Source organism: Microbacterium sp. SGAir0570 (assembly GCF_005491085.2).
GTDB lineage: Bacteria > Actinomycetota > Actinomycetes > Actinomycetales > Microbacteriaceae > Microbacterium > Microbacterium arborescens.
Genome location: NZ_CP027929.1, coordinates 2,209,608 through 2,320,696 on the forward strand (window position 1 = coordinate 2,209,608; position 111,089 = coordinate 2,320,696).

The window sequence follows — 111,089 nt, forward strand, 5'->3', positions numbered from 1 at the left end:
CCGAGGTACATCCAGGGCTCGGCCTGCAGCGCCCCCGGCATCCCGTTGACCGTCACACTCACCGCCGCTGCGATGCCGAGCGCGATCGATCCTCCCGCGAAGTTCACCACCGTCGTCGACAGCGGGCTGCCGAGCTCCTGCCGGAGCCGGCCGTTGGTGGCCTGCTGCCAGGCGATGCCGGCTCCCGCGACGAGCGGCAGCGCCAGCATCCACCAGGCGACGGGCTCGCCGCGCTGGCCGAGAGCGCACAGCACGACGCCGACGATCGCCAGCAGACCGCCCGCCAGCCGGGGAACGGTCACGGCGACGACGCCGGCCGGTCCATACCCGACGCGGTCGAGCACCAGGCCACCTGCCGTCTGCCCCGCCACGAGCCCGACCGTGAAGAGCGCGACCCCGATCGTGGCGACGGTGAGCCCCTGGGTGGCGACCGTCACAGCGCCCGCGAGCCCGCCCAGCAGCATCCAGACGGGAATGCTGCGCCCCGCGCCCGCGACGAGCCGTCGGAGTCCTTGCCGGCCGGTGGGGGCGAGCAGGGTGCCCACGAGGATCAGCACCAGACCGCTTCCGAACGAGATGAACGCCGCGACGAACCCATCACCGATCGCCGCGCCGAGCGCACCGTTGATACGAGCTTGAACGGCGGTGAGGACGCCGACCAACACTGTTGCGGCGATCGCCGCACCAAGCGGCAGAGCCGGGGGTCGATTCTGATCGGTCACTCGGTCAATAGTGCATCAGGAGGCACCGCGCCACGAACCGTGCGGGCTGCACGCGCCCCCTCTTGACGCTGGTGGGACGAACCGAGACCGTGGATGAGGAGAACGGGGAACGATTCGCGGGCGCGGTCCACACGCCGCATATCCCCCCTCAGTGCGGCGGCCGACTCGCGAATCGTTCCTCTTCGGGAGCCATCATGGGGCGATTCATCTACGGCAACGGCAACACGAAGGTCGAGATCGAGGACCGTGCTCTCGCGCACCTGCAACAGGTCATCGGGTCGAAGCTCCGTCGCAACGAGCGCTTCTTCTTCACCTGGCGCGACGACGTGAGCATCGGCGACGGGCGCCGGTCCGTCTGGATCCATCAGAACGCCGACCTGGTGTTCAAGTACCACGGGCATCGCCCGCCGCAGCTGAACCGGGACTGGCTCGAGGCCCTCACCACCGTCGCCAACTCCGGCGGCGGCCTCTACCTCACCCCGGAACCCCCTCCGCGCAGCCGCGTCGGCCACGACGCGGCGCTGCACGACCGGGCCGATGCGATCGGCCGCGGCTGACGCGCAGCCTAGGCTGGTTCCCATGTACGTGGGCACCATTCGTCGCGTCGAGAACACCACCGTCGAACTCGCAGGTCACTCGCTCGAGGAGATCCGGGATCAGGCACAGGCTGCCGTCCCGGAGGGCTTCGACCTCGTGTCCGCGCCGGTGCAGATGATCAAGGGCAGCAGCGAGCTCAAGGCGACCGCGACCTATCAGCGCCGCGACGGCTTGCGCGACATCGAGGCCGACGACCGGGAGGCGTTGTTCGCCAAGGTGCCCGAGGGTTGGCAGCTCGTCAACATTCGCAAGCACTGACGTCGCCGGTCCGGCCGGCTCCGCTTGGTCGCGTCGCGGAGAGCCAGACCACGTCGGGATGTCGTCGGGCCATGTCAGTCTCTGGCCGGGAGAGGAGACCCGGCCCGTGGGCACGAACAAGCGTTATGCCGATGCAATCGATCGACGGGTCGACGAACGCACCGAACGCGTCCTCATGCGCATCCCGCCGTGCACGATCCCGATGCAGGCCTATGGGCCACGCCCGCTCGAGTGGCCGGCGGACCGGCCTGCGGTGTGGGCGTGGGTGTCGTGGCCGCACAAGCCCGCCGAACGGGTCGCAGCCATCGCGCACGGGTGGAACGATCGCGTCGTGGTCGTGCACTGGATGAGCCCGGCCGGCGAGCTCAACACCGTCGTCTGGCGCAACGCCGTGACGCGCCGCGGCGAGCGCGCGCACGGATAGCCCGCCGCTGACGAGTTGGCAACCCCGTCCCGCACCATCGCCCACCGTGGCATCGTGCGTCACGATGCGTTACGTCAAGTACGGGGGCGAGACCTTCATCACCAGCGATGCCGTCGCTCGCGCGCTGCTCGCGCTGACGGCGAGCGTGGCCGCCACATCGGGAAGTGAAGTCGTCACGGTCCTCGCGATCGAGCCGGGGTCGGAGGAGCCCGCGCAGGTCGATCTCGTCATCGGGACGGGCATCCACATTCTGTCCCGGCCCGCGGCCATCGACATCCCGGAGCCGGATTTCGAGGATGCCGTCGGCTGGCTGCAGTTGCATCCCGACTACCCCCGCCGCGCGCCTGAGCCCGGCCCGACAGCCGAGACCGACGACCTCACGTCGTGGAACGACGATTTCGGCGGAGCGATCGACATCATCTGAAATCTCGCGGCGTGAGCCGTTACGCGCAGTGCCCTTGACGACCGCTCGTGCGACGAGGACCGTTATGAGCAAGCAAGCGTGGAAAAACGCGACGGCCTCCTCGCTCCCTCCCCTCATCGGAGCGGCCGTCGCCCTGTGCACGTGTGGAGGACAGCATGGGCCGCTTCATCTACGGAAACGGAAACGCCAAGGTCGATATCGAAGATCGCACGCTCGCTCACCTGCAGCAGGTCGTCGGGGCGAAGCTCCGGCGGAGCGAGTCGTTCTTCTTCACCTGGAAGGACGACCCGAGCGTGGGCGGCGGGCGGCGTGCTGTGTGGATCCACCCGGGTGCCGACCTCGAGTTCAAGTTCCACGGCGGCCGCGAGCCCCAGCTCAGCCGGGAATGGCTCACCGCGCTCACGACCGTCGCGAGCTCCCCCACCGGACTGTACGTGGTGCCGGAGCCGGCGCCGCGGGCGGCATCCTTGCACAGCGGCGGTGTCGAGCTCTACGGGGAGCGTATCGGCGGATGATCGACCGCCGGCCGGCGGTACAACGATCCCGTTTCGGTATCGGCGAGCGCCCTCGCGCACGCTGACCACGGAGGAGTCGGGAACGGTCGTCGGTCCAGGCGATAATGAGCGCCGGCGACACGACAGGCGTCTTGCCGGGTGCCATTGGAGGAGCGCATGCCGTTTCGCACGAAAGAGACGTTGGAGGCCTGGCTGGCTGAGTTCGCCGAACTCGGATACCCGATCAGCGAGCGGCTGCGGGTGATGCCGCAGGACGGCACCGACGGCTATGACACGGGCCTCATCGGCCTCGACCTGGTCAATGCCGGCACCGTGACCTACCTGCAGCCCGAGCCCGTCGGTTCGACCCGCTGGGCGATCACGTTCGAAGCCCGCGAGCAGGACGTAAAGCTCGACGCCGGCCGTGCCTTCGAGCTGTCGGCGGAGCTGGCGATGGTGTCCGCCCTCTGCTCGTTCCTGCAGTCCAAGTCCGCCGACTTCATCGCGAGCCGGGCGACCTGACGGGTCAGTCGCCGGTCGGCTCAGGAACCAGCCGCAACCCCGCCGCGCTGTTCGCCGCCTCATTGAGGAGCACGAGCCACCGCCGGTTGAGCGTCCCCGTCGGCGCTTCGGCGAAGCTGAAATACAGCGACGAGGCGCGGGAGATCCAGACGCTCCCGTACTGACCTTCCTGCCCCTCCGCGGCATCGTCGCCGTGCGTGTCGGGCTCGCTGCCCCACGTGAAGACGAAGCTCTCGTCGCGACGGAGCTTGGTGACGATCACCGCACGCAGATGCTGCAGCGCCCAGTCATCGACGTTGACGGCCGGTGCGACACCGTAGATCAGATGTCCCATGCTTCTCCCTCTCGAGCAGGGTCCGGTCTCACCCCGGACCAGGGGCCTCTGGCGCTTGAGCGTCGCGAGCGGCTGATCCACAAGGTACCTCCACCGCCGCCCGTCGGGAGACTGCGCCGAGGGGGCGAAGGATGCGCCGCGTGCGCCCGATCACGCAAGCCGCCTTGCGTGCTTTCTCCGACCGGGGACAATTGGCGGGTGCGTCGAATCCACTATGGAACAGGCGTCGTCCTCACCACGGACGACGTCGCCGACGTGTTGCTGCGCCTCAGCGTCGCCCTCGCGAACCTGTCGCACACCGAGCGGGTGACGATTCCCGTCGCCAGTGGCGACTCCTCGAACATCAGCGTCGACCTGATCCTCGGTCCCGGCATCGCGGTGATGTCCGAGCCCGCCCCCTGGTACGGCGACGAACCGGACTTCTCGACCGGTGCCACCCTGCTCCGGATGCACCCGCACTACCCCTATCGGCGTCCCGCCGATCGTCCACAGCCGATGACTCCGATCGAGGTGGACAACTGGGACCCCGATCTCGAGGGCTACTGAGCCGACTACGGGACTCGAACCCGTAACCCCCGTATTACAAGTACGGTGCGCTACCAATTGCGCCAAGTCGGCAGGACGTCCAGTCTATCGACGGACGCGGGCAGCGCAGAAACGCCTGCTGCCCCGACGGCGCCCGGTCAGGACGCGGGCGCCTCGGTGGGCGTCGGGGTCGGGGTCGGGGTGGGAGCGGACTTGTAGTACGCGTCGCTCGCGGTCGTCAGTACGAACTGCGAGAACTCGGCCGGATCGCTCAGGTCGCCGATGTACTGCTTGCCGTTGACGAGCACCATCGGGGTCCCGGTGAGCGACAGGCCGTTCGTGTCGGGGATGCCGGCGACGGCGCGCTCGGTCGCCGACTTCGCCCAGGCGGCGTAGGAGCCCGACTCGATGCAGTCGCGGACGACGCGGGTCGAGTCGACGCCGGAGGCCTGCGCCATGTTCGCGAGCTCGGTGTCGGAGTAGCCGTCGGTGTCGACCTCGGGCTGACGCGTGAGCAGCTCGTTGTTGAACGCGAAGAAGGCGTCGGGCGCGTTCGTGGCAACGCACGCTGCCGCACTGGCCGCGCGGAGCGAGTACTTCGTTCCATTCGACTTCGCCGTCAGCATCGCCACCGGGTAGTAGCTGAGAGTGACGGCACCGTCGTCGACCCAGGAGGTGAGCTGCTGGGCGTTGGCGACCTGCCACTCGCGAGCACCGGCGGAGAGGTAGTCGACGTAGACCCGGATCTCGACGGGCGGGGCCGTGGAGGACGTCGGAGCAGGAAGGCCCTCGGCGGGCGTCGCAGCCGCGGCATCCGGGGCGGACTCCGCCGGCGCGGACGCATCGGTCTCGGCGGCGATGTCGGTCGATACCGAGGTGTTGACCACATCGGCGACGACGAATCCGTCACCCGAGGCGGTCGCGGGCTCGAGCTGCGGCTGGCTTCCGGCGCTCGAGACGGTCATGGTGACGGCCACGGCTGCGGCGGCCACGACTCCGACAGCGAGCACTCCGAGACCCGAGCGGCGTGCGATGCGCGCACGCGACTGCCGGGTGTGAACCTGGAGCGCCTTCTCACGCACCGCCTCGCGACGGTCGGTGACTGCCGGCGTTTCAGGTGCGTCAGGAGTGTCGTCAGAAGACATGGAACCTCGGGGAACAGAAGAAGGATGAGGGCCGAGCGGTGGCACTCGCGACGGGCTTCACGAGTCACTCGATGGTAATCAGCCAGCCTGGGAAAGCCCAGAGCACCGGCCCGATCTCCATGTCTCTCGCACGCCCGCGCACGTGCCATACTGAGAGCGCGCCCGATGAGGGGCGTACGGGGGCGACCCCGTTCCATTCACAACGGATCGTCCGGCACGTACCTGCCGGTGAAGGAGAAGAAACGATGGCGACTGTCACTTTCGACAACGCAACCCGTCTGTACCCCGGTGGCACGCGCCCCGCGGTCGACAAGCTCAACCTCGAAGTGGGCGACGGCGAGTTCCTCGTCCTGGTCGGCCCCTCGGGTTGCGGAAAGTCCACCTCGCTGCGCATGCTCGCCGGCCTCGAAGAGGTCAACTCGGGCAGCATCCGCATCGGTGAGCGCGACGTCACCGACGTTCCCCCGAAGGACCGCGACATCGCGATGGTCTTCCAGAACTACGCGCTGTACCCGCACATGACGGTCGCTGAGAACATGGGCTTCGCGCTCAAGATCGCCGGCGTCGGCAAGGAAGAGCGCGCCCAGCGCGTGCTCGAGGCAGCCAAGCTCCTCGACCTCGAGGAGTACCTGACCCGCAAGCCGAAGGCTCTCTCGGGTGGTCAGCGTCAGCGTGTCGCGATGGGCCGCGCCATCGTCCGCAAGCCCCAGGTGTTCCTCATGGACGAGCCGCTGTCGAACCTCGACGCCAAGCTCCGCGTCCAGACCCGCACGCAGATCGCTTCGCTGCAGCGCAGCCTCGGCGTCACCACGGTGTACGTCACCCACGACCAGACCGAGGCCCTCACCATGGGCGACCGCATCGCGGTCCTCAAGGACGGCATCCTGCAGCAGGTCGGCACCCCGCGCGACCTGTACGAGAAGCCGAACAACGTCTTCGTCGCCGGCTTCATCGGCTCGCCCGCCATGAACCTGTTCACCGCCTCGCTCGCCGAGGGCGGCGTACAGTTCGGCACCAAGGTCGCCCCGGTCGAGGCCGACACGCTCGGCAAGGCGCACGGCTCGACCGTCACCATCGGCATCCGCCCCGAGGACATCATCGTCAACCCCGAGGACGGCCAGGGCCTGACGGTCGACGTCGACCTGGTCGAGGAGCTCGGTGCTGACGGCTACCTCTACGGCCACACCGACATCAACGGCAAGCGCACCGACATCGTCGCGCGCGTCGACGGCCGCCGTCACCCGAACGCGGGCGACAAGGTCGTCCTGGCTCCCGTCCCCGGACACGTCCACGTGTTCGACGGCGAGACCGGCGAGCGCCTGACCGACAAGGCCATCGCCTCGGCCTGATCCGGTATCTTCGTACGCTGCGGCGCGGGTGGCCTCTGGTCGCCCGCGCCGCAGTCTTTGCGCCTCACATCCGATCGGAGAATCCGTGACCGCCTCGCTCTCGATCACCGCCAGCAGCGTCGACCCGGGCCTGCTCGCCCTTCCCTGGTCGACGACCCTCGCCGACTGGTCGACGCCCGACATCGTCTACCTGCCCAAGGGCATCTCGCGCCACCTCGTGCGCTTCGCGAACCTGTCCGGACGGGTCGTGGCGATCAAGGAGACGACGGCGGCGATGGCCCGGCGCGAGTACGAGATGCTCGGCTCGCTGCAGCGCCTCGACGTGCCCTGCGTCGAGCGGGTGGCGGTCATCGACGGGCGTCGCGACGCGGACGGCGAGGAACTGCCCGCGGCCCTCGTGACGGCACACCTGAAGTTCTCCCTCCCCTATCGCGCCCTGTTCACCCAGGTGCTGCGCCCCGACACGGCGACCCGTCTCGTGGACGCCCTCGCGGTGCTGCTCGTGCGCCTGCACAACGTCGGCTTCTTCTGGGGCGACGTCTCGCTGTCGAACACGCTCTTCCGCCGCGACGCCGGCGCCTTCGCCGCGTACCTCGTCGACGCCGAGACGGGCGAACTGCACGAGCGCGGCCTCACGCGCGGTCAGCGGATGCACGATCTCGACATCGCACGCACGAACATCGCCGGCGAGATCATGGACCTCGAGGCCGGCGGCCGTCTTGAGGGCGGCGTGGACGCCATCGCGATCGCCGACGGCATCATGTCGTCGTACCACTCGCTGTGGGCGGCCCTCACCGACCAGGAGACGTTCTCGGCGAACGAGTCGTGGCGCATCACCGAGCGCGTCCAGAAGCTCAACTCGCTCGGGTTCGACATCGGCGAGATGTCGATCGACGCCGCCGCCGACGGCACGCGCGTCTCGATCCAGCCGAAGGTCGTCGACGCCGGCCACCACCAGCGTCGACTGCTCCGACTGACGGGACTGGACGTCGAGGAGAACCAGGCCCGTCGTCTGCTCAACGACCTCGACGAGTTCAGCGCGCGCGTCTCACGCCTCGGGTCGAACGAGGAGATGGTCGCGCACGAGTGGCTCACCCGAGTGTTCGAGCCCGTCGTGCTCTCGGTGCCGTGGGACCTGCGCGCGAAGCTCGAGCCGGCCGAGCTGTTCCACCAGGTGCTCGAGCACCGCTGGTACCTCTCGCAGACGGAGGGGCGGTCGGTGCCCCTGGCCGAGGTGCTGTCGTCGTACGTCGAGAACGTGCTCCGTCACCGGCGCGACGAGGCGACCGTGATGGGGCCGCCGACCGAGACGATGTCGGTTCCGATCGTCACCGACTCCGTTCCCGTCGACGACGACGAGGCTGAGGTCGACTGGCGCGACCTCGTCTGACGAACGAGGCCGCGCCGCCGCTCAGTAGCCGACGGTAAAACGCTCGCGGACGTGCTTCGGGTTCTCGATCTCGTCGACGACCGCGATGGCGAAGTCTGCACCCGAGATGAACGAGTCGCCGTTCTCGTCGGTGACGAGCACATCGCCGCCGTCGCGGTAGCGTCCCGTGCGCTCGCCCGGGTTGAACGACCCGAAGCCGCCCGCCGGGTGGATGGCGAACCAGTCGCGACCGCTTTCGTCGGCCTGCAGATCTTCGAGGATGCCGATGGCCTCGAGCGCCTCGTCCTTGAACTCCTCGGGGAAGCCACTGTCGATCAGGCGCGGACCGCCCGGGGCGACGAGGCTGCCGCCCGCACCGCCGACGACGCCGACGCGCACGTTCTCGGGAAGGCTTTCGACCAGCAACGCGGTGTTCGGGCGGACCTGCCCCTGCATGTCGCCGCGCGGGGCGACAGCCGAGACGACGACGTCCACGCCGTCGAGCTGGCCGACGAGGGCGGGCACGTCCAGCAGGGTGCCCTCGAGGTACGTCGCGCCCTCGATGCGCTCGGCGGGAACCTTGCGGGCGACGGAGACGACGGTGTGGCCGCGCGAGACGGCCTCCTCGACGATGTGGCTGCCGGCGTAGCCGGTTCCTCCGATGACGGCGATGCGTGCCATGACTTCTTCCTCCGTTGGGTGTCGTGCGCGGGCCCCGGCCCGCGGGTGTGGCCGATCAGCGAGCGGGCTGCGTGTGCCAGATGCGGTCGATGTAGTCGCGGATCGACCGATCCGACGAGAAGAAGCCTGTTCGAGCGACGTTCAGGATGGCCGAGCGGGTCCAGGCATCGCGGTCGGCGTACGCGGCATCCACCCGCTCCTGGGCTGCGATGTACGACGTGTAATCGGCCAGCACCATGAAGCGGTCGTCGTACATCAGGTTCGACACGACGGACTCGAAGGTCGAGCGGTCGCCGTCCGAGAACGCACCGGATCCGATGAGATCCAGCGCCCGGCGCAGTTCATCGTCAGCCTGGGCGAACTCTCCCGGACGGTAGCCCGCGGCCCAGAGCTCCTCGACCTCGGGCTCGCTCATGCCGAACAGGAAGAAGTTGTCGTCACCGACGAGCTCGCGGATCTCCACGTTTGCGCCGTCATCGGTGCCGATAGTGAGCGCGCCGTTCAGGGCGAACTTCATGTTGCCCGTGCCCGAAGCCTCCTTGCCTGCGAGCGAGATCTGCTCGGACAGGTCGGCGGCAGGGATGACCCGCTCCGCGAGCGTGACGTTGTAGTTCGGCGGGAAGACGACCTTGAGGCGCCCCTCGAGGCGCGGGTCGTTGTTCACGACAGATCCGACGGCGTTGATGAGGTGGATGACCCGCTTGGCCATCGCGTAGCCGGGAGCTGCCTTGGCACCGAAGATGAAAGTGCGCGGCTGCAGGTCGGACGCCGCCACCCGGCCCGACACGACCCGCTCGTAGAGCGTGACGATGTGGAGCAGCTTGAGCGTCTGACGCTTGTACTCGTGCAGTCGCTTGACCATGACGTCGAGCAGGTGGTCGTCGGCGATCTCGAAGCCGTCGCGCTTCATCAGCACGTCGTTCAGGCGCCGCTTGTTCGCGGCCTTGACGCTGGCGAAGGCCGCACGGAAATCGGGATCCTCGGCGTACGACTCGAGTTCGCGCAGCCGCTCGAGGTCGGTGAGCCAGCCGGTGCCGAGCGCGGCGGTGATGAGCTCGGACAGGTCGGGGTTCGCCAGACGCATGAACCGTCGCGGGGTCACGCCGTTCGTGACGTTCGTGAACTTCTCGGGCATCATCTCGTCGAACTGGTGCAGCACCTTCTCGCGCAGCAGCTGTGAGTGGAGCTCGGCGACACCGTTGACCTTCGACCCGGCGACCGTCGCGAGGTAGGCCATGCGCACGGCCCGCTGCTCGGAGACGATGGACATGTCGCGCAGGCGCTGCTCGTCGTCGCCGAACCGCTCGCGCACGCGGAGCAGGAACTCGTCGTTGATGCGGTAGATGATCTCGAGGTGCCGCGGCAGCAGGCGACCGAGCAGATCGACCGACCAGACCTCGAGCGCCTCGGGCAGCAGGGTGTGACACGTGTAGGCGAAGCACTTCTGGGTGATGGCCCAGGCGGCATCCCAGTCGAGCTTCCGCTCGTCGACGAGCACGCGCATCATCTCGGGAACGGCGATGACGGGGTGGGTGTCGTTGAGCTGGAAGATCACGCGCTCAGGAAGATCCTCGAGATCGAAGTCTTCGGGCAGCACCTTCGTCATGTAGTCGGCGATGGATGCCGCGACGAAGAAGTACTGCTGCTGAAGGCGCAGCTCCTTGCCCTGCGGCGTGGAGTCCTCGGGGTACAGCACCTTGGAGATGTTCTCCGCGAACGTCTGCGCGCGCACCGCCTCGACGTAGTCGCCGCTGTTGAAGGTGCGCAGGTCGAAGGCCTTCGTGGCTTCGGCGCTCCACAGACGGAGGGTGTTCACCCGCCCGTTCTGGTAGCCGGGCACCATGTAGTTGTAGGGCACGGCGCGCACGCTCCAGGCCGGCACCCACCGGCTGCGGATGACGCCGTCGTCGTCGTAGGTCTCGGTGTGGCCGGCGAACGAGACGGTCTGCGCCGATTCCGGGTGACGGAACTCCCACGGCGAACCGAGCGCGAGCCAGGCATCCGGCTTCTCGATCTGCTCACCGCCCCGGAAAACCTGGCGAAAAATGCCGTACTCGTATCGGATGCCGTACCCGATGCTCGGAACACTGAGGGTGGCGAGCGAGTCGACGAAGCATGCAGCGAGGCGCCCGAGGCCGCCGTTGCCGAGGCCCGGCTCGACCTCGTGAGCGCGCATCGTGTCGATGTCGATGCCGCATGCGGCCAGCGCCTCGGTCGCGATCTCGGTCAACCCCGAGGCGAGCAGGTTGTTGTCGAGCTGACGCCCGAGAAGATACTCCGCCGACAGGTAGCAGACGGCCTTGCGCTGGTCCTCGCGCTGACGCCGCTGGTCCTCGAGCCACCGCGCGACGAGATAGTCGCGCACGGTGGCAGCGAGTGCCATGTACGTGTCGGTCTCGGTCGCCGACGACAACGCGACACCGCGTTCCATGTTGAGGTTCAGCAGGAACTCGCGCACGAAACCGTCCACCGTCGCCGGAGGCGACGCCACCGGCGCAAGCGCCAGCGGGTGGGTCGCAGCGATCGTGCGGGAGCCGGAGGTCTTGTCGTTCTCGCTCACGGTTCGAAACTACCCGTTCGATCGGAATCGCGCCGGGTCGTCAGGCGTCGACCGAGCGGAATTTACAGGAAGGTCATCGCCCGGTCACAGCCCGACGACGCCCGCCGATCATTCCTGCGCGGCGCGGATCGTGGCGACCTGGTAGAGCGCGACGGATGCCGCGATACCGGCGTTGAGCGACTCGGTCGCCGACGAGATCGGGATCGAGACGACCTGGTCGCACGTCTCGGTCACCAGACGCGAGAGCCCCTTGCCCTCCGACCCGACGACGATGACGACCGGGCGGTCGGCGAGCTGCAGCGACGGCAGCTCGATGTCGCCGCCGCCATCGAGGCCGAGCACGAAGACGCCCTGCTTCTTGAACTCCTTGAGCGTGGTCGTCAGGTTCGGCGCGATGACGACCGGGATGCGCGCGGCCGCGCCGGCGCTGGTCTTCCACGCGGCCGAGTTGACGCCCGCCGAGCGGCGCTGGGGAACAATGACGCCCTGGCTGCCGAAGGCGGCGGCCGAGCGCATGATCGCGCCGAGGTTACGCGGGTCGGTGACACCGTCGAGCGCCACGAAGAGCGGGGTCTCCCCCGAGTCGATGACCTCTTCGAGCAGGTCCTGCGGGTGGCCGTACTCGTAGGGCGGCACCTTGATCGCGACGCCCTGGTGCACGCCGTCGAACCCGGCCATGCGGTCGAGCTCCTGGCGCGTGACCTCGAGCACCGGGATGCCGCGGTTCGTGGCGATCGACAGCATCTCCTTGACACGGTCGTCCATCTCGACGCGCTGGGCGATGTAGAAGGCCGTGGCGGGGATCTTGGCGCGCAGCGCCTCGAGCACGCTGTTGCGGCCGGTGACCGTCTCGGTGTCATCGCCCGACTTCGACTTCGGCGCCCGGTTCGCGCTGCCCTGGCGCTGCTGCGGCTTGCCACCGGCGGCGATGTAGCGCTCCTGAGCGGCCTTCCGCTTGCCTGCGGGGTGCCACGCGCGATCCTCGGCCTTCGGCGTCGGGCCGCGACCCTCGAGCGATCGACGGTTCTTGCCGCCGGTGCCCTTGGTGGGGCCCTTCTTCTTGCCGCGTCCGGCGGACGGGTTTCCTGGCTTAGCCACGGTTCACACTCCAATGGGTCCCCTCGGGACCGTCTTCGAGGACGATGCCGGCCGCCGCGATCGCGTCGCGGATACGGTCGGCTGTCGTCCAGTCCTTGGTCGCGCGCGCTTCAGCGCGCTGGTCGATCATGGTGCGCACGAGCGCGTCGAGAGCGACGGTCTCGGCGTCGTCGCCGCGCGGCTCATCGGCGGCATCGAGCCCCAGCACGGCGAGCATCGCCGACACGGCTCCAACCGCGGCGGAGACCGCGTCGTGGTCGCCCTCGTCGAGCGCGGTGTTGCCCGCCCGGACGGTCTCGTGCAGCACGGCGAGCGCCTGCGGGACGGCCAGGTCGTCGTCCATCGCGGATGCGAAGGCGACGGGCACGTCCTCATCCCGACCGGCCGATCCCCCGGGCAGCACGCGAGCGGCGCGCTGCAGGAACGAACGGATGCGGCCGAGCGCGGCCTCGGCCTCGTCGAAGCTCGCCGGCGTCAGGTCGAGGCTCGACCGGTAGTGGGCGGCGCCGAGCGCATACCGGACGACACGGGGGTCGCGCTCGCGCAGCACGTCGTCGGCGAGCAGGAAATTGCCGAGCGACTTCGACATCTTCTGGTCGCCGACGGTGACGAGGCCGTTGTGCACCCAGTAGCGCGCGAAGGCGTCACCCGCCGCCGTCGACTGGGCGAGCTCGTTCTCGTGGTGCGGGAAGCGCAGGTCGAGTCCGCCGCCGTGGATGTCGAACTCGCCGCCGAGGTAGCGCCGGCTCATCGCCGAGCACTCGATGTGCCACCCGGGACGGCCGTGCCCCCAGGGGGAGCTCCAGGCGGCATCCGACGGCTCCTCCGGCTTGGCACCCTTCCACAGGGCGAAGTCGCGCGGATCGCGCTTGCCCCGGGGGTCGGCGTCGGCCGCGGCCTCCATCGCGTCGAGCGACTGGCGGGTCAACGAGCCGTACTCGGGCCACGACCGCACATCGAAGTACACGTCTCCCGAGCCGTCGGGGGCCGCGTAGGCGTGGCCACGCTCGATGAGGGTCTCGATGAGCTCGATCATCTGCGGAACGGATGCCGTGGCGCGCGGCTCATAGGTCGGCGCCAGCACACCCACGGCCGCGTAGGCACGGGTGAACTCGAGCTCGATCCGGTACGCGAGCGCCCACCACGGCTCGGCATCCGTCGCGTTGGCGAGGATCTTGTCGTCGATGTCGGTGACGTTCCGGACGAACGTCACCCGTCCGTGCCGGTACTCGAGCCAGCGGCGGAGGATGTCGAAGCCGACCGCCGCGCGGACATGGCCGATGTGCGGACCGGACTGCACCGTCGGACCGCAGACGTAGACCGTGACGTTCGACGGGTCGCGCGGCGCGAAATCGCGCAGCGCCTGCGCGCGGGTGTCGTAGAGGCGAACGGTCACTGCACCAGCCTACCGGCGGGGCGCCGCGCCGCCGTGGCATGAGCGTGCCCCGAGACGCGGTAGAACTGGAGGGTGCTGCCCGTGATCGCCGTCCTCGTCGCAGCGGTGCTGTTCGGCACGACCGGCACCGCGCAGGCGCTCGGCCCCAACGACACGACACCGCTCGGTGTCGGAGCGGCCCGCCTCATCGTCGGGGGCACGGCGCTCGCGGCCGTCGGCCTGTCGATCGGCGCCCGCCGACAGCGCGCTCGCATCGCGCGCGACGGCATCCGACCGGTCGGAGGTCCGCGCGCCGTCGCCCTCATGGCGCTGACCGGACTGTGCCTCGCGCTCTACCAGCCGCTGTTCTTCCTCGGCACGGCGCGCAACGGTGTCGCCGTGGGGACAGTCATCGCGCTCGGATCCGCCCCGGTGCTCGCGGGACTGCTGGAGTGGGCCCTCACACGGCGGCGGCCGACGTCGTCGTGGATGACCGCGACGGCGCTGGCCACGGCCGGAGTCGCCCTGCTCGCCGTCGCGGGCGGCGGATCGGCAGGGGCCGACGGTCTCGGCGTCCTGGGGTCGCTGGGGGCGGGTGCCTCGTTCGCGATCATCGCCAATGCGCAGCGGCGGCTGATCTCCGGCGGGTGGGACGCTTTCACCGTCTCGGGTGCGATGGGCGCCGGCGCAGCCGTGTGCGGCGCCGCGATGCTGCCGTTGACCGACATACGGTGGCTCACCGAGCCGCGCGGCTGGGTCATGGCGCTCTGGCTGGGCGTGGCGACGGTCGCGCTGGCGTACGCGCTGTTCACGTGGGGGCTCGGCGGCTTGAGCGCGGCGACCGCAGCCACCCTCACCCTCGCCGAGCCGCTGACGGCGAGCCTGCTCGGCGTCATCCTGCTGGGCGAGCGCCTCGCTCCGCTGGCGCTCGTAGGACTCGCCGTGCTCGCCGCCGGCCTCGTGCTGCTGGCCGTCACCTCGCGCTCCCGCCGCAACCCCGCCCCGACACCCGTGGAGGCCTGACATGGCGGGATCCGTCACGATCGTCCGAGACGACCTCACCGGCGCCGCGACCCGCGGTCTGCTCGCCGCCCACCTCGCGGGCATGCTCGCCAACACGCCGGTCGAGAGCGTGCACGCCCTCGACCTGACCGCGCTGCAGCATCCGTCCGTCCGGGTGTACTCGGCCTGGGTCGGAGACGAGATCGCCGCTGTCGGCGCGTACAGGGCTTTCGACGGCGACCGCGCGGAGATCAAGTCCATGCGCGTCGCCGACGGGTTCCTCGGGCGCGGCTTGGGGCGCGCGATGCTGCAGCACCTCGAGCGGGAAGCCCGGGATGCCGGCATCCGCTCGCTCTGGCTCGAGACCGGCTCCGGCCCCGACTTCGTCGCCGCGCGGAGTCTGTACGAGAGCGCCGGCTTCTCGTACTGCCCGCCGTTCGGCGACTACTCCCCCGACCCGCTGTCGGTGTTCATGACGCGCGACCTCGAGGCAGCGCCCCGCTGAGCCTCAGCGGATGCGGTAGACGAGGGCGACCGCGGTAGCGGAGACCCCTTCGCCGGCGCCGGTGAACCCGAGCCCGTCGGTCGTCGTGGCCGCGACGGAGACCGGCGCGCCGAGCGCCTGCGTCAGCAGCGCCTCGGCCTCGGCGCGGCGCGGCGCGAACCGCGGCCGGTTGGCCTGCACCTGCACCGATACGTTTCCGATCGCGTAGCCGGCCTCGGCCACGAGCTCGCGCACGCGCCGCAGGAAGACGATGCCCGCGGCCCCCGCGTACTCGGGACGGTCGACCCCGAAGTGGGTGCCGATGTCGCCCAGGCCGGCGGCCGCGAGCACCGCGTCGACGATCGCGTGAGCGACCGCGTCGCCGTCCGAGTGGCCGCGCAGCCCGGGTTCGCCGGGCCACTCCAGTCCCGCCAGGCGCAGCGCCCCGTCGCCTCCGAACGCGTGGACGTCGGTGCCGATGCCGACGAGCGGGACCACGGATGCCGCCGCGGCGGTGGGCCGCAGCAGGTGACGCGCCCGGTCGAGGTCGGCGGGCGTGGTGATCTTGAACGACAGGTCATCGCCCGCGACGGTGTGCACGGGGTGACCGGCGGCCGCGAACAGCGCGGTGTCGTCGGTGAACTCCTCGGCCGCCGTGGCGTACGCGGATTCGAGGAGTGCCCGAGGAAACCCCTGGGGCGTCTGCGCTGCGGCCAGCGGAGCGCGATCGACAGCTTCGTCGACCGCGGCACCGGTCACGCGTTTGAGCGTGTCGACGACGGGGCGCACCGGCACGACTCCGGCGCCCGAGCGATCCACCTCGGCGATCACCCGTTCGAACACGTCCGGCGGGGTCAGCGCACGGGCGGCGTCGTGGACGAGGACGGTCTCGACGTCGGCCCACAGGGCCGCGAGTCCCGCGGCGACCGACTGCTGCCGCGTCTGGCCCCCGACGACGACCGAGACGAGGTCGGAGCGATCGCCGAATGCCGCCTCACCCTCGGTGCGGGCGTCGCCCTCGCGTCCGGCGGGCGCCACGATCACGACCTGAGCGGTCGGTGCCGCGGCGACGCCGTCGAGGGCGTGCCTCAGGATCGAGTGCTCGTCGATCCCGACGAACGCCTTCGGAGCCCCGGCCGAGAGCCGTGTTCCGGAACCGGCCGCGACGACGACGACCGCGACGCGCGGAACGGGGATGATGCCCACGGCAGCGGATGCCGAGACGGACTCAGGAGGCGAGGACCTCGTCGAGGACGCCCGAAGCGTGGTCCTCGTCGGCCTTGAGCGCCAGCGCGATCTCGGACACGAGGATCTGACGCGCCTTCGCGAGCATGCGCTTCTCGCCAGCGGACAGGCCGCGGTCCTGATCGCGACGCCACAGGTCGCGCACGACTTCGCTCACCTTGATGACGTCGCCCGAAGCGAGCTTCTCGAGGTTGGCCTTGTACCGACGCGACCAGTTGGTCGGCTCTTCGGTGAAAGGGGCACGCAGGACGTCGAACACGCGCTCGAGCCCGTCCTTGCCGATGACGTCGCGAACGCCGACCAGGTCGACGTTGTCAGCCGGGACCTCGATGATGAGGTCTCCCTGGGTGACGTTGAGCTTCAGGTATTTCTTCGTCTCGCCCTTGATGATCCGGTCCTTGACCTCGATGATCGTGGCTGCCCCGTGGTGGGGGTAGACGACGGTTTCGCCAACCTCAAAAAGCATGGAGTTATATCCCTTCGGCAACATCCAGGATAACACAGGGGGCATACAGTAAGGTTTGCCGCCGCTTATACCCCGCGGCATCCGAGGGGTGTCGGCACGTCGGCCCCGTCACCCTTAGACTTCTGAAGACGCCCGTCTGCCTGCCTGGAGGATCCGTGAAACTGCGAATCGTCGCTTCGATTGCCGTGGGCGCCGCCCTGACCCTGGGGGCCACCGGCTGCAGCATGATCTCGCCGCAGGCGACGACCATCGACTTCTCCGCCTCGGACGGCGTGAACATCCCGCCCTCCGGCCCGCTCGACGTCCGCAACGCGATGGTCATCGCCGACGAATCCGGCACCGCGGGCAACTTCCTCGCCGCCATCGTCAACCCCACCGACGAGGACCACACGCTCATCTTCGGCTTCGGCGAGACCACGACCACGCTGAAGGTGCCGGCGCGCGACAGCATCAGCCTGGGCGTCGACGGCAACAAGCCGATCCTGCTCGAGGACATCGACACCATGCCCGGTGCGACCCTGCCGATGTCGTTCCAGTCGGGAGACGCCGAGGGCGTGCGCATCGACGTGCCCGTCCTCGACGGCACGCTCCCCTACTACACGGAGTACGTGCCGCTCGAGGCGACGACCCCGTCGGCGACCCCCACTCCGTCCGCCACCCCCACCCCGTCGGCGACTCCGACCCCGTGACGGCCCGACGCATCTGACGTGATGAGGGGCCCGGCGACGATCGCCGGGCCCCTCATCACGTCTTCGTGGCTTCCTCCTCGCCGTGAGCGAGCTCAGCCCTCGAAGCGATAGCCGAGTCCGCGCACAGTGAGCAGCATCGACGGCCGGCCCGGGTCGGCCTCGATGCGGGAGCGGATGCGCTTGATGTGCACATCGAGGGTCTTCGTGTCGCCGAAGTAGTCGCTCCCCCACACGCGGTCGATGAGCTGACCGCGTGTCATCACCCGGCCTGCGTTACGCATCAGGACCTCGAGCAGCTCGAACTCCTTCAGCGGCATGTTGATCTCGCCGCCGTCGACGGCCACCGTGTGTCGGTCGAGATCGATCGTCACGCGGCCACCGGCGAGCACGCGTTCGTCGACGTCGACCTCGGCCGTCGCGGCCCGCCGCAGCACAGCCCTCATGCGAGCGAGCAGCTCGCGCGACGAGTACGGCTTGGTGACGTAGTCGTCGGCGCCGAGCTCGAGCCCGACCACGATGTCGACTTCGGAGTCCTTGGCGGTCAGCATGATGATGGGCGTCTTCGACGTCGTCCGGATGATGCGGCACACCTCGGTTCCCGGCATCCCGGGAAGCATCAGGTCGAGCAGCACGATGTCGGCCCCGCGCGACTCGAACGCCTCGAGGGCGGCGGGTCCGTCCTCGGCGATCTCGACCTCAAAGCCCTCCCGTCGCAGCAGGTACGCCAGCGGGTCGGCGAGGTCGGGCTCATCCTCCACGAGCAGGACACGAGTCATGATGGGTCTCCCTTGGGCCGGGCGGGCATCGCCCGGACGATCTTCTTCCTGGTCTTCCTCGGCGCCGCGGCCGCACCATCGGGGGCGGCGATCGCGGGCAGGCGGATCGTGAACGTCGAGCCGCGTCCCGGGCGGGACCACAGCTGGACCTCGCCGCCGTGGCGCTGCACGGCGTGCTTGACGATCGAGAGCCCCAGGCCGGTGCCGCCCGTACGGCGCGAGCGGGCGTAGTCGGCGCGATAGAACCGCTCGAATACGCGCTGCTGCTCGCTCTCCGGGATGCCGATGCCGCGATCGGTCACGGCGATCTCGACGGTGTCACCCGTGCCGCGGATGCCGACGCCGACCTGGCTGGCGGGCGGCGAGTACACGATGGCGTTCGCGATGAGGTTCCCCACCGCCTCGCTCAGCACCTGCACGTCGCCGCGCACGTACAGCCCGCGATCCCCTCCGCGCACGAGAGCGACGCCCGCCGACTCGGCGGCGATCGCGTGCGTCTCGATCGCCGACGTGACGACCTCGTCGATCGCGACGTCGCGCAGCTCCGTCAGCTCGTCGGAGGACTGCAGGCGCGACAGGCTCATGATGCGCGAGGTCAAGTTCCCGAGCCGCATGGCCTCGGCGCTCAGCCGGCTGGCGAACGAGCGCACCTGTTCCGGGTCGTCGGCGGCGGACTCGATCGCCTCGGCGAGCAGGGTGACCGCCCCGACCGGGGTCTTCAGCTCGTGACTCGTGTTCGCCACGAAGTCGCGCCGCATCTCCGCGAGCCGTTCGCGCTCGGTGATGTCGCGCACGAGCACGAGGGTGAACCGCGGGGTGATGCTGCTCGCGCGCGCGACGATCAGGCGCGGCTCCGCCGGAGCCACCCCGCGGCGCAGCCGCAGCGTGCCCGTCTCGGAATGCGCCACGCCGCGCGAAGAGCGCAGCAGCTCGCGCAGCTCGTCACCCGGAACCGTCTCGCCCTCGAACAGGCCGAACAACTCGGCGGACGGCGACGTCGCGACGATGGTGAACGACGCATCGACGATGAGCGCGGCCTCATCGAGGGCGGCCAGCACGTCGCGCGCGCCGGCCGGGAGATCGCCGTCGGCCTGCTCCTGCGCCTGCACGCGGGCGCGCCAGGCCAGGAAGGCCACAGCGCTGATGAGAAGGCCGACGAACACGCCCCCGAGAAGGGCGACCAGCGCGAGCTGCGTCGGATTCATTCCTCCAGATTAGGACGAGGCGCGGGGCCCGCCCATCGCGTCTCGGCCGTTCCTTCTCGGACTCGGGTCTATGTTCATCGGCTCGGCACCGTTCGTTAACCTTGTCGAGCGACAATCGCGTCGCCGTGAGTACGGCGTCGTGCTGTCTCCGCAAGAAGGAAAGGTGCTCCGATGCGCGAAGTCTTCCACCAGTCCCTCGAGGACGTCCAGGCCCGCCTGGTCGAGATCTCCGAGCTGGTGACCGTCGCGATCGAGAAGGCCACGCGTGCATTCGGCACGAGCGACATCACCCTCGCCGAAGAAGTCATCGATGCGGACGCCGTCATCGACGACAAGGCCATCGCGATCGACGAGCTGGCCATCGAGATCCTCGCCCGCCAGCAGCCGGTTGCACGCGACCTGCGCATCGTCGTCTCGGCACTGCGCACCAGCGCGTCGCTCGAGCGCATGGGTGACATCGCCGAGCACATCGCGCAGCTCACCCGCATGCGCTTCCCCGAGCGCGCCATCCCGAAGGGCCTGAAGGGCACCTTCACCAAGATGGGCGAGATCGACGTCGAGGTCGCGCGCACCCTCACCGAGCTGCTTCGCTCGGAAGACCTCGCTCTGGTCGAGACGCTGCGCGCTCTCGACGACCGGCTCGACGACCTCCACCTGAGCGTGTTCGAGAAGGTCCTCAGCGAGAACTGGCAGGGCGAGGCGGCAGCGACCGTCGACGCGACGCTGGCCAGCCGGTACCACGAGCGCTTCGCCGATCACGCCGTCACGGTCGGCAAGCGCGTCGCCTATCTCGCGACGGGCGAATGGCGCCCCGACACCGAGACGATCAACGTCATCGTGAACGACGGCGGTCTCTGACCGGCATCCGGTCGATGACGAAGGGGCGGTGCCGATCGGCACCGCCCCTTCGTACGTCTCGTGCTTACGCCTTGCCCTGGTTGGCCACGGCGGCAGCACCGGCCGCAGCCGCCTCGGGGTCGAGGTACTCACCCGGGCCGAGCGGCTTGAGGTTCTCGTCGAGCTTGTAGACCAGCGGGATGCCCGTGGGGATGTTCAGCTCCGCGATGTCGTCGTCGCTGATGCCCTCGAGCTGCTTGACGAGAGCACGCAGCGAGTTGCCGTGAGCGGTCACGAGCACGGTCTTGCCCGCGCGCAGGTCTTCGGCGATGTCGGACTCCCAGTACGGCAGCAGACGGTCGATGACGAGCTTGAGCGACTCGGTGCGAGGCACCTCGCCGTCGATGTCGGCGTAGCGCGGGTCGTTCACCTGGCTGTACTGGTCGTCATCGGCGAGGGGCGGCGGCGGCACGTCGAACGAACGACGCCACAGCATGAACTGCTCGTTTCCGAACTCCGCGAGGGTCTGCGCCTTGTCCTTGCCCTGCAGCGCACCGTAGTGACGCTCGTTCAGGCGCCACGAGCGCTTGACCGGGATCCACAGGCGGTCGGCCGCGTCGAGAGCGATCTGAGCGGTCTGGATGGCACGGCTGAGGACCGACGTGTAGAGGACGTCGGGCAGCAGGCCCGCCTCGGCGAGCAGCTCACCGCCGCGCTGGGCCTCGGCCTTGCCCTGGTCGGTCAGTCGGACGTCGACCCAGCCGGTGAACTGGTTGGACTTGTTCCACTCGCTCTGCCCGTGGCGGAGGAGGATCAGCGTGTACGGCGCACTCATGCTTCGAGTCTACCGAGCCGGGGCCTGCGATCATGGGGGCATGGCCCCGGGACATATCGGGCAGGCCACCCGTGGTACCACCAACACGAACCGCCTGCGTCGCGTCGATCGCTGGATCGCGCGGCATCCCGTGCTGCGCCGATGCGCCGACCCCCTGGTCATCGACCTCGGCTACGGTGCGAGCGGCGTGACGGCGCTCGAGCTGGAGGCACGGCTGAGGCCCGCCCGCCGGGACGTCCAGGTCCTCGGGCTCGAGATCGACCCCGACCGCGTCGCTCGAGCGCGCTCCCAGCTCGTCGACGTCCGCGCTGGACGCACGCCCTTCGCACCGGATGCCCGCGTCGGGTTCGCGAGGGGCGGGTTCGAGGTGCCCGTCCCGGGTGGACGCCGACCCGCGATCATCCGCGCGTTCAACGTGCTGCGTCAGTACGACGAGTCGGATGTCGCCGATGCGTGGTCCCGGATGGCGTCGCGCCTCGCACCCGACGGAATGCTCGTCGAGGGGACGTGCGACGAGATCGGCCGCGTGAGCACCTGGGTCGAGGTGGGCCCGGATGCCGCGCCCCGCAGCCTCACGATCTCGCTCCGACTCGCGGGGCTCGACTCCCCCGCGATCGCAGCCGAACGCCTGCCGAAGGCGCTCATCCACCGCAACGTCGCCGGCGAACGGGTGCACGGGCTGCTGTCGTCACTCGACGACGAGTGGCAGCGAGCCGCGCCGGCATCCGCTTTCGGGCCGGTCCAGCGCTGGCGCGCCGCTCTCGGGGCGATGTCCGAGCGCGGGCTCGACCTCGGCGACCGCGCTCGGTGGCGGCTGGGCGAGTTCACGGTGCCGTGGAGCGCCGTCGCGCCCCGCTGACGCTCGCGGGGCGCGCCGTGCGCGGAGTCAGCGCCCGGGTCGGAGCAGTGGTGTCAGGCGTCGTCGTTCCAGTCCGCGGCATCCCGTCGCGCTGCGGCACGGCGCGCGGCCGCGACCGCCGCCTCGTAGCCGTCGTCGGGGTTCGAGACGAGGTGATCCGTCGCAAGCGCGTGCAACCGGACGTTCCATTCCGCCGAGGCCGCCGCGGCGTCGATCGCGTCGCGTCCCGACTCGCCGAGGGTCACGAACGCCCGGCTGAGGCTCTGCCGGAGGTCGTCGGAGCCGAGGCCGAAGTGGGCGGCCAGCTCGGACGCGAGGGCGCCGCGCTCGGCCTCGGGCGCGAGGCCCGCTGCCGTCCGCCAGGCGGTGCGGGCGACGTCGGTGTTCGCGTCGTGAAGCAGTTCCCGCGTGATCGCGGGCCACGCCCGCGGGTCGCGGATCTTCGAGAGCGTGTGGAGCGCCTGGGCCCGCGCCCTCGGCAGCGGCGACCCGAGTTCGGGGACCACCCGGTCGAGGGTCGCCTCGCGGTCCTGTCGGGTGAGGGCCCAGGTCAGCGTCTCGCGCACGGTGAAGTCGGGTTCGTGCGCGCACTGCTCGACGAGCACCGGCACGTACTCGGGACGCGGGTAGGTTCCCGCCGCCATGGCGCTGCGGACCCGCTCGGATCCGTTCGGCGACCCAAGCGCACGGCGCAGGAGATCAGCGGCCGTCGGTGTGTCGTCGTCGGTCGCGGTGCTGTCGTTGCTCATGATGGCTCCTCCTCCCCTATAGAACACTCTCGGCGGCCCTCGCGGGCGGATCCGACTGATGTCGCAACGGCGTCTCAGGCCGGAGTCTCCGATCGGCGGCTGCGGCGCGCGGCTTGCCGCGCCCGCCCGCGACCGCGATCGGCGAGGAAGACCGCGAGATCGTCGACGACGGCCTCGATGAGCGGAGCCCGCGGTCCGTCCGCGTCCCATCCCGCGTACAGCTGTGCTTCGAGGCATCCGTCGGCCCCGACGATCGGGACCGTCACCGTGCCCGGGGCCGGGTCGTCCGTCAGCACGGCGACCCCGCGCCCGGCGGCCACGAGCGCGCGCGCGATCGCCGGCTGCCGCACCGTGATGGGGTCGTCGTAGGCGAGGCCGGCCCGACCGACCTCGTGGTCGAGGGCACGTCGCGCCGCGCTGTTGGGCGTCAGCAGCACGAGCGGATGCCGCACGAGCTCGTCGACGCCGACCTCGGCGCGCCGAGCGAGGTCGTGCTCGCGCGGCACGTGAGCCCACACCCGCGCGGCGGACAGTCGGCGCGCACGCCACCCCGGCCGCGGCGTCGTTGTCGAGATCCCAAGGTCGGCGCCTCGCGTGGCGGCCAGGTCGAACACGCGGAACGGGTCTGCGTCATCGCAATCGAGCACCGGCGCGTCCGCTCCGCGTGCGACGAGGTAGGGGGCGATCGCCGACGTGATGGTCGCCGACGGCGCGATGACGTGCAGGATGGCCCGGGTCTGCCCGCTCTCCTGCTTGGTCCGTCCGACGACGTTCTCTGCGAGCGCGAGCAGGTCGGTTACGCGATCGTAAAATCTCGCACCGGCCGGCGTCGGGCGGACCGGCCCATTTCCTCGGACCAGCAGCCGGACGCCGAGCTCATCCTCGAGCCGCTGGATCTGCCGTGACATCGCCGGCTGCGTGATACTGCGGCGACGCGCCCCCGCCGAGATCGAGCCTTCCTCGACGACGGCGGCGAAAGACGCGAAAGCGAACAGGTCGGCCATGCATCGAGAACATACCTCAATGCCCGAATATCATTCGACAACATGGCGGGCTCTCGGGAGCATGGCCGGACGGCGCTGCTGCGTCGAGACGAGAGGACCCGACCCCATGACCGTTTCCGCCCCCGCGCTCCACGATGAGCGCAAAGCCCGCCGCGCCGCCTTCGGCTCGTTCGTCGGCACCTCGATCGAGTGGTACGACTTCTACCTGTTCGGAACCGCAGCCGCTCTCGTGCTGCCGACGGTGTTCTTCCCCGGCGCGAATCCGGCCATCGGACTGCTGGCCTCGTTCGCGACCTTCTGGGCGGGTTTCCTCGCGCGGCCCCTCGGCGGACTCTTCTTCGGCCACATCGGCGACCGTCTCGGACGCAAGAACACGCTCGTCGTCACGCTCATGATCATGGGGGTCGCGACCTTCCTCATCGGGCTCCTCCCCGGGGCCGATGCCTGGGGCATGGCCGCCCCGATCCTGCTCATCGTGCTGCGGGCCGCGCAAGGGTTCGCGGTCGGCGGCGAGTGGGGCGGGGCCGTCCTGATGGCCTCGGAGAGCGCGCAGAAGGGGCGGGGCGTGCGGTCGGCGATGTGGGTGCAGCAGGGTTCACCGGTCGGCAGCATCCTCGCCACCGTCGCGTTCCTGCTCGTGGGGCTGCTCGATCAGGAGGCCTTCCTCTCGTGGGGCTGGCGGGTGCCCTTCCTCGCCTCGGCCGTGCTCGTCGCCGTCGGGCTGCTCATCCGCCTCAAGGTCGAGGAGTCGCCCGAGTTCGAGGCGGCTGCGTCGGATGCCGATATGCCCCGCATTCCGATCAGCGAGCTGCTGCGCCATCACTGGGGCACCCTGCTGGTCGGCGTGCTCGCGTGCGGCCTCGGCATCGGCGGCGCCTATTTCACCTCGACGTTCATGCTCTCGTACACGACGACCCAGCTGGGCGTCGACCGTCAGACGATGCTGATGATCCTGCTCGGCACGGTCTTCGTGCAGTTCGCCTGGCAGCCGATCGCGGCGCGCATCGCCGAGCGCGTCGGGACGGCTCGGTTCATGGTGGTCAGCCTCGTCGCGGCGATCGCCATCGCCTTCCCGGCCTTCCTCGTCATCTCCTCGGGCGAACCGCTCGGCATCTTCCTGGTTCTCGCGGCGGTCATGATCCCGACCTCCGGCTACTACGCCGTGCTGGCCGGCTTCCTCGCCCAGGCGTTCCCCGTGCGCATCCGCTACACGGGCATCTCGGCCGCGTACCAGCTGTGCGCCACTCTCATCGGTGGCACGACTCCCCTGCTCGCCCAGCTCGCGCTGAACATCGGCGGCGGGAGCTGGGTCGGAATCGCGGTCTTCTACGTCATCCTCATCGGCATCACCCTCATCGGTGTCGTGGGCGTGACGGTCCGCAGCGGCTTCTCGGCCGCCGCGGAGAAGCGCGAGCGCGAGGTGTCCGCATGAGGCTCGACGCGATCATCGAGAACGGGCGCATCCGCACCGGCGACGCCGAGCGCCCGATGGTCTCGCGGATCGGGGTCTTCGCGGGGCGGATCGTCGGGGTCGATGAGGAGATCGACGGCGCCACCGCAGACCGCATGCTCGACCTCGGAGGCGCGCCCGCGGTGCCCGGCTTCCACGACGCGCACCTGCACTTCAGCCTGCACGGACAGAAGCTGCTGCGACTCGACCTGTCGCACACGGCACAACCCGACCTCGACGCCGTCTACGCGGCGATCGCGACAGCCGTGGCCGCCGCTGCTCCCGGGGCGTGGGTGCTCGGGCGCGGACACGACCAGAACAAGCTCGGCCGCCACCCGCACCTGGTAGATCTCGATCGCATCGCGCCCGACAACCCCATCTACCTCGAACACACCTCGGGACATATGGGCGTCGCCAACAGCGCCGCCTTCCGGGCCATGGGCCTCGACCCCGCCGCACTGCCGCACCACATCGACGGCGGGCACGTCTCGCGCGACGCCGACGGCCATCCCGACGGCCTGCTTCAAGAGCGGGCGCAGGAACTCGTCACCGGCGGCTTCCTGCCGGTGACGCTCGAAACCCACCGAGAGGGCTCCCGGCTGGCCTCGGCCGATCTCCTGCGATACGGCATCACCACCGTGACCGAGCCCGGCATCGGGGCACCAGGGCAGATCGGGCAGAGCCCCGTCGAGCTGCGCGCCTACCAGGAGGGCATCGAAGCCGGCGACATCCGCCTTCGCCTCAATGCCATGCCCTACATCCGCGTCATGCACGACCTCGGCGCGATCGGCGGCGGCGAGAGCGGATGGGGCCTCGACCTGGGGGCGCGCACCGGCCTGGGCGACGACCGGCTGCGCATCTCCGGGACCAAGGTGCTCAGCGATGGTTCGCTCATCGGACGGACCGCGGCCATGTGCTGCGACTTCAGCGACGACCCGGGCAACCGCGGGTTCCTCGTGTGGGAGGAACCGCAGCTGCACGAGATGATCCGCGACGCGCACCGCAACGGATGGCAGATCGCGACTCATGCCATCGGCGACCGGGCGCTCGATGCGCTGATGGATGCCGTCGACGCCGCGCAGCGGGAGTTTCCGCGCCATGACCCGCGCCACCGCATCGAGCACTGCGGGGTCTCGCGGCCCGATCAGATCGACCGGGTCGTGGCTCTCGGCCTCATCCCGAGCCCGCAGGGTCGGTTCGTCTCGGAAACCGGCGACGGCCTGCTCGCGGCGGTCGGCCCCGAGCGGGCCGACATGGTCTACCGCATGCGGACCTGGCTCGACCGCGGTGTCGTGCTGCCCGGCTCGACGGACGCCCCGATCGTGCACGCCGACCCGATCGCGAGCATCCACGACATGGTCAACCGCCGCACCGCGGCCGGCGTGCCGCTGGCGCCCGCCGAAGCGGTATCCCCGGCACAGGCGCTACGGGCCTATACCTACGGTTCCGCCTACGCCGCGCGCGAAGAGCATGTCAAGGGCACCATCCGCCGCGGGATGCTCGCCGACCTCGCGGTGCTCAGCGACGACCTGCTCGAGGTCGACCCCACGCGTATCTCGTCGATACAGGTGGGCGCGACGATTGTCGGAGGCGAACTCGTGCACGACCGCGGCGCCGTCGTGTCGTGATGGTGCCGCAGCTGCGGTGACGCCCGGCCGGATCAGCCGCCGATGTCGAGGGCGACCTTGATCCAGCCGGGCTCGCGGCGGTCGAAGGCCTCGTACGCGTCGATGACCCCGGCGAGCGTCTCGTGGGCGGTGATGAGGGCCGTGGGGTCAAAGACTCCGGCGGCGACCATGTCGATGAGCGGAGGCGTGACGCTGTGGTGGTCGCAGTTGCCCATCCGGACGGTGAGGTTCTTGTTCATGGCCTGCCCGATCGGATAGACCTCGGCCAGCGGCGAGTACACCCCGATGATCCCGATGCGCCCGTACTTCGCGACCATCTCGACCGCCCACCGAGACGCCTGCGACGGCGCATCGCCCGGTCGCCAGAGATCACCCTGAGGCGCGATGTCGGGCGCGACCTGCGCGACCTCCTCATCGAATCCCGCCGCGGCGTCGTCATCCGGAGCTGCCGGACCGCGAGCCGGACGCTCGGCGTCCACCCCCACGGCGTCGATGACGCAGTCGGCGCCGATGTCGTTCGTCAGCTCCATGACAGCGGCCACGGGGTCGTCGTCGTTGAAGTCGACCACTTCGGCTCCAAGGGTGCGCGCCAGCTCGAGGCGATCCGCGACGCCGTCGACGACGATGACGCGTCCCGCGCCCTGCTTGAAGGCCGAGACGACCGAGAACTGCCCGACGATCCCCGCTCCGAGCACGACGACGACGTCACCGCGGGAGACCCCCGCGAGCTGCGCGCCGAACCACGCCGTCGGGAAGATGTCCGAGAGCAGGATCGCCTGATCGTCCGAGACCGCGTCAGGCAGCTTCGTCATCGTGTTCTGAGCCCAGGGGATGCGGGCATACTCGGCCTGCAGGCCGTCGACAGGTCCCGTCGCCTCAGGGCCGCCGAAGAACGAGGTGCCGGCGTGCGGCCCGTTCGGGTTGGCGACGTCGCATTGGGCCGTGTGCCCGTCGCGGCAATAGCGGCACGCGCCGCACGACATCGTCGAGTTGATCACGACGCGGTCGCCGGGCTGGAAGCCGCGAACGTGTTCGCCGACCTCGGTCACGACGCCGACGGCCTCGTGTCCGAGGATGGTGCCGTCCCTCATTCCCGACATCGTGCCGCGAATGAAGTGGAGGTCCGTGCCGCAGATCGCACTGCGGGTGATACGGACGATCGCATCGTGCCCGTCCTCGATCCGAGGCTCGTCGACCTCGTCGAGCCTGATGTCGCCGATGCCGTGCCAGACCACTGCCTTCATGCTCGCTCCTCACTCCAGGGGAATGCTCACGCTAGAGAACGGGAGGGATGCCGCACGAGGCGGTTGCGTGACATCCCGAGCTGTCATAGACCATGGTTCTCCGCCAGAGTGTTATCGTTCGATAACCGGAAGAGGGGGCGGCATGGCGCAGCGACGTCTGCCCGCGCGCAACGAGCAGCTACTCGCCGCATCGATGCGCGCCTTCGCCGCCCATGGCTACTTCGGGACGACGACCGCGCAGGTCGCTGAACAGATGGGCGTCTCGCAGCCCTACGTCATCCGCACATTCGGTTCGAAGCTCGAGCTCTTCATCCGCACGCACGCCTTCGCCGGCGAGCTCATGCTGCGGGCGTTCCGCAGCATCGAACCCGGCCAGCTCACGCCCGAGCGGCTCGGAAAGGCCTACCGCGACCTCGTCATCCGCGAGACGGCGGCGGTCCTGGTGCACGCTCACGCCTTCTCGGCCTCCGTCGGCGAGCCGGCGATCGGGGTCGAAGCCCGCCGCCTGTTCGACGAGGTCTACCGAACGCTCGCTGCGGCGGGCCTCGATCACACCGAGATGTGGATGTTCATGGGCCGCGGCATGCTCATCAACAACCTGCTGCTCATGGAGGCCCCGCGCTACGCCGACGGATACGACTTCGCCCCGCTGGTCGCCGTCGTCCTCGGCCCTGCGCCACCGCCAGACGTTCACTCCGACGATCCCGATGCCCATCCCGAGGAGCAGGAAAGATGACCGCCCACGTTCCGTTCACCGACAACTTCACGGACCTGTCCAACACCGAAGGCTTCCAGTTCGAGTTCCGCTGCGAGCGATGCGGCAACGGCTACCGCTCCGCGTTCCGCCGCGATCCCCGAGCCGCAGGCCAGAAGCTCGCGCGCGGGCTGGGCAACCTGTTCGGCGGCGCTCTGGCCGAGTTCACCTCGGCCGCCGATCGCCTCCTCGACCGCGGGACCAACTCCCCCGCGAAGGACGATGCCCTGCGGGCCGCGACCGCTGAGATCGGTCCTCTGTTCCACCAGTGCCGCGGATGCAGCGACTGGGTGTGCGGCGATGTCTGCTGGAACGACGGTGTCGGACAGTGCGCCCGGTGCTCGCCGATCCCGACGGAGGAACTCGCTCAGCTGCAGGCCGAGGCACGCCGCCGGCAGCTCCAGGAGCGCCTCGAGACGACGGATCTGATCGCGGGGGTCGCCGTCGGCCAGCAGGCCCGGCCGCGTTGCTCATCGTGCGGCGCCCAGTCGTCGGGCGGCAAGTTCTGCGGGGAGTGCGGCGCGTCTTTGAACCCGGTGCGTCGTTGCCCGGGATGCGCGCACGAGAACCCGTCGACCTCGCGGTTCTGCGCCGAGTGCGGCACGGGGCTCGTCGCATGAGCCTGCGCCCGACGCGGCGCGGAGCACACGCGCGCACCGCTCTGGTCCTGTGCGCCGTCGGCACGGTTCTCACCGGATGCAGCGCAGGTCAGGACGCCGCCGCATCCCCCGCCCCCTCCGATTCGCCCTCGGCCACGGCCACACCGTCGCCGGCCGCCACGACCCCGTCGACTCCGCCATCCGGCGCCGCCACGGGCGGCACGGCGGACTACACCGAACTGTGCGACGCGAACCGCGAGGCCGCGGCGGCGAAAGCGGGCACGGTCGGACAGGACCTCGCGGCGGCGCACCGGCAGGCCGACGCGATCGCCGCGCTGCTACCGATGACCGAGGTCAGTCCTGAGGTCACGGCCGGGGCGACGGTCTTCGCCGATTCGACCGCGGAGCTGATCGGCATCCTCGAGCAGTATCCGGCAGACACCGCGGTCGTCGACATCGCGCTCGACGACGCGTTGCTGCAGTCGCAGGCCCTCGAGAGTGTCGCTACCAACACCGACTACCAGGCGTTCATCGCCTGGACGATCGAGACCTGTTTCGGCACCATTCTCGGCGAGTGATCCCGGCTCCCACCGAGTCGACGCGGAGCGCGGCGCTCAGATGCGCGGCATCGTCGCCCGGGCTTCGGCCTGCGGCATCCCCGCCGCCGTGAGCAGATCGACCACGAGGGGACGCAGCGCGGTGATGACGTTCTGATCTCCGAGCGAGGAGCCGGGCGCCAGGCGGGTCGGATCGAGGCGGGTCGCGACGGCGAGCAAAGACTCGCGGGCTGCCGGTTCCAGTGCGATGTCGTCGATCGACTGACCCAACAGGTCGGCCGCACGAGCGATCTGGGCGAGGAGGTCGGCGGCGATCGGGCGTGGCTCGCGGTCTTCGAGGGCGTACACGACACGGCGGGCGATGACCCGGAGGTTGCGCGTGGCAAGGTCGAGCGACGCCCGCATGCGGTCCTGGCGTTGCAGCTCCTCGCGCTGGCGCCGGAGGAACGGCGAGATGCGGGCGACGGCGAGCCCGGAGTCCAGCGAGGTCGTCCAGTCGTCGACGAGCGGCTGCAGCGCCCGCGCCTTCTCGAGGCCGCGGTCGGCTCGCACCCTGTCGCCGCGGCGCAGCGCCTGGATCACCGTCGCCGCAGCGCCGTCGAAAGCGGCGAAGAGGGCGCGGCCCGCCCGCGAGACCTCTCGCAGTGGCCGGCGCGGCAACAGGGCCGTCGCGAGCAGCGCGGCGACCGCTCCCACCGACCCGTCGACGAGGCGGAGGAACGGCATGCTTCCGGGGATCGCGATCACGATCACCGATTGGATCGCCGCCGAGATCGCGAAGCTCGGCTGCGCCGAGAGCACCCGAGCGGTGAGCAGCGTCGCGGCAAGAGCCAGGGCCAGCTGCCACGTCCCTGACCCGACGGCGAGCACGATGAGCTCGGAGACGAGCACACCCACCAGCATCCCGATCACGGTCTCGAGCACACGGCGCGGACGAGCATCGCGGACGAGCCCGAGACTCGAGATGGTCACGGTCGCCGCGAGCAGGGGCGACGGATGCCCGAGCACGAGGTGCGCGAATGCGTAGGCCGCGGATGCCGCCACGACGATCTGAACGATCGCGGGAGTCGAGTCGCGCGCGCGCTCGAAGCCCCGGCGCGGGCGCACGCGAGCCCGCCAGCCGGTCGCGATGGGCGCAGTGACGGCGGGCGGCTCGTCGGCACGCTCGGGTGTCACGTCAGGTGCGACGGCTCAGGCGGGGCAGCCGCGGCGGCGCGGCGGTGCGGCCGGCGTCGGGCGGGACGACGACCTCCTGCACCGCGGCGACAGTGTCATCACCGGCGTCGACGATGAGGTCGACATCGATCGGCACCGATCGTTTGACGAGGGCGAGGGCGATCGGCCCCTGCTCGAAGTGGCGCGCGACCGAGGTGACGCGCCCCACCTCCTCGCCCTCGCGGCGCACGATCGCACCGGGTTCGGGGAGCACTGCGTCGCTGCCGTCGAGCTGCAGAGCCACCAGCCGCCGGGGCGGGTGACCGAGGTTGTGCACCTTCGCCACCGTCTCCTGTCCGCGGTAGCAGCCCTTCGACAGGTGCACGGCGGTGCGGAGCCAGTCGACCTCGTGCGGCAGCGTCATGCCGTCGGCCTCGGAGTCCGCACGCGGACGCCACGCGGCGATGCGCAAGGCATCCGCGGCCCACCGTCCGGCGATGCGGCGACGTCCCGCGACGGCCTCGTCGGCGAGCCGGCGGAGCTCCTCGCGGTCGACGATCGCCTCGGCCCAGTCGCGTCCGGCACCGGGATGCCCCTCGCCGGTCGCGTACCCCCACCCGCCGATAGAGACCTCGGGCCACGGGTCGCGCCACACTGCGGACGACGCGAGGCCGGCGACTGCGGATGCCGTTCCGCCGACGACCGCGGTGTCGCCGGAGCGATCGGCGACCTCGACCCGCAACCGGAACCGCATGCGCGTGAGCCAGGTCACAAGCGCCTCGAGCCGCCCGGCGTCGGTGATGAGCCAGGTCGTCTCGCCGTCATCGACGACGGATGCCGCATGCTCCACGTGGCCCTGCGGATCGAGCACGAGCAGTTCGGTGCTCTCTCCGGGGAGCAGCCGCGTCAGTGCCTGCGAGGTGAGCGAGTCGAGCCAGCTGAGCCGGTCGGGACCGGTCACGGTGACGACCGAACGGTCGCCGAGCGGTGCGACGGCGGCGCCGCTGTCGAGCAGCTGCTGCTCGCGCATCGGGTTGCCGATGTGCACGAGGCCGAGGTCGTCGCACACCGCCCCGTCGACGCCGGCGAAGGTCGCGCCGTCGCCCGACATCATTCGGCCTTGGCCAGGCGGGCCGAGGCGTGGGAGGCGAGCTCGCCGCCGAGCGCGGCGATGTCCCAGGCCCACAGCAGGTGCCCGTCGACGAGGCCGTACATGCGCGTGGCGGCCGTGTACTCCTTCGCACCCGCGGTGCGGACGACGGCATCGGTGGCGAGGTCGATGCGGGGACCGCGGACCTGTCCGAGATACAGCTCGCTCACGCCGTCCGAGTGCACGAGCGCGACCTCGAGGTCGAAACCGCCCTCGGCATTGCGGAGCGCCTCGACGTCGTCGACGGTGCGCTCGCGCGCGGGAGCGGATGCCGGCAGCAGTCCCGGTCCGGCGTCTTCGGCTCCGGCGGGTCGTGCGACGCGCCAGTAACCGGTCTCGGCCACGAGCGGCCGAATGCGCGTGCCGCTGTCGTCGATCAGCCAGGCGGTGGCGGAGTAGTTGAGGTAGTCGCCGCCGTCATGGCTGAAGCTCACCTGGTGCACGAACTCGCCGGTGAGATGACCATCGGCCGTCTCGTAGTCGATGACGCCCGAGCCTTCCCAGACTCCGAGCAGCCATGACAGCGGAACGAGGTCCGCCGGCAGATCGGTGGGCAGCTCGAGCACGATGTCAGCGCTGGCCGCGGTAGAGGTTCTTCACGACGACGCCCGAAACGAAGACGATGGCGAGCGACGCCAGTCCGAGCAGGCCCACGTAGAAGATTTCGAGCGCGAGGAGATCCATGCCCCTACTCTATGCCCGCAGGGGCCGTACGCGCCTGTGACGAGCGGCAACGCCGGCGGTCAGGCTCCGACGAGCGATGAGAGCCCGAACCCGATGCCGATGAACCCCATGACGAAAAGCGCGCCCAGCACGCTCACCGCGACGCGCTCGATGAACCCACGCACCCGGCCCGACGCCAGCTGGACGACGAACGCGAGGATGAGGCAGCCGCCGAGGGCGATCGGCATCCATACCGCCCGCTGGTCGACCGGGGCGAGGATGCCCACCAGGACGGCCGCGACGGCGGCAGCGATCCAGACGGCGACGACTCCGGTGACGGTGCGCGGCGGTGCGAGATCGGGCGTGGTCATCGTCCCATTGTGGCCCACGGTGTCGTCCGACGCGACGCTGCGCACGGGCGGCATCCGGCGAACGCCTAAGATGAGTGCACGTCCCGGCCGCTCCCGGAGGAATCCCCGTTGGCACAGCTTCTCGTCCTGAGTTCCACGCACGGCGGTGGTCTCGCGCTCCCGGCGCTCGAGCTGCTCAGCCATCGGGTCCGTCAGATCCCCGCCGAACCCGCCCAGCTCGTCAACGCGCCCAGCGCCGACGTCGTCTTCATCGACGCGCGCCATGACCTCGTCGGCGCGAAGTCGCTGTGCAAGATCCTGGGCAGCACGGGCATCGACGCACCGCTCGTGCTCATCGTCACCGAGGGCGGCCTCACCGCAGTCTCCACCGACTGGGGCATCGACGACGTCATCCTCGCCGCGGCCGGACCCGCCGAGATCGACGCCCGCATCCGTCTCGCGATCGGACGCGTGAGCAAAGAGGCCGTATCGAGCCGCATCCAGACCTCCGGCATCACGATCGACGAGTCGTCGTACTCGGCGAAGGTCCACGGGCGCCCGCTCGACCTCACGTACAAGGAGTTCCAGCTGCTCCACTTCTTCGCGACGCATCCGTCGCGGGTGTTCACGCGCGAGCAGCTGCTGAGCGAGGTGTGGGGCTACGACTACTTCGGCGGCACGCGTACGGTCGACGTCCACGTGCGACGGCTGCGGGCCAAGCTCGGCGATCTCGAACAGCTGATCGGCACGGTGCGCAACGTCGGCTACCGCTTCAACGTCTACGAGGACGAGCCGGTTCCCGCCGGTGGCGAATCCGCGCAGAGCTGACTCTCCGTCTCGTTCACCGGCAGGACACGCAGGACTGCCATGATGAGGGGATGATCGACACCGAGGCTCTGGACTCCGGTCTGGGCGACGCCGACGACGACGACTTCGACCCCGCCGTCGAAGACGTCGACGCGCAGCTGCCCGACCACCGCTACACCGACCGTGAGATCAGCTGGCTCGCCTTCAATCAGCGCGTGCTCGAGCTCGCCGAGGACCCGACCCTGCCGGTGCTCGAACGGGCCAACTTCCTCGCGATCTTCGCCAGCAACCTCGACGAGTTCTTCATGGTGCGCGTCGCCGGCCTCAAGCGTCGCATCGTCACCGGCCTCGCCGTGCCCACCAACGTCGGACGCGCACCGCAGGAGGTGCTCTCCGACATCTCCGCCGAGGCGCACGCACTGCAGCTGCGCCACTCGAGCGCCTGGGGCGATATGGTCCAGCCCGCTCTGGCCGAGGCGGGCATCGAGATCGTCGGCTGGGACGACCTCGACGAGTCCGAGCGCGGACGTCTGTACGACTACTTCCAGGCGCAGGTGTTCCCCGTCCTCATGCCCCTCGCCGTCGATCCGGCGCACCCCTTCCCCTACATCTCGGGCCTGTCACTGAACCTGGCGATCCGCATCCGCAATGCCAAGACCGGCCGGCAGGAGTTCGCGCGCCTGAAGGTTCCGCCGATGCTCCCCCGGTTCGTCGAGCTCGACACCGGCACCTCGGTCAAGCGCTACCTGCCGCTCGAGGACCTGATCGCCAACAACCTCGAAGACCTCTTCCCCGGCATGGAGATCCTCGAGCACCACACCTTCCGGCTCACGCGCAACGAGGATGTGGTGATCGAGGAGGACGAGACCGAGAACCTGATCCAGGCCCTCGAGGCCGAGCTGCTCCGGCGCCGCTTCGGTCCGCCGATCCGGCTCGAGGTGACCGAGGACATGGACGACGTCACGCTCGACCTGCTGCTCGGCGAGCTCGACATCACCGATCAGGAGGTCTACCGCCTGCCCGGCCTGCTCGACCTGCGCGGACTCTTCGATCTCGCCCGCATCGACCGCCCCGAGCTGCGGTACAAGCCGCACGTCCCGACCACGGCGACCGCCTTCCAGCCCGCCGAGCAGAACGGGCGCACCGACTTCTTCGGCGCGATCCGCGCCGGCGACGTGCTCGTGCACCATCCCTACGAGTCGTTCACCACGAGCGTCGTCGCGTTCCTCGAGCAGGCTGCGCGCGATCCCCACGTGCTCGCCATCAAGCAGACGCTCTACCGCACGTCGGGCGACAGCCCCATCGTGCAGGCGCTCATCGACGCGGCCGAACGGGGCAAGCAGGTGCTCGCCCTCGTCGAGGTGAAGGCCCGCTTCGACGAAGCGGCGAACATCGTCTGGGCGCGCAAGCTCGAGAAGGCCGGCGTGCACGTCGTCTACGGCCTGGTCGGGCTGAAGACGCACTGCAAGCTGCTGCACGTCATCCGCGAAGAGGACGGCGCGCTCCGCAGCTACAGCCATATCGGCACCGGCAACTACAACCCCAAGACGAGCCGCCTCTACGAGGACTTCGGCCTGTTCACGAGCGACGAACAGGTCGGCCGCGACCTGACGCGACTGTTCAACGAGCTCAGCGGCTACGCAATCGAGAAGAAGTTCAAGCGGCTGCTGGTGGCTCCCCTCCACCTGCGCAAGGGCCTGCTGCGTCACATCGACGCCGAACGCCGCAACGCGCTCGACGGCAAGCCCGCCCACATCCGTATCAAGGTCAACTCGATGGTCGACGAGCAGATCATCGACGCCCTCTACCGGGCGAGCCAGGCCGGCGTTCGCGTCGACGTATGGGTCCGCGGCATCTGCTCGCTGCGCACCGACCTGGCGGGAGTGACCGACAACATCACCGTCCGCTCGATCCTCGGGCGGTACCTCGAGCACTCGCGCATCTTCACCTTCCACAACAACGGCGACACGATCGCCTACATCGGCAGCGCCGACATGATGCACCGCAACCTCGACCGCCGCGTCGAGGCGCTCGTGCGCGTCGTCGCGCCCGCCCACGTCAAGGAGCTGACGACGCTGTTCGACCTCGCGATGAGCGACTCGACCAGCTCGTGGCACCTGGGTGACGGCGGTGTGTGGACGCGTCACGCGTTCGACGACGACGGCAAGCCGCTGGTCGACCTCCAGGACCGCACGATGGCGCAGGTGCAGCGACGCCGCCGGGCGCGGGCGGTGCGATGACCGACACCGCGGTGTACGCGGCCGGTGGTGTGGTCTGGCGGTGGGTCGACGGCAAAGTGAAGGTGCTGATCATCCACCGCACCAAGTACCGCGACCTCACGCTGCCCAAGGGCAAGGTCGACCCGGGTGAGATGCTCGCCGAGACCGCCGTGCGCGAGATCCGCGAGGAGACGGGCATCTCGGTCCGACTCGGTCCGCCCGTCGGAGTGTCGAAGTATCACCTGCCGAGCAAGAAGCAGAAGATCGTCCACTACTGGGCGGCCGAGGCGACCGACCTGGCGATCAGGATGTCGACGTTCGTGCCGAACAAAGAGATCGCGGCACTGGAATGGATGGGGCTGAAGAAGGCGCGCAAAGCGCTGAGCTATCCCGTCGACGTCGAGATCCTCGACGAGTTCGTGCGACTCGTCGACGAACGCGCCATCGACACGTTCCCGCTCATCGCCCTGCGCCACGCCAAGGCCGTGGCCCGCGAGGACTGGGACGGCGAGGATGCCGCACGGCCGCTGTCGGCACGCGGGAAGAAGCAGGCGCACGCGATCGTGGGCCCGCTCGTCGCGTTCGGCGTCCGTCGGATCATCTCGTCCGACGCGCGGCGCTGCGTGCGCACCGTGACACCGCTGGCGGCGGCGATCAGCAAGCGGATCGACAAGAGTCCGCACCTGTCGCAGGACGCGTGGGAGAACGGACTGGCCGACGTCAGGTCGGTGGTCGGCGACCGGGTGCGCGCCCGCAAGCCGGTCGTGCTCTGCAGCCACGGCCCGGTCCTCCCCGACCTGTTGAACGAGATGGCGCTCGCCACCGGAACGCTGCGCGGCTCGTACCTCGGCAGCGCTTCGGCGCTCGAGACCGGCGCGTTCTCGGTCGTGCACCTGCCGCGTGAGAACCCGGGCTCGGGGATCGTCGCGATCGAAACCCACATGCCGAAGGTGTGATCTCGCTCGCGCCACCACGCCGCGAGGCCCGTCTTTCCGCGGCTCGAGAGCGCCGTTCACCTTCTGTTCACCCCCACAGCGCACTCTCGTAAGGGACGGTGTCTACCGTTCGGGACGAACCTGCACCGGGTTCTCGTCACCAACATGCGAAGGATTCACACAGTGAAGCTCTCCCGACTCGCCCAGCTGGGCGCCGTGGCCGCCGTGGCCTCTCTTGCCCTCGCCGGCTGCGCTGCAAACGAAACCGCTGCGCCCGGCGCCGGCTCGAGCGACTCCTCGGCCCCCTCCCTCGAGGGCAACCTCGTCGGTGGCGGCGCCTCGTCGCAGGAGGTCGCCGTCCAGGCCTGGACGCAGGGCCTGCAGACCGCCAACCCCGGTCTCACGATCGACTACGACCCCTCCGGTTCGGGCACGGGACGCGAGTCGTTCCAGGCCGGCGCCGTGCAGTTCGCCGGCTCGGACCGCGCGTTCAAGACCGACGAGATCACTGCCGGCCCGTTCGAGGCATGCGCGGCCGACTCCGACCTCGTCGAGCTGCCTACCTACATCTCGCCGATCGCCGTCGTCTTCAACATCGACGGCGTCGACTCGCTGAACCTCGACGCGACGACGCTCGCGAAGATCTTCGCCGGCCAGATCACGACGTGGAACGACCCGGCCATCGCCGCCCTCAACTCGGGCGTCGAGCTGCCCGCGACGGCGATCACGCCCGTCCACCGCTCCGACAAGTCGGGCACCACCGGCAACTTCACCGACTACCTCGCCAAGACCGCGCCCGATGTCTGGACCGCCGGCTCGGTCGAGGAGTGGCCGGCCCTCGGCGGCGAGGCCGCTCAGGGCACGTCCGGCGTCATCTCGGCTGTCGAGGGCGGCCAGGGCACCATCGGCTACGCCGACGCGTCGCGCGCCGGCAACCTCGGCACCGTCGCGATCCAGGTCGGCGACGAGTTCGTCGAGTACTCGCCCGAGGCCGCTGCCGCGATCGTCGACGCGTCGCCCGAGGAAGAGGGTCGCGCCGCCACCGACATCGCGATCAAGCTCGACCGCACCAGCACCGAGGCCGGCGTCTACCCGATCGTCCTCGTGAGCTACCTCATCGGCTGCGCGGAGTACAAGGACGCCGCGACCGCCGAGATGGTCAAGGGCTTCTTCAGCTACGCCGCGAGCGCCGAGGGCCAGGACGCCGCGGCATCCGCTGCCGGCTCCGCCCCCATCTCGGAGACCCTGCGCACGCAGGTCACCGAGGCCATCGAGGCCATCAAGTAAGACGCTCCGGGTGCCCGGTCCGGTTTCGCCGGGCCGGGCACCTCGCGCGGTTCCCGTCCGTCGCACAGAATCGAAGCCATGACCACCACACCCGAGGTCACCCGCACCGGAGCCCCGAAGGCCAAGACCCGAGCGGGTGACCGCTGGTTCTCCGGCACCGCGCTCTTCGCCGGCTCGATGATCCTCGTGACCCTCGCCGCGGTCGCGATCTTCCTGGTCATCCAGTCGCTCCCCGCTTTCGTCGCCACCAACGAAGACGCCTCGATCCTGCCCGACAACTTCTGGTCGTACGTCGGTCCGCTCGTCTTCGGCACCGTCTGGGCCGCCGCGTTGGCGCTGCTCATGGCCGTGCCGCTGTCGCTCGGCGTCGCCCTCTTCATCTCGCACTACGCGCCGCGCAAGCTCGCTCAGGCCCTCGGCTACGTCGTCGACCTGCTCGCGGCGGTCCCCTCCGTGGTCTTCGGCCTGTGGGGCATCGGCGTCCTGGCACCGGCCGTGCAGCCGGTCTACAGCTGGTTCGTCGACAACGTCGGGTGGTTCCCGCTCTTCAACGGGCCCGTCTCCAGCACGGGCCGCACGATCTTCACGGCATCCGTCGTCCTCGCCGTCATGGTCACCCCGATCATCACCGCGATCTGCCGCGAGATCTTCCTGCAGACGCCGACCCTGCACGAGGAGGCCGCGCTGGCCCTCGGGTCGACGCGCTGGGAGATGATCCGGATGGCCGTCTTCCCCTTCGCCCGCAGCGGCATCGTCTCGGCCGCCATGCTCGGCCTGGGCCGGGCGCTGGGCGAGACCATGGCCGTCGCCATGGTGCTCTCCGTGTCGGGCGGCGTCACCTTCGCGCTCTTCACGTCGGGGAACCCCTCGACGATCGCGGCGAACATCGCACTCACCTTCCCCGAGGCCTACGGGACGAACGTCAACGTCCTCATCGCCACGGGCCTCATCCTCTTCGTCGTCACCTTCGCGGTGAACGCGGTCGCGCGCTACATCGTGAGCCGCCGCAAGGAATTCTCGGGGGCCAACTGACATGACCGCGACTCTCACTCCCCCGAGCACGTCAGCGCGCAGCGCATCGACGAGCCTCACCACGGGGCACCTGCCCAAGTGGGGGCCTTGGGCGATCCTCGGCGCCTCGCTGGTGGTCGTCGGCATCTTCTTCGGCGTCATCGCCGCGGCATCCGGCGATGCGCTCAACATCCCCGGCTGGCTGATCCTGTCGGCGGTGGCCTACCTCGTGCTCATCACCGCGGTCTCGGCCGCCGTCGAGGGCCGCCGCAAGTCGGTCGACCGACTGGTGACGGGCGTCGTCACGGTGGCGTTCCTCATCGCGATGGTGCCGCTCGTCTCCGTGGCGTTCACGGTCATCACGCTCGGCGCTCCCAGCTGGAGCGGCGAGTTCTTCAGCTCGTCGATGCGCAACGTCGTCGGCGAAGGCGGCGGCGCGCTCCACGCCATCATGGGCACCGTCCTCATCACGCTCGCCGCAGCCGTGATCTCGATCCCGATCGGCATCTTCACCGCGATCTACCTCATCGAGTACGGCCAGGGGAAACGTCTGGCCCAGGGCATCACGTTCCTCGTCGACGTCATGACCGGCATCCCCTCGATCGTGGCCGGCCTGTTCGCCTACGCCCTGTTCGCACTCTTCCTCGGCCCCGGCATCCGCCTGGGCATCATGGGGTCGGTGGCCCTCGCGGTGCTGATGATCCCGGTCGTCGTCCGCTCGACGGAAGAGATGCTGCGCCTCGTCCCCAACGAGCTGCGCGAAGCCTCGTACGCGCTCGGTGTGCCCAAGTGGCTCACGATCGCGAAGGTCGTGCTGCCGACGGCGATCGCGGGCATCACGACCGGCGTCATGCTGTCGATCTCGCGCGTCATCGGCGAGACCGCACCGCTGCTGATCACCGCCGGCTTCACGGCATCCATGAACTACGACCTCTTCAACGGTCGTATGCAGACCCTGCCGGTCTTCACCTACACGCAGTACATGAACCAGGGCATTCCCGCCGAGGCCTTCGTCGGCCGCGCGTGGGCATCGGCCCTGACCCTCATCGTCATCGTGATGCTGTTGAACCTCGTGGCGCGCCTGATCGCCAAGTTCTTCGCACCCAAGACCGGCCGCTGACCCGAAAGAAAGAACCTCCGTGTCCAAGAGCATCGAAGTCAACGACCTCAACGTCTACTACGGCGACTTCCTCGCCGTCGAGGGCGTCTCCCTCGACATCGAACCCCGCAGCGTCACCGCCTTCATCGGCCCCTCGGGCTGCGGCAAGTCGACGTTCCTGCGCACCCTCAACCGCATGCACGAGGTGATCCCCGGCGCCCGCGTCGAGGGCAGCGTCCTGCTCGACGGCGACGACCTGTACGGCCCGGGCGTCGACCCGGTGCTCGTGCGCCGCCAGGTCGGCATGGTGTTCCAGCGGCCGAACCCCTTCCCCACCATGTCGATCCGCGAGAACGTGCTGGCGGGCGTCAAGCTCAACAACCGGCGCATCTCGAAGTCAGACGCCGACGCCCTCGTCGAGAAGTCGCTGCGCGGCGCCAACCTCTGGAACGAGGTCAAGGATCGTCTCGACAAGCCCGGCTCCGGCCTCTCGGGCGGACAGCAGCAGCGTCTGTGCATCGCTCGCGCGATCGCGGTCTCGCCCGACGTGCTGCTCATGGACGAGCCCTGCTCGGCCCTCGACCCGATCTCGACGTTCGCCATCGAGGAGCTCATCCAGGAGCTCAAGAGCGACTACACCGTCGTCATCGTCACGCACAACATGCAGCAGGCCTCGCGCGTCAGCGACAAGACCGCGTTCTTCAACATCGCCGGAACCGGCAAGCCCGGCAAGCTGATCGAGTACGACGACACGACGTCGATCTTCACCACCCCGTCTGTGCAGGCCACCGAGGACTACGTCTCCGGCCGCTTCGGGTGAGTCGAACCCCGGCTCGTCGTGGGCCGGGCCCCGCGAGTGCCGGGATGCAAGGGATCGTGCGCGACGCGCCGGTGCGAGGATTCCTCGCCCGGCGCGTCGCCGTTTTCGCCTTGCATCCCAGCGCGAGGGGGCTGCATCGTGCGTCCCGGAGTGTCCGGCTCGGGCCGTGCGCGGATGCAAGGGATCGTGGCCGACACCCCGGTGAGGATGCCGCTCGGGCGGGGTGTCGCGCCGGATCTCTTGCGTCCCGGTACGCGGCCAGCGGGTGCAGCGGTTCCTACACGAGGCACCGAGCACCAGAGCAGTGCACAGAACGAGCCGTATGGCCCACCGGTCGGCCCCGAGGCGAGCACGGTCGGGGGATGTGCGAGTCGCGATCCATCTTCTCCACCCGCGAGCTCCGTGCCGACGGGCTGAGCCGCCGGGAGATCGCTGCGGCCGTCGACTCCGGCCGGCTCAGCCGCATCCGGATCGGCATGTACGCCTCCCCCGGCGCGTGCGCCTCCGCCCGGGCGATCGCGGCGCACGGCGGGTCGATGGCGTGCGTCACGGCCGCGCGGCATCACGGTCTGTGGATCCTCGATGACGACCACGAACCGCGCGTGTGGCTGAAGACCGGCCAGCGAGCCCACCACGACGCGTCATGCGGGTGCATCGAGCATTGGGACCGAGACGCACGGCCCGCGGCATCCGGTGCTCTTCCACTCCGGCAGGTGCTGCGCCAGATCCTCGGATGCCGCGGCCCCGAGCACTTCTTCGTCGCACTGGAGTCCGCGCTGCGGCAGCGCCGCCTCACGAGAGACGACCTGCGGTGGCTCCGTCGGCACACCAACGCTCGCGGCCGGGAAGCACTGAGTCTCGCTCGAACGGATGCCGACAGCGGACTCGAGTCGCTCCTGCGGTGGCGTCTACGGAAGCACGACCTCCGGGTGAGGACGCAGGTCTCCGTCTTCGGGGTCGGTGTCGTCGACGCGCTGATCGGCGACCGGCTCATCGTCGAGCTCGACGGCAGGGCCAATCATCACGGCGAGGCGAAGCGCCACAAGGACCTGACGCGCGACGCGAACGCCGCCTCGTGGGGCTACGTGACGCTGCGCTTCGACTACGCGCTCGTCGTCCACGACTGGGAGCTCGTCGAGTCCGCCATCCTCGGAGCCCTGCAGTCGCACCCGAGCCTGCAGCTCACGGCATCCGCCTGATGTCCGCTCCCTCGGCCATTCGGTCTCCTCACCGTGCCGGGATGCAATGCTTCTCACCGGACACCCCGAGGCGAGCGACGACCCGCCGGCGTGGCGCGCACGATGTCTTGCATCGCGATACACCGCCCCGCCCGGCGGGACGGGGGTCAGTCGCGCGGCGAGAGCAGGTAGGTGTTCAGGGATGCGGTGAACTCGGCGTCGATGTCGAGAGCGGCGCCGTCGAGCTCGATGATGGGAGCCGCGAGCCGGACACTCGACACCAGCCACGCGGCATCCGCTCGTCGCAGCTCGTCGACCGGAATCGTCTCGTACGCCGTCTCGAAGCCGCGCTCGTCGAGGTGCTCGAACAGGCTCAGCTGCGTCGTGCCGTGGAGGATGCCGCCGTTGGGCGCCGGGGTGACGAAGGTGTCGCCGCGTCGCAGGATGAGCGAGGCCGTCGGCGCCTCGAGCACGAAGCCGTCGGAGCTCAGGAAGATGGCGTCGTCCGCGCCGCGCCGGTGCGCCTCGCGCAGGGCGGCCATGTTCACGGCGTACGACAGGGTCTTCGCGCCCAGCAGCAGCCACGGAGCCCGCGCGGGCGCGTCGATGGCGTAGCCGCGGTCGAGAGTCACGACGCGGATGCCGCTCGTGCGCGGCGCGGTGAAGTCCGCTGCCGCCGCTGCCGTGGCCCACGCCGTCGGGGTCGGTCCGTGCTCGATCCCGCGACTGAGGATCAGCTTCACGACCCCCTCGCCCGAACCGCATTCGGCTGCCGCGTTCGCCACGGCCGCCCGCCACTGGCCGATGTTCGGCACCGGCAGGTCGCAGAGCTCGGCGGAGTGCGCCAGGCGCTCGAGGTGCGCCTCGACCTCCTGCGGGTGGCCGTCGACTACGCCGATCGATTCGAAGATGCCGTCGCCGCGCTGGGTGCTGAGCTCTCCCACCGTCAGCGCCGGGGCCGCGGGGTCGACCGCGGTGAAGGTCGACGTGAAGTCCGACCGGGTGTCATCCGCCGCGAGCGGGTCGATCATCAGCGCGAAACGCAGTGCCATGCGCCGAGCCTACGACGCGTCCGGTGCCCGGACGCACGACATCCCGCCCGACACCCCGGTACGGATGCCGCTCCCCCGGCGCGTCGCCTACGATCCCTTGCATCGCGGCCCGCACGCCGCCGACGGGAGGCCACGACTCACTACCGGCCGACCACCGGATTCGTCCACTCGGGAATGCCCACACCCGAGGCTCGGTTAGACTGTATGTGCCGGGCCGCAGTAACCCCGGGCTCCATCTTCAGCCGCTGCGAGCGGCCACGCGCCGAGAGGCGTTCTGCGGCCCGGCACTTCTCTTTGCCGGGTCTTTCCGGCTTTCTCTCCGGACACCGGCGCTACCTCACGTAAGAGCTTCGCGACGCCACAACCCGGCGCACGAGCCCAGATCGTCGGCGTAGGTGCTCAGCCGGAGGGCGCGCGCGGTGAGCGCCGACGACCGGTCGGGCTCGCTGACATCGTGGTCGTCGGCCACCGAGGTCGCTCCGGCCGACTGCACCCGGCAGAACGACGCGGCACGTTCGAGCGCGACGGCGAAGTCTCCCCGGAACACGCCGCGCATGATCACGTCGATGAGGGCCACGAGCTCTTCCGGGCCCGCGGGCGTGGGAGCCCCGGCGATCACCTCGTCGGCAGAACGAAGCACGACCCGACCGCGTTCGTAGAGCAGCGCGGCGGTCCGCGGGTCACGATGGATCATCAGCTGCAGCAGGTACAGCCGCCAGAGGGCGCCCGGCAACGACTTGGCCGGCGACCGCGACCACAGCTCGGCGACGGTGTCGATGCCGTGCTCGGCCGTGAAGCCCACGAGACGGTCTACGACGGCGTCGCTCGGATCTTCGCGCACCCGCGACAGCAGGGCACCCGCCGTCGCATGCGCAACGCGCGAGACCTCCGCCGGATCTTCACCGGCGAAGTGCCGGTCGAACTCGTCGGCGGGTCGCCGAACGGGCTTGTGGTAGTCCCGGGATCCGTCCGTCATCATTCCAGGCTAAGCGAGAGCGGCATCCCTGCGGCCCGCGCAGGGACAAGCCGAAACGACGGAACGGCCGGCCCGAGAGGGGCCGGCCGTTCCGCTGCCGTATAACGGGGTAGGGCAGTCAGGCGCTCGTCGGGATCGCGACGATCGGGTCTGTGGTCGGCAGGCCGCTCGGCGACCCGCCGCTCTGTTCGATGGTGAGGGCGATGACGTCGTCCGGCTCCATGTCGCCCTCGAGCAGCATCGCCGCCGAGCCGTCGCTCGATTCGAACGCACCGGCCGGGATCGGGGCGCTGCCCCGGACGAACCACGCCTCGTACGACTGATCGTCGGCGATCTCGGGCAGCCCGTCGGCGACGAGCACGACGCCGTCGACGCTCGGCGACCAGTGCACCGTGGCTTCGCCGCCGTCTCCCAGCTGCGCGGTGCTCGACTGCGCGTCGCCGGAACGCTCGATCTGCGCGAGCACGCTCTCGGCGGACGGAGCGCGCATGTCCTGCGTCAGCGCGCCGACGCCCCAGCCGATGCCGACGAGGAGTGCGATCGACGCCGTCAGGGCGAACAGGCTGCGCGTCCAGTTGCGACGCTGCACCAGCTGCACCTCTTCGGTCACCGGAGAGCCCACGGAATAGCCGGATGCCGCAGCCCGCGGGTCGTCGTCCTGGAGGTCATCCGAGGGGTCGGCGACATCATCCTCGCCGGGCGAAGGCTGCTCCGCGACCGGCTGCTCCGCACCCGGGTCCGCGACCGGCGCACCGATCTGTGCGAGCAGGCTGGCCCGCAGGGCCGGCGGAGGAGCCACATCGGCGACACCCTCCGACAGCAGAGCCGCCGCTGCGGCATCCGCCTCGACCAGCGGCATCCACTCGGGGTGCGCGTCGAGAGCTTCGCGGTAGGCGAGCTCGTCTTCGGGCGACAGCGCTCCGAGCGCGTACCCTGCCGAGAGCTCGGCGAATGTCTGTTCGTTCACGATGTCACCCCCATTGCACTACGGAGCTTGGTCAATCCGTCACGCATCCGTGTCTTGATCGTTCCGAGCGGCGCTCCTACCAGCGCCGCGATTTCGCTCTGACTGTATCCCCCGTAGTAGGCGAGGGTGATGGCCTCTCGTTGCGCCTCGGGTAGAGAGCTGAGAGCCCGAGCGACGCGCCGTCCTTCGATGCGCAGCTCAACCTGCTCGGCGACACCTTCGGGCTGTGACGCCATCTCGCGGTAGCCCGCACGTACGTCGCGATCGCTGCTCGCCTGCGACGACCGAACCCGGTCCACCGCGCGGCGGTGAGCGATCGTGAGAACCCACGATCTTCCTTGCCCCTTCTTCGGAGCGAACGTCGAAGCGGATTGCCACACTTCCAGGAAGACCTCCTGGAGCACTTCCTCGCTCTGCGCGCGATCGACGAGCACGCGGAGGATGAGTCCGAAGACGCGCCCCGACAGGGTGTCGTACAGGCGGGTGAAAGCACTGTGGTCACCGTCGGCGCAGCGCTGGATCAGCTCCGCGACGTGATCCGTCGACGGCCCGTCGTCGGGCACGTCCATTCCATCTATGACCATCGCTACCAGCATGCCGCATCCTCCGACCTGTTCCCGGATGCAGCGCCGACCTGTTATCGGTTCTCTACCTGCCGCCTGCCGCGGTGCGCACCCGCGCCGACATCCGTGTCGCCGTCTTCGTACAGAAGGGGTGCTTCGGATGCCGGAAAACTCGGTTTCGAACTTTCTCGAACTTTTTCCGATCCGATCGGTGGGGGCCTCCGAAGAACCCTCGACGCCGGGGACGGACCCACGGCGGAGAACACACGGAGGCAATCATGCTCAGCACCAAGAAGAAGTTCACTGCTGCCCTGGCCCTCGGCTTCGCCGGAGCCCTCGCGCTGTCGGCCTGCTCGTCGACCTCGGGCGACACCATGACCGAGGAGACCGAGGCGCCCTCGTCGACCGCCGCTCCGATGGAGACGGCTTCGCCCGACGCCTCGATGGACCCGGCCGCCAACCTCGTCGGCCCCGGCTGTGCCGACTACGCCGCAGCGGTTCCGGACGGCGCCGGCTCGGTCGCCGGTATGGCTCAGGACCCGGTGGCCACCGCAGCATCGAACAACCCGCTGCTCACCACCCTCGTCGCCGCCGTCAGCGGACAGCTCAACCCTGACGTCAACCTCGTCGACACGCTGAACGGTGACGAGTTCACCGTCTTCGCTCCCGTCGACGACGCTTTCGCGAAGATCGACCCCGCCACCATCGAGTCGCTGAAGACCGACTCGGCGACCCTCACGTCGATCCTCACCTACCACGTCGTGCCCGGCCAGATCGCGCCCGACGAGATCGACGGCACCCACACCACCGTCAACGGTGCCGACCTGACCGTCACCGGCTCGGGCGACAACATCATGGTCAACGACAGCGCCGCGGTCATCTGCGGTGGCGTCACGACGGCCAACGCCACGGTCTACCTCATCGACACGGTGCTGATGCCCCCGATGTGACCCGAACAGCCGCGGTGAGGGGTTCCCGCGGCACGGCCTCGGTATCTCCGTGGCCGAGGCGAAGCCGCCGGTGCGAGCACACCGGCGGCTTTGTCGTGCCCGGACGGATGTCGGCGGGTCGGGATGTCGGCAGGTTCGCCCCCGCGGCTATTAAGCTGGGAAGCTCAGGGCCTCTAGCTCAGTCGGTAGAGCATCGGACTTTTAATCCGCGGGTCGTGGGTTCGAGCCCCACGGGGCCCACCACGTGATCGTCATCTGTCGACTCGCCAGAACCTGCGTATGTGGGAGGCCTGGCATCCGCGATTCGTGGCGAGTCGACGGACGGTGAGCCCCCGCAACCCCCTTCCACCCGCATCCGCTGCCCCGTAGCGTCGGCCGCATCCCCACGACGATGCGAACCATACGGAGGACGCGATGACCGATGTATCGAGCCAGGGTCCGGCAGAGGGCGACAAGCGCCCCGAGCTGACCACGCGACAGGGACACCCCGTCTACGACAACCAGAACCAGCGGACGGTCGGAGCGCGCGGACCCGCGACGCTCGAGAACTACCACTTCCTCGAGAAGATCAGCCACTTCGACCGCGAGCGCATCCCCGAACGGGTCGTGCACGCGCGCGGCTTCGTCGCCTTCGGCTACTTCGAGGCGACCGGCATGTGGGGCGACGAGCCCATCTCGCAGTTCACGCGCGCGAAGCTCTTCCAGGAGCCGGGCAAGCGCACCGACCTCGCCGTCCGCTTCTCGACCGTCATCGGCGGGCGTGATTCGTCGGAGGCGGCGCGCGACCCGCGCGGGTTCGCCGTGAAGTTCTACACCGAAGACGGCAACTGGGACCTCGTCGGCAACAACCTCGGCGTCTTCTTCATCCGCGACGCCATCAAGTTCCCCGACGTCATCCACTCGCTCAAGCCCGACCCGGTCACCTTCCGGCAGGAACCGGCGCGCATCTTCGACTTCATGTCGCAGACGCCCGAGTCGATGCACATGCTCGTGAACCTCTTCAGCCCCCGCGGCATCCCGGCGAACTATCGCACCCAGCAGGGTTTCGGGGTGAACACCTACAAATGGGTCAATGAGCAGGGCGAGACGAAGCTCGTGAAGTACCACTGGATTCCCTCCGTCGGCGTCAGCTCGATGACCGAAGCGGATGCCGCCGCCGTGCAAGCCGGTGATCTCGGTCACGCCTCCCGCGATATGTACGAGGCGATCGAGCGCGGCGAGTATCCCGAATGGGAGCTGCGGGTGCAGATGATGGACGACCACGACCATCCCGAGCTCGATTTCGACCCGCTCGACGACACGAAGGTGTGGCCCGAGAACGAGTTCCCGCCGCGCGCCGTCGGCAAGATGGTGCTCAATCGGAACGTGTCGAACTTCTTCGCCGAGAACGAGCAGATCTCGTTCGGCACCGGCGTCCTCGTCGATGGCCTGGACTTCTCCGACGACAAGATGCTCGTGGGGCGCACGTTCTCGTACTCCGACACCCAGCGCTACCGCGTCGGGCCGAATTACCTCCAGCTGCCGGTCAATTCACCGAAGAACGCCTCGGTGGCCACGAACCTCCGCGATGGACAGATGGCGTACTACGTCGACAACGGCGGCGAGAATGCCCACGTCAACTACGAGCCGTCGATCACCGGCGGGCTCCGCGAAGCCCGGTACCCCACGCACGACGAGCAGGGTCCGGACATCGTCGGACGGCTGACGCGCAAGCGGATTCCCCGGACCAATGACTACACGCAGGCCGGCCAACGCTATCTGCTGATGGAGGACTGGGAGCGCGACGACCTCGTGGCGAACTTCGTCGACCTGATCGGGCAGGCCGCTCGTCCCGTCCAGGAGCGGATGCTCTGGCACTTCTACATGGTGGAGGACGACCTCGGCCGTCGCGTCGGCGAGGGCCTGGGAATCACGCTGGACGAAATCAAGGATCTGCCGCCCCTGCAGTCCCAAACACTCAGCGAGGATGAGGTCGAGCGACTGCGCAATCTCGGGCACAACGGTCCTCGTGATGTGGCCGGTCTTCAGATGACTCATTGCGTTCCCAATGCGCGCGCACAGAAGGCCTGAGTCTTTTGCTGGCGACGACACGAAATAGTGTTGTCGAGTGGTGATGCGTAACGCGATCGAACCGCTAATATGTCAGCCATGGCCCGCAAACAAATCACCCAGCTCATCGACGATCTCGACGGAACCGTTCTCGAGAGCGGCGAAGGAAAGCAGATCACGTTCTCGATCGAGGGACGCGCTTACGAGATCGACCTCTCGGACGACAACGCCGAGAAGTTCTACAAGGCTCTGGCGCCGTTCGTCGACGTCGCTCGTTCGATCCGCGCGAACACGCCTTCGCGTTCGCGCTCCTCGCGCGCGAACAAGAGCGACCTCGACCTGACGGCCGTCCGTGAATGGGCGCGTTCGAACGGTCACACCGTCAACGAGCGCGGCCGTGTTCCGGCAGCCGTGATCGAGGCGTACCGCGCCGCGAACTGACCCATCCGACCGCAGAAATGGCTCAGGCACCTCCAGTCCTGAGCCATTTCTCGTTTCCCGACAACGACGGAGCGCCTCGTGAACGACGGCTCAGCCAGCAATAGCGATCGCGCGAGCAGTGGCGCGAACGGGGTCGCAATCGGAATCGCGCTCGGCCTTCCCCTCGGCAGTGCGATCGGCATGCTCGCGTTCGACAACATCGCGCTCGGCGGCGCGATCGGCCTCTCTCTCGGGATCGTGCTGGGCGTCGCTGCCGACGCGCGTCGCCGCGATCAGTCGGATGACGCGGATGGTGCCGATGATGCCGACTGAGCTCGCTGCCCGCCGCTCGAGGTGAAACCGCCGTTCACGAAATAGATCGCGGCGAGCATCGGCACGAATGCCACCGTCACAGCGATCGGCGCGAGAAACCACAGCCCCGAGAGCGCCGAGGCGAACATGGTCGACCCGAAGATGATGAAGGCGACCCCGACGATGCGCACGGCCCGCACTCGACCCGGTTCCCGCGTGGGGAATGTCCACATCGGGTAGGGAATGCCCGGGCGAAGCCGTTCGAACCAGAGCACCGAGACGACCTGCATCGCCGCTCCGGCCGCGATGAGCAACAACCACATCCACGAGAGATCCATCTGTTCGATGCAATCACACGGATGCATCGACGGCCAGCGACGAATGGATCAGTCGTCGCGAGACTCCCGCGCAAGCCGCCGTCGACGGATGCCGAAAACCAGCGCCACCACCCAGTAGAGCGCGAGCAACGGTGAGATGACGGCGAGAACGATACGAATGACGTCGCCGCCGTCGAGCGCCCAGGGAATCCAGATCGCCGACATCCCGACCCACACGATCGCCTGTACGACGATCACCCCGAACGGTGTCGCCGCCGAAGTCGCTGCGATTCGCTGGAACAGACTCTGCACCCAGCGAACCTAACAGCCGCTCAGGCCGGGCGATGCTCGACCTTGCCGTGCCGTCGACAGGCTGAGCGCCGATCGGATCTGTGCTCCGTGCCGATTCCCCGCTCACAGCCTGACAACGGCACCGGACTGCGCTTATCCCCCCTCTCTAGGCTGGGTGAGTGCCCGGCTTCTTCACACTCCTCTTCGCGGCGCTCGGGATACTCCTCGCCGCCCGCGACTCCCGCCGCATGTTGCCGGGCGTCCTCCTGACGCTCGCGGCGACCTCGCTCGTCGCCTCTGTGGTGACCTTCATCCTCGGCTTGACGGTGGCGCTCGCCACGCTCGCCGTTCCCGGGAACGACGTCGTCGGGCTCCTGCTGGTCTTCATCGTCCCTCTGCTCGCCGCGATCGGGCTGGGGGTCGCCCTGCTCGCCAACGGGGTGGTGATGCTGCAGCGCGAAGGACGATCGCTGGCGAACCGCCTCTCGCTCCTGGCCGGAATCGGCGTTCTCGCCATCCTTGCCCTCGGCATCGTCGCCGTCACGGCGGGATGGTTCGAGCTCGCCGTCATTCTCCTGCTGCTTGCCGGTCCGATCGGCTACGTCGCGATGGGGTTCGTCGCCTACCTCTGCTGGTCGGCGGTGTACGCACGCATCGCGCGCCGCAGCGCAGCACCGGCCGCGATCATCACCCTCGGGTCGGGCCTTCGCCGCGACGGGAGCGTGCCGCCGCTGCTCGCCCAACGCGTGGCGCTCGGCGTGGAGACCCTGCAGCGATCCCCCGGCGCGATGCTCGTCGTCTCGGGCGGTCAGGGCGCAGACGAGCCGCGGAGCGAGGCGGCCGCGATGGCGGAGTACGCCGCAGAGCTCGGCGCCCCCGCCCAACGCCTGCTCATCGAGGATGTATCCCGGACGACCGAAGAGAACCTCACGCTGACCCGCCGGATCCTCACCGAACGCGGCATCACGGGCCCGGTGCTCGCGGTGACGAGCGACTATCACGCATTCCGCGCCGCCACTCTTCTGCGGACCCTCGGCATGCCGGGCCACGCGATCGGTGCGCGCACCGCCCGCTATTACCGGCCGAGCGCTCTGCTGCGCGAATACCTCGCTCTGCTTCGCGACCACCTCGTACTCAACGGCGTCGCGCTCGGCGTCCTGATGCTGCCGGTCGTCGCGTTCGTGGCGATGTCGCTGATCACTCTCATCGCGGATTGAACGTCATCCTGGCGGGGTAGGCGAGATCCGTCGACAGGCTCACGACAGCGAGCTCGCCCCCCGCGAGGCTGGAAGCATGATCGAAACCGCGCGAATTCTCGTCGTGTCCGACGACTGGCTGCCTCGCGACTGGATGCCGGGAGTTGCGACATCCGTCGTCGTGGTGCTCGCCGTGGTCGCGGCCCTGGCGGCGATCCTGTTCATCTCGAGCCTGATCTCGATCCTCGCCTCGCCCCGTTACACCGGTGGCGGCAAGCTGTTGTGGATCATCGGGATCTTCGTCTTCCCCATCGCCGGTCCGCTCGTCTGGTGGCTCGGAGGGCGCAACGCGCAGATCCGCACCGACCGCCCGTGACCGCAGCGGCGAGGCTCAGCTGATCAGGCGATCGCGACGGCGTGCCCCGAGACGGTGATCCCGCCGCTGACGGGGATGTCGACGGTCAGCTCCCCCGGTCGTCCGACATGTCGCCCCTGCTCGATGACCACGACCGCGGGAACCTCGACCGCGCCGAGAGCGCGCAGGTACGCGCCGAAAGATGCGGCCGCCGACCCCGTCGCCGGGTCCTCCGTGATGCGACCGACGGGGAAGAGATTGCGCGCCTGGAAACGATCGGATGCCGCGCGGAACGCGACGGTGATGGTGGCGGGCCACCCGCGGTCGTCGAGCAACGCCCGAACCGCGGCGGGATCGAACGAGAAGTCGTCGAAGGTCTTCTGATCCGCCAGGACGACGACCGGATGCGTGTTGCCCGTGTTCGCGAGCCGCGGCGGCAGCGCGGGGTCGAGGTCTGCCTGCGTCAGGCCGAGAAGGTCGAGAATCGCCTCGAGATCGGCGCCGTCGAGGTCGCTGACCGACGGCTCGACGCTGGTGAAGGACGCGCGGATGCCGTCGTCGTCGCGCGAGACCGCGATCGACACGACGCCGACGGGGGTGTCGAATCGAACCGCGCCGTCGGCGGCGACCTGGCCTCGCTCGGCGAGCGCGACCGCCGTGGCCACCGTCGCATGACCGCAGAACGGAACCTCGGCGATGGGCGAGAAGTAGCGGACCGAGCGCGCGCCGTCGGCGGTCGTGCCGGTGACGAAGGCCGTCTCGGCATAGTCGACGTCGGCAGCGATGCGCTGCATGGCGCTGGCGTCGAGTGCGCCTGCATCCAGGACCACGCCGGCGGGGTTCCCGCCCTCGGGTCGCGTGCTGAACGCGGTGTATCGCAAGACCTCGGGCGTGCTCATCCGTTCAGGCTACGCCCGCCGTCGCGGTGTCTGATGCTGCGCCGCCCGTCACCGTCAGAGCAGACGCGCCAGCCGCTTCTTGCTCGCGTTCTCGCGGACGATCCAGGCGATGTCGGGGGCGGCGGTGTCGAGCGCCTCGAACGCGAGCAGACCGGGTCCGGGATCCGCAGCCACCGCGACGCTCCACGCGTAGCCGAGCGTCTGCCGCAGCGTGCGGGCAGCGCTGTCGTGCCGTCGGGCCTGGGTGCGCGCCACCAGTCGCTCGGTCGCGCGTGCGCACACCTCGACGGCGATCGCCGCCATCTCGGGCGACCGCAGCAGGTGTGGCTCGCAGATCGCGGCGACCGCGGCTCGAGCCACGAGCGGGCTGTCGTCATCCGCCCACATCCCGACGGTCGTCGCGAGGGTCTCCGGGTCGGCGTCGCCGAGCAGCTGCAGACCGAGCGCGACTCCTTCGCGTACGCGCCACCGGTCATCGGCGGCGAACAGCCGCGCTCGAGCATCCCGGCCCGGGGCCGCTCGCCGGGCGACCGCCGCCGCCGCGCACATCATCGGGAACTCTCCGCCGTCCCGCACGAGCTCGTCGACGACCCCGGCATCCGCCACCTCCGCCGCCGCAACGACCAGTGTCGTGTTCGCCCGCGGACCGGGCAGGCCGGAGTGCTCGACGAGGTAGTCGACCCACGCGCCTGCGTCGAGTCGTCGAAGCTCCGCCGCCCATGCGGTCACGGTGGCCATGCACCGCACGCTACGCGCATCGCCCTGGCGCGTCACCGGGGCAGGCGACGTGACAAACGCATCCGGTGAGGACTCGACGCTCAGCGCTCGGGCGACGGGGCGAGCCGGTACAGCACCTGCGGACGGCCGCGCTTGCCGTAGCGATGCGAGAGATGGATGACACCGGTCTCGACCAGGTGCGTCAGGTAACGGTTCGCGGTCGCGCGAGAGATGCCGCAGGCCGTGGCGACTTCAGCTCCGGTCAGGGCGATGACCGGGTCGAGGGCGGCGACGACCTGCGCGAGCGTCGGCGCGGCGAGACCTTTCGGCAGCGCGTCGTGGTCGCCACCACCCGGCATCCGTCCCGCTTGCCGGTGCGATCCGGATGACGCAGGCGGGGTGGTTCGGATGGTGCCGGTCGACAGCAGCCGGTCGATCTCGCCCTGCGCCAGAAGCGCGTCGCGGTCGTCGGTGACGAGCCGCCGCTCGCGGTCTGCCGCATAGCGTTCCAGCCGCTCGCTCAGCGCGGCCTGCGTGAAGGGCTTGACGAGATAGCCGACGACACGCGCCGCGAGAGCCTGACGCACGGTGGTCTGATCCTGCGACGAGCTGATGACCAGCACGTCGGGTCCGTCGTCACCGAGAGTACGCAACCGGTGGAGCACCTCGATCCCGCTGATGCCGGGCAACCGCATGTCGAGCAGCATCAGATCGACGCCGGACCGGCTGCGTTCGAGAGCAGCTTCACCGGTGCCCGCGGTCGCGACGACGACGAAACCCGGGGTGTCGGAGACGAATCCGGCGTGGAGGGCGCGCGCACCGCGGTCGTCGTCGACGACGAGGACCCGGATCGGTCCGGTCATCGCGCAGCCTCCACCTCGAAAGCGAATCGCGCTCCCCCGAGCGGCGAGCGTCCGACCTCGACCGACCCCGATCGGGCCGTGACGATCCGGCGTACGACATCCAGTCCCAGCCCGCGCCCGAGCCCCGTCGTGTCGGTCTTCGAGGAGTAGCCGGCCGCGAAGATACGCCGTGCGACGCGCGGCTCGACTCCGGGACCGTCATCGTCGACCGAGCCCACGATGCGCGAGCCATGATTCCGCAGCGAGCAGACCACGTTCGCGGCGCCCGCCTCGGCCGCGTTGCGGCAGAGGTTCGACACGACCGACACAATGCCCTCGTCGATGTCGAAACCGCGGTCGAAACCGCGGCCGAGGTCGAGGTCGAAGCGCACCCGAGCCCCGATCTCCTGCAGCTCGGCGCGTACGGTCGGGATCATCGCGGCGAGCACCGGCTGGTCGTCGCCTGCCTCGTCGCCGCCCGGGTCCACGGGGCGGCGGACGCTCGCGATCTCTTCGATGTATCCGCGAGCCTCGTCGGTGTCGCCGCGCGACAACAGGCCGTGGATGACATGCAGCCGGGTGCTGAACTCGTGCGACTGCTCGCGCAGCGCTGTCGCGGTGCGGCGCATCTGGGCGTGCTCGGCCGCGATGACATCCAGGCGGCGGAACCGGCGCTCGACTGCGGCGGTCAGGATCGAACTCGCCAGGGTCGCGACCACGAGCGCACCGATGGCCCAGGGCAGCAGGGCGCCGACGGCCTCGTCGAGCTCGCCGGCGATCTGCGACTCGAGCACCCCCACAGCCACCATCCCGATGGGCGTTCCGTCGGCGCCGCGCACCGGCACTTTGGCGCGCAGCGACGGCCCCGACGCGCCGACTTCCGTTCCGACGAACGTCTCGCCCGCGAGCACGGAAGCGTTGGCGGTCTCGACCTGCACGCCGCGTTCGGACACGAGAGGGTGGGTGATCCGCACGCCCTCGTCGTCGGTGATGACGACGTAGTAGACGCCGGCCGCCTCGCCCACGAGCTCGGCGATCGGCTGCAGGATCGCGGTCGCCGGCGCGAGATCGGCCGCGTCGGCGAGCACGCTCGGCGACCCCGCGCTCATCGCTCCGGCCACGGCTTCGCGCACCTCCGGAAGGTCGGCGAGACTCGAGGCCACCTCGAGCACGCGTTCGGTCGTCGCCTCCCGGATCGTGCGCTCCTGCGCCGCGAGGGAGATGGCCACGCTGGCCGACAGTGCCGCGAGCGTCACGACCGACGGGAGCACGAGCAGCACGAGGCGCGCGGCAGACGCTCTCACCGTGAACGGCATCCTGTCCACTTCCTCGTGCGATCGGACGCTGTCGGGCCGTGCCCGTGCGCATCTATGAGAACAAATCCCGCCACGCTCGGGGGCGGCTCAGCGAAGTGCCATCCTAATTCGATCTCGCGGAGACGACGATGTCCGCGCGAATGGAGTGATCATGACGCATAGCGCGACAGACGCCGGCGCGCGCCCGGCGCACCGCGGCCGCACGCTCGCGGCTCGCATCATCGGGGGCGCCGTCGCGGCGGCCGCCATTGCGACCGCCGCGGTCGGCTCGGTCACCTCGGCCGCCACCGGCCAGGAGATCAATGCCTCGATGACGATCATCGCCCCGGCAGCGGCCGGCGGCGGGTGGGACGGCGTGGCTCGAGAGCTGCAGCAGGCGCAGAAGGCCAACGGCCTGGTGAACAACGTGCAGGTGGTGAACATGCCGGGGGCGGGCGGGACGATCGCCCTCGGCAACGTCTCGGTGCTCGACGGTCAGCCGGGCAACATGCTCGTCGGCGGCACCGGGCTTCTCGCGGCGACGATCCAGTTCGACTCGGCCGCGAAGCTCGGCGATGTGACCCCGCTCGCAGTTGTCGTGGAGGAGTACGACGTCATCGTCGTACCGGCCGACTCGCCGTACGAGACCCTCGACGATCTCGTCAACGCCTGGCGCGAGAACCCGAAGTCGATCCCGTGGACGGGCGGCGGGTCGTTCGATCAGCTCGTGGTCACCGACCTGGCGCTGGCCGCGGGCGTCGACCCGGTCGACACGACATACATCTCGTCCGACGGCGGCGGCGAGGCGATTCAGGCGCTCCTCAACGGCACGGCCAAAGCGGCAGCGGGCGGTTACCCCGACAACATCGACCAGATCGAGGCGGGGCGGCTGCGCGCGCTCGCCCTCGTCTCGAGCGAGCCGATCGACGGCATCGACATCCCCACCGCCGCCGAGCAGGGCTACGACATCTCGCTGTCGAACTGGCGCATGCTCGCGGCACCCTCGGGGCTCGATGACGCCGATGTGACCGCGTTGACCGAGCTCGTGCTCGACTCGGTCGCCACTCCCGAGTGGCAGGACGCGATCGAGCGCTACCGCTGGACCGAGCGCATCATCACCGGAGACGAGCTGACCGCGTTCCTCGACGACGAGGAGAAGCGCATCACGAACCTGTACGAGGAGATGGGACTATGACGTTCCCCCCGAACCCGACTGCGACCTCGGCCGTCGTCGGCGATCGCCTGAGGCTCGTCTCGGGCCCCGGCATCGCCGCCCTGCTCAAGGGGCTGACGATGCCGGTGATCATCGCCGCCTTCGCCACCTATCTGGTGGTGGGGATCTTCACGATGAAGGTGCCGGCCAACGCCGTGTTCCCCGGGCCGCAGTTCTTCCCCGCCATCATCGCCGGAGGCCTCTACATCTTCGCCGCGGCGCTCGTCGTCTCGGCGGTGAAGGAGATGCGCGAGACGAGCGCCGCACGGCCCGACATCGCAGCGGTCGCCGCCGACGTCATCGGGGGCGACGAACCGGATGCCGAATCGGGCGACTCCGGTGCCGCCCGACCGGTCCGCGTCGACGTGCGTTCGCTGCTGTGGGTGGTGCTGTCGTTCCTCGGCTTCGCGTTCCTGCTCGAGATCCTGGGCTGGATCATCGCGGCGGGGCTCCTCTTCTGGTGCGTCGCGCGAGCCTTCGGCTCGACGAGGCACCTCGGCGGGCTCGTCGTGGGGCTCACGGTGAGCTCGATCGCCTACATCGGTTTCGACATGGTGCTCGGGATGCCGCTCCCGTCCGGCATCCTCGGAGGGTTCTGACATGGATGTGCTTCAGCTTCTCGGCGAGGGCTTCGCCGGCGCACTGACCCCCGCCAACCTGCTGTGGGTGCTCGTGGGATGCCTCCTCGGCACGGCCGTCGGCGTTCTTCCCGGCCTCGGCTCGTCGATGGCGGTCGCCCTGCTGCTGCCGATCACGTTCTCGCTCGATCCGACGGCTGCCTTCATCATGTTCGCGGGCGTGTACTTCGGCGGGCTGTTCGGCGACTCGACCATGGGCATCCTCATGAACACGCCCGGCCAGGCCTCGGCGATCGCGTCGACCTTCGAGGGCCACAAGATGGCGCTCAACGGACGCGCGGCGCAGGCGCTCGCGACCGCGGCCATCGGCGCGTTCATCGGCGGCTTCGTGGCGTCGGTCGTGGTGGTCTTCGTCGCCCCGGCCCTCGCGGACTTCTCGAGCAGGTTCGGTCCGGCGGAGTTCTTCGCCCTCGCGGTCTTCGCGTTCGCGGCGACGTCGTCGGTCGTCACCGACAACGTCGTCAAGGGTCTCACCGCGCTGTTCATCGGCCTCGGCATCGCCGTCATCGGCATCGACGGCGTCTCGGGCGCTCCGCGCTTCACGATGGACTCCCCCAACCTGTTCGACGGCATCTCCCTCGTCACGGTGACGGTCGCGATCCTCGCCCTCGGTGAGGTCATCTACGTCGCCTGCCTCGAACGGCATACCTCGAACAAGGCGCTCATCAAGCCGACGGGGCGGCCCTGGCTGTCGCGCCGCGAGCTGAAGGAAGCCGCGCCCGCCTGGGCACGCGGCACCGCGATCGGTCTGCCGTTCGGCGTCGTGCCCGCCGGCGGTTCGGAGATCCCGACCTTCCTCGCCTACGGCCTCGAGAAGCGGCTCGACGCGCGGCGCAAGGACCCGCAGTTCGGCAGGGGCGCCATCCGTGGCCTCGCTGCGCCGGAGGCGGCCGGCAACTCCACGACCGGCATGGCGATGGGCGCGCTCCTCGCACTCGGGCTGCCGATCTCGGCGACGGCCGCGATCATGCTGGCCGCTTTCCGCCAGTACGGCCTGCAGCCCGGCCCGCTGCTGTTCGACCGGGCACCCGACCTGGTGTGGTCGCTGCTGGCGAGCTTCTTCATCGCGATGATCGTGCTGCTGATCCTCAACCTCCCGTTCGCGATGCTGTGGGCGAAGCTGCTGCTGATCCCGCGTCCCTACCTCTACGCGGGCATCACCGTGTTCTGCGGTCTGGGCATCTACGCGACCTCGGGCTCGACCTTCGACCTGCTGATGCTGCTCGGCATCGGGCTGCTCGGGTTCCTCATGCGCGCCCTCGACTTCCCGCTCGCGCCGCTGATCATCGGCATGGTGCTGGGACCGCTGGCCGAGACCAGCCTCCGCGACGCCGCGATGAGCTCGAACGGCGACTTCTCCGTGCTCGTCCAGAGCCCGATCACGATCGTGCTCTACGCGCTCCTGGCGCTCGTGCTGATCGTCTCGGTGCGGGGTCGCGTCGTGGCTCGCAAGCGCGAGAAGCAGCTCGCCAAGGTCTGATCGAGCAGGCGACATGAGAAGGGGCGGATGCCGCAACGCGCGGCATCCGCCCTTCCTCCGTCTTCCCGCCGATCACACCGACGCGAGCAGACGGTCCGCCGTGCGCAGCGACAGCGCCATCTGCGTCAGGCCCGGATTCGCCGACAGCGCACTCGGGAACGTCGAGTTGTCGCAGATCCACATGTTGGGGATGTCGTGCGACCGCCCGTCCGGGTCGACGACGCCGTCAGCGGGATCGGTGCTCATACGGCACGTGCCTATCGTGTGGGCTGTCCGCGCTAGCGTTCGCGTCTCGCGTGCGCCGGCGGCCTCGAGGATCCGCGTCATGACACCGACGGCGTGATCGTCGATCGCCTTCTCGTTCGGCCCGGGCGAGAAGCTGATCTCCGCGCGCGGGATGCCCCATTCGTCGGTCTCATCCGAGAGGATCAGCATATTGTCGTCCGACGGAAGACACTCGCCGTTGATCCCGATGCCCGCCGAGAACTGCCAGGCGTCGAGGGCGTCCATCAGGTCTTGTCCCCAGAGCGAACCGCCGCGCACGAGCGAGGTCGCATAGGTCAGGGGCATGACGCCCAGGCTCTGGATGAGGTAGCCGCCCGCGAAGTCGGCGCCGTCGGGACGCACGAAGTCCTCCGTGATCGCCGCCGACGGGTAGCCGCGGTAGCCGCGGATGCTCTCGTCGAACCGCCCCCACACCTGTACGGCGCCGTGGGCGAGGAAGTTCCGTCCCACCTGGCCGCTGGAGTTCGCGAGCCCGGTGTTCAGCAGCAGCCGCGGGGTCTCGATACCGCCGCCCGCGAGCACGAGGGCCGCGCAGCGCTGTCGGTACTCGGCTCCGTCGTGCAGGTAGACGACGCCGGTGACCCGTCCCGCGGCATCCTGCTCGATACGGTGCACCATCGAGTCGGGACGGATCTCGGCACCGTGCGCCACGGCGACGGGCAGATAGGTGATCGCCGTCGTCGCCTTGTAGCCGAAGCGGTCGCCCTGGTGGATGCCGCCGACGTCGATGCTGGCCTTGCGCTGACCGTAGTGCGGCTGCTCGCGGTCGCGGGTGATGATGGCTGCAGGCGCATCGGTCGCCGTGATGCCCAGGTGCTCGCACCCTCGCAGCACGAGATCTGCCGGGGCGTTGCGGCGGGTCGGACCGTCGAGGTACTCGCGCTGCGGATCCCACGGGTAGGGGGTCGGCCCGCTGACTCCGATGACTCGCTCGACCTCGACGATGTAACGGATGAGCTCGTCGTACTCGATCGGCCAGTCTCGCCCCTGTCCCGTCTCGCTGCGCAACGAAAGATCGCGGCGGTCGGGTCGGGGCGTGAACGCACCCCAGTGCAGCGTCCCACCGCCGACGCCCCAGCCGCTGTTGTTCGGGCCGAAGGCCGTGGGGGTGTCGCCGCCGCTGAACCGGTCGGACATCCAGTTGATGCGGGTCGCCTCGCGCTCGTCCGGGGTGAACTCGTCCATCTCGAGGTTCGGTCCCGCCTCGAGCGCGACCACGCGCAGTCCGCGTTCCGCGAGCCTGCTGAGCAGTGGCCCGCCGCCGGCCCCCGTGCCCACGACGACGACATCCACGACCTCGTCGAGGTCGTACCGGCGCATCCCGGAGAGGTTCATTCGGTACGTCCTTCCGCGGCGCCGAGGCGGCCGAGTTCTTCCGGTTCCCATTCCTCGCGCTCGCCCGCTGCGAGCACGAGGTAGCCGGCGGGCTCCGGCCCGGTGCCCCCGGTCGCGAAGCCGGTGTAGCCCACGCGCGCCAGCGACGCCGGGTGCGACAGCCAGACACGCGCGAGATCGTTGCGGGCATCCTCGAACCACAGGCTCAGCTGATCGGGGGTGAGGACGGAGCCCGAGGGGGCGTCGCCGTCGATCACCCGTCGGATGACGGCATCCTGGGCGGCGGGCCCGCGCATCCAGATCGCGGCGAGCGCGTCGAGCCCGGCGCGATACGCCTCGACGTCGGTCGACATGCCGGTGGGGCGCCAGCCGTCGCTCTCCCCCGCCTCGACCATGCGATCGAGACGAGCAGCGAGATCGATCGCGGGTCCGTCGCCCTGGGGCACGATTCGGCGCGCCACGTCGCGCAGGAGGGCGAGCTGCTCGGGGGTGAGCGCTCGCGGATGGTACGCCGGGTCGTCGACGAGCGCTCGGCGAGAGAGGGTGGCGCGCATGGCGACATCCGTCCGCGACGAGGCGATGATCCGCGCCCACGACTCGGGAACGCGCGGGCCCCAGGCGGCGATGTCGGCCGCCAGGCGTCGGACCGCTGCTGCGAGGTCGTCTGTCGCGAGCGCTGCAGGCACCTCGTGCGCACGGATGCCCTCGGGAACCTCGGCGGCGTCGAGCACCGCTCCGGCGAGACCGAAGACACCGAGCGCTCCGTCGAGGATGCGGTCGATGAGGTCTTCCGCGAGCCCCTGATCGTCAGGGCCGGCCACGAGGATCCACGGCGTGGTGATCTCGGCGTCGGCGATGGCCTCGATCAGACCGTCAGCACCGAGAGCCGCGTCGACCGCGACCTGGCGGAAGGGGCCGATGGCGTCCTCTGGTGCGTCATCGAGCTGCGGTACGTCTCCGCGGAGCGAGACGACCGCGAATGGGTTGTCGCTCACGGGGTGACCATGCCTCCGTTGACGTTGAGCGTCTCGCCCGAGACGTAGCTCGACTCGGCTGAGGCGAGGAAGACGAAGGCGGGGGCGATCTCGGCCGGTTGCCCGGCTCGCTGGTAGGTGCTCTCGTCGTCGAAGGCCCGCATCTGCTCGTCCGAGACGCCGTCGCTCACCTGCAGCGCCGACCACGTCGGACCGGGGGCGACGACGTTGACCCGGATGCCGCGCGGTGCGAGCTGCTGTGCCAGGCCTTTCGAGAGGTTGTTGATCGCGGCCTTCGTCGCGGCGTAGTCGACGCGGTCGGGGGCGGGCTTGTACGCCTCGAGCGAGGCGGTGTTGATGATCGAGGCACCCGCCGGAAGGTGCGGCAGAGCGGCCTTCGTGATCCAGAAGTTCGCGAAGACGTTGGTGTGGAAAGTGGCCGCGAACTGCTCGTCCGACAGGTCCTCGAGCCGCTCGACGGCGACCTGCTTGCCCGCGTTGTTCACCAGGATGTCGATGCCACCGAGGAAGTCGGCGGCCTCTGCGACGAGCGCGCGACATGCCTCGGCGGTCGAGATATCGGCGGCGATGGCGTGCCCGCGCACACCGGCGTCGGCGATGAGGCCGAGGATGCGGTCGGCGTCGCGCTGCTCGGCCGGCAGGTGGACGATCACGACGTCGGCGCCCTCGCGGGCGAAGGCGATCGCCGTCGCGCCGCCGATGCCGGAGTCGCCGCCGGTGATGAGGGCTTTGCGACCGAACAGCCGCCCGGAGCCGCGATAGGTCGCTTCACCGAGGTCGGGAACCGGCTGCATGTCGGCCTGGACGCCGGGCTCGGGCTGGTGCTGGACGGGCGGCTCGACCCGGTCGTATCGGGTCACCGGGTTGTCGAAGGTGTACTGATCGCTGTGCTCCACGGGCTCACGGTAGGTCTCGGCCGAAACTCGGCGCGAACGCTTGCCAAAAGTCAAGGGAGGGGCGTAAAGCGGATCACCGGCCGACGCCCTGCGGACCCGCCTTGCGGCGTCAGGGCTGCGGCGACCCCGTGACGAGCGCGATCGCCGTGCCGACAGCGTCCGCCGCGCCGGCGGCATCCACGCGGGCGAGGGCGAAGGCCGAGACGACCAGCCCGGTGCACGCATCGGCGAGGACGGCGACCTCGGTCCCGTCGAGATCGGGACGGCGTGCGGCGACGCCCCGGCCGAAGGCCGCGCGCAGCTCGGCGCGGTACCCGGCGATCACCTGCGCGACGGCTTCGTCCCGCCCGATGGGGGCCGCCGCCGTGTTCACGAGCAGGCACCCACTCGACGCCGGCAGCGAGCTCGGCTGTCGAAGCGCGCCACGCAGTCCATCGAGGTACTCCTCCAGCGCCGCCGGAGTCACGTCCTCGCCGATCAGCGGCGCCAGCCGCGGTCGGATGATCTCGTCGAGATAGCTCTCGACGGCGGCATCGAAGAGGCCCCGCTTCGAGCCGAACGCGTGGTAGATGCTCGATCGGTTCAGACCCGTGACGCGCTCGAGCTCGGGCAGCGGCGCGCCCTCGTAGCCCTGCTCCCAGAAGACGCTCCGCGCCGCGCGGACGACGTCGTCGCGGTCGTAGCTCTGCGTTCGGCCCATGCGCCGCGCCCCCTTTTGTGTATCGTTCAGTTCAGTATATATTGAACCAAGCGATACAGAAACTGCGGTGTCCACCGCCGGAAGGGAACAGCTCATGATCATCGCCGGTCTTGCGCTCGCGGGCCTCGCAGCGCTCATCCACGTCTTCATCTTCTACCTCGAGTCCATCGCCTGGACGAGCGAACGGGCACGCAAGACGTTCGGCACCGGAACGGCAGCGCAGGCCGAGGCCCAGAAGGCGCTCGCCTTCAATCAGGGCTTCTACAACCTGTTCCTCGCCATCGCGGTGTTCGTCGGCATCGTCGTCGTCATCGCCGGGAACCTCCCGGTCGGCGCGACGCTCGTCTTCACCGGGGCTGGTTCCATGGTCGCGGCCAGCCTGGTGCTCGTCCTCTCCGACCCCTCCAAGGCCTCCGCCGCCCTCAAGCAGGGCGTGGTCCCCGCCCTCGGCGTCCTCGCGCTCGCGCTCGGCATCGCACTCTGACCCGCCGTAGCGCGCCACCCCTGTCCGCGACTCCGACCGAGCATCGCGGCATCCGTCACCGACCCCTCACGAAGGAGAAACACATGACCCACGGAACCAGCACGCAGGTCCGTCTCGCACGCCGCCCCCAGGGCTGGCCGACGCCCGAGGACTTCTCGATCGAGCGCGTCGAGCTGAGCGATCCCGCGCCGGGCGAGGTGCGCGTGGTCAACGAGTTCGTCTCCGTCGACCCGTACATGCGCGGACGTATGAACGACGTCCGCAGCTACGTCCCCCCGTACGCCCTCGGCGACGTGATCGCCGGCGGCGCGATCGGCCGCGTCGTGGCGAGCGCGTCGGACGACCTGCCCGTGGGCACCGTCGTGCTGCATCAGCACGGGTGGTCGGATGTCGTGCAGGCCGACGCCTCGACGTTCCGCGCCGTCCCCGAGGTGCCGGGCCTGCCCCTGTCGGTGCGGCTGCACATCCTCGGGATGACGGGCCTGACCGCCTACGTCGGACTCACCGCGATCGCGCACATGAAGCCGGGTGACACCGTGTTCGTCTCGGGAGCGGCCGGAGCCGTCGGCACCGCCGTCGGCCAGATCGCGAAGCTCCTCGGCGCGGGCCGCGTCATCGGCTCGGCGGGCTCCGCCGAGAAGGTCGCGCTGCTCACCGAGAAGTACGGCTACGACGCAGCCTTCAACTACAAGGACGCCCCCGTCCGCGAGCAGCTCGCCGCGCATGCTCCCGACGGCGTCGACGTGTTCTTCGACAACGTGGGCGGTGACCACCTCGAGGCCGCGCTCGACGTCATGAACACCGGCGGACGCCTGGCGCTCTGCGGCGCGATCACGGGCTACAACACCACCGAGAAGACCCCTGGGCCCGACAACATGGCCAACATGATCACCCGCGGTCTCACCGCGACCGGCTTCACGCTGGCCGCCTACCTCCACCTGGCGCCGGAGTTCACCGAGAAGATGACCGCCTGGTTCGCCGAGGGCAAGATCGCCTACGACGAGACCATCGTCGACGGCATCGAGAACACCGTCGACGCCTTCCTGGCGATGATGCGCGGCGCCAACACCGGCAAGATGCTCGTGCGGACCTCCGCGCGGTAAGCCCTCGAGCCGACCGAAAAGGCGGTGACGCTTCGCGCGTCACCGCCTTTCGCGTCGGCTCGACGGACGAAGCCGTCACCCCCGCAGGTGCAAGCTGCCGTCTCGCCACTCGGCCGAGCGGAGGTCGTCGATCCGGGCGTCGACGACGGCGGTACCGAGATGGTCCCCCACGCCGACGACCCATCCCGCTCCGGCGGCGCGAGCCGAACGCACGCCGGCCTCGGCATCCTCGAACACGACGCATCGCGCAATGTCGACGCCGAGCAGCGCGGCGCCGGCGAGGTAGGGCTCAGGGTCGGGCTTACCGCGACCGACGTCCTCCGCCGCAACGAGCGCGGACGGGACGGGATGCCGTGCGGCCGCGAGTCGCCGGCGCGCCAGCTCGCGCGTGGCCGAGGTCACCACGGCCCACATCCCCGACGGGATGCGCGAGGTCAGGGCGACCGAGCCGGGGATCGGCTCCGTCAGCGCGGCGGATGCGACCTCCGCCTCATCGAGAGCGGCGACGGCCTCGTCGCGCAGCCCTGCCGCCACGAGCGTCGCGACGGTGTCGGTGGCGCGCACCCCGTGCTCGATCTGCGTGCGGAAGTCGAACCCCGGGGCGTACCGCGTCGCCCAGGCGTCCCAGGCGGTGGCGGCGGCCTCGAGCGAGTCGACGAGCACGCCGTCGCAGTCGAACAGCACGGCACTCGGAGTGATGGCGGTCACAGGAGGCTCCAGGGAGGAGGATGCCGCCGGGGCGGACCCCGGCGGCATCGATTCGGTTCAGCGGGACGTGGCTGCGGGGGCCGGAGTCGCGTCGGCCTCGGCTTCCGCCGCCTTCCGCCGGTCGCGACCGCGCAGGGCGAAGGTCGTGCCGTAGAGCGCGACGAGGGCGACAGCGAGCGCGACGATGACGGCGATCTGCCCGCCGGCACCGGAGACGCCACCGAGGATCAGGCCGAAGACGCCGTAGTCCGAGTCGGAGAAGGTCGAGTTCGAGAACCCGATGTCGCCGAGGACCGGCAGCAGGAACAGCGGCAGGAAGGTGATCGCCACGCCGTTGGCGAAGGCTCCGAGGACGGCGCCCCGGCGACCGCCGACGGCGTTGCCGATCACGCCCGAGGCGGCACCCGTCATGAAGTGCGCCACGACGCCGGGGATGATGATCGCTGTGCCGAGCGCTGCCATCCCGAGCATGCCGACGATGCCGCCGACGAAGCTCGCGAGGAACCCGATGAGCACCGCGTTAGGAGCGAAGGGGAAGACGATCGGCACGTCGAGCGCGGGCTTGGCGTTCTTCACGAGCTTCTCGGAGATGCCCTTGAAGGCGGGCACGATCTCGGCGAGCACGACGCGCACGCCGGCGAGGATGATGAAGACGCCGGCCGAGAACGTCGCGGCCTGCAGAGCGAGGAAGACGATGAAGTTCTGTCCGTTCGACAGCTCCCCCTCGATGTACGCGGCCCCCGCGAACAGCCCGACGATGATGTAGATCACGGCCATCGAGAGCGCGACGATCACGGTCGTGTCGCGGAGGAAGCCGAGCCCGCTGGGGAACGAGATCTCCTCGGTCGACTTCGAACGTCCCTTGCCTCGGGTGATCAGGGCGACGAGACCGCTGAGGGCGACGCCGGCGCCGCCGGTGTGCCCGAGGGCGACGTCATCGCTGCCGGTCACGCGGCGCATGAAGGGCTGGACGAGAGCAGGCGAGACCACCATGTAGATGCCCTGTGCGATCGACCCCCAGAGCACGACGGCCCACGGCTCGAAGCCGGCGACCCCGAGGATGACGGCGAACATCGCCGCGATGTAGAACGCGACGTGACCCGACAGGTAGATGTACTTGAAGCGTGTGGTCGCCGCCAGCACGATGTTGACGATCATGCCGAAGAAGAAGATGAGCGCGGCGGCGGAGCCGTAGTCGAGCAGCACCTGGGCGACGATGGCCTCGTTGTTGGGGACGACGCCCTGCACGTTGAACGCGTGCTGGAACATCGCACCGAACGGATCGAGCGAGCCGACCACGACGCCGGCGCCGGCGGCCAGCACGAGGAAGCCGACCAGGGTGCGGATCGTGCCCTTGAGGACGTCGCTGAACGACTTCCCCTGCACGGCGAGACCGATCAGGGCGATGAGCGCGACGATGACCGCCGGCTGGGTGAAGATGTCGAGCAGGACATCGATGACAGCATCCATCGCGGATGCTCCTTTCGTCGGTGAAAGCGTCGGGTGGAGGGCGGGAGGGTCGGGTCGGGTCAGGAGTGCCGCTTGACGGCCTCGTCGACCTTCGTCCGGAGCTCCGCGAGGTCGATGATGCTGTCGAGCGCGACGACGTCGTCGCCGAGGCCGCTCGCGGCCTCCGCGATGTCGCGGCCGACGAAGATGGTGTCGGCGTCGCCCCGGGCGACCGAGCCGAGGTCGGCGTGATCGACGGTGATGCCGGAGACTCCCAGCTCCTTCAGCACCTTCTCGATGTTCATGTGCACCATGAAGCTGCTGCCGAGGCCGGAGCTGCAGACGGCGAGAAACTTGGTCATCGGATGACTCCTGTCGTGAGGGCCGCGCGGACGTCGGCTGTGGTTCGGGCGGAAAGCAGAACTGCACGGGCGCGGTCGTCGCTGAGCAGTCGGGCGAGCTCCGACATCGTCGAGAGATGCGACTCGGTGTCGGTCGCCGCCAGGCAGAAGAAGAGGGTGATGGGGTGGGCCTCTTCGTCGTTCAGCAGAACGGCGGGGTCGACCCAGAGCGCGGAGAGCCCCGTGCGCACGACACCCTTCTCGGGGCGGGTGTGGGCCAGCGCGATGCCGAACCCGAGATCGATGTAGGTGCCGCCGCCGGCGATCGACTCGATCATCGCGTCGATGTACGAGCGCGTGATGGAGCCGTCATCGAGAAGCGGTCGGCTGACCGTCTCGATGGCCGTGCGCCATCCGTCGAGGTCGGTCGCGAACTGGATGCGGTCGTCGCTGAGCTGTTCGATGAGCATGGGGTCCTTCCGGTCAGACGCCGGGCCGAGGGCCGTGGAGCGTGAGGGAGATCTCGCTGTTCTCCGGAGCGTGGCGTGCCGTGCCGAAGGCGACCGGGGTGCCGTCGGCGTCGAACACGAGGGAATCGATGGTGAGCAGCCGCAGGCCGGCGCTCACCCCGAGGTTCAACGCCACGTCCGGCGCCGCCTCGTCGACGCGCACCGTCATGTCGTTGCGGACGAGACTGACGCCGTACTGCTCCTGCAGGAAGGCGTACAGCGACTGATCCGAGAAGTCACCGGTGTACACCCCGGGGTACCGGGCGTGCGGAACCCACGTGAACACGTGCTGGTGGAGCTGGCCGTTGACGTAGCGCAGACGGACGAGCTCGACCACGCCCTCCCCCTCCTCGAGTTCGAGGAGGCGGGCCACCTGGGCGCCGGCGGGCACGAGCTCCTGACGGAGCACGCGGGTCGTGACGACGTTGCCCGCGCTCGTCTGCTGACGGTGGAACCCGGTGACGACGTCGGCGAAGTGCTCCGGGTAGTGATCGCCCGCAACCGGCTCGGTGACGAACGTGCCGCGGCCGTGCTCACGAGCAAGCCATCCGTCCTGCACGAGCCCGTCGACGGCCTTGCGCAGGGTGATGCGGCTCACCGCGAACTCCTCGCACAGCTCGGGCTCGGACGGCAGCCGGTCGCCGACGGCCATCTCGCGGATGCGTCGCAGGAGTTCGTCGTGGACGGCCCGGTACTTCGCGGTTCCGGTTGCTGTCACCATCGGTCGCCTCCTTGCTGACTCGCGTCATTATGACGTCATGACTAATCCGAGGTCGATCATGCCTGAAACCGAGCTTTCGTGCAAGATTGCACCTCGGAGTCATTATGACATCATGATGACTATGGAGAATTTGATCTCGACGCCCGCCGCACCGGCCACCATCCCGGATACCACCGAAGTCACCGAGCACGACGTCGTCGTCGCCGCCCGCCTGCTCGCTGCGGACGCCGTGGAGGCCGCTCGCTCCGGACACCCGGGCACCGCGATCGCCCTCGCGCCGATCGCGACCGCGCTCTTCCAACGGCACATCGAGCACGACCCCGCCGACCCGGAGTGGCAGGGTCGTGACCGCTTCGTGCTGTCGTGCGGGCACGCGAGCATCCTGCTGTACACGCAGCTCTTCCTCACCGGGTACGACGTCACGATCGATGACCTCCGCGCCTTCCGCACGCTCGGCTCGCGCACTCCCGGCCACCCCGAACTCGGCCACACCGCCGGGGTCGAGACGACGACCGGGCCGCTCGGGCAGGGCCTGGCCACCGCCGTCGGCATGGCCATGGGCCTGGTGCACGAGCGGGCGACCTTCGACCCCGACGCCCCGCGGGGCGCATCGCCCTTCGACCGGCACGTGTGGGTCCTCGCCTCCGATGGCGACCTGCAGGAGGGCATCTCGTACGAAGCCGGGGCCCTCGCGGGCCGCCATGGACTCGACAACCTCACCGTCGTGTACGACGACAACGACATCCAGATCGAGGGCGACACGCGTCTGACCTCGTCGGAGGACGTGGGCGCCCGCTTCCGCGCCCAGGGGTGGCACGTCGAGCGGATCGAGCTGGCCGCAAGCGGCGACGTCGACGTCGACGAGCTCGACCGCGTCCTGGGCGCGCCGAACCCCGTCGGCAAGCCGCGCCTGGTCATCCTGAAGTCGCAGATCGCGTATCCCTCACCCGGAGCCCTCAACACCGCGGCATCCCACGGCGCCCCGCTGGGGGCCGCCGAGATCGGACTGCTGCGCGAGGCGCTCGGCACGCAAGCTGCGCCCTTCGACGTGAGCGAGGCGGTCCTGCGCCGTTCGCGCGTCGCGCGAGCGCGCGGTGCGCGTCTGCACGAGGCATGGGACGAGGCCTACTCGCAGTGGCAGGCATCGGATCCCGCTCGGGCAGACGCGCACGCCGCTTTCCGGGCGCGCCGTCTGCCCGACGACCTCGGCGCGCGGCTCCCCCGCTTCGACCCCGGTACGGAGGTGTCGACGCGCGACGCTTCGGGCGCCGCCATCCAGACACTCGCGCAGGCGCTGCCCGCGATGTGGGGCGGATCCGCCGATCTCGCCGAGCCCAACCGCACCGAGATCCACGCGGGCGGATCGTTCCTGCCCGAGGAGACGGGCCTGGGAACGCGAGCGGGCCGCAACATCCACTGGGGCGTCCGCGAGCACGCGATGGGCGCCGCGATGAACGGCATCGCCCTCGCCGGCGGTTGGCGCGTCTTCGCCGGCACGTTCCTGGTGTTCAGCGACTATCAGCGCCCCGCGATCCGCCTGTCGGCGCTCATGGGACTTCCGGTGACCTACCTGTGGTCGCACGATTCGGTCGCGCTGGGTCAGGACGGTCCCACCCATCAGCCGATCGAGCACCTGGCGAGCCTGCGCGCGATGCCCGGCTTCACCGTGGTCCGCCCAGCCGACGCGAACGAGACCGTGGCGGCATGGCATGCGATCGTCGAGGCGGACTCCCCCGCCGGGCTCGTGCTGGGCCGGCAGGGCGTGCCGGTGCTCGACATCCCCATCGATGACGTACGCGCCGGGGTCCGCCGCGGCGGCTACGTCGTGCGCGACGTCGCCGCTCCGGACGCCGTCATCATCGCGACCGGGAGCGAGGTCGGCCTCGCACTGTCGGCCGCCGAGGCGGCCGCCGCATCCGGCCTCCAGGTCCGGGTCGTGTCGATGCCGAGCCGTGAGTGGTTCCTGGCCCAGGACGCCGCGTACCGCGACGCGGTCCTGCCGCCGTCGCTCCACGCGCGAGTCGCGGTCGAGGCGGCGTCGCCGTTCGGCTGGCACGAGATCGTGGGCTCATCGGGCGCCGTGGTCGGCATCGACGAGTTCGGGCTCTCCGCTCCGGCGGCAGATGCTCTGCGCGAGCGCGGCATGACGCAGGAGCGGGTTCTCGACGCCCTCCGCTCCATCACCGCCCGGAGCTGATCGACCTCATCCCTCGACCCGACCGAGAAGGCGGTGACGCTTCGTGCGTCACCGCCTTTCGCGTCGGCTCGGCGACCGTCAGCGCCCCGGCGTCGCGACGGGGGCCGGGCGGCGCACGAAGAACGTCAGCACCACCGCCGCCGAGGCGATGCATGCGCCGGTGACGAAGGCCGTGTGCACGCCCGAGGCGGTCGCCGCGACGGCATCCGCCCCGCCTGCCGCAGCCGCGGCTGCGCCGACCGACATCAGCGTCACGAACAGCGCGGTTCCCGCGGCACCGGCGACCTGCTGCAGCGTGCTGACCGTCGCACTGCCGTGCGAGTAGAGACGCGTCGGCAGCGATCCCAGCGCCGAGGTGAGCAGCGGCGTGAAGACGCAGCCCAGGCCGAGGTTGAGGCCCATGTGCACCGCGATGATCCAGGCGATCGGGGTACCGACGCCGAAGGTCGTCATGCCCCACAGCGCCGAGGCGGCGACGATCATGCCCGGGATCACGAGCGGCGTCGGGCCGAACCGGTCGAACAGCGCACCGACGACGGGAGCGATGAGCCCCATGAGCACACCGCCGGGCAGCAGCATCAGGCCGACCGTCAGGGTATCGAGCCCCAGAACCTGCTGCAGGTAGATCGGCAACAGGATGAGCGACCCGAACAGAGCCGACATCACGACCACGACCAGCACGACGGCGAGGCTGAACGACCGCGACTGGAACGTCCGCAGGTCGAGCAGGGCCGCGTCGGTGCGCTGCAGCTTCAGCTGACGCGTGACGAAGGCGGCGAGCGAGAGGGCGCCGATGACGAGCGGGATCCAGACGGGCACCGGTGCGTGGCCGGTCGCCGACTCCCCGATCGAGCTCAACCCGAAGATCAGCCCGCCGAAGCCGAGAGCGGAGAGCACGACGGATCCGACGTCGAAGCGCGCCTCGCGCGTCTCAGTGACGTTCTGTACCCAGATCGCACCGAGGCCGAGCGCGAGCAGCGCGATCGGCAGCACGAGCCAGAACATCCAGCGCCAGTCGAGCACAGACAGGATCAGACCCGACACGGTCGGGCCGATCGCCGGGGCGACGGCGATCACGATGCTGATGACGCCCATCATCCGTCCGCGACGGGCGGGCTCGACGACGTTCAGCACGGTCGTCATCAACAGCGGCATCATGATGGCCGTGCCGGACGCCTGCACGACGCGTCCGGCGAGCAGCATGCCGAAGCCGGGCGCGAGCGCGGCGATCAGCGTCCCGGCGGCGAACAGCGACATCGCCGTGAAGAAGACGCCGCGGATCGGGAATCGCGCCAGCACATAGCCGGTCAGCGGGATGACGACGGCCATCGTCAGGAGGAAGCCGGTGGTGAGCCACTGCGCAGTCGCCGCGGTGATCTCGAGGTCGACCATGAGCCGCGGCAGGGCGACGCTCATGATCGTCTCGTTGAGGATGACCACGAACGCCGATGCGACGAGCAGGGCGATGACGGGGCCGGTGCGCCCGGATGTCGTGCGGGGAGGGGCCGATGTCGGGATGGCGGAGGTTTCGGGATGCTGCTGCTCGAGTGTCACTCACTGATCTTATGGCAGTCTCTGCCACATTGGCGCTGTGCGACACTTATCTCATGGAGCGCGAACGCGATCAGGCCGCCGCGGTCGCTGACGAGCATCCCGCGGGCCTCCGGGAGCGACGACGTCAGGAGACCCAGCGCGAGCTGTCGGACGCAGCCCTCGATCTCTTCGAGCAGCACGGAGTGCACGGCACGACGGTGGACGACATCGCGCGCCGCGCCGGCACGTCGCAGCGCACCTTCTTCCGCTACTTCGCGACGAAAGAGGCTGCCGTGTTCGCGAGCGCCGACGACTCGGCGCGCGTCGTCGGCGACGCGATCGATGCCGTACGTGCGGGAGCCTCCGTGGTCGAAGGCATCGAGCGCAGCTGGCTGAAGCTCCTCGACCGCTTCGACGCGCATCCCGACGAGCACATCCGCGCTCTGCGCATCCGCCGCCTCGTCGGTTCGGAGCCGTCGCTCCTGGCCGTCGCGTTGCGCAATGAGGCTGAAGAGGTCGAGCAGCTCACCGACGCCGCCGTCGATGCGGCGGGGGCCGACGCCGATGTGCTCGCCGCTCGCGCGGCCGTCTCGACCATGGCGCTCGTCCTCCGGCTCACGATCGACGAGTGGGTACGTCGCGCCGAGCTGAACGAGCGCGCGAGCGTCCGCCAGATCTACCTCGAGATGCGCCGCGGCGTCGCGACGGTGGCCCGCGACCTCGAGGCTCATCCCCCGCATCTCGGCTGACCGACCCCGGCCTCTTGACCGAGGTCCCACTTCGGCCGGCAATACCGTCGGGAAACCCGGCTCACGGGGAACCTCGCGGTGGACCGATCCCCGCCTGCTAGCCTGGATCGGTGGGTTACTTAATTGCAGCGCCCGTGATGGCGCGCACCTTCACGTTCCGCGACCGCCGCGCCTGACGGCGCGTACGGCATCGCTGGTCTGACCGCGCCGTCCTTCGAGATGTCTTCTGCACCTCGGACGGGCCTCTTGCTTGCCTCCCCGCACCCGGGGTGCTCCCCTCGAACATCGGAGCACACCCATGCCTCGTTCCCGCCATGGCGGACGCCACGAACTCGGCCAGAACTTCCTGACCCATCGCCCCACCCTCGACACCATCTCCTCACTCGTCACCGCCACCGACGGCCCGATCCTGGAGCTCGGCGCCGGTGACGGTGCACTCACCCGCGTTCTCGCTTCGTCCGGCCGCGCACTGACGGCCATCGAGATCGACGAGCATCGCGCGCGCCGACTGTCGCGCGCCCTTCCGGAGGTCACCGTCATCGCCGACGATGCGTTACGGCGACGGCTGGATGCTCCGGTCGTCGTCGGCAATATCCCGTTCCACCTGACGACACCGATCCTGCGCCACCTTCTCACCGATCCCGGCTGGCAGCATGCGGTGCTCGTGACGCAATGGGAGGTTGCGCGGAAGAGAGCGGGGGTGGGCGGCCGAACCATGATGACGGCGCAGACCGCTCCCTGGTTCGACTTCGCCCTCCACGGGCGCGTGCCGAACTGGGGCTTCGAACCCCGCCCGTCGGTGGATGGCGGCATCCTCGCCATCACGAGACGAGCATCGCCGCTGCTTCCCGAAGCCGAACGTCGCAGCTACGAGTCGTTCGTACGCACGATGTTCACGGGGCGCGGGCACGGCCTTGCGGGCATCCTCCGGGTGTCGGTCGGCGCGAGCGCCGCGACCGCCCGCGGAGCCTGCCGCCGTGCCGAGGTCGCCCCCGACGCCCTGCCGCGCGACCTCACGCCACGGCAGTGGACCGAGCTGTGGCGCGCGCTGCGGGAGTGCCGGCGAACCCGTCAGGAGCGCACGCGCTGAGGCGATCCCGCGCCGCGGGTGCGTCGCCGCGGCGCGCGTGCACCGCGGCGCAGGGTCGCCGGCCGAGCTGCTTCGGCGACGGCCGCAGCAGCCGCATCGGGCGAGGCGTGGGTGCCGAGGTCGGCGCCGTGGCCGCTCTCGGCGTCGAAGGTCGCCGGCATCGAACCGGTGGTCACGAATCCGGCGTACTGGCCGTCGAGAGTCGCGACGAAGAAGTCGGCATCCGCCTGTCGCCAGACGAGCGAAGGCGCGGAAGAAGAAAGAGTTGAAAGCACGATGTCCTGAGAACGAGCGCGCACAGCACGGTGCGCGGAGAAAAGATGAGGGCTGGATGAACCAGTGATCGCGTCGGACGATCTGCTCGACGGTGAGCCAGGCGAACGACACTCGAGCCCCGAAGGGACGTTTCAACGCTAGCACGCTCCCGCCGGGCGGGGGCCGGACGCGGTCAGCCTCGCCAGCGGCCGATCACGTCGCGGAGTCGGACGATCGCGGCGGTGACAAAGTCGGGGTGTGCGCGGTACCAGTCCGCGTGGGCCTCGGCGACCAGTTTCGGATCGACCTCGACACCGTCGACGATCCACGAACCCTGCGGCGGATCGGAGAGCTCCCAGGCGTCGGCCACCCACTCCTCGAGCGGGGCCCGAACCGCGTTCAGCAACGGCCGCCCCGGATCGGTGGGAACACCCGGCAGGCCGAGGGCCGCCAGCACACGCTCGGCGAGAGGCAGCCACACGACGTTGCCCGGGTGATTGACGGTGCGCATCAGTTCGGCCGACGCGGGCCGCAGCAGATCCGACACGGCGACGTCGATCGACTCCTCGCGACGACGCAGCTCGGCCAGCGAATCGCTCGCTACCTGCCGCACCGCCCGGCGGTCCAGCCGCGGAATTGTCGGAAGCCCGGCCGCCGCGGCGAGAGTGCGGATGTCGTGGTAGGCCACGATCGGCGGCACCTCTTCGATCCCGTCGACGTGCAGCGCCGCCTGGAACGGATGCAGCCCCGCGTAGCGGACGACCGGGAAGGTCACCAGAGGCGCGGACGGAGCGAGGGATGCCGCCAGCTGACGCGTGCCCAGGCGCAGGCCGTGGTAGTCGTCGCGCACGGGCTGAGCGACGAGGAAGGAGGCCCGGGGCAGCAGTTCATGCAGGCGCTCGACGTCGGCGGCATCCATCTCGTGGACCGGAGGCACCCGGACCGTCGGGCGGTCGGGGGCGTCGAGGACGATGCGCATCGACTCGGCCTGGCAGTTGCCGACGACGAGCCCGAAGCCCTCGGGCGGTTCGACTTGCCGGAAGGGGGCGGGGGCATGAGGCATCCCTCCACTGTGACCCGCGGCCTCGACCGACGCCGGTGTTTGCCGTCAGGCCCCCGGATGCGCTATCGCCGATCTGGCCCGATGACGACGCACCCCGTCGCGATTCGCGCAGCGCACCGAGCAGTAGCGCTGCCGCCCGTTACGGGTCACGTCGACCACGACGTTGCGGCAGGGGTCGCTCGGAAAGCGTCCGGCGGCGCACCGCGACAGACGGCCCATCCCCCGCGTCGTCACATGGAGCGCGGTGCCGACGGCGATGACCGCGCGGAGCACCTGCGGCAGGCGCTGATCGTCGTCGCGGTAGTGCAGGTGCCATTCGCCGTCGTGGTCGGTCAGCCGGGGATACGCCGTCGCCGCCGCCATCAGCCCGTTCAGCAGCCTCGCGCGTTCCGCCGCCGTCTCGGCATCGACCACTTCGAGCCACGAATCGATCACCGCCCGGGTCGCCTCGAGGTCGGACGGCGCCCCGGGCGCGTACACAGCGGTCATGCCGTATTCGTACGTGCGCGCCACGACGCCCTCGCGGTCGCTCGGCCAGTCGTTCGCGAGCGATGCGGCAAGAAGAACCGCGTACTCACCGTAAGGGTTGAGCTGCATAACGGCATTACATCACGATCGAATCATGTCGCCGTCCTCCCCTGCATCCCCCACCGCTCCGCTGCCGTCCCGTACTCATGAGCACGGCTGGATGACCGAGTCGGCGCATCGCACATCGGACGGCCTCGTCCGTTACGTGCGGTGCGACGGATGCGGCGCCCGACGTGTGGACCTGCAGGCGACGGCATCGCGCCCGCCGGTCGCGGAAAGCGCCGAAATCGGTCAGCCGATTTCACCCGGATGAGTGAGACGCCACCATTCCGACGGCGGTTCGATGTCGCCGTCGAGCACGACCGGCACCGTGACCGACTCGGGACCGGCCGTCCACGTGATCTCACCGAGCACCTCGCCGTCGGTCCAGTCGCGTGGCTCGCGCACGTCGCCGGTGACCGCTATGGGCGTGTCGGACCAGGTGCGCAGAGACGCTCCCTTCGCCAGCACCACCCGCACCGAGCTGCCCCACGCCGTCGTGTAGATCCCGAGCTGCTGCCCGTGCTGCGCGACCGCAGTGACGTGGAACCCGTCGGCGAGACGCTGCAGAACACCGAGAACACTGGCGGCGACGCCGCGCTGGGATGAGCCGCCGAGCGCGACACCGACGACGCTCAACGGCTCGGGAAGCCCGACATCGACGGTCGCCGTGTAGAGCAGGTTCGCACCGCTGTCGTCGAGCGTGCCCGTCTTGAGCCCCGTGATCCCGCTCTGACCGAGGAGGCTGTTGGTGTTCGCCATGGCCCCCGGCCCCGGCAGATTCAGAGACGGCGTCGCGGCGATCGCTGCCACCGTCGGATGTGCCGCGGCGATGCGACCGAGTGCGATCAGGTCGCTCGGCGTGCTGGTGTTCCGGGGATCCAGCCCCGTCGGCTCGACGACCTCCGTCCGCTCCAGGCCGTTCGCCGTGAGCCACCGGTCGGCGGCGGCGCGGAAGCTCGACACCGAACCGAAGGCCCAGACGGCGATCGCCTCGGCGTAGTTGCTCGCAGACGGGATGAGCATCGTCGCCAGGGCGTCGCGCAGCGACAGCGAACTGCCGATCGGCATGGGAGCGATCGTCGCATCGCGGACGAAATACGCGTCGTAGAGGGCGTGGTCGTCACGGTCGAAGGTGAGCGTGGGCCCCCGGTCGCCATCGGCAATCGGGTAGGCGTCGAGGACCACCAGTGCCGTGATGACCTTGGTGATGCTGGCGATCGGTCGAGGGTCATCACCGCCCTCGACCATCCAGACGCCGGCCGCCGCCGAGCCGAGGTACGCCTCGGCGCCCGCAACGGACAGCGCCGCGGACCCGTCGGCCGTGAAGCCGATGTCGACGGGGGTCGGCGGCACGGGTGCTGGCGGGATCGAGACCTCCCCCGCGGCCGGCCTCAGCGGAGCCGTCAGCGCCCATGCGGCGTATCCCCCGGGCGCGCCGAGAAAGATCGCCGTCGTGATGCCCGCGGCGATCCATCCGTTCCGGCGACGGCGGCGGCGCCCGGTCGCCACCTCTTCCGCAGTCATCGAGAGCTCGGGAGCGGAGGTCGAGAAGAAGGCCCCGAAATCGTCGAGGTCGTCGCTCCCCGAGTCGCGTCGCGTCATCGCGGTCCCTTCGTCATGGCGCCCATCTTCACGCAAAACGTCATCCTCATGGATGATTCGCGACTCTCAGCGAGCCCATAGTGTTGAGGCGTTCTTGAAACAAGGGGGTTGCACGTGCACCGCAAAACACTTCGTTGGGCCGCACCGGCGGCGGTCGGCCTGGTCTTCGTCTTGGCGGGCTGCACGGCCGCGGACGGCTCCGTCGACAGCGCCGAGGATTCGCCGCTCACCGAGTACTTCTCGGCGTTCTACGGCGGCGAGATGAGCGAGGAAGAGCAGCAGGCGCAGTTCGAGACGCAGAACAAGCAGCGCGAGGAGCTCGTCGCGCAGTGCATGCAGGACGAGGGCTTCGAGTACATCCCCGCCCCCTCCACGATGACGTTCAGCTCGGGCACCGAGTGGAAGCCCGAGGACCGCGAGTTCGTGGCGCAATGGGGCTACGGTGCCGTCGAGTATCCGGACGCGGACGAGCAGCCCGAGCCCGAGCAGATGACGCCCGACCCCAACGCGGATTACGTGATGGCGCTCTCCGAGTCGGAGCAGGCCGCCTACTACGAGGCGCTGTACGGCCCGGGCCCGACCGAGGAGGAGATGTCCGAGGACGGGTCCTACGAATACAACTGGGAGACGTCCGGCTGCAACGGCTGGGCCGATCACGAGATCAACGGCGACGACCCTCTGCAGTCCGACGAGTTCGCCGACCTGATGGACGCCGTCACGAAGTTCTACGAGTCCTCGGCCACGCTTCCGGCCATGGTGGACCTCGACCGCGAATGGGCCGCGTGCATGGATGCCGCCGGGTACCCGGGATTCGCCTCGCAAGCGGATGCGCAGAACTCCATCTACGAAGAGCTGAACGGCGTCTACGAGAACTCGACCGAGACCGGCCCGGATCAGGCGACCATGGACGAGATCCACGAGCGTGAGGTCGAACTGGCTCTCGCCGACCTCGACTGCCGCAAGGAGACCGACTACCGCGCCAAGTACCAGAAGGCGCAGTTCGCCGCCGAGGAGCAGTTCATCGCCGATCACAAGACGGAGCTCGAAGCGATGAAAGCAGCGGCTGAGCAGGCTCGCCCGTGACCGCAGATCCCGCGAAGGACGGCACGACCGCGGCCGATGACTCGTTCGACGAGCTCATCGCCGACCCCGCCGCCCCCGCGCCGACCGGCGGGGGCCGGCTCGCGGTGTGGCGGTCGGTCGTCTCACGCAACCGCGTGCTCTGGATCTCCGCGGCGGTCGCCGTCGTGGCGCTCGTCGGAGGGCTGCTCGTCGGCCGGTTCGTCATGGCGCCCGCCTCGGCGGCTGCCGACGACGCGCCGGCACCCGGTCTCGTGACGGTTCCGGTGGAGTTCGGCCCCCTCAGCAACGACGTCACGATCCGCGGCGAGGTCGGGTTCGCCGACCCCGTCGAGGTGAAGATCGACACGTCCGCGATCTCGGGACCGGCCGTCGTCACCGGCCAGGTTCCGGCGCTCGGAGCCGAGCTGACCCAGCTCTCCGTCGCTCTCGAAGTGGCAGGGCGTCCCGTCATCGTGCTCCCCGGCGAGCTCCCGGCCTACCGAACCTTGCGGTTCGGCGTGGCCGGCCCCGATGTCGTGCAGTTCAAAGAGGCCATGCGCGCCGTCGGCATCGACGCCGGAGACCCGGGCAACGACGTCTTCGACGAGCAGGCCGCGACCGCGGTCACCGCGCTGTACGCGGCGGTCGGCTACACCGGCCCCGAGTCGGAGGACGACGGCGACAACGCGGTGCGTTCGGCGCAGGAGAGTGTTCGGTCCGCCGAACAGGCGCTGTCCGCGGCGCGCGCAGCGCTGGGCGCAGCGGGACGGGACGGCAACGCCATCGCGCGCGCCGACCTCGAGGTCGCGAACGCCCGTGCTGTTCTGCAGGGGGCACGCGACAACGGCGCGTCATGGGACGAGATCGTCGCAGCCCAGAACCAGGTCGCGACCGCCGAGCTCGCACGTGAGCAGCTGAACGCCGCACCCGATACGAGCAGCGAGCGGGCCGCGGTCGACGCCGCGGCGAGCCAGCTCTCGCAGGCGCAGGACGACCTCGTGCGCGCCCGCCAGCAAGCCCTGCCCGCCCTCCCCGCCGGAGAAGTGCTCTATCTGACGGAGCTGCCCCGCCGCGTCGACGCGGTGACGGCCGAACGCGGCAGCATCCTCTCCGGCGCGGCGATGACCGTGTCAGGGGCGACCGTGGCGCTGACCGGCTCCGCGGCGGAGGCGGACGCCAAGCTGCTCACGGTCGGCTCGACCGCGAGCTTCGCCCTCCCCGACGGGGCAGAACATGCCGCCACCGTCACCGCCGTGGAGGCGGGCGCGGGCGGCGAGAGTCGGTGGAAGGTGAGCCTCGAGCCGGCGGAGCTGACGCCCGAGCAGATCTCGCAGCTCCAGGGCACGAACGTGCGCGTCACGATCGCCGTCGGGGCGACGGCGGGCGACGTGCTGAGCGTTCCCGCGGCGGCGCTGACGGCTGGCCCCGGCGGCGAGACGCGCGTCGAGGTCGTCGACGGCGACCCGCGCGACCCCGATGCCCGCACCCGGCTGGTCGTCGTCGAGACCGGGCTGTCGGCCGGCGGGGCCGTCGAGGTGCGTGCCACCGAGGGCGAGCTGGCGGAGGACGATCTCGTCGTGGTCGGGCGATGACGGAGGCGGCCGCCGTCCTCTCGGACCGCTCGACGGCGCCGGACGGGAGCGACGACGTCATCCGATCGGATGAAAAACCGCCGGTTATCGAGCTGCGCGACGTGACGAGATCCTTCCCCGGGCCGCCCGAGGTGCAGGCCCTGAAGGGCATCAACCTGACGGTCTCCGACGGCGAGTACGTATCCATCGTCGGACCGAGCGGTTCGGGCAAGTCGACGATGCTCAACATCCTGGGTCTGCTCGATCGCCCGACCGTGGGCGAGTACCGCCTCGCGGGCGAGCTGACGGGCGGATATTCCGAGGACGAGCGAGCGGCGGTGCGCGCTCGTCGGCTCGGCTTCGTGTTCCAGGCGTTCCACCTGATGCCGCGGCGAACCGTGCTCGAGAACGTCTCGCTGCCGATGCTCTACAGCGGAACCCCGCGCGCGGAGCGCACCGAACGGGCACGAGCCGCGCTCGAGCGCGTCGGCCTCGGGCACCGTGTCGACTTCCGCCCTGGACTTCTCTCGGGTGGTGAGCGCCAGCGCGTGGCGGTGGCACGTGCCGTCGTGACGCAGCCGCGGGTGATCCTGGCCGATGAGCCGACCGGCAACCTCGACCAGGCCACGACGGCGGACATCATGGCGTTGTTCGAAGAGCTGAACGCGGGCGGGCTGACGTTCGTCGTGATCACGCACGACCAGGGCGTGGCCGACCGCGCGGCGCGACGTATCCGCATCGCCGACGGCCGGATGAGCGAGCTGAGCTGATGACGGGATTCTGGAAGAGGCTCCGGGCGCGGCGGTCTCGTCGCGCCGTCGATGCCGAGGCCACGACGACGGCGGTCGCCGAGGCGCGCCAGGTTCCGCGAGCCGACCGGTTCGGCTTCGGCGACCTCGTGCTCGAGGCGACGACCGACATCGGCTCACGCCCCGGCCGCCTCGTCATGACCGTCATGGGAACGGTGCTCGGCATCGGCGCGCTCGTGGCGACCGTCGGCTTCGCGCAGACAGCGGCCGGGCAGATCGCCCGACAGTTCGACGCGGCTGCTGCGACGCACCTGAGCATCGGTCCGGCCGAAGCGCAGGCTCGGGGCGGGCAGCGCGTCGCCACCGCATCGCTGCCGTGGGACGCGCCGGCACGGCTCGAGAGGCTCGCCGGCGTCGAGTCCGCCGCTGCGCTGGCCCCCGTCACTCTGCGGGAGAACTCGATCACCGCCGTGCCCATCAACGACCCTTCCATCGCGGCCTCCGCTCCCCCGGCGCTCTTCGCCGCCTCCGGCGAGATCCTCGACACGCTGGGCGGGCACATCGTCACGGGCAGATCGTTCGACGAGGGGCACGACATGCGCGGCGACCGGGTGGCGATGCTCGGCTCCCGGGCCGCGGAGCGTCTGGCGATCAACCGTGTCGACACGCAGCCGTCGGTGTTCATCGGCGGGGTGGCCTACGCCGTCGTCGGAATCTTCGACGAGCTCGACCGCCGCGCCGAGGTCGTCGATGCCGTCGTGATCCCCACGGGGGCTGCGCGGCAGGACTTCCAGCTCGCCTCGCCCGGCGACGCGATCGCGCGCATCGTGGTCGGGACCGGTCCGCAGCTGCGCGAGCAGGCCCCGCTGGCTCTCGCCCCCGACGCGGTCGACACGCTCGAGGTCAGTGCGCCGCAGGGCCGCTCAGATCTCGCGCGCGACGTGCAGGGAGACGTCAACGTGGTCTTCCTCATCCTCGGCGTCATCGTCCTGCTGGCCGGCGGGCTCGGGATCGCGAATGTGACGACCCTGTCTGTGCTCGAACGCACCGGCGAGATCGGCCTCCGTCGTGCCCTCGGGTCCACCGGGAGGCAGATCGCCGGCCAGTTCGTCGTCGAGTCGATCGTCATCGGACTGCTGGGCGGCCTGATCGGGTCGGCCCTGGGCGTCTTCGCCGTGCTGGGCGTCTCCATCGCGCAGCAGTGGTCACCGGTGCTCGATCCCTGGGTCGCTCTCGGCGGCACGGTGCTCGGAGCCATCATCGGCCTCGCGGCGGGCGGCATCCCGGCTCGACGGGCCTCGCGTATCGAACCGGTCGTGGCGCTGCGCGGCAATGCCTGACCGTTCTCGCGCATAGCGCGCACCGGGCGCGAGCGCCAGCCCTCTCCGCCGCGAATCGTGCGGGTCTACCGTTGCTGGCGGTGGGGACGGGCGAAGACGAGGACGCGGGATGATCGACGGTGTCGCGAACGATGATGCCGTGCTGCCGGGCGCCCTCCTGGCAGGCCGGTATCGGGTGGTCGAGCCGATCGGGTCGGGCGGCATGGCGCGGGTGTTCCTGGCTCGCGACGAAGCCCTCGGGCGCCCGGTCGCAGTGAAGGTCCTACGGCCCGAACTGACCGACAGCGCCGCGTCGGATCGGGCGGCGATCGAGACACGACTGCTCGCCTCGCTCAACCACCCCGGTCTGGTCACGCTGTTCGACGCGCACCTGAACGACGAACCGCGGTTCCTCGTCATGGAGCACGTGGTCGGGATGACGCTGTCGCAGCGCATCGCGGCGGGCGTCCTCGATGACGGCGAGCTGACCGCGCTCGGCTCTCAGCTCGCCGATGCCCTCCATGTGGTCCACGACGCGGGGATCGTGCATCGCGACGTGAAGCCCTCGAACATCCTCCTCGCGCGGTCGACCGTGCCCGGGGTCCCTCTGCGCGCGAAGCTCGCCGACTTCGGCATCGCGCACCTCCTCGATAGCGACCGCGTCACCTCGCCGAGCCTGCTGATCGGCACGGCCGCCTACATCGCTCCGGAGCTGTTGCACGGGGCGGATCCGGCGCCCCCATCCGATATCTACGCTCTCGGGCTGGTGCTGGTCGAGGCGGCGACGGGCGAGCGTGCGTTCGCCGGGTCCGACGGCAATCGCGGACAGCTGCTCGCGCGACTGTCGCGCGACCCCGACATGCCCATGCTTCTCGACCACCGCTGGCGCGATCTGCTGTGCGCGATGACGTCGCGCCGACCGGAGGACCGCCCGACCGCCCTCGAGGTGATGTCGAGCCTGAGCCGGCGCGCGCCCGGCACGCCGGTCGGCGCGGCGCTGGTTGCTGCCGCGGCGGAAATGAGCGGGCACGAGACGCAGGCCGCATCCCGAGCCGCTCAGGCCGATGTCGCGACGGCGACATGGCCCGTCACCGCCTCGCGAGCGATCGATGTCAGGGCCCTCGACGCGCCGGTCCCAGCGTCCGCCGCCGTGCAGGCACACGGCCCGAGCGTGGAATCGGGGACCGAGCCGATGTTCGTGGGCCCGAGTGTTCCGGCCGCTGCAGCACGGGCATCCGAGCGGCGGCCCCGGTCACGCCGTCGCCGACGTCAGCGGACGGCGATCACCGTCGGCGCCGTCTCGATCGGAGCGATCGGGGTGGCGCTCGCCGCGCACCTGATGCTGGCACCGCCGCCCACTCCTCCGACGACGGACGTCCCCGTGCCTGCGGTGGTCGAGACCCCCGCAGGCAGCCCGAGGGAAGACACGGGTGGCGTCGAGTCGCCACCGGACGAGGTGACGACGGCGACCGAGACGGTCGTCTCGTCGGACACGGGCGACGTCGCCGGCACCACGCCGCCTGCTGACACCACGCCTGCCGAGATCGCGCCTGCCGACACCACACCGCCCGAGACCATCCCGGCCGAGACCGTGCCCGTCGGGGTCACTCCGGTCGACCCGCCCGCCGGCCACGCCGAGAAGAACGGTTCGGCCCGGGGCTCCAACAGCGGCAACGGGAACGGGCCCGGTGCGAACAGCGGCAAGGGACCATCGTCGCCGGGCTCGGGCAAGCCGGAGAACCCGGGCGGCTGAGGCCTCAGCGACCGGAACCGGCGGCGAGCTCGGCTCCCGCATGCGCGAGCTCGGCAAGGGCGGCCGCGCTGGACTCCTCGGCGACACCGGCCACGAGGTCGGTGAGGATGCGCACGCGGCGACCGTGGGCGATCGCGTCCAGCGCCGATGCACGCACGCAGTAGTCGGTGGCGATGCCGACGATGTCGACGTCGACGACGCCGTGACGGGTCAGCAGGTCGGCGACGACATCCCCCTCCTCGGTCGTCCCTTCGAAGAGCGAGTACGCGGGTACGCCCTGCCCCTTCTTGACGTGATGGGTCACGGCGGAGACGTCGAGCTCGGGGTCGTACTCGGCGCCCGCCGTGTCGGCGACGCAGTGCACCGGCCAGGTGTCGACGTAGTCGGGCTCGCCGTCGGCGAAGTGCCCGCCGTTGTCATGATCGCCGTGATGCCAGTCGCGCGAGGCGACGATGATCTCGTAGTCGCCGGCGTGCTCGCGGAGGTGACGCGTGATCGCCGCAGCGACCGCGTCACCCCCGGTCACACCGAGCGCTCCACCTTCGGTGAAGTCGTTCTGGACATCGACGATGAACAGGGCACGGGTCATGCGTCGAGGGTACGCTCCGTCTCAGCGGCCCGCACGGCCCTTTCGCGACGCCACTGCTTCGACGGCCACCAGATGGCGGGGCCGATGTCGTGGGCGAGGGCCGGCACGAGGAGCGAGCGCACGACGAAGGTGTCGAGCAGGACCCCGAACGCCACGATGAAGGCGATCTGGGCGAGGAACAGGATGGGGATGACGCCGAGGGCGGCGAACGTCGCGGCGAGCACGAGACCCGCCGACGTGATGACCCCTCCTGTGGCCACGAGGCCCCGCGCGATGCCCAGACGGGTGCCGTGCGCAAGCGTCTCCTCACGCACGCGCGACATGAGGAAGATGTTGTAGTCGACCCCGAGCGCCACGAGGAACACGAAGCCGTACAGCGGGACGGCGGGATCGCCTCCCGGGAAATCGAACACGTGGTTGAACACGAGAGCGCTCACGCCCAGCGCCGTGCCGAACGACAGGATCGTGCTCAGGATCAGCAGAACCGGCGCGAGGATCGAGCGCAGCAGCAGCATCAGGATGAGCAGGATCACGACCAGGATGACCGGGATGATGACGGTCCGGTCGCGGATCGAGGTGTCGTTGGTGTCGACGTTCGTCGCGGTCGTCCCGCCCACGAGGACGTCGGGGACCTCATCGGCGAAGGCGGCCCGTAGATCGCGCACGGTCTGCTCGGCCTCGAGCGAGTCGGCCGGATCGGCCAGCGTCACCGACAGCAGAACGTCGCCCTCCGACACCGTCGGCTCGGGCGCCGGGGCGCCCGGCGGCCCAGCGGCGGCGAAGACCGGCTCGCCGTCCTCGAGCGCCACCGAGACCTGTCCCGTGGGCGAATCCGCTGCGACGGCGGCGACCGACGAGATGCCGGGATTCGCGTCGAGCACGGTGAGCGCGTCGGCGAGACGGTCCTGCGAAACGATGACGGACGCCGGGCTGCCCGAGCCCGCGGGGAAGTGTTCGGCGAGAGCCGCCTGACCGTCGCGCGCTTCCGAAGCGCCCAGCACGAGATCGCTCGAGGGGACGCCGTTCGCGTTGAGCTGCAGGACCCCCGCTGCACCGACGAGGAGGACGACCGTGCTGGCGATCCAGACCGACCGAGCGCGACGTGCGACGAAGCGCGCTTGGCGCGGCCAGAGACCGCGGACCGGTTCGCGCGGGTCGTCGGGAAGGTCGATCGCGCCGGTGCGCGGGATGAACGGCCAGAACGCGGCCCGACCGAACAGCGCCAGAAGCGCGGGCAGGAAGGTCAGCGCCGACAGCATCGAGAAGGCGATTCCGATCGAGGCGATGGGCCCGAGCGCCTTGTTGCTCGCGAGGTCGCTCAACAGCAGGCAGAGCAGGCCCGCGATCACGGTTCCTCCCGAGGCGAGGATCGGCTCGACCGCACCTTTCCAAGCGCGCAGCGTCGCCTCCCAGCGCGACGCGCCCGACCCGATCGCCTCGCGATATCGGGCCGTGTAGAGCAGGGCGTAGTCGGTCGCCGCGCCGATGACCAGGATGAACAGGATGCCTTGGACCTGCCCGTTGAGCACGACGATGTCGGCCTTCGCGAGCCACCAGACCGTCAGCAGCGCGACGCATAGCGCGAACACCGACGTGAGCAGGACCAGGATCGGCAGCAGCGGCGAACGGTAGACGACGACCAGGATGACGAACACAGCCGCGAGCGCGACGATCAGGAGCAATCCGTCGATACCGAGGAATCCCTCCGCGAGATCGGCCGTGAACCCCGCCGGGCCGGTGACCCACGCCTCGACACCCGCGGGCAGGTCCTGCTGGACGAGCCCGCGGATCTCTTCGACGATGTCGCGCACCTCCCCCGAGGCGTCGATCGGCACGAAGACCTGCACGGCGAGACCGTCTTCGGATGGGATGGGCGGCGACACCTCGCCGACCTCCTCGAGCTGACTGATGGCGGTTCCGAGTTCGCCGAGCGCTGCGAGCTGCGTCTCGTCGAGCGGATCGGAAGCCGCGGCCACCACGACCGCCGGAATCTCATCGCCGCCGGTGAAGTCGGTCAGCCGCTCGCTGACCTTCGTCGCGTCGGCGCTGGCGGGAAGGAACGAGGACTGATCGTTCGTGGCCACCTCGCTGACGCGACCGAAGTACGGTCCGCCCACCGACCCGCCGACGAGCCACACGAGGACGAGCAGGGCGGGGATGCCGATGCGCAGCCAGCGCGGGACATTTCGTTCGCTCTTCACGTAGGTAGCTTATCTAGCTAAATGTAGATGCACCAGTCCGATGGCCGACGTTGGCCCGATTCAACCGCGGGCGAAGAGGACGATCCACGACGCGACGAGCGCGGCCACACCCACGGCGAGGAATCCGGACGACAGGCCGACCAGGAGGCGATGCGCGGGCGGTCGCCGGGTCAACCGCATCCTCCCCCGCCATCCGTGTCGATACCAGATGTCTGCCCGATCGCGGCCCGCGAGGAGCGTCGCCGTGTGGTCGTCGACCCGCGCGCTGTTCGCTTCACCCTCGTCGTCGTACCAGCGCACCCAGGTGCCGTCGGGCTCGTGGTCCACGAGCGCATCCGCCGGAAGCCAGGTGCCGTCGGCGGCCCACAGCACGAGGAGCGCGACCGCGAAAAGGGCGGCGCCGCCGAATCCCGCCCAGCTGAGGATCTCGAGCACCGCGTCGAGGATCGCGTTCACGCGCGCCGCCGACTCGGGACGCGGGTCGCTCGGGTCATGCACTCAGTATGGTTGACGCCGGGCGCGGATTCACGACGGACGCAGCAGCACGGCCAGCGAGGCGAGCGTACGCTCGAGCTCGATCGAGGGCTCGAGGAGCCACTGGATCTGCAGACCGTCGGAGGCCGCGATGAGCAGGGCCGCCAGTTGTTCGGCCGGGACGTCGTCGCGAACGGTTCCCGCCCGCTGCTCCGAACGCAGGCGCTCGGTCAGCTCACGACGGATGCGCTCGAAGCGGGCCGTGAAGAACCGCTTGCCGTGCTCGCTCCCCGCTTCGAGCGCTCCGGCGACGAGGATCGAGTAGAGCTCGACGAGACCCGGGACCTCGAGGTTGTCGACCGCGGCGCGCGTCATCACGCCGACCGCCGTCTCGGGCGGAACCGGATTGCGGCGGCCGCGCTGCGTCTCGGCGTGCTCGTAGACCGCGACGAGCAGCTGCTCTCGCGACTCGAAGTAGTGCAGCAGCGCGGCGTGCGAGACCCCGATGGCCTCGGCGATGCGCCGCAGCGAGGTTCCCTGCAGGCCACGCTCCTGGAAGACCTCGATCGCGCGGTCGAGGATCTCCTGACGTCGCGCCACACCCTTGGCGTAGGCGCCCGGACGCCCCATCTCCGCGCGATCGTCGTTGCTCACACCGCGACTGTAACAAAAAACCTCCACCTGGATGTATTACGTGTTAGCGTGACGTCGTGCCACCACAGGCACCCCGCACGATGACGTACGAAAGAAGGTCGACTGTGACTCAGGTCCAGGCATCCGTCCAGCTCTATTCGCTTGCGAAGGAGTTCTCCGCCGACATGTCCGGCTCGCTGGCGAAGCTCGCCGAGATCGGATTCGCACACGTCGAGGCGTTCGACTTCGTCTCGCGCCCGACCGAGATCCGCGCGGCCCTGGATGCCGCCGGCCTCACCTCCCCCACCGGTCACGCTCCCCTGCTGACCGACGAGCTCTGGACGCCCGACGGCTCGATCCCGACGCCCGCACCCGAGGTCGTCTACGAGGCCGCGGCCACGATCGGGATGAAGACGGTCATCGACCCGTTCGTCGCGCCCGACCGCTGGCTCACCGAGGACGGCGTCGCCGACATCGCCGAGCGCCTCAACGCGCAGGCCGAGATCGCCGCCGGATTCGGCCTGAGCGTCGGCTACCACAACCACGCGCAGGAGTTCGTCGCGTCGTTCGACGGTCAGAGCGCCTACGAGCGCTTCGTCTCGCTCCTCGACGAGCGGGTCACCCTCGAGCTCGACCTCTTCTGGGCCCTCACCGGCGGGCAGGACGTCCCCGCCCTCGTGACGAGCCTCGGCGACCGGCTCATCGCCGTCCACGTCAAGGACGGCGTCGTGCCGGCATCCAACCCCTGGGCTCCGGGCGCCGAGCAGTTCGGCTCGGACAGCCTCGACCAGCGCCACGCAGGCACGGGCGATGTGCCCCTCGCCGAGTCGCTGCGCGCGGCCACCGCTCTGAAGTACGCCGTCGTCGAGTACGACAAGGCACCCGGTGACGTCTTCGCCGACGTCGCGGCCAGCCTGGCGTTCCTGCGCGAGAACGGTGTCAGCGCATGACCGGGCCCGTCGGAGTCGGTTTCGTCGGCGTCGGTGTCATCAGCGACACCTACCTCGAGAACCTGGGTTCCTTCCCCGATGTGCGCGTCGTCATCCTCGGCGACCTCGACGTCGATCGCGCCAAGGCTCAGGCCGAGAAGCACGGCGTCGCCGAATGGGGTACGACCGATGACGTCCTCGCGCACCCCGACGTCGACGTCATCGTCAACCTGACGATCCCCGCCGTTCACGTCGACATCTCCTCGCGCGCGATCGCCGCCGGCAAGCACGTCTGGACCGAGAAGCCGCTCGGCCTCGACCGCGAGAGCACGGCGGAGCTCCTGCGCCAGGCGGATGCCGCCGGCCTGCGCATCGGCTCGGCACCCGACACGCTCCTCGGCCCCGGCTTCCAGACCGCGAAGCGCGCGATCCAGAGCGGCGTCATCGGCGAGCCCATGTTCGCGTCGACGACGTTCCAGACCGTCGGTCCCGACCTCTGGCACCCGAGCCCCGCGTTCCTGTTCGCCCAGGGCGCCGGACCGCTGCTCGACATGGGTCCGTACTACTTCAGCGGTCTCGTCAGCCTGTTCGGGTCGGTCGACCGGGTCGCCGCCGTCGGACGCAAGAAGCTCGAGGAGCGCACCATTCAGGCCGGGCCCAACGCGGGCACCGTCTTCCCCGTCGAGGTGCCCACCACGATGCAGGTCATCACCGCCTTCGAGGCGGGCCAGCAGGCGGCGAGCTTGCTGAGCTTCGACTCGGCCCTCGAACGCCACGGCGTGTTCGAGGTGCACGGCACCGAGGGCTCCATCGTGCTCCCCGACCCCAACCAGTTCGAGGGGCGCATCGCCTACGTCAAGGCGCGGAAGTCGATCTCGGACGGCAACTGGGGCGAGCAGGAGTGGATCGAGATCGAGCAGGAGGGCAAGCTCACCGGCCGCGGCCTGGGCCTGCTCGACATGGTCCGCGCGATCGCGGAGGACCGGCCCCACGTCGCCACCGGCGAGCTCGGCTACCACGTGCTCGACGTCATGCTCTCGGCGCAGGAATCTGCCGCCTCGGGCGAGTTCGTCAAGGTCGCGAGCACCGTGGCGCCCGTACCCACCGTTCCGGTCGACTTCGACCCGTTCGCCGCGACGCTGTAAGCAGCGCGGCGTCCCGCACAGCGGGGACGCGAAAGGCCCGGACTCTTCGGAGTCCGGGCCTTTCGTTGTGGAGCCGCCTAAGGGAATCGAACCCTTGACCTATTCATTACGAGTGAATCGCTCTGCCGTCTGAGCTAAGGCGGCGCGCGTCGCTGTGCGATGCACGATCAGCAATGTTACATGCTCCGAGACCCCGTCGCGAACCGGCGGGGCGGCCGACGCCCTTATATCGGGAGACGCCGTGTTACGCGACGATTACTCCCCGTCCACCCGTGGCGCTTACCGTCGGAGGGCACCGCGATGAGGCGAGCGCGACCCCGGTCGCGCACGGGCGGGTCACCGCCCCGCGGTGCCCGATCCGAGGAGCACCACTCATGTCCAAGCGACTTCTGACCGCGGCCGCCCTGGCCCTCCCCCTGACCCTGCTGCTCGGCGCCTGCGCGTCGGACGCCGGCTCCGGCGACGCCGGTGACGCCGCACAGGACGGCCCGGTGCGCATCGGCGTCGTCGGCGCGGGCGACCCCTACTGGGAGACCTACAAGGAGGCCGCGGCCGACGAGGGCATCGAGGTCGACATCGTCGACTTCACCGAGTACACCCAGCCCAACCCCGCGCTCTCGGCGGGCGAGCTGGACCTCAACCAGTTCCAGCACATCATCTACCTCGCGACCTACAACGTGAACGCCGGCGACGACCTCGTAGCCGTCGGCTCGACCGCGACCTACCCGCTGGGCCTGTACTCGACGCAGTACGACTCGGTCGACGACATCCCCGAAGGCGCCACCGTCGCCGTCCCCAACGACGAGAGCAACCAGGCCCGCGGCCTGCTCGTGCTGCAGGCCCAGGGCCTCATCGAGCTCAAGGACGGCGGCACCGTGTTCTCCACGACGGCGGACGTCGAGCCCGGCTCGAAGGTCAAGGTCGAGGCTCTCGACGCCGCCCTGACCGCGACGTCGCTGCCCGATGTCGCCGCCGCGATCATCAACAACGACTTCGTCGAGGATGCCGGACTGAAGTTCGACGACGCGCTCGCGACCGACGACCCCAGCGACCCGAGCGCGCAGCCGTACATCAACATCTTCGCCGCCAAGGCCGAGGATGCCGACAACCCGACCTACCAGAAGCTCGTCGAGATCTTCCAGGACACCCAGGCGGTCACCGACGGACTGCAGGAGGCGTCCGGCGGCTCGGCCGTGCTCGTGAAGACGCCGAAGGACGAGCTCGCCTCCGCCCTGAAGCAGGTCGAGGACGACATCCGCGCCAACCAGTGACATCATGCGTGTGCGGCCCGCCCCACCGGACGGGCCGCACACGCATGTCCCGTTCGAGGAGCCCCCGCATGACCCTCATCCGCCTGTCCGGCGTGACCAAGCGCTTCCCCCCGTCCACGAAGGGCGGTGACCCGGTCGTCGCGGTCGATGACGTCGACCTCGAGATCGAGGCCGGATCCGTATGCGGCATCGTCGGGTACTCCGGCGCGGGGAAGAGCACGGTCCTCCGGTTGGTCAACGCTCTGGAGACGCCCACGAGCGGCAGCGTCGAGATCGATGGCCGCGACATCACCGCGCTCCGCGAGCGCGAGCTGCGTGCCCTCCGCGGCGACATCGGCATGATCTTCCAGCAGTTCAACCTGTTCGACTCGCGCAACGTCGCCGGCAACGTCGCGTATCCCCTCGAGGTCGCCGGACGCTCACGCACCGAGGTCAAGCAGCGCGTCGCCGAACTGCTGGAGTTCGTCGGGCTGTCGGGCAAGGCCAAGAACTACCCCGAGCAGCTGTCGGGCGGACAGCGGCAGCGCGTCGGCATCGCTCGAGCGCTCGCCACGAGTCCCCGCATCCTGCTGGCCGACGAGGCCACCAGCGCGCTCGACCCCGACACGACGCAGGAGGTGCTCGCCCTCCTGAAGCGCATCAACACCGAGCTCGGCGTGACGATCCTCGTCATCACCCACGAGATGGAGGTCGTCCGTGCGATCGCCGACCGTGTCGTCGTCATGGAGCACGGACGCGTCATTGAGAGCGGCGACGTCTTCGACGTGCTCTCGGCACCGTCGCATGCCGCGACTCGCCGGTTCGTGGCCAGCATCATCGACGAAGCGCCCACCGGCGAGAAGCTCGCGGCGCTGCGCGCGCGGCATCCCGGCCGCATCGTCACCTTCACCATCCGCGAGGGCGAGTCGCCGCAGGCAGACGTCTTCGCGGCGCTGTCGTCCCATGGGGTGCGGTTCGAGCTCATCCACGGCGGCATCAACGACATCCGTGGGCGCGTCTTCGGGCATCTGACGCTCGCTCTGTCGGGAGAGACGGATGCCGTCGATCGCGCCGTGGCCGCGGCATCCGCCCACGCACCGCTCATCGAGGAGGACTCCCGTGGATAGGCTCATCGAGCTGCTGCCCGACCTGTGGCCGGCGACGGCCGAGACGCTCTACATGATCACGCTGAGCCTGCTGTTCGGCGGCATCGCGGGCTTCTTGATTGGCCTCGCGCTGTACGCCACGCGGGCCGGCAGCCTGTTCCCCAACCGTGTCGTGTTCGGCATCGTCAACGTGATCGTCAACACGTTCCGGCCGATCCCGTTCATCATCTTCATGGCCGCGGTCCAGCCCCTCGCCCGCGCGTTCAGCATCCGCGGCATCGGCATCGAGTTCGCCGTCTTCGCGATCTCGATCGCATCGATGTTCGCCATCGGACGCATCGTCGAGCAGAACCTGCTGACGGTGCGCCCCGGCGTGATCGAGGCCGCCCGCGCCGCCGGCGCGAGCCGCTCGCGCATCCTGTTCCGGCTGGTCCCGCGCGAGTCGCTCGGCCCGCTCGTGCTCGGTTACACCTTCATCGTGGTCGCACTCGTCGACATGACCGCCGTCGCTGGCGCGATCGCCGCGGGTGGCCTCGGCCAGTTCGCGCTCGTGAACGGCTTCCGCCAGTTCAACCCCTGGGTCACCTGGGCCGCCGTGATCATCATCATCCTGCTCGTGCAGGGGGTGCAGTTCCTCGGCAACGCCCTCGCGCGCCGAATCCTGCGGCGCTGACGGCCCGCCGCGTCGAGGGGTCTCGACGCCCGCGGTCGAGGTCCCACTTGGGCCGGGCCCGTGCCCGCCGAGGTCCCAGTTCGGCCGGGTATGACAGCACCGTTCCCGGCCGAACTGGGACCTCGCAGGGGGGCTAGCCTGGCGGCATGCTCTCGGACGGCGATCTGGTGCGAATCGCGCGCGATCTCGCGGCGACTCCCGGTGTCATCGCGGTGGCGCTCGGGGGCAGTCGAGCGCGCGGGACGCACTCCCCCGACTCGGACGTCGACCTGGGTGTGTACGTCGACGGGCGAACAATCGACCGCGATGCTCTCTCGGCGGCGGTGTCTCGCTGGGCAACGACCTCGGTCAGAATCGGACCAGCCGGAAGCTGGGGCCCGTGGGTGGACAGTGGCGCGTGGGCGACGATCGCCGGCATGCCCGTCGACGTCATCATCCGCGACGTGGACCGCGTTCGAGCTCAGGTCGAGAGGGCTCGTCGGGGCGAATTCGCCTTCCACTCGCAGCCGGGACATCCTCTCGGATTCCTGGATGTCGCATACGCCGGCGAGGTCACGCTCGCGAAGCCCCTCGTCGACGGCGCGGGTTTCCTGCGCGACCACGCCGACGCCCTCGCCCCCTACCCTGAGCCACTGCGGCGGGCATTCCTCGACGACCTGTGGCAGGTGGACTTCCTCGTCGACGCCGCGGCCAAAGTCACCGATCGCGGCGACACCGCCTACGTCGGCCTCTGCCTCAGCAATGCAGCAGTGCGGCTGGCGTACGCCTGGCATGCCCAGGCCAGAACCTGGGCCATCAACGAGAAAGGCATCGTCAGCGGCGTGACGCGTCTCCCATCCGCGCCCGCTGACTTCGACATCCAGGTCGCCGCGGCCCTCAGCGCGGTCGACGCGTCACCCGAGGGCGCTCGGACAGCGACCGACCTGCTGCGCGCCCTGCCTCGCCCGTCCTGAGCGCCGCCGAGGTCCCACTTGGGCCGGGTATGGCCTCAGCATTCCCGGCCCAAGTGGGACTTCGCGCGGGAGGCAGACGGGCAGGGGCCTAGCGGCAGACGAGGCCGTCCTCGGGCACCGTGTCGTCGATGAAGAAGGCCTCGACTGCGTCGTCCACGCACGAGTTGCCCTTCTGGAACCCCGTGTGCCCCTCACCCTCTCGCGTGACGAGCACACCCGAGGCAAGCTGATCGGCGAGCGACTCGGACCATTCGTATGGCGTGGCGGGATCGTTGGTCGTGCCCACCACGACGATCGGCGCGGCGCCGTCAGCCGTGATCTCGCCACGGGTACCGGTCGGCGGATAGGGCCAGACGGCGCACGCGTCGACGCCCTCCCAGTACGGCGCGACCGTCGGCGCTTCCACCGCGAGGCGGGCCTCCGACGCGGCCTCGGCTTCGGGGTCGTTCTCGACCGGGTAGTCCATGCAGTTGTACGCGCGGAACGCCTCGGACGAGTTGTCCGAGTACTGCCCGTCGGGCGTGCGCGCGTAGTAGAAGTCGGCGAGTAGGAACGCCGTCTGCGGGTCGCCCGCCAGCGTCTGCGAGAGAGCCTGCCTCAGGATCGGCCAGTTGTCCTGCGAGTACAGCGCGGCGATGATCGCGGTCATGAGCGAGTCCGCGCCGAGGCGCCGGCCATCGGATGCCGGCAGCGGCGACGCATCGACGCTCGCGAGCAGCGTCCCGAGGTCGGTCATCGCGTCGTCGACGGATCCGCGGAACGGGCAGTCCTCCTCTTCGAGGCAGGCAGCCATGAACGCGCGCAGCGCCGACTCGAAGCCGACCGCCTGGGTGGCGCTGACATCGAGCGACGACACGCTGGGGTCGATCGCGCCGTCGAGCACGAGCCGGCCGACGTTCTCGGGATAGAGCTTGGCGTAGGTCGCGCCGAGGAAGGTCCCATAGGAGTAGCCGAGGTAGTTGAGCTTCTCGTCGCCGAGCACCGCGCGCAGCAGATCCATGTCGCGCGCGGCGAACTCGGTCGTGATGAAGGGCAGGATGCCGCCACTGTTCTCGTCGCACGCGGCGGCGAACTGCTCGTTGCGCGCCGTCAGCTCGGCCTCCCACTCCGGCGTTCCGCGAGGCGCCGCCGGGATGTCGAAGAAGTACGCGTCGGTGCCCGCGGCGTCGAAGCAGGCCACGGCGCTCGATCGGCCCACGCCGCGCGGGTCGAACCCGATGACGTCGTACGCGTCAGCCAGGACGGAACCCACCGCGAACCGGGCGCTGTCGGCGACGAGGTCGTATCCGCTCGCGCCGGGACCGCCGGGGTTGACCAGCAGCGATCCGAGCGCGTCTCCCGATCCCGCCGCCCGCCGCACGACCGCGAGCTCGATCTCACCCGCGGACGGATCGTTCCAGTCGCGCGGCGCGCGCACCGTCGTGCAGTCGTACGAGCCGGAGTCGGCCCCCTTGCAGGACTCCCACTCGAGTTCCTGACCATAGAACGGCATCAGGTCTTCCGAGACGCCGTCGGTGACAGGTGTCCGGCTCGGCGCCGGCGATGCCTGATCGGGGCTTCCTTTGAACACGCATCCGGTGAGAACCGTCACCGTGGCCGCGGCGATGGCGACGACGGTGATCAGACGACGAGGAGCTTTCACGGTGTCCTTCCGCTGGCGACGGTGATGAGCATGCTCTCGAGGGCGAGCAAGGGGGCCGCATTGCCTTCGAGGGCGCTGCGGGTGGCCGAGATGCGGTCGAGCACGACGAGCGTGCGGTCGGGCGTCCACGCCGACGCGAGAGCAGCGAGCTCGCTCGACAGCTCTCGATTGATCAGGTCACCCTCCCGGCCGAACTGCAGCATCAGCGTGTCGCGGTACATCGACTCGAGATCGGTGAGGACGCGGTCGATGCCGTCGCGCAGGCTCCGTGTGGCGCGACGCTTCTGCTCGTCCTCGAGCGCACTGAGCTGACCGCGCACGGCGGGCGGCACGGGTGCCCCCGGAGCGACCCCGAGCGTGCGCCGCAACGCCTCGCGTTCGGACTCGTCGCGTTCGGCCGTCAGAGCCTTGGCATCTTCCGTCGCGGCGCTCACGATGCGGCCGGCCGTCTCGACGGCGTCGGACACGCCGCGCACCGCCAGCACGGCGCGCAGCGTCGCGTCGCGGCGCTCACGGGAGGCGGCATCCGTCGCGAGGCGCTGGGCCATACCGATGTGGCGCTGGGCGAGACGGGCGGACTGCTCGGCCACCGCCTCGTCGACCCCCGTGCGCGCGGAGATGAGGCGTGCGACATCCGCCACGTCGGGCTCACGCAGGCGCAGCGTCCGCACGCGGGAGCGGATCGTCGGCAGCAGATCGGCGTCGCTCGGCGCGCACAGCACCCAGACCGTCTGCTCCGGGGGCTCTTCGAGGGCCTTGAGCAGAACATTGCTCGTGCGCTCGACCATCCGGTCGGCGTCTTCGACGACGATGACGCGGTACCGCCCCAGTGAGGGCGAGAAGTACGACCGTTCGACGAGGGCCCGAGCATCGCGGATGGAGATGACGACGCCCTCGGTGCGGAGCGCCGTGAGATCGGGATGCGTGCCGGCGAGCACCTGCCGCATCGCGGCCTCGTCACCGGGCTCGGCGATCAGAGCGGCCGCGAAGGCGTGCGCGAGCGTCGAGCGCCCCGAGCCGGGCGGGCCCGTGATGAGCCAGGCGTGCGCGAGCTGCGCGGGATCGGAGGCCGCGGCCTGCAGCGCTGCGACGGCCGAGTCCTGACCCCAGACCTCGCCCCACGGTGGTGCGAGCGGAGCGGAGGCGGTCATGGGTCCAGCCTACGGGGAGCCTCCGACCTCGGTTACCCCGCGGGCGCACGGCCGAGTGGACCGGCGGCGACGCAGCTCAGCCGCGCAACGAACGCTCGACCCGCGCCCGGATCTCGACGGACAGGTCGACGGGCGGACGGGACGCGTCGAGCACGAGGAACCGCTCGGGCTCTGCGGCGGCGAGCCCGAGAAAAGCGGTGCGGACGCGCTCGTGGAAGTCGGCCTTCTCGGCCTCGAGCCGATCGAACGGTTTGTCGTCGGCGTCGAGCCGTGCCCGAGCCGCGGCGGGGTCGAGGTCGAGCAGTACGGTGATGTCGGGCAGCGCGCCGTCGGTGGCCCACAGCGACAGGTCGCGCACCTCGCCGGCGTCCAGCACGCGTCCGGCGCCCTGATAGGCGACGGATGAGTCGAGGTACCGGTCCTGCACGACGACGGCGCCGCGCTCGAGGGCCGGACGGACCACGGTCGCGACGTGGTGAGCGCGGTCGGCGGCGTACAGCAGGGCCTCGGCACGCGGAGCGATATCGCCACGGTGGTGCAGAACGATGTCACGGATGAGCACGCCCACGTCGCTGCCGCCCGGCTCGCGCGTGCGCACGACCTCTCGGCCGCTCTCGCGGAGCCAGGCCTCGAGGGCGGTCGCCTGCGTCGTCTTCCCCGACCCGTCGCCGCCCTCGAGGGTGATCCAGAGCCCGCGGTCCGCGGTGCCGGTCACTTCTTCTTTGCCGCGGGCTTGCGCGTCGTCGTGGTCTTGCGCGCCGCCGTCTTGCGCTTGGGCGCGGGGCCCTTGGCGCGCTTGTCGGCGAGCAGCTGAACGGCGCGTTCGAACGTGATCTCTTCGGCGTTCTCACCGCGCGGGATCGTCGCGTTGGTCTCACCGTCGGTGACATAGGGACCGAAGCGGCCGTCCTTCAGCTTGATCGGCTTGCCGCTGGTGGGGTCGGCCTCGAACTCCTTGAGCGCGCTCGATGCGGCGCGAGCCCCGTACTTGGGCTGCGCGTAGACGGCGAGGGCCTCCTCGAGCGTGATGTCGAACAGCTGCTGCTCGCTCGCGAGGGTGCGCGAGTCGGTGCCCTTCTTCAGGTACGGACCGTAGCGGCCGTTCTGGGCCGTGATCTCGTTGCCCGACTCGGGGTCGACGCCCACGACGCGGGGAAGCGACAGCAGCTTGAGCGCCTGCTCGAGGTCGACCGTGTCGACGCTCATCGACTTGAACAGCGACGCGGTGCGCGGCTTGGGAGCCGCTTCCTTCTTCTTGGTCGTCTTCTTCTTGGCGGGGGCGACCTCGCCGGTCGCCTCGTCGACGGTCTCCTCGGGCTCGGGCTCGAGCTCCTGCACGTAGGGACCGAAGCGTCCGTCCTTGACGACGATGAGCTTGCCGTTCTCGGGGTTCTCGCCGAGAACGCGGTCGCCGGCGACAGGAGCGTCGATGAGTTCCTGCGCCTTCTCGGGCGTCAGCTCGTCGGGCGCGAGGTCGTCGGGCACGTTGACGATGCGCGTCTCGCCGTCACCGACCGGAACGTCGAGGTACGGGCCGTATTTGCCGAACCGCAGCGTCGCGACGTCGCCGATGGGCGTCGCGTTCAGCTCGCGGGCGTCGATGTCGCCGAGGTTCTCGACGATGTTGCGCAGGCCCACGTGGTTGTCCGAGCCGAAGTAGAACTCCTTCAGCCACGCCTCGCGCGCCTGCTCGCCCCGTGCGATGGCGTCGAGGTCGTCCTCGAGCGCGGCCGTGAAGTCGTAGTCGACGAGGTCGGAGAAGTGCTGCTCGAGCAGCCGGACGACACTGAACGAGAGCCAGCTGGGCACGAGCGCCTGGCCCCGCTTGGTGACGTAGCCGCGCTCGAGGATGACGTCGATGATGCTCGCGAAGGTCGACGGACGGCCGATGCCCTTCTCCTCGAGCGCCTTGACGAGGCTCGCCTCGGTGTAGCGGGGCTTCGGGCTCGTCGCGTGCCCCTTGGGCTCGACATCCGACAGCGCGAGTGCGTCGCCCACGGCGACCGGTGGCAGCGATTGGTCTGCGGAGCGGTCGTTGTCGCCGCGCTTCTCGTCGTTGCCCTCTTCGTACGCCTCGAGGAAGCCCTTGAAGGTGTATACGGTGCCGGATGCCGTGAACGCTGCGCGCTTGCCGCCGGCGTCGACCTCGAGCGTGACGGTCGTGGTCTCGTACTTCGCGTCCGACATCTGGCTGGCGACGGTGCGCTTCCAGATGAGGTCGTACAGGCGCTGCTCGTCGCGGTCGAGACCGGAGGCGACGGATGCGGGCGTGCGGAACTCCTCGCCCGAGGGGCGGATCGCCTCGTGGGCCTCCTGGGCGTTCTTGGCGTTGTTGCGGTAGGAGCGCGGGCTAGCGGGAACCGCGCGGTCGCCATAGAGCGCGACCGCCTGCGTGCGCGCCGCCGTCACGGCCTGCGCCGAGAGCGCGGTCGAGTCGGTGCGCATATAGGTGATGTAGCCCTTCTCGTAGAGACGCTGGGCGACGCTCATCGCGTGCTTGGCGCTCATCGAGAGCTTGCGGCCGGCCTCCTGCTGCATCGTGGAGGTCGTGAACGGAGGCTTGGGGCTGCGGGTTCCGGGCTTGGCCTCGACCGCGGTGACGGCTGCGGTGGCCGCCTTCTCGATCGCGGTCGCGAGCTCGCGGGCGTCCTTCTCGCTGAGGACGACGACCGCCTTCTTCAGCGCGCCGGCGTCATCGAAGTCGGTGCCGCGGGCCAGCGGAGCACCGTCGAGCCGCGCCAGGCGCGTCGAGAACGAGCCGCCGTCCTTCGCCGCGTGGGCCTCGATGTCCCAGTACGACGCCGAGACGAACGACATCCGCTCGCGCTCACGCTCGACGACCATGCGGGTGGCGGCGGACTGCACGCGGCCGGCGCTCAGCGCCTGACCGTCGCGGCCGGAACCGATCTTGCGCCAGAGCACGGGCGAGACATCCCACCCGTAGAGCCGGTCGAGGACGCGGCGGGTCTCTTGCGCGTTGACGAGCGCGAGGTCGAGCTCGCGGGTGTTGTCGGCGGCCGCGCGGATGGCGTCCTTGGTGATCTCGTGGAAGACCATGCGCTTGACGGGGACCTTGGGCTTGAGCACCTCGAGCAGGTGCCAGGCGATCGCCTCGCCCTCGCGGTCTTCATCGGTGGCGAGCAGGACTTCGTCGGCGTCCTTCAGGGCGCGCTTGAGCTCGGCAACGGTCTTGGTCTTGCGATCGCTGACCACGTAATACGCATCGAAGCCGTTCTCGACGTCGATGGAGTACTTGCCGTACGCCTGCTTCTTGTCGGCCGGGATGTCCTCTTTCTTAGCGAGATCCCGGATGTGCCCGACCGAGCTGAGCACTTCGTACTCGTCGCCCAGGTAGCCCTGGATCGACTTCATCTTGGTCGGGGACTCGACGATGACGAGTTTCTTGCCGCCTGCCACGAGTCTTCCTTTCTCCAGCGCACACCATACACGCGCCACACGATGGAGGACGCTGGGAACGGCGCGCCATATCCTTCCGTCGGCATGCCAGGCCGCGAGGGCCGCGCGGGCGCGCGCACGCACGCGGAATACACCCTCCACAGGCCCGTCTGCGACGACGCGATGCGACGCGGTGCAGCGGTCGATCACGCATTGCGGACGACCGGCACGCGCGGGATGCCGGGCGCCCCCTTACGATCGCAGCAAGCCGGGGTTCCTGATCAGTCCCACTCGGCCAGGGCCGGTGGCTGAGGCGACCGAGCCGCTCCCCTGGGTAGTAGATCGGCGAGGGTGACTCGCCACCCCTGAGTCACTCCGGCGGACCTGCTCGAGAGCGCGCCTGAACGGTGAACACACCGGCCGGCGAGGCGACGACGACGGTCACGGTCACGCCGTCCACCTCGCACGCGGCGAACGCCAGCCCGGCGCGCGCGACGACCTGGCCGGCTCGTTCGCACGGCGCTCCCCCGACGAACCCGAGCGCAGCATCGGCCGCCGCAAGCGCCGCGGTGTCGGCGGCCGCAGACACCCGCGCCGACTGGATCGCCGCAGCTCCCGCCAGCACGCAGCCTGCGGAGACCGTCGCCGTCACCGCGAGAACACCGATGGCCGTCGCGACGCCGGCCATCAGAGCCCTCCGGAGAGCGCGCAGGACTCCGCCCGCAGCGCTGGCAACGGCAACGGGATGCCGTGATGGGCCGTCACGATCGCACAGGTGAGATCCGCGTCGGACCGGAGCTCGAGCGCCGCGCCCCCGACCGCTGTCTGCACGACCGCTGATGCCCTCCCGGCGTCCTCGCCCCGCGCGACGAGCCGTGCCGCCTGAGCCGCCGCGTGCTCGAGACGAATCTGCGTGCCCGCCGCCGCCAGCGCGGCGACGGCGAGCAGCACCAGAAGCATCGCCGCCGGCACGACGACCGCGAACTCGGCGACGGCCGAGCCGCGATCGTCACGGCGGAACCTCATTCGACGGTCAACGCCCGTCGTACGAGATCGGTGAGGATGCCGCGCACCTCGTCGCTGCGCATGATCACCACCAGCAAACCGGCGAAGGCCACGGCGGCCATCGTCGCGATGGCGTATTCCGCCGTCGCGGCGCCGGACTCGTCGGCGAACAGCTTGGCGGCGCGCGCCCGCGTCAATCGAGGAAGGGATCGGTTCATGTCTGCTCCGTTCTGTGGATGCGTGTTCGGATCGGGCACGGTGGGCACGGTCTGGGTCTGGTCGGACGCGATCGAGCTCGCGCAGGGGTGGCCGCGTCACAGCGTCACCGAGGCTCTCGTCATCGCGCTGAGGAGCATCGGTGCGACGCCGATCAGGAGGAACGCGGGCAGGGTGCAGACCCCGAGCGGCAGCAGCAGCCGCGATGTCAGCTGCGCCGCACGCATCCGCCCCTCGATCCGGGCGCGGTGGCGCTCGAGCTCCGCGGTGGCGCGCAGAAGGTCCACTGCGGGCACTCCTGCGGATGCCGAGAGGTCGAGCACCTCGCGGTCTGCAGCCGCAGCCGCGACGTCGACGGAGGCCAGCACCTCCTCCGCCCGGCCGATCGAGACGCCGCTCGACAGGGCGATCGCAAGCAGTTCGGCCGACATACCGGGAACACCGTCGACCGATCGGGCGCGCGCCACGAGCCGACGCGTCCACACCTGCGCTCCCACCATCAGCAGCGCCCCTACGACGAGGCATGCCGCACCCACGGGATGCCGCAGGGTGGCGAGCACGTCGAAACCGAGCAGCAGTGCGAGCGCCACGGCGACGAGCGGGAGCCACCCGACAAGCCGGGCCGTCGCCGTGGGTTCGGCGAGCGCGACACGGATGTCATCGCGAGCCTGTTGGGCGTCACGCAGAGCCTCGGCCATCCCACGCAGCGTGCGCGCCAGCGGAGCGCCCACGGTCGTGGCGACATGCCAGGCCGCCGCGACCTCGCGCCACGCGTCGGGTTCCGCAGCGATGGCGTCGGTGAGGGGCTCAGCCGCCCGTCGTCGTTCGTGCACCCGCCGGGATGCGGAGTCGCCCGAGGCGGCCAGGTGCTCCCAAGCCGCATCGGGTGCGATTCCGGCTTCGAGCAGCACGGCGAGACGGTGCAGGACGGGCGCCGCCTCCGCTGCCGCGGCATCCGTCTCGACCGGAGGACGGCGCGAGTGCCACGGGGATCTCATGCCGGCTCCTCGATCCCGAGGCGCCCGTCTCGCAGGACCGGGCGGGCGATTCCCTCGACCCGGCGAACGCCGTCGACGTTCCCGACGTGGACGATCGCACCGATCGCGCTCACCACCTGCCGGGCGACGCCGTGATCGTCGAGGCCCGCCAGCGCACCCAGCGCCTCGAGCCGCGCCGGCACGTCGGCGAGACCGCTGGCATGCACGGTGCCGGCGCCGCCGTGGTGCCCCGTGTTCAGGGCGGTGAGCAGCTCGCGAACCTCCTCGCCGCGGCACTCCCCCACCACGAGCCGATCGGGTCGCATGCGCAGCGCCTCTCGCACCAGACGGGCCAGCGGTACCGCCCCGGCCCCCTCGAGATTCGGCTGACGGGCTTCGAGTCGCACGTGATGGGGGTGATCGAGCCTCAGCTCGGCGACATCCTCGATCGTGACGATCCGGTCAGTCGGGCTCGCGGCGGACAGGAGCGCTGCGAGGAGCGTCGTCTTCCCGGCGCCCGTGGCCCCCGTGACGAGGAGATTGGTGCGGTCCGCGACGAGCCGACGAAGGTCTGTCGCGACCGCGGCGTCGAACATCCCGCGCTGCTCGAGATCGGCAAGACTCAGCTGCTCGATTGCCGGGAGCCGGATCGAGATCACCGAACCCCCGCAGGCCACCGGCGAAAGCACGGCGTGCACCCGGATGCCGCCGGCCCAACGCACGTCGGCACAGGGTGTCGCATCGTCGATATGTCGTCCGCCGAGGGCGATCAGCGCGACAGCAAGAGCGCGGACCTCGCCATCGCTGGGCCGCCACCGGCCCACGTGCTCGGCGCCGCGCCCGCGGTCGACGAAGACGCCGCGCTCTCCGTTGACGAAGACGTCCGTGACGGCCGGGTCGATCAGATGCTCGCGCAGTGGATCGAGCGCAGCATCGTCGGGAAGCTTGCGCTGCGGCGCCGAAGTCAGCGCCGCAGGGGGTTTCGGACGCGCGGCCCCACCAGACTCTCGGCGGGGAACGACGACGAATGCTGAGGACATGCCCCGACACTAGGAATCGTCGGGATCATCAACCGCTCCGCGGTCCCAGATGCTGGACAATCGGCGTCGGTGGCCCGGTGGGGAGAAGACGCGACGAGCAACGCCGCCGCGCGGCTGTGCGCGGCGGTCCAGCCCGAGAAAAAGAAGAAGGACGGCACCCCACATTGGGGGATAGGGGTGCCGTCCACGCAACGTCCCGCCGCTTGGGGGGTAGGTCGGGCCGCCACGGGCGCGATCGATGTCGCAGCCACGGATCAGCTTACGCTGTCGAACCCGATGCGACCCAATCACCGCACCGCCGCGCCACTCTCGGCACGACCACCCACTATCGGCGGTAGTCTCCTGATCTCGCCGCGGTCTAGATTGACCGCACGCCGCCGTGCGCGGCGCCATCGACCGCGAAGGAGCGCGCCGTATGAGCAGCCAGATCGACCACCTGCTGACCGAGACCCGGCGTTTCGCGCCGTCGCCGGAGTTCGCCGCATCCGCCGTCGGCACCGCCGAGCTCTACGAGCGCGCGGCAGCCGACCGCGAGGGCTTCTGGGCCGACCAGGCCCGGGAGCTGCACTGGCACAAGCCCTTCACGCAGGTGCTCGACTGGTCCAACCCCCCGTTCGCGGAGTGGTTCGCCGACGGTGAGCTGAATGTCGCGTACAACTGCCTCGACCGCCACGTCGAGGCGGGTCTCGGCGACCGTGTGGCGCTGCTGTGGGAGGGCGAGCCGGGTGATGACCGCGCCGTGACCTACGGCGAGCTCACCGACGAGGTGAAGCGCCTCGCCAACGTCCTGACCGGGCTCGGGATCGAGCAGGGCGACCGTGTCGCGATCTACATGCCGATGATCCCCGAGGCCGTCGCCGCGATGCTCGCCGTTGCCCGCGTCGGCGCCGTCCACTCCGTCGTCTTCGGCGGGTTCTCGGCCGACAGCCTGCGGACCCGCATCGACGACGCCGGCGCCAAGCTGGTGATCACCGCCGACGGCGGCTATCGCAAGGGCAAGGTCTCGCCGCTCAAGCCCGCCGTCGACCAGGCGCTGGCCGACCGGGGCGCCGGCCCGCAGCTCACCGTCGAGCACGTCATCGTCGTGCGGCGCGGCGGCAACGACATCGAGTGGAATGACGAGCGCGACCTGTGGTGGCACGACGTCGTGCCCGCAGCCTCCCCCGATCACGAAGCGCAGGCGTTCCCCGCCGAGAACCCGCTGTTCATCCTGTACACCTCGGGCACGACCGGAAAGCCGAAGGGCATCCTGCACACCTCGGGCGGCTACCTGACGCAGGCCGCGTTCACCAACCGCGTCGTGCACGACCTGCACGCCGAGACGGACGTCTACTGGTGCACCGCCGACATCGGGTGGGTCACCGGCCACAGCTACGTCACGTACGGCCCGCTCGCCAACGGCGCGACGCAGGTGCTCTACGAGGGAACCCCCGACACGCCCCACTCGGGCCGCTCGTGGGAGATCATCCAGAAGTACGGCGTGACGATCTACTACACCGCCCCCACCGCGATCCGGTCCTTCATGAAGGTCGGCCGCCAGGTTCCGGCGCAGTACGACCTGTCGAGCATCCGCCTGCTCGGTTCGGTGGGCGAGCCCATCAATCCCGAGGCGTGGATGTGGTACCGCAAGGTCATCGGCGGCAAGAAGGCCCCGATCGTCGACACGTGGTGGCAGACCGAGACCGGCGCGATCATGATCTCCGCGCTGCCGGGGGTCACCGAGACCAAGCCCGGATCGGCGCAGGTCGCACTGCCCGGCATCTCGATCGACGTCGTCGACGAGGAGGGCAACCGCGTGGGCGAGGGCAACGGCGGGCTGCTCGTCATCACCGAGCCCTGGCCGAGCATGCTGCGCGGCATCTGGGGCGACCCTGACCGCTTCGTCGAGACCTACTGGGAGAAGTTCGAGAAGCAGGGCTACTACTTCGCCGGCGACGGTGCCCGCCTCGACGACGACGGCGACATCTGGCTCATGGGCCGCGTCGACGACGTCATGAACGTCTCGGGCCACCGCCTGTCGACGACCGAGATCGAATCCGCGCTCGTCGCGCACGAGTCGACCGCCGAGGCCGCGGTCGTCGGAGCATCGGACGAGACCACGGGCCAGGCCGTCGTAGCCTTCGTCATCATCAAGCAGAGCTACCTCGACGCGCACTCCCCCGACGGTCTCGCGACGTCGCTCCGGCAGTGGGTCGGCGAGCAGATCGGCCCCATTGCACGGCCCCGCGACGTCTACATCGTCGGCGAGCTGCCGAAGACCCGCTCGGGCAAGATCATGCGTCGTCTGCTGCGGGATGTCGCCGAGGGCCGTGAGGTCGGCGACACCACGACGCTGGCCGACACTGCGGTGATGTCGGTCATCAGCGCTCAGCTGAAGTAGCTCGAGACCGGCCTCGATCGCGTCACTCGGCGTCGCGGTCGAGGCCGCGCGCCCGGATCTCCTCGATGTCGAGGTCGGCGAGGATGCGCCTCGCCACGAGGTCGTCGATCGTGCCGTCGCGCCGCAGGCGCAGCAGCACCTCGCGCTTACGATCGAGCATCGCCAGCCGCAGCCGCGTCGCCTCCCGGTGCCGGATGAGCGGCGAGCGCTGCGTCAGGTCGATGTCGTCGCTGACGGCGAGCATCTCGAGCTGTGGCGCAGGCCGGTGCCCGTCCCCGTCCGATGGCCCGGGCGGCACCGGGCCCATGCGCGAGGCATCCTCGTCGGACGAGTCGTCGTCGATGTCGGCATCCGAATCGCGTTCCTCGGCCGCCCGCTGACGCGCGACGGCGCGGGCGTTCGCGAGCTCGAGGCGTTCGTAGCCCTCGTGACGGGCACGGTCGCGAACACGATCGCTGACCCCGTGCTCTGCGGCGAGGTCGTCGAGAGCCGCGAGGGCGGCGCCCGAAATGGCCCGCTGGGCGAGCTCGTACTCCTCGATCGCCGCATCGTCGGCGGGCAGCTTCGCCCAGCGGATGACGACGGGGAGCAGCGGCCCCTGCACGAGGAGCGTGAGCACGATGACGCCCGCCGTGACGAACACGATCGAGTCGCGCCCCTCGACCGGCTCACCCGACGCCGTCGTGATCGGCACCGACAGCGCGATGGCGAGCGAGACGGCGCCGCGAAACCCCGACACGGTGCTGACGACGCGCGAACGGTGCCGGAGCGACCTGCTCGACCCGGCCGCCGGACGCGAGAAGGGCGAGAACAACCACTGGAAGAGGTAGCGCACGACGAACAGCGCCACCCACGCCGCGACGGTGACGAGAAGCAGGATGCCGATCTCCGACGGCGAGATCTCGTGCAGGACCAGCTGCACCTCGAGGCCGATCAGCACGAACAGCGCACCGTTGAGCAGATACACCCCGAACGGCCAGGTGGCATCGGCGGCCCGGCGCGACATCGCCGTCGTGATGCGCGGCGACACCCAGGCGACGATGAGCCCCGCGAAGACGACGGCGAGCACCCCGGACGCCTCGATCAGCTCGGCGACCAGGAAGGCGACGAACGGGACGAGCAGCAGCGTCAGGTTGATCGTCAGGGTCGACTGCATCCGTCGCAGGGCGAGGAAGGCGAGGGCTGCGACCGCGATGCCGGCCGCCGCCCCGCCGAGGTACGACAGCAGCACCATGCCCGTGATCGAGAGCGCGCTCACCTGGTCGCCGAGGAGGAGCGAGACCGCGATGGCGTAGAGGACGAGGGCGGTGCCGTCGTTCGTGAGGCTCTCCGCTTTGAGCTTCATGAAGGTGCGGGCGGGCAGCAGCCGGCCGAGGGCGGCCACGGCGGTGGCGTCGGGCGGCGCGACGGCCGCGCCGAGCACGAGGGCGGCCTCCCACGGCACACCCAGCCACGTCGCGACGGCCGCGACGGCGAATGCCGAGGCGACGACGAGCAGGGTGCTCATCGGCACGATGTAGCGGAGCGACCGGCGGACCGAACGCAGCGACGTCGTCCACGCCTCGCGGAACAGCAGCACCGGCAGGAACAGCAGCAGCACCGTCTCCGGCGGCAGCTCGATGGCACGCAGCTCGGGGATGAACCCGAGCAGCAGACCGATCACGAGCAGCACCAGCGGCGTCGCGACGCGCAACCGCGGCGCCAGGACGGTTCCGACGAGAAGGGCGATGCCCAGCAGAACCGTGACCTCGAGTCCCTGCATCCCTACCGCCCTTCCGCGTGGTCCACACCAGAGCGTAGGGCCGCGAGCCACGGCACGGGCGGTGTTCCGCCCGAGGTTCGCGGTGGGCGGAGCGCCCGGCGATCAGACCAGGGCGAAGACGACCTCGACCTCGACCGGCGAGTCGAGCGGCAGCACCGGCACCCCGACCGCCGACCGTGCGTGACGACCGGCCTCGCCGAAGATCTCGCCCAGCACTTCGCTCGCGCCGTTGATGACGCCGGGCTGGCCGGTGAACTCGGGGACGGAGGCGACGAATCCGGTCACCTTCACGACCCGAGCGAGGTTGTCGACGCCGCCGGCCACATCCGCTGCGGCGGCGACGGCGTTGAGCGCGCACTGGCGAGCGAGGTCCTTGGCCGTCACGGGCGCGACGAGGCCATCGCCCTCGCCGACCTTGCCGGTCGCGGGCAGCGAGCCGTCGACCATGGGCAGCTGCCCCGACGTGTAGACGAGTCCGTCGTGCTCGGTCGCGGGGATGTATGCCGCGACGGGCGGAACGACGGGCGGAAGCTGGATGCCGAGTTCCGTCAGCCGTGCAGAGACGCTCATGCGCCCGTCCCCTCGAACTGCTGAGCGGCCTGCTGGGCGGCGCCGAGACCGGCGTTGGCCGCTCCCCCGCCGACCGGACGCTTGAAGTACGCGACGAGACCGCCCTCGGGGCCGGGCACGACCTGCACGAGCTCCCACCCCTGCTTGCCCCAGTTGTTCAGGATCGCCGCGGTGTTGTGGATCAGCAGGGGCGTGGTGAGGTACTCCCACGTCGTCATCGGGGCTCCGATCTTCGGCTTTCGCTCGCGCGCCGGCATACGCGGAGGCACGCGCGCAAGGGGTGGTCCTGAGGCGGATGCCCAGGTATCTCGCTTACGATCACCCTATGCCTCACAAGAAACGCACGGCCACCGGTGTGCTCGGCGGTCTCGCCGGCCTGGTCGGCCTGAGCGCTGTGGCCGGGATCCTCGTCACCGCGACCGTGACCCCCGCCATCGCCGTGTCGGGTTACGCAGCGACCAGCGCGATCGACGTCTTCGACAACATGCCGAGCTACCTCGAAGTCGACGAGCTCATGCTGCCGACCGAGTTCTACCGCAAGGACGCAGACGGCAACGACGTCCTCATGACGCAGTTCTACGACCAGAACCGCATCCCCGTCACGTGGGACGAGGTCGCGCCGGTCATGTTCGACGCGATCACCTCGAGCGAGGACAAGAACTACTACACGCACGGCGGCGTCGACCTCGTCGGCACGGCCAGCGCGGTGCTCGGCAACCTCCGCGGCAGCGACACGCGCGGTGGCTCGTCGATCACGCAGCAGTACGTCAAGAACGTGCTGCAGCAGGCCTGTGAGAAGGAGGCCAAGTCGCAGGAGGAGGTCGAGGCGTGCTTCCGCTCGACGACGGTCGCCTCCGGCACCGACGGCATCGAGCGCAAGCTGCAGGAGATGCGCTACGCGATCCAGCTCGAGAAGAGGTATCCCAAGAACGAGATCCTGCTCGGCTATCTCAACATCGCGCACTTCGGTGGCACCGTCTACGGCATCGGGGCGGCGTCGCAGTACTACTTCGGCGTGCCCGCGTCGCAGCTCACGATCGGCCAGGCCGCCGCGATCGCCGGCATGGTGCAGGAGCCGAACACCTACCGTCTCGATCGGCCCGACAGCGAGTCGAACGGCGCCGCCAACGGCTACGAGCTGACGAAGGATCGCCAGATCTACGTCCTCAATCGCATGTTCTCGGACGGCAAGATCACGCAGGAAGAGCGGGATGCCGCCATCGCGGAGCCCATCACCCCCAACATCCAGGTCCGCGCGCAGGGCTGCCAGCTCGCCGCCGGCGCCGAGTTCTTCTGCGAGTACGTGCGCAACATCGTCCTCGATGATCCCGCCTTCGGCGAGTCGCTCGAGGAGCGCCAGCAGAACCTGCGCCGCGGCGGCATGAAGATCTACACGACCCTCGACCCGCAGCTCCAGGATGCCGCACTCGACGCGATGTCCGTCGTGCCCGCGACCGACGACCGTCTGAACCTCGGCGCCTCCGGCGTCCAGGTCGAGGTCGGCACCGGCCGCGTGCTCTCCATGGTGCAGAACCGTCCGTTCGCGCCCACGGGGGACGAAGCCGGCACAGTGACCCCGGTCAACTACAACGTGCGCAACCAGGACGGCGGCGGCGGTCACTCCGCCGGCTCGACCTACAAGGTGTTCAGCCTCATCAACTGGCTCGAGCAGGGTCACTCCGTCAATGAGGTGCTCAACGGCCGCGTCGGGAACAAGCGGGTGCTCACGAGCTGCGACGGCGCGACGCAGAACGTCCGCACCGGCAACAGCGGCCGCGCGAACGAGATCGGCAACTTCCAGAGCAGCAACGGCTACTCGGGCACGATCAAGAAGTTCACCGAGGACTCGCTGAACTCGGGCTTCCTCGCGATGGCCGAGCGCATCTCGGTGTGCTCGACCAACCAGGTCGCGATGAAGATGGGCGTCATGCAGTCCAACGGCGAGCCGCTGGACATCAACAACAACCCCTACGACGTGCTGGGGTCCGCCGCGGTCGCTCCCATCGACATGGCGGAGGCGTACGCCGCGATCGCCGGCGGTGGCATGCGGTGCGAGCCGAAGGTCATCGACCGCGCCGTGAACTCCGCGGGCGAGGACATCACGCCGCAGACGAGCTGCGACCAGGCCATCTCGGCCAACGTCGCCGCCACAGCCGCGTTCGCGCTCGAGGGCGTCATGAACGCGACGGGTCAGGGCGCCCGAATCTTCGATGGTGTGCCGGTGTTCGGAAAGACCGGTATCCACGAGTACGAGCACACCTGGATGGACGGCGCGAGCACCAAGGTCGCCACCGTGGTCTGGGTCGGCAACGTCGACGGCTTCGCGAAGCTCAACGAGTACCGTGTGAACGGCTGGCGCCTCGATCAGATCCGAAACGCGATCTGGCCGAAGATGCAGGGCGCGGCGAACGCCAAGTTCGGCGGAGACCGCTTCCCGACTCCGGACACGAACCTCACGAAGAACGTTCTGACCGATCTGCCGAACGTGGTGG

113 protein-coding genes and 3 tRNA genes (2 of these 116 cut by a window edge) are annotated in these 111,089 nt (G+C 69.8%); 55 read left to right on the top strand and 61 right to left on the bottom strand.

Annotated elements, in window-relative coordinates:
- Positions 1–722: the 5' portion of a DMT family transporter gene (locus tag C1N74_RS10480; protein ID WP_064955001.1), read on the bottom strand. Its footprint begins 232 nt before the window's first position; the window shows 722 of its 954 coding nt (coding positions 1–722); it begins with the start codon at positions 720–722; the stop codon falls past the left edge of the window.
- Positions 723–916: 194 nt separating this feature from the next.
- Here C1N74_RS10480 and C1N74_RS10485 point away from each other — a divergent pair, with 194 nt between their 5' ends.
- From C1N74_RS10485 to C1N74_RS10510, 6 genes are all read left to right on the top strand, one after another.
- Positions 917–1,279: a hypothetical protein gene (locus tag C1N74_RS10485; RefSeq protein WP_023954829.1), complete on the top strand. Its 363-nt coding sequence runs from the start codon at positions 917–919 to the stop codon at positions 1,277–1,279.
- A gap of 22 nt (positions 1,280–1,301) precedes the next feature.
- Positions 1,302–1,577, top strand: coding sequence for a hypothetical protein (locus C1N74_RS10490; protein WP_181405515.1), 276 nt, complete (start codon positions 1,302–1,304; stop codon positions 1,575–1,577).
- A gap of 106 nt (positions 1,578–1,683) precedes the next feature.
- Positions 1,684–2,001, top strand: a complete 318-nt coding sequence (locus tag C1N74_RS10495; protein WP_064955003.1) for a hypothetical protein — start codon at positions 1,684–1,686, stop codon at positions 1,999–2,001.
- 64 nt (positions 2,002–2,065) lie between these two features.
- Positions 2,066–2,425: a hypothetical protein gene (locus C1N74_RS10500; protein WP_137750504.1), complete on the top strand. Its 360-nt coding sequence runs from the start codon at positions 2,066–2,068 to the stop codon at positions 2,423–2,425.
- A gap of 155 nt (positions 2,426–2,580) precedes the next feature.
- The gene (locus tag C1N74_RS10505) at positions 2,581–2,940 is read left to right on the top strand and encodes an ATP-dependent DNA ligase (RefSeq protein WP_137750505.1); all 360 of its coding nucleotides are present in this window, start codon (positions 2,581–2,583) and stop codon (positions 2,938–2,940) included.
- Positions 2,941–3,096: 156 nt separating this feature from the next.
- Entirely contained in the window at positions 3,097–3,441 is a 345-nt protein-coding gene (locus C1N74_RS10510; protein ID WP_023954838.1) for a hypothetical protein, read from the top strand.
- A gap of 4 nt (positions 3,442–3,445) precedes the next feature.
- On the opposite strand, the gene C1N74_RS10515 is transcribed toward C1N74_RS10510, so the two are convergent.
- Positions 3,446–3,775: a hypothetical protein gene (locus C1N74_RS10515; protein WP_023954840.1), complete on the bottom strand. Its 330-nt coding sequence runs from the start codon at positions 3,773–3,775 to the stop codon at positions 3,446–3,448.
- A gap of 198 nt (positions 3,776–3,973) precedes the next feature.
- Between C1N74_RS10515 and C1N74_RS10520 the strand changes: the two genes are divergently transcribed.
- Positions 3,974–4,321, top strand: coding sequence for a hypothetical protein (locus C1N74_RS10520; protein ID WP_064955006.1), 348 nt, complete (start codon positions 3,974–3,976; stop codon positions 4,319–4,321).
- Here C1N74_RS10520 and C1N74_RS10525 read toward each other — a convergent pair.
- Together C1N74_RS10525 and C1N74_RS10530 are read right to left on the bottom strand one after the other, a co-directional pair.
- Positions 4,321–4,393, bottom strand: a tRNA-Thr gene (locus tag C1N74_RS10525). The genes C1N74_RS10520 and C1N74_RS10525 overlap by 1 nt on opposite strands.
- Before the next feature lie 65 nt (positions 4,394–4,458).
- On the bottom strand, positions 4,459–5,445 hold the full coding sequence (locus tag C1N74_RS10530; protein WP_071917904.1) for a thioredoxin domain-containing protein: 987 nt from the start codon (positions 5,443–5,445) through the stop codon (positions 4,459–4,461).
- 245 nt (positions 5,446–5,690) lie between these two features.
- Here C1N74_RS10530 and C1N74_RS10535 point away from each other — a divergent pair, with 245 nt between their 5' ends.
- A complete protein-coding gene (locus tag C1N74_RS10535) occupies positions 5,691–6,794 on the top strand; it encodes an ABC transporter ATP-binding protein (protein ID WP_023954846.1) in 1,104 nt (367 codons plus the stop codon).
- Between the two features lie 85 nt (positions 6,795–6,879).
- Positions 6,880–8,184: a DUF4032 domain-containing protein gene (locus C1N74_RS10540; RefSeq protein ID WP_023954849.1), complete on the top strand. Its 1,305-nt coding sequence runs from the start codon at positions 6,880–6,882 to the stop codon at positions 8,182–8,184.
- A 21-nt stretch (positions 8,185–8,205) separates the two neighbouring features.
- Here C1N74_RS10540 and C1N74_RS10545 read toward each other — a convergent pair whose 3' ends face one another.
- From C1N74_RS10545 to cysS, 4 genes are all read right to left on the bottom strand, one after another.
- Complete coding sequence (locus C1N74_RS10545; protein WP_137750506.1) at positions 8,206–8,844, bottom strand: NAD(P)-dependent oxidoreductase; 639 nt, start codon at positions 8,842–8,844, stop codon at positions 8,206–8,208.
- A gap of 55 nt (positions 8,845–8,899) precedes the next feature.
- A complete protein-coding gene (locus C1N74_RS10550; RefSeq protein WP_375538057.1) occupies positions 8,900–11,368 on the bottom strand; it encodes a glycogen/starch/alpha-glucan phosphorylase in 2,469 nt (822 codons plus the stop codon).
- Positions 11,369–11,512: 144 nt separating this feature from the next.
- On the bottom strand, positions 11,513–12,502 hold the full coding sequence (gene rlmB / locus C1N74_RS10555; protein WP_023954855.1) for a 23S rRNA (guanosine(2251)-2'-O)-methyltransferase RlmB: 990 nt from the start codon (positions 12,500–12,502) through the stop codon (positions 11,513–11,515).
- A complete protein-coding gene (cysS, locus tag C1N74_RS10560) occupies positions 12,495–13,898 on the bottom strand; it encodes a cysteine--tRNA ligase (protein WP_103842385.1) in 1,404 nt (467 codons plus the stop codon). The genes rlmB and cysS overlap by 8 nt, the downstream gene beginning before the upstream one ends.
- A gap of 72 nt (positions 13,899–13,970) precedes the next feature.
- On the opposite strand from cysS, the gene C1N74_RS10565 reads away from it, so the two are divergent.
- Both C1N74_RS10565 and C1N74_RS10570 read left to right on the top strand, forming a co-directional pair.
- Positions 13,971–14,900, top strand: a complete 930-nt coding sequence (locus tag C1N74_RS10565) for a DMT family transporter (RefSeq protein ID WP_137750507.1) — start codon at positions 13,971–13,973, stop codon at positions 14,898–14,900.
- A gap of 1 nt (position 14,901) precedes the next feature.
- A complete protein-coding gene (locus tag C1N74_RS10570) occupies positions 14,902–15,384 on the top strand; it encodes a GNAT family N-acetyltransferase (protein ID WP_023954861.1) in 483 nt (160 codons plus the stop codon).
- Between the two features lie 3 nt (positions 15,385–15,387).
- On the opposite strand, the gene ispD is transcribed toward C1N74_RS10570, so the two are convergent.
- Both ispD and C1N74_RS10580 read right to left on the bottom strand, forming a co-directional pair.
- The gene (gene ispD, locus C1N74_RS10575; RefSeq protein WP_137750508.1) at positions 15,388–16,569 is read right to left on the bottom strand and encodes a 2-C-methyl-D-erythritol 4-phosphate cytidylyltransferase; all 1,182 of its coding nucleotides are present in this window, start codon (positions 16,567–16,569) and stop codon (positions 15,388–15,390) included.
- A 22-nt stretch (positions 16,570–16,591) separates the two neighbouring features.
- Positions 16,592–17,074 (bottom strand): CarD family transcriptional regulator, encoded by a 483-nt coding sequence (locus C1N74_RS10580; RefSeq protein WP_023954865.1) that lies wholly within the window; start codon positions 17,072–17,074, stop codon positions 16,592–16,594.
- A 155-nt stretch (positions 17,075–17,229) separates the two neighbouring features.
- Between C1N74_RS10580 and C1N74_RS10585 the strand changes: the two genes are divergently transcribed.
- Entirely contained in the window at positions 17,230–17,763 is a 534-nt protein-coding gene (locus C1N74_RS10585) for a hypothetical protein (protein ID WP_064955010.1), read from the top strand.
- A gap of 92 nt (positions 17,764–17,855) precedes the next feature.
- Here the strand turns inward: C1N74_RS10585 and C1N74_RS10590 are convergent, their stop codons facing one another.
- Positions 17,856–18,539, bottom strand: a complete 684-nt coding sequence (locus C1N74_RS10590) for a response regulator transcription factor (RefSeq protein ID WP_023954869.1) — start codon at positions 18,537–18,539, stop codon at positions 17,856–17,858.
- Complete coding sequence (locus tag C1N74_RS10595; RefSeq protein WP_023954871.1) at positions 18,536–19,744, bottom strand: cell wall metabolism sensor histidine kinase WalK; 1,209 nt, start codon at positions 19,742–19,744, stop codon at positions 18,536–18,538. Before C1N74_RS10595 ends, C1N74_RS10590 begins: the two co-directional genes overlap by 4 nt.
- A gap of 171 nt (positions 19,745–19,915) precedes the next feature.
- Between C1N74_RS10595 and phoU the strand changes: the two genes are divergently transcribed.
- Positions 19,916–20,602, top strand: a complete 687-nt coding sequence (phoU, locus tag C1N74_RS10600) for a phosphate signaling complex protein PhoU (protein WP_023954873.1) — start codon at positions 19,916–19,918, stop codon at positions 20,600–20,602.
- Positions 20,603–20,666: 64 nt separating this feature from the next.
- Here phoU and C1N74_RS10605 read toward each other — a convergent pair whose 3' ends face one another.
- Complete coding sequence (locus C1N74_RS10605) at positions 20,667–21,416, bottom strand: phosphoglyceromutase (RefSeq protein ID WP_023954875.1); 750 nt, start codon at positions 21,414–21,416, stop codon at positions 20,667–20,669.
- Positions 21,417–21,456: 40 nt separating this feature from the next.
- Between C1N74_RS10605 and C1N74_RS10610 the strand changes: the two genes are divergently transcribed.
- A complete protein-coding gene (locus tag C1N74_RS10610) occupies positions 21,457–22,275 on the top strand; it encodes a class I SAM-dependent methyltransferase (RefSeq protein ID WP_114599221.1) in 819 nt (272 codons plus the stop codon).
- Between the two features lie 53 nt (positions 22,276–22,328).
- On the opposite strand, the gene C1N74_RS10615 is transcribed toward C1N74_RS10610, so the two are convergent.
- Both C1N74_RS10615 and C1N74_RS10620 read right to left on the bottom strand, forming a co-directional pair.
- On the bottom strand, positions 22,329–23,024 hold the full coding sequence (locus tag C1N74_RS10615; protein ID WP_114599011.1) for a HEAT repeat domain-containing protein: 696 nt from the start codon (positions 23,022–23,024) through the stop codon (positions 22,329–22,331).
- A gap of 74 nt (positions 23,025–23,098) precedes the next feature.
- On the bottom strand, positions 23,099–24,028 hold the full coding sequence (locus C1N74_RS10620; protein WP_071917897.1) for a LysR family transcriptional regulator: 930 nt from the start codon (positions 24,026–24,028) through the stop codon (positions 23,099–23,101).
- A gap of 106 nt (positions 24,029–24,134) precedes the next feature.
- On the opposite strand from C1N74_RS10620, the gene C1N74_RS10625 reads away from it, so the two are divergent.
- Together C1N74_RS10625 and C1N74_RS10630 are read left to right on the top strand one after the other, a co-directional pair.
- Positions 24,135–25,460 carry an MFS transporter gene (locus tag C1N74_RS10625; protein WP_137750509.1) on the top strand — a complete coding sequence of 442 codons (1,326 nt, stop codon included), beginning with the start codon at positions 24,135–24,137 and terminating at the stop codon, positions 25,458–25,460.
- Positions 25,457–27,106, top strand: a complete 1,650-nt coding sequence (locus C1N74_RS10630; protein WP_137750510.1) for an amidohydrolase — start codon at positions 25,457–25,459, stop codon at positions 27,104–27,106. Before C1N74_RS10625 ends, C1N74_RS10630 begins: the two co-directional genes overlap by 4 nt.
- A gap of 32 nt (positions 27,107–27,138) precedes the next feature.
- Here C1N74_RS10630 and C1N74_RS10635 read toward each other — a convergent pair whose 3' ends face one another.
- Positions 27,139–28,350, bottom strand: coding sequence for an alcohol dehydrogenase catalytic domain-containing protein (locus C1N74_RS10635; protein ID WP_137750511.1), 1,212 nt, complete (start codon positions 28,348–28,350; stop codon positions 27,139–27,141).
- Positions 28,351–28,492: 142 nt separating this feature from the next.
- On the opposite strand from C1N74_RS10635, the gene C1N74_RS10640 reads away from it, so the two are divergent.
- Genes C1N74_RS10640 through C1N74_RS10650 form a run of 3 tightly spaced genes read left to right on the top strand, consistent with a single transcriptional unit; the run spans position 28,493 to position 30,281 of the window.
- A complete protein-coding gene (locus tag C1N74_RS10640; RefSeq protein ID WP_172407792.1) occupies positions 28,493–29,086 on the top strand; it encodes a TetR/AcrR family transcriptional regulator in 594 nt (197 codons plus the stop codon).
- Positions 29,083–29,724, top strand: a complete 642-nt coding sequence (locus C1N74_RS10645) for a zinc ribbon domain-containing protein (RefSeq protein WP_137750513.1) — start codon at positions 29,083–29,085, stop codon at positions 29,722–29,724. Before C1N74_RS10640 ends, C1N74_RS10645 begins: the two co-directional genes overlap by 4 nt.
- The gene (locus C1N74_RS10650) at positions 29,721–30,281 is read left to right on the top strand and encodes a hypothetical protein (RefSeq protein WP_137750514.1); all 561 of its coding nucleotides are present in this window, start codon (positions 29,721–29,723) and stop codon (positions 30,279–30,281) included. The genes C1N74_RS10645 and C1N74_RS10650 overlap by 4 nt, the downstream gene beginning before the upstream one ends.
- A gap of 36 nt (positions 30,282–30,317) precedes the next feature.
- Here the strand turns inward: C1N74_RS10650 and C1N74_RS10655 are convergent, their stop codons facing one another.
- From C1N74_RS10655 to C1N74_RS10670, 4 genes are all read right to left on the bottom strand, one after another.
- A complete protein-coding gene (locus tag C1N74_RS10655) occupies positions 30,318–31,436 on the bottom strand; it encodes an FUSC family protein (protein WP_023954887.1) in 1,119 nt (372 codons plus the stop codon).
- A gap of 1 nt (position 31,437) precedes the next feature.
- Entirely contained in the window at positions 31,438–32,526 is a 1,089-nt protein-coding gene (locus C1N74_RS10660; protein ID WP_181405516.1) for a folate-binding protein YgfZ, read from the bottom strand.
- Positions 32,526–33,131, bottom strand: coding sequence for an FABP family protein (locus tag C1N74_RS10665; RefSeq protein WP_023954891.1), 606 nt, complete (start codon positions 33,129–33,131; stop codon positions 32,526–32,528). Before C1N74_RS10665 ends, C1N74_RS10660 begins: the two co-directional genes overlap by 1 nt.
- Positions 33,132–33,308: 177 nt before the next feature.
- Positions 33,309–33,599: a hypothetical protein gene (locus C1N74_RS10670; protein WP_137750516.1), complete on the bottom strand. Its 291-nt coding sequence runs from the start codon at positions 33,597–33,599 to the stop codon at positions 33,309–33,311.
- Positions 33,600–33,707: 108 nt separating this feature from the next.
- Between C1N74_RS10670 and C1N74_RS10675 the strand changes: the two genes are divergently transcribed.
- The 8 genes from C1N74_RS10675 to C1N74_RS10710 all read left to right on the top strand — a co-directional run bounded on the left by C1N74_RS10675 (position 33,708) and on the right by C1N74_RS10710 (position 42,955).
- Complete coding sequence (locus tag C1N74_RS10675) at positions 33,708–34,406, top strand: response regulator transcription factor (RefSeq protein ID WP_023954895.1); 699 nt, start codon at positions 33,708–33,710, stop codon at positions 34,404–34,406.
- A 50-nt stretch (positions 34,407–34,456) separates the two neighbouring features.
- Positions 34,457–36,625, top strand: a complete 2,169-nt coding sequence (locus C1N74_RS10680) for an RNA degradosome polyphosphate kinase (protein WP_023954897.1) — start codon at positions 34,457–34,459, stop codon at positions 36,623–36,625.
- On the top strand, positions 36,622–37,560 hold the full coding sequence (locus tag C1N74_RS10685; protein WP_023954899.1) for an NUDIX domain-containing protein: 939 nt from the start codon (positions 36,622–36,624) through the stop codon (positions 37,558–37,560). Before C1N74_RS10680 ends, C1N74_RS10685 begins: the two co-directional genes overlap by 4 nt.
- A gap of 162 nt (positions 37,561–37,722) precedes the next feature.
- Positions 37,723–38,826, top strand: coding sequence for a phosphate ABC transporter substrate-binding protein PstS (gene pstS / locus C1N74_RS10690; protein ID WP_023954901.1), 1,104 nt, complete (start codon positions 37,723–37,725; stop codon positions 38,824–38,826).
- 78 nt (positions 38,827–38,904) lie between these two features.
- A complete protein-coding gene (gene pstC, locus C1N74_RS10695; RefSeq protein ID WP_023954902.1) occupies positions 38,905–39,858 on the top strand; it encodes a phosphate ABC transporter permease subunit PstC in 954 nt (317 codons plus the stop codon).
- Position 39,859: 1 nt separating this feature from the next.
- On the top strand, positions 39,860–40,957 hold the full coding sequence (gene pstA, locus C1N74_RS10700; RefSeq protein ID WP_103842371.1) for a phosphate ABC transporter permease PstA: 1,098 nt from the start codon (positions 39,860–39,862) through the stop codon (positions 40,955–40,957).
- A gap of 19 nt (positions 40,958–40,976) precedes the next feature.
- A complete protein-coding gene (gene pstB, locus C1N74_RS10705) occupies positions 40,977–41,756 on the top strand; it encodes a phosphate ABC transporter ATP-binding protein PstB (RefSeq protein ID WP_023954907.1) in 780 nt (259 codons plus the stop codon).
- A 362-nt stretch (positions 41,757–42,118) separates the two neighbouring features.
- Positions 42,119–42,955, top strand: coding sequence for a type IV toxin-antitoxin system AbiEi family antitoxin domain-containing protein (locus C1N74_RS10710; RefSeq protein WP_137750517.1), 837 nt, complete (start codon positions 42,119–42,121; stop codon positions 42,953–42,955).
- Between the two features lie 146 nt (positions 42,956–43,101).
- On the opposite strand, the gene C1N74_RS10715 is transcribed toward C1N74_RS10710, so the two are convergent.
- From C1N74_RS10715 to sigK, 4 genes are all read right to left on the bottom strand, one after another.
- On the bottom strand, positions 43,102–43,986 hold the full coding sequence (locus C1N74_RS10715; protein WP_137750518.1) for an aminodeoxychorismate lyase: 885 nt from the start codon (positions 43,984–43,986) through the stop codon (positions 43,102–43,104).
- 337 nt (positions 43,987–44,323) lie between these two features.
- Positions 44,324–44,962 carry a hypothetical protein gene (locus tag C1N74_RS10720; RefSeq protein ID WP_036306059.1) on the bottom strand — a complete coding sequence of 213 codons (639 nt, stop codon included), beginning with the start codon at positions 44,960–44,962 and terminating at the stop codon, positions 44,324–44,326.
- A 118-nt stretch (positions 44,963–45,080) separates the two neighbouring features.
- Positions 45,081–45,929: an anti-sigma factor domain-containing protein gene (locus tag C1N74_RS10725; protein ID WP_071917888.1), complete on the bottom strand. Its 849-nt coding sequence runs from the start codon at positions 45,927–45,929 to the stop codon at positions 45,081–45,083.
- On the bottom strand, positions 45,926–46,525 hold the full coding sequence (gene sigK / locus C1N74_RS10730; protein WP_023954917.1) for an ECF RNA polymerase sigma factor SigK: 600 nt from the start codon (positions 46,523–46,525) through the stop codon (positions 45,926–45,928). Before sigK ends, C1N74_RS10725 begins: the two co-directional genes overlap by 4 nt.
- A gap of 245 nt (positions 46,526–46,770) precedes the next feature.
- Here sigK and C1N74_RS10735 point away from each other — a divergent pair, with 245 nt between their 5' ends.
- The 5 genes from C1N74_RS10735 to C1N74_RS10755 all read left to right on the top strand — a co-directional run bounded on the left by C1N74_RS10735 (position 46,771) and on the right by C1N74_RS10755 (position 50,244).
- A complete protein-coding gene (locus C1N74_RS10735) occupies positions 46,771–47,442 on the top strand; it encodes a fasciclin domain-containing protein (protein ID WP_088380152.1) in 672 nt (223 codons plus the stop codon).
- Between the two features lie 167 nt (positions 47,443–47,609).
- A tRNA-Lys gene (locus C1N74_RS10740) sits at positions 47,610–47,685 on the top strand.
- A 171-nt stretch (positions 47,686–47,856) separates the two neighbouring features.
- Complete coding sequence (locus C1N74_RS10745; RefSeq protein WP_137750519.1) at positions 47,857–49,512, top strand: catalase; 1,656 nt, start codon at positions 47,857–47,859, stop codon at positions 49,510–49,512.
- Between the two features lie 78 nt (positions 49,513–49,590).
- Positions 49,591–49,932, top strand: a complete 342-nt coding sequence (locus C1N74_RS10750; protein ID WP_036305878.1) for an Lsr2 family protein — start codon at positions 49,591–49,593, stop codon at positions 49,930–49,932.
- Between the two features lie 78 nt (positions 49,933–50,010).
- The gene (locus tag C1N74_RS10755; RefSeq protein ID WP_064955024.1) at positions 50,011–50,244 is read left to right on the top strand and encodes a hypothetical protein; all 234 of its coding nucleotides are present in this window, start codon (positions 50,011–50,013) and stop codon (positions 50,242–50,244) included.
- Here the strand turns inward: C1N74_RS10755 and C1N74_RS10760 are convergent.
- Together C1N74_RS10760 and C1N74_RS10765 are read right to left on the bottom strand one after the other, a co-directional pair.
- Complete coding sequence (locus C1N74_RS10760; RefSeq protein ID WP_137750520.1) at positions 50,205–50,561, bottom strand: hypothetical protein; 357 nt, start codon at positions 50,559–50,561, stop codon at positions 50,205–50,207. The two genes, C1N74_RS10755 and C1N74_RS10760, sit on opposite strands and share 40 nt — an antisense overlap.
- A 48-nt stretch (positions 50,562–50,609) precedes the next feature.
- The gene (locus C1N74_RS10765; protein WP_071917863.1) at positions 50,610–50,852 is read right to left on the bottom strand and encodes a hypothetical protein; all 243 of its coding nucleotides are present in this window, start codon (positions 50,850–50,852) and stop codon (positions 50,610–50,612) included.
- 158 nt (positions 50,853–51,010) lie between these two features.
- Between C1N74_RS10765 and C1N74_RS10770 the strand changes: the two genes are divergently transcribed.
- Together C1N74_RS10770 and C1N74_RS10775 are read left to right on the top strand one after the other, a co-directional pair.
- Entirely contained in the window at positions 51,011–52,048 is a 1,038-nt protein-coding gene (locus tag C1N74_RS10770) for a YdcF family protein (protein ID WP_137750521.1), read from the top strand.
- Positions 52,049–52,124: 76 nt separating this feature from the next.
- Complete coding sequence (locus C1N74_RS10775) at positions 52,125–52,403, top strand: PLD nuclease N-terminal domain-containing protein (RefSeq protein WP_023954936.1); 279 nt, start codon at positions 52,125–52,127, stop codon at positions 52,401–52,403.
- 23 nt (positions 52,404–52,426) lie between these two features.
- On the opposite strand, the gene C1N74_RS10780 is transcribed toward C1N74_RS10775, so the two are convergent.
- The 4 genes from C1N74_RS10780 to C1N74_RS10795 all read right to left on the bottom strand — a co-directional run bounded on the left by C1N74_RS10780 (position 52,427) and on the right by C1N74_RS10795 (position 56,144).
- The gene (locus tag C1N74_RS10780; protein WP_088380156.1) at positions 52,427–53,281 is read right to left on the bottom strand and encodes a PhzF family phenazine biosynthesis protein; all 855 of its coding nucleotides are present in this window, start codon (positions 53,279–53,281) and stop codon (positions 52,427–52,429) included.
- 54 nt (positions 53,282–53,335) lie between these two features.
- Positions 53,336–54,019, bottom strand: coding sequence for a HEAT repeat domain-containing protein (locus tag C1N74_RS10785; RefSeq protein WP_137750522.1), 684 nt, complete (start codon positions 54,017–54,019; stop codon positions 53,336–53,338).
- A gap of 80 nt (positions 54,020–54,099) precedes the next feature.
- The gene (locus C1N74_RS10790; protein WP_064955030.1) at positions 54,100–54,861 is read right to left on the bottom strand and encodes a response regulator; all 762 of its coding nucleotides are present in this window, start codon (positions 54,859–54,861) and stop codon (positions 54,100–54,102) included.
- Positions 54,858–56,144 (bottom strand): ATP-binding protein, encoded by a 1,287-nt coding sequence (locus C1N74_RS10795; protein ID WP_258317914.1) that lies wholly within the window; start codon positions 56,142–56,144, stop codon positions 54,858–54,860. Before C1N74_RS10795 ends, C1N74_RS10790 begins: the two co-directional genes overlap by 4 nt.
- A 163-nt stretch (positions 56,145–56,307) precedes the next feature.
- On the opposite strand from C1N74_RS10795, the gene C1N74_RS10800 reads away from it, so the two are divergent.
- The 3 genes from C1N74_RS10800 to C1N74_RS10810 are packed head-to-tail and all read left to right on the top strand — an operon-like array spanning position 56,308 to position 59,466.
- Positions 56,308–57,330 (top strand): tripartite tricarboxylate transporter substrate binding protein, encoded by a 1,023-nt coding sequence (locus C1N74_RS10800; protein WP_088380261.1) that lies wholly within the window; start codon positions 56,308–56,310, stop codon positions 57,328–57,330.
- Positions 57,327–57,947 carry a tripartite tricarboxylate transporter TctB family protein gene (locus C1N74_RS10805; protein WP_023954948.1) on the top strand — a complete coding sequence of 207 codons (621 nt, stop codon included), beginning with the start codon at positions 57,327–57,329 and terminating at the stop codon, positions 57,945–57,947. Before C1N74_RS10800 ends, C1N74_RS10805 begins: the two co-directional genes overlap by 4 nt.
- 1 nt (position 57,948) lies before the next feature.
- Entirely contained in the window at positions 57,949–59,466 is a 1,518-nt protein-coding gene (locus C1N74_RS10810; protein ID WP_071917859.1) for a tripartite tricarboxylate transporter permease, read from the top strand.
- Between the two features lie 72 nt (positions 59,467–59,538).
- Here the strand turns inward: C1N74_RS10810 and C1N74_RS10815 are convergent, their stop codons facing one another.
- The 4 genes from C1N74_RS10815 to C1N74_RS10830 form a co-directional block, all read right to left on the bottom strand.
- Positions 59,539–61,086: a GMC family oxidoreductase gene (locus tag C1N74_RS10815; protein WP_137750523.1), complete on the bottom strand. Its 1,548-nt coding sequence runs from the start codon at positions 61,084–61,086 to the stop codon at positions 59,539–59,541.
- The gene (locus tag C1N74_RS10820; protein ID WP_137750524.1) at positions 61,083–62,081 is read right to left on the bottom strand and encodes a gluconate 2-dehydrogenase subunit 3 family protein; all 999 of its coding nucleotides are present in this window, start codon (positions 62,079–62,081) and stop codon (positions 61,083–61,085) included. Before C1N74_RS10820 ends, C1N74_RS10815 begins: the two co-directional genes overlap by 4 nt.
- Complete coding sequence (locus C1N74_RS10825; protein WP_036305880.1) at positions 62,078–62,977, bottom strand: SDR family oxidoreductase; 900 nt, start codon at positions 62,975–62,977, stop codon at positions 62,078–62,080. Before C1N74_RS10825 ends, C1N74_RS10820 begins: the two co-directional genes overlap by 4 nt.
- A gap of 109 nt (positions 62,978–63,086) precedes the next feature.
- On the bottom strand, positions 63,087–63,677 hold the full coding sequence (locus tag C1N74_RS10830; protein WP_023954958.1) for a TetR/AcrR family transcriptional regulator: 591 nt from the start codon (positions 63,675–63,677) through the stop codon (positions 63,087–63,089).
- A 94-nt stretch (positions 63,678–63,771) separates the two neighbouring features.
- Here C1N74_RS10830 and C1N74_RS10835 point away from each other — a divergent pair, with 94 nt between their 5' ends.
- Together C1N74_RS10835 and C1N74_RS10840 are read left to right on the top strand one after the other, a co-directional pair.
- Complete coding sequence (locus C1N74_RS10835; RefSeq protein ID WP_023954960.1) at positions 63,772–64,161, top strand: DUF1304 domain-containing protein; 390 nt, start codon at positions 63,772–63,774, stop codon at positions 64,159–64,161.
- An 83-nt stretch (positions 64,162–64,244) separates the two neighbouring features.
- Positions 64,245–65,264, top strand: a complete 1,020-nt coding sequence (locus tag C1N74_RS10840; protein ID WP_023954962.1) for an NADP-dependent oxidoreductase — start codon at positions 64,245–64,247, stop codon at positions 65,262–65,264.
- A gap of 75 nt (positions 65,265–65,339) precedes the next feature.
- Here C1N74_RS10840 and C1N74_RS10845 read toward each other — a convergent pair whose 3' ends face one another.
- Genes C1N74_RS10845 through C1N74_RS10865 form a run of 5 tightly spaced genes read right to left on the bottom strand, consistent with a single transcriptional unit; the run spans position 65,340 to position 68,992 of the window.
- The gene (locus C1N74_RS10845; protein WP_181405517.1) at positions 65,340–65,972 is read right to left on the bottom strand and encodes an HAD-IA family hydrolase; all 633 of its coding nucleotides are present in this window, start codon (positions 65,970–65,972) and stop codon (positions 65,340–65,342) included.
- A 57-nt stretch (positions 65,973–66,029) separates the two neighbouring features.
- Entirely contained in the window at positions 66,030–67,442 is a 1,413-nt protein-coding gene (locus tag C1N74_RS10850; RefSeq protein WP_023954967.1) for a PTS ascorbate transporter subunit IIC, read from the bottom strand.
- A gap of 59 nt (positions 67,443–67,501) precedes the next feature.
- Positions 67,502–67,783: a PTS sugar transporter subunit IIB gene (locus tag C1N74_RS10855; RefSeq protein ID WP_023954969.1), complete on the bottom strand. Its 282-nt coding sequence runs from the start codon at positions 67,781–67,783 to the stop codon at positions 67,502–67,504.
- A complete protein-coding gene (locus C1N74_RS10860) occupies positions 67,780–68,232 on the bottom strand; it encodes a PTS sugar transporter subunit IIA (RefSeq protein WP_023954971.1) in 453 nt (150 codons plus the stop codon). Before C1N74_RS10860 ends, C1N74_RS10855 begins: the two co-directional genes overlap by 4 nt.
- A gap of 13 nt (positions 68,233–68,245) precedes the next feature.
- Positions 68,246–68,992: a GntR family transcriptional regulator gene (locus tag C1N74_RS10865; RefSeq protein WP_071917852.1), complete on the bottom strand. Its 747-nt coding sequence runs from the start codon at positions 68,990–68,992 to the stop codon at positions 68,246–68,248.
- 121 nt (positions 68,993–69,113) lie between these two features.
- Here C1N74_RS10865 and tkt point away from each other — a divergent pair, with 121 nt between their 5' ends.
- Positions 69,114–71,189, top strand: coding sequence for a transketolase (gene tkt / locus C1N74_RS10870; protein ID WP_137750526.1), 2,076 nt, complete (start codon positions 69,114–69,116; stop codon positions 71,187–71,189).
- 78 nt (positions 71,190–71,267) lie between these two features.
- Here the strand turns inward: tkt and C1N74_RS10875 are convergent, their stop codons facing one another.
- On the bottom strand, positions 71,268–72,743 hold the full coding sequence (locus C1N74_RS10875) for a DHA2 family efflux MFS transporter permease subunit (protein ID WP_103842340.1): 1,476 nt from the start codon (positions 72,741–72,743) through the stop codon (positions 71,268–71,270).
- Positions 72,744–72,796: 53 nt separating this feature from the next.
- On the opposite strand from C1N74_RS10875, the gene C1N74_RS10880 reads away from it, so the two are divergent.
- Both C1N74_RS10880 and erm read left to right on the top strand, forming a co-directional pair.
- Positions 72,797–73,471, top strand: coding sequence for a TetR family transcriptional regulator (locus C1N74_RS10880; RefSeq protein WP_036305885.1), 675 nt, complete (start codon positions 72,797–72,799; stop codon positions 73,469–73,471).
- A gap of 298 nt (positions 73,472–73,769) precedes the next feature.
- A complete protein-coding gene (erm, locus tag C1N74_RS10885; protein ID WP_088380166.1) occupies positions 73,770–74,561 on the top strand; it encodes a 23S ribosomal RNA methyltransferase Erm in 792 nt (263 codons plus the stop codon).
- Here the strand turns inward: erm and C1N74_RS10890 are convergent.
- The 4 genes from C1N74_RS10890 to C1N74_RS10910 all read right to left on the bottom strand — a co-directional run bounded on the left by C1N74_RS10890 (position 74,543) and on the right by C1N74_RS10910 (position 78,051).
- Complete coding sequence (locus C1N74_RS10890) at positions 74,543–74,836, bottom strand: hypothetical protein (RefSeq protein ID WP_023954983.1); 294 nt, start codon at positions 74,834–74,836, stop codon at positions 74,543–74,545. The two genes, erm and C1N74_RS10890, sit on opposite strands and share 19 nt — an antisense overlap.
- Positions 74,837–75,009: 173 nt before the next feature.
- Entirely contained in the window at positions 75,010–75,879 is an 870-nt protein-coding gene (locus tag C1N74_RS10895; protein WP_071917850.1) for a WcbI family polysaccharide biosynthesis putative acetyltransferase, read from the bottom strand.
- Positions 75,880–75,924: 45 nt separating this feature from the next.
- Positions 75,925–76,476, bottom strand: a complete 552-nt coding sequence (locus tag C1N74_RS10900; RefSeq protein ID WP_137750527.1) for a CGNR zinc finger domain-containing protein — start codon at positions 76,474–76,476, stop codon at positions 75,925–75,927.
- Positions 76,477–76,698: 222 nt separating this feature from the next.
- A complete protein-coding gene (locus tag C1N74_RS10910) occupies positions 76,699–78,051 on the bottom strand; it encodes a D-alanyl-D-alanine carboxypeptidase family protein (protein ID WP_137750529.1) in 1,353 nt (450 codons plus the stop codon).
- A 114-nt stretch (positions 78,052–78,165) separates the two neighbouring features.
- On the opposite strand from C1N74_RS10910, the gene C1N74_RS10915 reads away from it, so the two are divergent.
- From C1N74_RS10915 to C1N74_RS10935, 5 genes are all read left to right on the top strand, one after another.
- Positions 78,166–79,134 (top strand): hypothetical protein, encoded by a 969-nt coding sequence (locus tag C1N74_RS10915; RefSeq protein ID WP_023954991.1) that lies wholly within the window; start codon positions 78,166–78,168, stop codon positions 79,132–79,134.
- The gene (locus tag C1N74_RS10920; RefSeq protein ID WP_023954993.1) at positions 79,131–80,705 is read left to right on the top strand and encodes a hypothetical protein; all 1,575 of its coding nucleotides are present in this window, start codon (positions 79,131–79,133) and stop codon (positions 80,703–80,705) included. The genes C1N74_RS10915 and C1N74_RS10920 overlap by 4 nt, the downstream gene beginning before the upstream one ends.
- Before the next feature lie 101 nt (positions 80,706–80,806).
- A complete protein-coding gene (locus C1N74_RS10925) occupies positions 80,807–81,454 on the top strand; it encodes an ABC transporter ATP-binding protein (RefSeq protein WP_375538044.1) in 648 nt (215 codons plus the stop codon).
- Positions 81,454–82,773, top strand: coding sequence for an ABC transporter permease (locus C1N74_RS10930; RefSeq protein ID WP_137750530.1), 1,320 nt, complete (start codon positions 81,454–81,456; stop codon positions 82,771–82,773). Before C1N74_RS10925 ends, C1N74_RS10930 begins: the two co-directional genes overlap by 1 nt.
- A 109-nt stretch (positions 82,774–82,882) precedes the next feature.
- Positions 82,883–84,505 carry a serine/threonine-protein kinase gene (locus C1N74_RS10935; RefSeq protein WP_137750531.1) on the top strand — a complete coding sequence of 541 codons (1,623 nt, stop codon included), beginning with the start codon at positions 82,883–82,885 and terminating at the stop codon, positions 84,503–84,505.
- A gap of 4 nt (positions 84,506–84,509) precedes the next feature.
- Here the strand turns inward: C1N74_RS10935 and C1N74_RS10940 are convergent, their stop codons facing one another.
- From C1N74_RS10940 to C1N74_RS10955, 4 genes are read right to left on the bottom strand one after another with little or no spacing between them, the layout of a single operon-like run.
- Positions 84,510–85,094: an isochorismatase family protein gene (locus C1N74_RS10940; RefSeq protein ID WP_023955001.1), complete on the bottom strand. Its 585-nt coding sequence runs from the start codon at positions 85,092–85,094 to the stop codon at positions 84,510–84,512.
- Entirely contained in the window at positions 85,091–87,295 is a 2,205-nt protein-coding gene (locus C1N74_RS10945) for an efflux RND transporter permease subunit (protein WP_258317916.1), read from the bottom strand. The genes C1N74_RS10940 and C1N74_RS10945 overlap by 4 nt, the downstream gene beginning before the upstream one ends.
- A gap of 60 nt (positions 87,296–87,355) precedes the next feature.
- Complete coding sequence (locus C1N74_RS10950) at positions 87,356–87,793, bottom strand: hypothetical protein (RefSeq protein WP_023955005.1); 438 nt, start codon at positions 87,791–87,793, stop codon at positions 87,356–87,358.
- Positions 87,794–87,820: 27 nt separating this feature from the next.
- Positions 87,821–88,399: a TetR/AcrR family transcriptional regulator gene (locus tag C1N74_RS10955; protein ID WP_071919331.1), complete on the bottom strand. Its 579-nt coding sequence runs from the start codon at positions 88,397–88,399 to the stop codon at positions 87,821–87,823.
- A 188-nt stretch (positions 88,400–88,587) separates the two neighbouring features.
- Between C1N74_RS10955 and C1N74_RS10960 the strand changes: the two genes are divergently transcribed.
- Both C1N74_RS10960 and C1N74_RS10965 read left to right on the top strand, forming a co-directional pair.
- Positions 88,588–89,352, top strand: a complete 765-nt coding sequence (locus C1N74_RS10960) for a sugar phosphate isomerase/epimerase (RefSeq protein WP_181405603.1) — start codon at positions 88,588–88,590, stop codon at positions 89,350–89,352.
- On the top strand, positions 89,349–90,476 hold the full coding sequence (locus C1N74_RS10965) for a Gfo/Idh/MocA family protein (RefSeq protein ID WP_064955044.1): 1,128 nt from the start codon (positions 89,349–89,351) through the stop codon (positions 90,474–90,476). The genes C1N74_RS10960 and C1N74_RS10965 overlap by 4 nt, the downstream gene beginning before the upstream one ends.
- 68 nt (positions 90,477–90,544) lie before the next feature.
- On the opposite strand, the gene C1N74_RS10970 is transcribed toward C1N74_RS10965, so the two are convergent.
- A tRNA-Thr gene (locus C1N74_RS10970) sits at positions 90,545–90,620 on the bottom strand.
- A gap of 230 nt (positions 90,621–90,850) precedes the next feature.
- Here C1N74_RS10970 and C1N74_RS10975 point away from each other — a divergent pair.
- The 4 genes from C1N74_RS10975 to C1N74_RS10990 all read left to right on the top strand — a co-directional run bounded on the left by C1N74_RS10975 (position 90,851) and on the right by C1N74_RS10990 (position 94,458).
- Entirely contained in the window at positions 90,851–91,747 is an 897-nt protein-coding gene (locus C1N74_RS10975; protein WP_023955012.1) for a MetQ/NlpA family ABC transporter substrate-binding protein, read from the top strand.
- A gap of 68 nt (positions 91,748–91,815) precedes the next feature.
- Positions 91,816–92,853 (top strand): methionine ABC transporter ATP-binding protein, encoded by a 1,038-nt coding sequence (locus C1N74_RS10980; protein ID WP_023955014.1) that lies wholly within the window; start codon positions 91,816–91,818, stop codon positions 92,851–92,853.
- Positions 92,846–93,505: a methionine ABC transporter permease gene (locus C1N74_RS10985; RefSeq protein ID WP_023955016.1), complete on the top strand. Its 660-nt coding sequence runs from the start codon at positions 92,846–92,848 to the stop codon at positions 93,503–93,505. Before C1N74_RS10980 ends, C1N74_RS10985 begins: the two co-directional genes overlap by 8 nt.
- A 146-nt stretch (positions 93,506–93,651) precedes the next feature.
- Entirely contained in the window at positions 93,652–94,458 is an 807-nt protein-coding gene (locus C1N74_RS10990; RefSeq protein WP_137750532.1) for a nucleotidyltransferase domain-containing protein, read from the top strand.
- Positions 94,459–94,546: 88 nt separating this feature from the next.
- Here C1N74_RS10990 and C1N74_RS10995 read toward each other — a convergent pair whose 3' ends face one another.
- The 9 genes from C1N74_RS10995 to C1N74_RS11035 all read right to left on the bottom strand — a co-directional run bounded on the left by C1N74_RS10995 (position 94,547) and on the right by C1N74_RS11035 (position 103,885).
- Complete coding sequence (locus tag C1N74_RS10995) at positions 94,547–96,100, bottom strand: alpha/beta hydrolase (protein WP_137750533.1); 1,554 nt, start codon at positions 96,098–96,100, stop codon at positions 94,547–94,549.
- Positions 96,097–97,251 carry a DNA polymerase III subunit delta' gene (locus C1N74_RS11000; RefSeq protein ID WP_103842316.1) on the bottom strand — a complete coding sequence of 385 codons (1,155 nt, stop codon included), beginning with the start codon at positions 97,249–97,251 and terminating at the stop codon, positions 96,097–96,099. Before C1N74_RS11000 ends, C1N74_RS10995 begins: the two co-directional genes overlap by 4 nt.
- A 76-nt stretch (positions 97,252–97,327) precedes the next feature.
- The gene (tmk, locus tag C1N74_RS11005; protein WP_064955050.1) at positions 97,328–97,966 is read right to left on the bottom strand and encodes a dTMP kinase; all 639 of its coding nucleotides are present in this window, start codon (positions 97,964–97,966) and stop codon (positions 97,328–97,330) included.
- Positions 97,963–100,668: a type I DNA topoisomerase gene (gene topA, locus C1N74_RS11010; RefSeq protein ID WP_103842314.1), complete on the bottom strand. Its 2,706-nt coding sequence runs from the start codon at positions 100,666–100,668 to the stop codon at positions 97,963–97,965. The genes tmk and topA overlap by 4 nt, the downstream gene beginning before the upstream one ends.
- A gap of 349 nt (positions 100,669–101,017) precedes the next feature.
- Positions 101,018–101,335, bottom strand: coding sequence for a helicase (locus C1N74_RS11015; protein WP_071917842.1), 318 nt, complete (start codon positions 101,333–101,335; stop codon positions 101,018–101,020).
- The gene (locus tag C1N74_RS11020) at positions 101,335–101,673 is read right to left on the bottom strand and encodes a TadE family type IV pilus minor pilin (RefSeq protein WP_137750534.1); all 339 of its coding nucleotides are present in this window, start codon (positions 101,671–101,673) and stop codon (positions 101,335–101,337) included. The genes C1N74_RS11015 and C1N74_RS11020 overlap by 1 nt, the downstream gene beginning before the upstream one ends.
- Positions 101,670–101,870: a DUF4244 domain-containing protein gene (locus tag C1N74_RS11025; protein WP_064955053.1), complete on the bottom strand. Its 201-nt coding sequence runs from the start codon at positions 101,868–101,870 to the stop codon at positions 101,670–101,672. Before C1N74_RS11025 ends, C1N74_RS11020 begins: the two co-directional genes overlap by 4 nt.
- 96 nt (positions 101,871–101,966) lie before the next feature.
- Complete coding sequence (locus C1N74_RS11030; protein ID WP_137750535.1) at positions 101,967–102,866, bottom strand: type II secretion system F family protein; 900 nt, start codon at positions 102,864–102,866, stop codon at positions 101,967–101,969.
- Entirely contained in the window at positions 102,863–103,885 is a 1,023-nt protein-coding gene (locus C1N74_RS11035; RefSeq protein ID WP_137750536.1) for a TadA family conjugal transfer-associated ATPase, read from the bottom strand. The genes C1N74_RS11030 and C1N74_RS11035 overlap by 4 nt, the downstream gene beginning before the upstream one ends.
- A gap of 415 nt (positions 103,886–104,300) precedes the next feature.
- Here C1N74_RS11035 and acs point away from each other — a divergent pair, with 415 nt between their 5' ends.
- Complete coding sequence (acs, locus tag C1N74_RS11040) at positions 104,301–106,265, top strand: acetate--CoA ligase (RefSeq protein WP_137750537.1); 1,965 nt, start codon at positions 104,301–104,303, stop codon at positions 106,263–106,265.
- A gap of 22 nt (positions 106,266–106,287) precedes the next feature.
- Here the strand turns inward: acs and C1N74_RS11045 are convergent, their stop codons facing one another.
- From C1N74_RS11045 to C1N74_RS11055, 3 genes are all read right to left on the bottom strand, one after another.
- Positions 106,288–108,027: a Na+/H+ antiporter gene (locus C1N74_RS11045; protein ID WP_023955040.1), complete on the bottom strand. Its 1,740-nt coding sequence runs from the start codon at positions 108,025–108,027 to the stop codon at positions 106,288–106,290.
- A gap of 102 nt (positions 108,028–108,129) precedes the next feature.
- Positions 108,130–108,597, bottom strand: a complete 468-nt coding sequence (locus C1N74_RS11050; protein WP_064955059.1) for a RidA family protein — start codon at positions 108,595–108,597, stop codon at positions 108,130–108,132.
- Positions 108,594–108,815 carry a DUF4177 domain-containing protein gene (locus C1N74_RS11055; protein WP_023955044.1) on the bottom strand — a complete coding sequence of 74 codons (222 nt, stop codon included), beginning with the start codon at positions 108,813–108,815 and terminating at the stop codon, positions 108,594–108,596. The genes C1N74_RS11050 and C1N74_RS11055 overlap by 4 nt, the downstream gene beginning before the upstream one ends.
- 107 nt (positions 108,816–108,922) lie before the next feature.
- On the opposite strand from C1N74_RS11055, the gene C1N74_RS11060 reads away from it, so the two are divergent.
- Positions 108,923–111,089 carry the 5' portion of a transglycosylase domain-containing protein gene (locus C1N74_RS11060; protein ID WP_071917838.1) on the top strand. It continues 374 nt past the right edge of the window, so only the first 2,167 of its 2,541 coding nucleotides appear in the window; the start codon lies at positions 108,923–108,925; its stop codon lies off the right edge, out of view.

Coding starts and splice junctions, on each gene's coding strand:
- C1N74_RS10850 (WP_023954967.1), bottom strand. CDS start 67,442: ATGGATGCTGTCATCGATGTCCTGCTCGACATCTTCACCCAGCCGGCG.
- C1N74_RS10640 (WP_172407792.1), top strand. CDS start 28,493: ATGGCGCAGCGACGTCTGCCCGCGCGCAACGAGCAGCTACTCGCCGCA.
- C1N74_RS10800 (WP_088380261.1), top strand. CDS start 56,308: ATGACGCATAGCGCGACAGACGCCGGCGCGCGCCCGGCGCACCGCGGC.
- C1N74_RS11050 (WP_064955059.1), bottom strand. CDS start 108,597: ATGAGCGTCTCTGCACGGCTGACGGAACTCGGCATCCAGCTTCCGCCC.
- C1N74_RS10745 (WP_137750519.1), top strand. CDS start 47,857: ATGACCGATGTATCGAGCCAGGGTCCGGCAGAGGGCGACAAGCGCCCC.
- C1N74_RS10670 (WP_137750516.1), bottom strand. CDS start 33,599: ATGACCACGCCCGATCTCGCACCGCCGCGCACCGTCACCGGAGTCGTC.
- C1N74_RS10610 (WP_114599221.1), top strand. CDS start 21,457: ATGGCCCCGGGACATATCGGGCAGGCCACCCGTGGTACCACCAACACG.
- sigK (WP_023954917.1), bottom strand. CDS start 46,525: ATGCTGGTAGCGATGGTCATAGATGGAATGGACGTGCCCGACGACGGG.
- C1N74_RS10645 (WP_137750513.1), top strand. CDS start 29,083: ATGACCGCCCACGTTCCGTTCACCGACAACTTCACGGACCTGTCCAAC.
- C1N74_RS11025 (WP_064955053.1), bottom strand. CDS start 101,870: ATGAACCGATCCCTTCCTCGATTGACGCGGGCGCGCGCCGCCAAGCTG.
- C1N74_RS10990 (WP_137750532.1), top strand. CDS start 93,652: ATGCTCTCGGACGGCGATCTGGTGCGAATCGCGCGCGATCTCGCGGCG.
- C1N74_RS10625 (WP_137750509.1), top strand. CDS start 24,135: ATGACCGTTTCCGCCCCCGCGCTCCACGATGAGCGCAAAGCCCGCCGC.
- C1N74_RS10545 (WP_137750506.1), bottom strand. CDS start 8,844: ATGGCACGCATCGCCGTCATCGGAGGAACCGGCTACGCCGGCAGCCAC.
- C1N74_RS10715 (WP_137750518.1), bottom strand. CDS start 43,986: ATGGCACTGCGTTTCGCGCTGATGATCGACCCGCTCGCGGCGGATGAC.
- C1N74_RS10620 (WP_071917897.1), bottom strand. CDS start 24,028: ATGGCCGACCTGTTCGCTTTCGCGTCTTTCGCCGCCGTCGTCGAGGAA.
- C1N74_RS10910 (WP_137750529.1), bottom strand. CDS start 78,051: ATGACGCGACGCGACTCGGGGAGCGACGACCTCGACGATTTCGGGGCC.
- acs (WP_137750537.1), top strand. CDS start 104,301: ATGAGCAGCCAGATCGACCACCTGCTGACCGAGACCCGGCGTTTCGCG.
- C1N74_RS10515 (WP_023954840.1), bottom strand. CDS start 3,775: ATGGGACATCTGATCTACGGTGTCGCACCGGCCGTCAACGTCGATGAC.
- C1N74_RS10975 (WP_023955012.1), top strand. CDS start 90,851: ATGTCCAAGCGACTTCTGACCGCGGCCGCCCTGGCCCTCCCCCTGACC.
- C1N74_RS10830 (WP_023954958.1), bottom strand. CDS start 63,677: ATGGGCCGAACGCAGAGCTACGACCGCGACGACGTCGTCCGCGCGGCG.
- C1N74_RS10650 (WP_137750514.1), top strand. CDS start 29,721: ATGAGCCTGCGCCCGACGCGGCGCGGAGCACACGCGCGCACCGCTCTG.
- C1N74_RS10615 (WP_114599011.1), bottom strand. CDS start 23,024: ATGAGCAACGACAGCACCGCGACCGACGACGACACACCGACGGCCGCT.
- C1N74_RS10635 (WP_137750511.1), bottom strand. CDS start 28,350: ATGAAGGCAGTGGTCTGGCACGGCATCGGCGACATCAGGCTCGACGAG.
- C1N74_RS10775 (WP_023954936.1), top strand. CDS start 52,125: ATGATCGAAACCGCGCGAATTCTCGTCGTGTCCGACGACTGGCTGCCT.
- C1N74_RS10735 (WP_088380152.1), top strand. CDS start 46,771: ATGCTCAGCACCAAGAAGAAGTTCACTGCTGCCCTGGCCCTCGGCTTC.
- C1N74_RS10955 (WP_071919331.1), bottom strand. CDS start 88,399: ATGGGGCGTCCGGGCGCCTACGCCAAGGGTGTGGCGCGACGTCAGGAG.
- C1N74_RS10570 (WP_023954861.1), top strand. CDS start 14,902: ATGGCGGGATCCGTCACGATCGTCCGAGACGACCTCACCGGCGCCGCG.
- tkt (WP_137750526.1), top strand. CDS start 69,114: ATGGAGAATTTGATCTCGACGCCCGCCGCACCGGCCACCATCCCGGAT.
- C1N74_RS11030 (WP_137750535.1), bottom strand. CDS start 102,866: ATGAGATCCCCGTGGCACTCGCGCCGTCCTCCGGTCGAGACGGATGCC.
- C1N74_RS10750 (WP_036305878.1), top strand. CDS start 49,591: ATGGCCCGCAAACAAATCACCCAGCTCATCGACGATCTCGACGGAACC.
- erm (WP_088380166.1), top strand. CDS start 73,770: ATGCCTCGTTCCCGCCATGGCGGACGCCACGAACTCGGCCAGAACTTC.
- pstA (WP_103842371.1), top strand. CDS start 39,860: ATGACCGCGACTCTCACTCCCCCGAGCACGTCAGCGCGCAGCGCATCG.
- C1N74_RS11045 (WP_023955040.1), bottom strand. CDS start 108,027: ATGCAGGGACTCGAGGTCACGGTTCTGCTGGGCATCGCCCTTCTCGTC.
- C1N74_RS10720 (WP_036306059.1), bottom strand. CDS start 44,962: ATGACGGACGGATCCCGGGACTACCACAAGCCCGTTCGGCGACCCGCC.
- C1N74_RS10685 (WP_023954899.1), top strand. CDS start 36,622: ATGACCGACACCGCGGTGTACGCGGCCGGTGGTGTGGTCTGGCGGTGG.
- C1N74_RS10865 (WP_071917852.1), bottom strand. CDS start 68,992: ATGGTGACAGCAACCGGAACCGCGAAGTACCGGGCCGTCCACGACGAA.
- C1N74_RS10500 (WP_137750504.1), top strand. CDS start 2,066: ATGCGTTACGTCAAGTACGGGGGCGAGACCTTCATCACCAGCGATGCC.
- C1N74_RS10860 (WP_023954971.1), bottom strand. CDS start 68,232: ATGCTCATCGAACAGCTCAGCGACGACCGCATCCAGTTCGCGACCGAC.
- C1N74_RS10580 (WP_023954865.1), bottom strand. CDS start 17,074: ATGCTTTTTGAGGTTGGCGAAACCGTCGTCTACCCCCACCACGGGGCA.
- C1N74_RS10630 (WP_137750510.1), top strand. CDS start 25,457: ATGAGGCTCGACGCGATCATCGAGAACGGGCGCATCCGCACCGGCGAC.
- C1N74_RS10965 (WP_064955044.1), top strand. CDS start 89,349: ATGACCGGGCCCGTCGGAGTCGGTTTCGTCGGCGTCGGTGTCATCAGC.
- C1N74_RS10660 (WP_181405516.1), bottom strand. CDS start 32,526: ATGTCGGGCGACGGCGCGACCTTCGCCGGCGTCGACGGGGCGGTGTGC.
- C1N74_RS10835 (WP_023954960.1), top strand. CDS start 63,772: ATGATCATCGCCGGTCTTGCGCTCGCGGGCCTCGCAGCGCTCATCCAC.
- C1N74_RS10490 (WP_181405515.1), top strand. CDS start 1,302: ATGTACGTGGGCACCATTCGTCGCGTCGAGAACACCACCGTCGAACTC.
- C1N74_RS10900 (WP_137750527.1), bottom strand. CDS start 76,476: ATGCAGCTCAACCCTTACGGTGAGTACGCGGTTCTTCTTGCCGCATCG.
- C1N74_RS10710 (WP_137750517.1), top strand. CDS start 42,119: ATGTGCGAGTCGCGATCCATCTTCTCCACCCGCGAGCTCCGTGCCGAC.
- C1N74_RS11035 (WP_137750536.1), bottom strand. CDS start 103,885: ATGTCCTCAGCATTCGTCGTCGTTCCCCGCCGAGAGTCTGGTGGGGCC.
- C1N74_RS11055 (WP_023955044.1), bottom strand. CDS start 108,815: ATGACGACGTGGGAGTACCTCACCACGCCCCTGCTGATCCACAACACC.
- C1N74_RS10880 (WP_036305885.1), top strand. CDS start 72,797: ATGGAGCGCGAACGCGATCAGGCCGCCGCGGTCGCTGACGAGCATCCC.
- C1N74_RS10790 (WP_064955030.1), bottom strand. CDS start 54,861: ATGACCGGACCGATCCGGGTCCTCGTCGTCGACGACGACCGCGGTGCG.
- C1N74_RS10605 (WP_023954875.1), bottom strand. CDS start 21,416: ATGAGTGCGCCGTACACGCTGATCCTCCTCCGCCACGGGCAGAGCGAG.
- C1N74_RS10485 (WP_023954829.1), top strand. CDS start 917: ATGGGGCGATTCATCTACGGCAACGGCAACACGAAGGTCGAGATCGAG.
- C1N74_RS11020 (WP_137750534.1), bottom strand. CDS start 101,673: ATGAGGTTCCGCCGTGACGATCGCGGCTCGGCCGTCGCCGAGTTCGCG.
- C1N74_RS11015 (WP_071917842.1), bottom strand. CDS start 101,335: ATGGCCGGCGTCGCGACGGCCATCGGTGTTCTCGCGGTGACGGCGACG.
- C1N74_RS10760 (WP_137750520.1), bottom strand. CDS start 50,561: ATGGATCTCTCGTGGATGTGGTTGTTGCTCATCGCGGCCGGAGCGGCG.
- C1N74_RS10535 (WP_023954846.1), top strand. CDS start 5,691: ATGGCGACTGTCACTTTCGACAACGCAACCCGTCTGTACCCCGGTGGC.
- C1N74_RS10680 (WP_023954897.1), top strand. CDS start 34,457: ATGATCGACACCGAGGCTCTGGACTCCGGTCTGGGCGACGCCGACGAC.
- C1N74_RS10980 (WP_023955014.1), top strand. CDS start 91,816: ATGACCCTCATCCGCCTGTCCGGCGTGACCAAGCGCTTCCCCCCGTCC.
- C1N74_RS10935 (WP_137750531.1), top strand. CDS start 82,883: ATGATCGACGGTGTCGCGAACGATGATGCCGTGCTGCCGGGCGCCCTC.
- C1N74_RS10785 (WP_137750522.1), bottom strand. CDS start 54,019: ATGGCCACCGTGACCGCATGGGCGGCGGAGCTTCGACGACTCGACGCA.
- C1N74_RS10810 (WP_071917859.1), top strand. CDS start 57,949: ATGGATGTGCTTCAGCTTCTCGGCGAGGGCTTCGCCGGCGCACTGACC.
- C1N74_RS10815 (WP_137750523.1), bottom strand. CDS start 61,086: ATGAACCTCTCCGGGATGCGCCGGTACGACCTCGACGAGGTCGTGGAT.
- C1N74_RS11000 (WP_103842316.1), bottom strand. CDS start 97,251: ATGACCGCCTCCGCTCCGCTCGCACCACCGTGGGGCGAGGTCTGGGGT.
- C1N74_RS10960 (WP_181405603.1), top strand. CDS start 88,588: ATGTCCGGCTCGCTGGCGAAGCTCGCCGAGATCGGATTCGCACACGTC.
- C1N74_RS10930 (WP_137750530.1), top strand. CDS start 81,454: ATGACGGGATTCTGGAAGAGGCTCCGGGCGCGGCGGTCTCGTCGCGCC.
- C1N74_RS10510 (WP_023954838.1), top strand. CDS start 3,097: ATGCCGTTTCGCACGAAAGAGACGTTGGAGGCCTGGCTGGCTGAGTTC.
- C1N74_RS10940 (WP_023955001.1), bottom strand. CDS start 85,094: ATGACCCGTGCCCTGTTCATCGTCGATGTCCAGAACGACTTCACCGAA.
- C1N74_RS10895 (WP_071917850.1), bottom strand. CDS start 75,879: ATGCCTCATGCCCCCGCCCCCTTCCGGCAAGTCGAACCGCCCGAGGGC.
- C1N74_RS10805 (WP_023954948.1), top strand. CDS start 57,327: ATGACGTTCCCCCCGAACCCGACTGCGACCTCGGCCGTCGTCGGCGAT.
- C1N74_RS10840 (WP_023954962.1), top strand. CDS start 64,245: ATGACCCACGGAACCAGCACGCAGGTCCGTCTCGCACGCCGCCCCCAG.
- C1N74_RS10595 (WP_023954871.1), bottom strand. CDS start 19,744: ATGAATCCGACGCAGCTCGCGCTGGTCGCCCTTCTCGGGGGCGTGTTC.
- C1N74_RS10530 (WP_071917904.1), bottom strand. CDS start 5,445: ATGTCTTCTGACGACACTCCTGACGCACCTGAAACGCCGGCAGTCACC.
- C1N74_RS10855 (WP_023954969.1), bottom strand. CDS start 67,783: ATGACCAAGTTTCTCGCCGTCTGCAGCTCCGGCCTCGGCAGCAGCTTC.
- C1N74_RS10590 (WP_023954869.1), bottom strand. CDS start 18,539: ATGACTCGTGTCCTGCTCGTGGAGGATGAGCCCGACCTCGCCGACCCG.
- C1N74_RS10780 (WP_088380156.1), bottom strand. CDS start 53,281: ATGAGCACGCCCGAGGTCTTGCGATACACCGCGTTCAGCACGCGACCC.
- pstC (WP_023954902.1), top strand. CDS start 38,905: ATGACCACCACACCCGAGGTCACCCGCACCGGAGCCCCGAAGGCCAAG.
- phoU (WP_023954873.1), top strand. CDS start 19,916: ATGCGCGAAGTCTTCCACCAGTCCCTCGAGGACGTCCAGGCCCGCCTG.
- C1N74_RS10505 (WP_137750505.1), top strand. CDS start 2,581: ATGGGCCGCTTCATCTACGGAAACGGAAACGCCAAGGTCGATATCGAA.